We start from the raw sequence: 91,712 nt of genomic DNA on the forward strand, positions 1-91,712 counted from the left end.
GCCCTCCAATGAGAGGGCGCAGGGAAGACCGGGTGCGCGCTGCACCCGCGGTCTCGCGTGCGGTTTGCACAAAACAAAATGCACACGAGCATACAGGGCAGCGGAGAGCATCCGGCCTTCCCTGCGCAATGGCTTTACGGCTTATATCGTGCTCTCCCTGGTGAACGGGCTTTCTTGCCACCATTGCCCGCAAGAAGCGTTTGGCTCCCGACGGACGTGACGCCAGCAACGGGGCGCCAGGACCACACGACTTCGCCGTACGCTTCAGTGCCGTTCGTCGCCAGCACATCAGCGTCCACCGCAACCCGTCCAACGTCCGTGACGACGGCCGACGCCCTCTGAGTGGGACGGGATGGCCAAAGATATGCCCCTGATTTGCCCTTCTGGAAAAGCGAAATATTTTTTATTTCAGGGCTTGACACTATTTCCGAAAATCGGAACTGATTTGCCCGTCGGGTTGTTTTGTCGCACTCAACCGTCATTGCGAGCCAACGGGTCGCAATGACGGAAAGACGGCGTTGCTCTTGCACGGCAGCAACAGGAACCAAAACCAAAAACAACCGTTGAAGCTCCGCAACCAAAACCCTCGCCGGAGACTGCAATGGCCCCTCGCGCCTATTGGAAAGGCTCGCTGAAGCTTTCCCTCGTGTCATGCCCGATAGCGCTGTACCCGGCCTCGACCTCGGCCGAGAAAACCCGTTTCCACATGATCAACAGGGAGACCGGCAACCGGCTGAAGCAGCAGATGGTCGACAGCGAGACCGGCGATGTCGTCGAAAGCGACCAGAAGGGCCGCGGCTACGAGTTGAAGAAGGGTGAGTATGTCGAGGTCGAGAAAGAGGAACTGGAGACGGTCCAGATCGAGAGCAACCATACCATCGACATCGACAGCTTCGTGCCCCGTGACGAGATCGACAAACGCTATCTCAACAACCCCTATTATATCGTGCCGGACGGCAAGGCCGGTATCGACGCCTTTGCCGTGATCCGCGATGCCATGAAGGACCAGGACCGCGTCGCGCTGGCGCGTATCGTGCTCACCAACCGCGAGCACGTCATCGCGATCGAACCGCTCGGCAAGGGCCTGCTCGGCACCACGTTGCGCTACCCCTACGAACTGCGCGACGAGGACAGCTATTTCGACGACATCAAGAGCCCCAAAATATCGAAAGACATGATCGAGCTGGCCAGCCACATCCTGGATACCAAGGCGGCGCATTTCGATCCGTCGAAATTCAAGGACGAGTACGAAAACGCGTTGAAGGCGCTGGTCCGGCGCAAGGCCTCCGGCAAGCCGGTGAGGGCCGCCCCGCGTGAGGAGAAGACGGACAACGTCATCAACCTGATGGACGCGCTGAAGCAGAGCCTCAAAGGCAAGGCAGCCACCAAGCGCCGAGCCAGCGCCTCGGCATCGCGCCGGGCGCCGCAACGGCGCGCGGCCAAGAAGGCCCACCGGTCGGCGGCGCGAGCCCGCAAGGCGGGGTGAAGTATTCTCGGCGTCATTGCCTGCGACAAACGCGAAGCGTTTGCGCAAGGGAGCAACGCGACGAAGCAATCCACAGTTGCTCTGCCGAGCTATGGATTGCTTCGCTCCGCTCGCAATGACGTCGTAGTGGGCCTACTTCTTCGCCTTCCGCTTCTTGGCCGCCTTCCGCTTCTTCGACGTCTTCTTTTTCGACGCCTTCTTCGGCACCTTCTTGCCCTTGGCCCGCGCCTCGGAAAGTCCGATCGCGATCGCCTGCTTCTTGCTCTTCACCTTCCTGCCGGAACGGCCACTCTTCAAGGTGCCGGCCTTGCGTTTCTTCATTGCGCGCTTGACGTCGGTGGACGCTTTCTTCGAGTATTTTCGTGCCATGGATGACCTCCCGATTGCAGGGAAATTAATCATCGCTTCTCATGAAAGTTCCAGCGCCTGCAACCCTCAGGCCATCGCGGCATGGAGCTCGGTTGGATTTTTCGCGGCGCGCAATCGCGCGAGCGTATCCGGCGATCTCAACGTCCGGGCTACCAGCGCCAACGCGGTGAGTGCTTCGCTCTCCACAGCCGCAGGCAGCAACAGGACGAACACCACGTCCACCGCCAGTTCGTCGATGGCATCAAATTCGATCCCCTGCTTCAGCTTCGCAAGTAGCCCATAGGGCCGCTTCAAACCCGGCAGCCGGGCATGAGGAATGGCGATGCCATTGCCGGTCCCCGTCGATCCCAGTTCCTCCCGCTTCAGCAGATAGGACGTCACCTGATCGGCGGGCAAGCCGAGATTGGCTGCGGCCATGGCCGCCAATTCCTGCAACAGCGGCCCCTTCTGCGAGGCCCGAACGTCGATCATGACGTCGGTCGGCGATAGCAGATCGGAAATCTTCATCGTAACTCCAGGCGGATCGCCGCGTATTAATCCGGCGCGCGCAGCCGATAGCCTATCCCGGTTTCGGTCAAAACAAACTGCGGACGTTCCGGATCGCCTTCGATCTTCTGTCGGAGCTGGCGCACATAGACCCGCAAATATTGCGCGTCGGTCAATTCATCCCACAGCTCCTTGAGCAGAAACCGATGGGTCAGCACCTTGCCGGCGTGCTGAACCAGCACGCGCAGCAATTCATACTCCTTGGGCGACAGTTTGACGTCCTTGTCACCCACCTTGACGATGCGGCGCACAAGGTCAACCGAAAGGTCGCCCGATCGGAATACCGGTCGTTCACCATGGACCTGCAACTGATGCCGAAGTGCTGCGCGCATCCGGGCGAGCAATTCGTCCATCCCGAACGGTTTGGTGAGATAATCGTCGGCGCCGAGATCGAGCGCCTGGACCTTGCCGGCCTCGTCACCGCGGCTCGACAGCACGATCACCGGTACGCTGTCGTTACGCCCGCGGATCATGCGCAGCAATTCATGACCCTGGATATCCGGCAGTCCGAGATCGAGAATGATCAATGCGGGATCCTGCGCAAGCAATTCGAGCCCGATCTTGCCGTTGGAGGCTTCCAGGATCTCATAGCCCTGCGTGCTCAATCCCATCCGCAGCAGTTTACGGATCGGCGGCTCATCGTCGATCACCAGGACCTTGATCGGCGCGGCACTCATGCGGCAGTGTCCAGTGCATCTGATACTGCCGGGACCGGCAAGCGGATGGTCAGCACGGCGCCGCTCCGGTCAAGCCGGTTGGCGGCCGAAATCGTGCCATGCATGGCCTCGACAAAGCCGCGCGAAATCGCCAGGCCAAGGCCGGTGCCCGGGCGCACGTGATCGCCCTTTTGCGCGCGATGGAACTTGTCGAATATCATATCCAGCTCCTCGAGCGGTATACCATCGCCTTCGTCAATGATTTGCAGGGATACCCAATCCCTTTCCCGCGAACTCCTGATCGAAATCGTGGTATCGGCCGGCGCATATTTCGCCGCGTTGTCCAGCACGTTGAAGAGCACCTGTTCAAACAGCACCGCGTCAAGCTGCAGCATCGGCAAATCGGCGGCAAGCTCTAGCGAAACCCTGTGGTTTCCGAGGATCTTGCTGGCGCGCCGCAACACGCTGCCGACGATCTCGCCGATATCATGCAGCGCCGTGTTCGGCACCACGGCGCCGGATTCCAGCTTTGTCATGTCGAGCAGGTTGGCGATGAAGCGGTTGAGTCTTTCGGACTCGTCGATCACGGTTGCCAGCAGGTCCCGTTTTTCGGTATCGCTCAGGCCGCTGTCAAGGTCCCGCATCGCGCTTGCGGCGCCGAGCACCGAGGCCAGCGGCGTCTTGAGATCGTGCGAGATCGAGGTCAACAGGGCCGAGCGCAGACGATCCGACTCCACCGTGCGTTTGACGCGGTCCATATCCTCCACCAGCAACACGCGCTCGATCGCCAGCGCGCCCTGATCCATCAAGGCGTCGAGCAAGCGGCGCTGATCCGGGGTGAGCAGCGGCCCGGTCTTGTCGTCATCGATGCCGATGACGCCGATCGGCCCGCGTCCGGTTCGCATCGGCAGGAACAGCCGCTTGGCGCCCGGCAGCGTATCGGCGCCGCGCCCCGCGGCCCGGTCGTTGCCCCACGCCCAGTTCGCGGCCGCGAGATCGGCCTTGTCCAACTGATCTTCGGGCGGATAGCCGGCCTTGACGGTAATGACGCCGTCCTCCGGCAACAGCAGCACCACCCGCACCTTGAGCATCAAGGCCGTCTGGTAGGCGGTCGCCCACAACACGTCGTCGAGGGTTGCGGTGCCCGCGAGCTTGCGGCTGAAGGCGTAGAGCGATTCCGTGGTGCGGACCCGGCCCATCGCGGTGAAGGCCTGCGTTCGCACCCGCGCCGCGACGTTGGAAACCAGGATCGCAATCAGCATGAAGAAGAAGAAGGCGGCCACATTGGGCGGATCGGTAATCGTGAAGGTATAGATCGGCGGAAGAAAGAAGAAGTTGTAGCAGAGTGACCCAACCACGCTTGCAAACAACGACGGCAACAGCCCGTAACGGACGGCGGCCCCGACCACGGCCGTCAGGAACACAAGGTCGACGTTTTCGATGCCCAGCCGCGGATGAACCAGCAGGCCGGCACCGAGCGCAATGGCGACGAACAGCAGGGATACCGCATAGGGCCGCGGATCGAACGGCTCCTGCCGTTCGGCCGTGCGCACCGTCTTCTTCGGAACGGGCTCCGCCTCAAGTTCCTCACCGGCGATCACGTTGACGCTGATATTGCCGGCGCGCCGCACCAGGTCGTGCACCACCGATCCACGCGTGAGTTCAAACCACAGGGAGCGCGTCGCCTTACCGATGATGATCTGCGTTACATTGTTGGCCTGCGCGAAATGAATGACGTCATCGGCGATGCGGCGGCCGACGCCGGGGATGGTCAGCGCCTCGCCACCCAGAGCTTCGGCGAGCCGCATCGTATCGGCGAGCCGGTCGCGCTGCTCGTCGGTCAGTTGCAGGCTGCGCCGCGTCTCGATGCTGATCGCCGTCCATTGCGCGTGCAGCCGGTCGGCCAGCCGCTTGGTGTAGCGGACCAGCCCCGCCGATCGTGGATCCTCACTGATGCAGACAAGAATACGCTCGCCTGCGGCCCAGGGCCCGGCGATCGCGTTGGCCTGCATGTGGGTCAGGAGTTGTTCGTCGACCCGCTCGGCGGTGCGCCGCAACGCCAGCTCGCGCAGCGCGGTGAGATTGCCCGGCGAGAAATAATGCTCCAGCGCGCGCTCGGCCTGTTTGGGGACATAGACCTTGCCTTCCTTCAACCGCTGGATCAGGTCGTCAGGCGTAAGGTCGATCAGCTCGATGGCGTCCGCGCGGTCGAACACCTTATCCGGCACGGTCTCGCGCACCCGCACATGCGTGATCTGCGCGACCACGTCGTTGAGGCTTTCGATATGCTGGATGTTGACTGCCGTATAGACATCGATGCCGTGGGACAGCAGCTCCTCGACGTCGAGGTAGCGCTTGGGATGGCGGCTGCCCGGCGCGTTGGTATGGGCAAGTTCGTCGACCAGGGCGATCTGCGGACGCCGGGCGATCAGGGCGTCGAGGTCCATCTCGTCGAGGATCTGGTCCTTATACTCCAGCTTCTTGCGCGGAATAACTTCCAGGCCCGTCAGCAGCGCCTCGGTCTCCGCCCGGCCATGGGTCTCGACCACGCCGACCACGACATCTATCCCGGCCTTCCTCCTCGCATGGGCGCTTTGCAGCATCTCATAGGTCTTGCCGACGCCGGGGGCGGCGCCGACAAATATCTTGAGCTTCCCGGCCCGATCATTCTCGCGGCGCGCGGCCTCCAGCAGCGCGTCCGGCGACGGTCTTTTTTCATGATCTGGGCGCTGATTGGCCATGCGGCAATATACTCATCGCATCCGGCGCAGCCTAGCTCCCGTCATTTGGCTGCGGCGGCATCCAGCGCCAGATTCAGCGCCAGAACGTTAACTCTGACCTCGCCGAGCAATCCAGCCATGCGGCCCTGGCTGTGCTCCGTGACCAGCTGGCGGACGCGCTCTTCCGGCATCTTCCGCGCCTTCGCCACCCGCGGCACCTGGAATAGCGCCGCCTCCGGCGAAATGTCCGGATCGAGGCCGCTGGCAGAGGTCGTGACGAGGTCGACGGGGACGGAAGCGTTAGGGTTTTCGGCCTTCAGCTTGTCGACATCCTCCTTGATCCGGTCGGCCAAAGCCTTGCTGGTCGGGCCGAGGTTGGAGCCACCGGAATTGGCGGCGTTGTAGGGTGCCGATACCGTCTTGCTGGAATCGGCCGGGTCCGGCGCCGACGTCGCCGAGGGCCGCCCGTGGAAGTATTTGTCGTCCTTGAATTCCTGCCCGATCAGGGCCGAGCCGATCACCTTGCCGTCCTTCTCGATCAGGCTGCCTTGCGCCTGCTTCGGAAAGATCACGCCGGCAATCGCGGTCATCGCGAGCGGATAGGCGAGGCCGGTGATGGCCGTCAGCAAGAGCAGCAGGATGATGGCGGGACGAATTTCTCTTAACATACGTGCCTCCTGATAATTCGTCATTGCGGGAGCGAAGCGACGAAGCAATCCATTCTTTCTTCGTGGCCGGTATGGATTGCTTCGCTTCGCTCGCAATGACGGATGGGGTTAAGCCAGGTTCAAGGCCGCGACCACGAGGTCGATAGCCTTGATGCCGATAAAGGGAATGATGATGCCGCCGAGGCCGTAGATCAGCAGGTTGCGGCGCAGCAGTGCCCCTGCCCCGACGGCACGGTATGCGACGCCTTTCAGCGCCAGCGGAATCAGCGCGATGATGACAAGCGCATTGAAGATGATCGCCGACAGGATCGCGCTCTGCGGGCTTGCCAGATGCATGACGTTGAGCACCTCGAGCTGCGGATAGAACGCCAGGAACATCGCCGGGATGATGGCGAAATACTTCGCGACGTCATTCGCAATCGAGAACGTGGTCAGCGCGCCGCGCGTCATCAGCAGCTGCTTGCCGATCTCGACCACCTCGATCAGTTTTGTGGGGTTGGAATCGAGGTCGACCATGTTGCCGGCCTCGCGCGCGGCCTGGGTGCCGGTGTTCATGGCGACGCCGACGTCGGCTTGCGCCAGCGCGGGCGCGTCGTTGGTGCCGTCGCCGCACATCGCCACCAGCTTGCCCTTGGCCTGCTCGTCGCGGATCAGCTTCAGCTTGTCCTCGGGTGTTGCCTGGGCGAGGAAATCATCGACGCCGGCTTCGGCCGCGATCGCGGCTGCCGTCATCGGGTTGTCGCCGGTGATCATCACGGTGCGGATGCCCATCCGGCGCAGCTCGGCGAAGCGCTCGCGGATGCCGCCCTTGACGATATCCTTGAGATGGATGACGCCGAGCAGGCGGCCGTCCCTGGCGACAGCCAGTGGCGTGCCGCCTTCCTTTGCGACTTCGTCCGCGATGGCCTGGAGTTCGCGGGCTGCCTCGGTCCCGACCGAAGGCTGGATCGCACGAACCGCGTTGCCGCTGGCCATGGTCTGCACCGTGCCGCCGCCGATGTAATTGAGGATCGCCTCAACCGCACCCTTGCGAACCGACGAGGTGCCGGCGTCGATGCCGCTCATGCGGGTCTGCGCGGTAAAGGGTACGAATGTCGCGGCGAGCTCCTTCATGTCGCGGCCGCGGATGCCGTATTTCTCCTTGGCCAGCACGACGATCGAGCGGCCCTCCGGGGTTTCGTCGGCCAGCGACGCCAGCTGCGCCGCATCCGCCAGCTCCTGCTCGGTGACGCCGCGGACCGGGCGAAAAGCCGTTGCCTGGCGGTTGCCGAGCGTAATGGTGCCGGTCTTGTCGAGCAGCAGCGTATCGACGTCGCCGGCGGCCTCGACCGCGCGGCCGGACATCGCCAGCACGTTGAAGCGCACCAGCCGGTCCATGCCGGCGATGCCGATCGCGGACAGCAATGCGCCGATGGTGGTCGGGATGAGCGTCACGAACAGCGCCACCAGCACGACCACCGAAATCGAGCCGCCGGCGTAGGCGGCATAGCTCGGGATCGTCACGGTCGCAAATACGAAGATGATGGTGAGGCCCGCAAGCAGAATATTGAGCGCGATCTCGTTCGGCGTCTTCTGCCGCTCGGCGCCTTCCACCAGCCTGATCATGCGGTCGATGAAGGTCGATCCCTGCGCCGCGGTGATACGGACACGGATCCAGTCTGACAGCACCTGGGTGCCGCCGGTCACCGCCGAACGGTCGCCGCCGGATTCCCGGATCACGGGCGCGGATTCGCCTGTGATCGCAGCCTCGTTGACCGAAGCGACGCCCTCAACCACTTCACCGTCGGACGGGATGTTGTCGCCGGCTTCGACCAGGACGATATCGCCGACTTTCAGCGCGGTGCCGGGCACCAGGCGAAAAGTCTTGTCCGAACCGGTCAGCAGCTTGGCCTGGCTTTCGGTCCGGGTCTTCTTCAGCGATTCGGCCTGCGCCTTGCCGCGGCCCTCCGCCACCGCTTCCGCGAAATTGGCAAACAGCACCGTGAACCACAGCCACAGGATGATCTGGAACGTGAACCCGAGGTTCGCGCCGCCAGTGAGGAGATCGCGCACAAATATGATTGACGTCAGCGCCGCGACAATCTCGACCACGAACATCACCGGGCTCTTGATCATCAGCCGCGGGTCGAGCTTGACGAACGACGAGCTGATCGCCGGCACCAGGATCTTCGGGTCGAGCATCGCCGAGGCCGTCACCTTTTTCTGCAGTCTTGTGGTTTCCATGGACGTAACTCCGAAGAGAGATCGATCAGAACAGATTGTTGGCGTTCATCGCGAGGTGCTCGACGATCGGCCCGAGCGCCAGCGCCGGGAAGAAGGTGAGACCGCCGATGATCAGGATCACGCCGACGACGAGGCCGACGAACAGGCCACCGGTGGTCGGCAGCGTGCCAGCCGATGGCGGGATCGACTTCTTGGCCGCCAGCGAGCCCGCAATGGCCATCGCCGGCACGATCATGAAGAAGCGGCCGACGAACATCGAACTGGCCAGCGTCAGATTGTAGAAGAAGGTGTTGCCGGTCAGGCCGCCGAACGCCGAACCGTTGTTGCCGGTGGCCGAGGTGAAGGCATAGAGCACCTCGGTAAACCCATGCGGCCCGGCATTGGCCATCGACGCCACCGCCGGCGGAAACACCACGGCGACCGCAGTCCAGCCGAGATACATCAACGGCAATACCAGGATGGCTAGCATCGCCATCTTGACCTCGCGCGCCTCGATCTTCTTGCCGACATATTCCGGCGTGCGGCCGACCATCAGGCCGGCGACGAAGATCGCCAGCACGACGAACAGCAGCATGCCGTAGAGGCCGGCGCCGACGCCGCCGACGATGATCTCGCCGAGCTGCATGTTGATCAGCGGGATCATGCCGCCGAGCGCGGTGAACGAGTCATGCATGGCGTTGACCGCGCCGCAGGAAGCGGCCGTGGTGATCACGGCAAACAGGCTGGAGGCCACGATGCCGAAACGGACTTCCTTGCCTTCCATGTTGCCGCCGGACAGCCCGAGCGCACTTAGCGTCGACGTACCGTTGGCTTCGGCCCAATAGGTGATGGCGACGCCCGCGAGGAACAGCACGCCCATGACCCCCAGGATCGCCCAGCCCTGGCGCTGGTCGCCGACCATGCGGCCGAACACGTTGGTAAGCGCCGCGCCGAGCGCGAAGATCGAAATCATCTGCACGAAGTTCGACAGCGCGGTGGGATTCTCGAACGGATGTGCGGCGTTGGCATTGAAGAAGCCGCCGCCATTGGTGCCCAGCATCTTGATCGCGACCTGCGAGGCGACCGGGCCGACCGCGATGGTCTGCCTGGCGCCCTCCAGCGTGGTGGCGTCGACATAGGCCCCTAACGTCTGCGGCATGCCCTGCCAGACCAGGAACAGCGTGTAGACCACGCAGATCGGCAGCAGCACATAAAGGGTACAGCGCGTGACGTCGACCCAGAAATTGCCGATGGTGCGCATCGAGGAACGCGAGAAGCCGCGGATCAGCGCTACCGCGAGCGCGATACCGGTCGCTGCCGACAGAAAATTCTGGTGCGTCAGTCCCAGCATCTGGACGAGATAGGACAGCGTGCTTTCGCCGCCGTAGTTCTGCCAGTTGGTGTTGGTGATGAAGGAGATCGCGGTGTTGAACGACAGATCCGGAGCGACCGCGGATTGATCCTGCGGATTGAACGGCAACAGCGCCTGCAGCCGCATCAGCCCATAAATGATCAGGAAGCCGCCGACATGGAACAGCAGCATTGCGACCGTATAGGTCAGCCAATGCTGCTCGCGCTTCTCATCGACGCCGCCGATCCAGTAAAGCCCGCGTTCGACCGGGCGCAGCACGGGCGACAGAAAGGTGGACTCGCCGTTGAAGACGCGGGTCATGTACCAGCCGAGCGGTTTGACCAGCGCGACCACGATGGCGCAGTACAGGAAAATTTGAATCCAGCCAATGACGGTCATGGTCGGGAACCCTTCAGAATCTCTTTGCAGGCAGCAGCAGGTGAATGAGCGCAATCAGCAGCGCCGAGGTAACGACAAACGCCAGCACGACTTCGACCAGCGTGATCATGGCGTCCTCAGAAGCGTTCGGGCCGCAGCAGCGCGTAGGTCAGGTAGAACAAGAGGCCTAGCGAGACGGCCCCGGCGAGCGAATAATCGAAAATCATGATCCCCTCCCCTCACAACCGTTCGCAGGCATAGGCGTAGCCGATGCCCGCCAGGAAGAAGCCTGCGCCTAGCGCCAGCATGACAATGTCCAGCATGGGATGCTCCTGTGCGAAATGAGCCCGCGGGCCGAACGGACGGCCTCGCTTTGGTTGGCTGAAGTGCCACCCTGCGCATAGGTTTTCGAGATGGGGGCAATGGCGACGTTATAGGAATCTCATAAGTGCCCGTGGTCCCAGGGCTACCGTCGTCCCGGCGAAGGCCGGGACCCATACCGCGTGATCTATCGATTGGGCAGAACGGCAGAGACCTGTCGCAAATTTTCGACGGTGGCTATGGGTCCCGGCCTTCGCCGGGACGACGCGGGGAGAGAGCGTGCCCACATCACCCGCTTATGAAATCCCTATTTTTCCGTCCCTCGCCGCATCTCGTTTTCAAATGGCGCTTTGACCACCTTGGGCACACGGCTGCGGTGGCAGTCGCCCCACGAGTGAGATATAGCCATGTTCATTCTTGCAGAATCCCAAACCCCCGCTGAACCCGGCGACCGGCTGCGCAATGCGTATGCCGTGACCGCTGAATTCCTCTCCGACATCGTCAGCCAGACCTGCCGGCGCTTTCCGTCCGTGAGCCAGAGCGGCAAGACCGCCCGCATTGAGCGGCTGATTCAATCCGGCGCCTGGACCGATGCGGCACTGGCCCTGATCGACCTGGAACTGCCGCAATGGCAGCTGCGCCGTATCGCCTATGACGAAGGCGAATGGCATTGCGCGCTGTCGCGCGAACGCGAACTGCCGGACTGGCTCGATCAATCGGCCGAGGGCCGGCACGCCGATCTGGCGCTGGCAATCCTGAGTGCGTTCGTCGAGGCGCAGCGCCACAGCGCGCCGTTGCGCCGGCCCAGCGTCCCTGCCGTGCACAGCGATGCCGGCGCGCGCTATGAGCCGCTCCTGAGCGACAATTTCGGCTGAACCAGCCGGGACACTGCTCCCCGAAACAAGGAATACCAACGTGAAATTCGTCGAACCTCCATCGTGCCGCTCGCCCTCCGCAATCGTCTTCATCGGCAGAAACCGCCGCGGCCATTGGGTTGCCCAGGAACAAAACGGCCTCTATGGCGGCCTGTTCGTCAATCGCGCACAGGCCATCAAATACGCGTTGTTCGAGAACGGCCATCATCCAGAAACGATCGTCGAACTGGCCTGCGAGATCGAGCTCGACATGGGTAGCCGCCCAGGCGCGCGCTGCATGTCCGGGCTGCGATCTTCCTATCGCGCGTCAGCCATTGAGAACGGCCGAACGACCCGTGCGCAAGAATCTGCTACTCCATCTGCGCTGGGTCTGACCGGCATCAACGATAACGACATGTGAGGCCGAACATACATTTGACGACAAATTCCCCGGTAGTAGCCTTGCCGAGAACACGGCGTCGGCGCAGGTTTCAGCTGCGATCATTGAGGGATGGAAGCCATGAACATAGCGCCGCAAGCGGACATGCCGAGCGATCCGGTTGCTTCCGAAGGTGTGGTCGCGGCCGGGGCCTATGTCGACGGCCGGCGGGTCGCCAATATCGCCATCGAGGAAGCCTCGAGCTGGCGCAGCAAGCCCGGCCATGTGGTCTGGATCGGGCTGCACGAACCGGACATGACGATCCTGACGAGCGTGCAGCAACAGTTCCAGTTGCATGATCTTGCCATTGAAGATGCGAACAACGCCCACCAGCGGCCGAAGATCGAACAGTATGGCGACGGCCTGTTCATCGTGGCACGCACCGCGCAACTCGTCGGCGACAGCATCGCGTTCGGCGAAACCCATCTGTTCGTCGGCGAAGGATATCTCGTCTCCGTTCGCCACGGCGCCTCGACTTCCTATGCGCCGGTGCGCGCGCGCTGCGAAAGCTGTCCGCGGGCGCTGGCCCGCGGCGAGGATTATATCCTCTACGCCATTCTCGATTTTATCGTCGATAACTACTCGCCGGTGCTCGAGACCATCCAGGAAGAGGTCGAAGCGATGGAGGAGCAGGTGCTCGCAAGCGCAATGACGCGGGCGCAGATCGAGCGGCTGTATCTGTTGCGGCGCGATCTCTTGCGCCTGCGGAACGCGGTGGGACCTCTGGTCGAGGTCTGCCGCCGGCTGGAGCATGACAATCTACCGATGATCCGCCCCACCATGCAGCCGCTGTTCCGCGACGTCACGGACCACGTCCGCACCGTTCAGGAGCAGATCGACTCGCTCCGCGAAGTCCTCGCTTTTGCCTTCGAGGCCAGCCTGCTGGTCGGCCAGGCCCAGGAGACCGCGGTCTCCAAGAAACTCGCCTCATGGCTTGCCATCATCGCGGTCCCGACCGCGATCGCCGGCATTTACGGCATGAACTTCAAGCACATGCCGGAACTCGAGTGGGAGTATGGCTACTTCGCCATTATCGGCACGATTCTGACCGTTTGCGCGGGCCTTTTCTGGCGCTTCCGGCGGGCCGGATGGCTGTAGCTGACCGGCCTACCCCGTTTTCTCAACGCAAACGAGTACCAACTTTGCCCAAGACGCTATAGAATGCTGTCGAGCCAGCGATTTGGCCGACGGATGAGCATCATGATTGCGGCATCGATGAGTCGAATAGTCGTACCGTCCATGGTTGCGGCATGTAGCGTGGCGGCTATCTTCGCCGTCTATTACATCCGCCACGAGCCGCGGGTCGATACCAGGGCCGCAACCGCCGCGCCGGCAGTCTCGAAGCCGGCATTGGACGCACCAAAGCAGGGTGCGCTCGCAGCGGCGCAAGCGGAAGCAAAGGCCGTGACGGCCACGCTAGGCGGATTGCCTCCACCGCCGGACAGCGTGCCGTCGTTCGACATTGCCCGCATCGAGCCGACGGGCGAAGCGGTCATCGCGGGCCGGGCCATGCCGGGCGCAGCGGTGGAACTGCTGCGCAACGGCGAGATACACGATCGCGTGGTGGCCGATCAATCCGGACAATTCGTCATGGTTCCGCCCCGGCTTCCCTCAGGGACGTATGACCTGACGCTGCGGGCCAAGGAGCCGGACGGCAAGCAGACCTCGTCCAAACAGAGCGTGACGGTGGCGCTTGAGCCGAAATCAATCGACCGGCCGGTCGTTGCGTTGATGGCGCCGGACAAACCCACCGTCGTGCTGTCGCAGCCGGCTGTGCCAAAGCCGATGGCCGGCGCAGTGGTTGCGGAGACGGTTGAGATCGAGCCGGGCGGCAAGCTCCATGTCAGCGGCCGCGCGCGCCCCGGCGCCGCGGTGAAGCTTTATCTCAACGACAGCTTTATTGCGTCGGCGGCGGCTGGCGCGGACGGACGTTTTGCGGTCACGATCAATGAGGGGGTCGCCTCCGGCAGCTACCGCGTGAGGCTGGACGAGGTGGACTCGAACTCAGGCGCGGTGCGCGCACGCGCCGAGGTGCCGTTCAACGTTCCCGACACGATGGTCACGGCCTCCGTGCCGGCACAGGCCACCCCGGCCAAGCGGCTGGACGTTGCCGCTGCACAGCCGCCCGAGCTGGCGGCCGCCATGGCCGCCGTTCTGCCAGACAAGGGCTCGCTGCCAGACAAGGGCTCGCCCTCCACCGTGGTCGTGCCGAAGATCACCACCACCACCGTCTCGCGCGGCGACAGCCTCTGGCGCATCAGCCAACTCTCCTACGGAGCGGGCACGCGCTACGCCGTTATCTACAAGGCGAATCGGGAACAGATCCGCAATCCCAACCTGATTTATCCCGGCCAGGTTTTTGTCGTTCCGATGCCTGAAGCGCGGCCATAGCGTCTGCGCGAGAGATTGCGCGGCTTTTTTAGCTCGCGCTCGATTATGTGCGGCAGTTCTGCTGGACGCGCACGTCGACCGTCACGTCTCGGGTGAACGATTATCTCTCTTCACTCCGGCGCGGTCCACAGCTCGGCCTTTTCGGCCCGCACGGCGCGTCGCAGACCTTTCGTGCTTTTAATCATTTGTGACAAGGCGCCTGCGCCTTGGCACGCTTCCCTGCAGGGCTTTGAAGCGGTACAACCCGCCTGTATTCTTGTAGCGGTGCAGACCAGTGACAATATTTGATCGAATTCTCGACGCGGCCGCGGATAATCTCAGGATAGCGAAAATCCTGGTCCAGCTGGGCCTCGACCCCAACAACATCACCTACGACGCGCTGTTCAATCGCCTGCTGGAAATTTTTCTAAACAATATCACGCTGGCCAACATGTTTGCCCTGGTCGGCGCGATCTTCTTTGTCGCCACCTTGCTGACGCAGACCATGGTGCCGCTGCGCGTCGCGAACATGATCGGTTGCGCATTCTTCGCCCTGTTCGGCGCGCTCACGGCATCCGTCACGACCTTCCTGTTGTATCTGCTGATGGTCCCCATCAATGCGTATCGCCTCCGACAGATGCTCGTTCTGGTGAAGAAGGCCCGCAGCGCAACGAAAGGTGATACGTCGCTGGAATGGCTCAAGCCGTTCATGACCGAGCGCAAATATCGCAAGGGCGATATTCTGTTCAAAAAAGACGATGCCGCCCATGAGATGCTGCTGACCGTCACCGGAAAATTCCTGGTGAAGGAAATCAGCGTCGAGCTTCCGCCGGGACGCCTGATGGGCGAATTTGGTTTCCTCACGCCCGATAACCGGCGCACGGCCACGATCGAGTGCATCGAGGATGGTCATGTGCTGACCATCACTTATGACAAGCTGCTCGAGATCTACTTTCAGAACCCGCAGTTCGGCTATTACTTCCTGGTCCTGACCAGCCAGCGCCTGTTGGAAAACATTGCGCGACTCGAAGGGATTGTCGCGCAACACAAGTCCTTGCAGCAGGCCGCGGCTGCGAACGGCCCCAACTAGAGCATTATCGGTTCTGATTGAATCAGAACCGAAGCTCTAGACTCATATTTTGACGCGTTTTCTTCACGCGAACCGGTATCCACTTCGCTCGAAAACGCTCTGAGCATCGGCATCCACGCGCCGGGTGCGTTTCAAACCTACTCGGCCGCGGTACGGAGTTCGACCTTTTCAGCGCGCACCGCGCAGAACTTGAACTCGGGGATCTTGCCGAACGGGTCGAGCGCCGGGTTGGTCAAGAGGTTCGCCGCCGCCTCGGCGTAGCAGAACGGCATGAACACCATGTTCTCCGGCACGTCGCGGTCGGAGCGAACCTTGACCTCGACCGCACCGCGGCGGGTTTCCAGCTTGATGAAATCGCCGGGCCATACGCTCAGGCGCCGCATATCCTTCGGCGACATGAACGCGACCGCTTCCGGCTCGATCTGGTCGAGCACGCTGGAGCGGCGGGTCATCGAGCCGGTGTGCCAGTGTTCGAGCACGCGGCCGGTCGACAGCACCATCGGATACTCGGCGTCCGGCAGCTCGTCCGGCGGAATGACCTTGGCCGGCACGATCTTGCCGCGACCGCTCTCGGTCGGGAAGCCCGTGGTGAAGATGATCTCGTTGCCGGGCTTGTTCGGATCATCCGCCGGATAAGTGACGGCGCCTTCACGAACCAGCCGCTCCCAACTGATGTTCTTGAGCGACGGCATCAGCTGCGCCATCTCGGTGTAGACGTCGCCGGGACCCGAATAATCCCACGGCAGCCCCATGCGCTTGCCTATCTCCTGGATGATCCAGAGATCCTGGCGCGCGTCGCCCGGCGGCTTGATCACCTGGCGCGCAAGCTGTACACGGCGGTCGGTGTTGGTGAAGGAGCCGTCCTTTTCGGCAAAGGCCGAGGCCGGCAGGATGACGTCGGCGTGGAATGCGGTCTCGGTGACGAAGAGGTCCTGCACCACAAGGTGATCGAGCATGGCGAGCGCTCCGCGCGCATGCTGCAGATCGGGATCGGACATCGCGGGGTTCTCACCCTCGATGTACATGCCCTTGATCTCGCCGGCGTGGATAGCGTTCATGATCTCGACCACGGTCAGACCGCGTACCGGATCGAGCTCCTGGCCCCAAAGCTTCTCGAAATTGCCGCGCAGGTCGTCGCGGCTAACCGGCTGGTAGTCCGGCAGGAACATCGGGATCAAGCCCGCGTCGGACGCGCCCTGCACGTTGTTCTGGCCGCGCAGCGGATGCAGGCCGGTGCCGGGACGGCCGACCTGTCCGGTGATCAGCGCGAGCGCGATCAGGCAGCGCGCATTGTCGGTGCCGTGGACATGCTGGCTGATGCCCATGCCCCAGAAGATGATGGACGATTTGGCGCGCGCATAGGTCCGCGCGACCTCGCGCAAGGTTTGCGCCGGGATGCCGCAGATCGGCTCCATCTTCTCCGGCGTGAACTCCTTGGTCTTCTCCTTCAGATCCTGAAAACCCTCGGTGTAGCCCGCGATGTACTGATCGTCGGTCAGGCCTTCAGTGATGATCGTGTTGATCATCGCATTCAGCATGGCGACGTCGGAACCGGGCTTGAACTGCAGATGCTGGGTTGCGTGCCGTGACAGGGACTGCCGACGCGGATCCAAGACGAAGAGCTTTGCGCCCTTCTTCGCCGCGTTCTTGATGTAGGTTGCAGCGACCGGATGATTCACGGTCGGATTTGCGCCGATCACGATGATGACCTCGGCGTCCATCGCCGCCGCGAACGGGGCCGACACTGCGCCGGAGCTCAGGCCTTCGAACAGCGCGGCGACCGACGAGGCGTGGCACAGCCGCGTGCAGTGATCGACATTGTTGGAGCCGAAGCCGGTGCGCACCAGCTTCTGGAACAGATATGCCTCTTCGTTGGAGCCTTTGGCGGAGCCGAAACCGGCCAGCGCCTTGACGCCCCTCTCGTCGCGGATCTTTACGAGGCCCTTGGCGGCGATATCCAGCGCCTCTTCCCAGGAGGCTTCGCGGAAATGGGTGAACGGATTGGCCGGATCGACCTGGTCGTTGGAATCCTTCTTCGCATTCGGCAGCCGCACCAGCGGTTTGGTCAGGCGATGCGGGTGATGGATATAGTCGAAGCCGAAGCGGCCCTTGACGCAGAGCCGGTTGTGGTTGGCCGGACCGTCACGGCCCTCGGCGTAAATGATCTTCTCGTCCTTGACCTGGTAGGTGACCTGGCAGCCGACGCCGCAGAACGGGCACAGCGAGTCGACTTCCTTGTCCGCATAGGTCACGCGGGTCTGGTTCTCGTCCAGCATCACCGACGGCATCAATGCGCCGGTCGGGCACGCCTGCACGCATTCGCCGCAGGCTACGCAGGTCGATTCACCCATGGGATCATCGAAGTCGAACACGATTTTCGACCCGTGACTGCGATAGGCCATGCCGATGACGTCGTTGACCTGCACTTCGCGGCAGGCGCGCACGCACAGGCCGCACTGGATGCAGGCGTCGAGATTGACGCTCATCGCGGGATGGCTGACGTCGCTTGTCCAACGTTCGGCGGCGGGGAAGCGGCTCTCGGTGACCCCGACCTTTTCGGCCCAGTGCCAGAACTTCGAATCCGGATCGTGCGAGGTCTCGCGCGCCGGCTGGTCGGCGACCAGCAGTTCCATCACCATCTTCTGCGCTGCGACCGCGCGCGCGCTTTCGGATTTCACCTTCATGCCGACGGTGGGGGTGCGCTTGCAGGATGCCGCCAGCACGCGCTCACCCTCGATCTCCACCATGCAGGCGCGGCAATTGCCGTCCGGCCGATAGTCCGGCGCGGGCGAATAGCACAGATGCGGGATTTCCTGGCCCTGGCGCTTTGCCACCTGCCAGATGGTTTCGCCTGCGTTGGCCTCAACCTGCTTGCCGTCGAGTTCGAACTTGATCTTGGTCATTCCGCGGCTTCTTTCGGCACGAATTCTTCCGGAAAATACTTAATCACTGACGTCAGGGGATTCGAGGCCGCCTGCCCGAGCCCGCAGATCGAGGCATCGCGCATCGCCTGGCTCAACTGGTCGAGCAGTTCGCGGTTCCAGACCGGGCGTTCCATCAGGATCGCCGCCTTCTGGGTGCCGACCCGGCACGGCGTGCACTGGCCGCAGCTCTCATCCTCGAAGAAGCGCATCAGATTCAGCGCCGCGCCCCGCACGCTGTCGTGTTCGGACAGGATCACGACCGCGGCCGAACCGATGAAGCAGCCGTATTTTTCCAGCGTGCCGAAATCGAGCGGGATGTTGTCCATCGACGCCGGCAGGATACCGCCGGACGCACCGCCCGGCAGATAGGCGTGGAACGTATGTCCGTCCGCCATACCGCCGCAGAACTCGTCGATCAGTTCGCGCACGGTGACACCCGCAGGCGCCAGCTTCATGCCGGGGTTTTTGACGCGGCCCGATACCGAATAGCTGCGCAGGCCGTGACGGTCGTTGCGGCCGTGGCCCTTCCACCAGTCGGCGCCCTTTTCGACGATGTCGCGCACCCACCACAGCGTCTCGATGTTGTTGATCAGCGTCGGCAGGCCGAACAGGCCGACCTGGAACGGATATGGCGGCTTGTGGCGGGGCAGCCCGCGCTTGCCCTCGATGCTTTCGAGCAGCGAGGATTCCTCGCCGCAGATATAGGCGCCGGCGCCGCGGCGCATGTGCAGCACCGGCCCGCCCGGCGGCAATTTTGCGATCTCGCGCTCGAGGATTTCGCGCGAGGCCGGATATTCGTCGCGCAGGTAAATGTAGACATCGGTCGCCTCGACCACGTGGGCGCCGATCAGCATGCCCTCGAGGAAACGATGCGGGTCGGTCTCGAGGTAAAAGCGATCCTTGAAGGTGCCGGGCTCGCCCTCGTCGCCATTGATCGCCATCAGCCGCGGCCCGGGCTCGCCGAGCACCGCACGCCATTTGCGTCCCGTCGGGAAGCCGGCGCCGCCGAGCCCGCGCAGCGAGGCGTCGTCGAGCGACTTCAGCAGATCTTCCTTTGCAAGCGTACCGGAGCGCAGACGATTGAGCAGCGCGTAACCGCCGCCGGCAACATACGCATCGTAGTCCACATAATCAGGCAAATGCGCATGGGTCTCGCCGGCCTTCGCCGCCGCGAGTACGTTCGAGACGGTGGCATGGTCGACAAAGTGATGGCCGACTTCGGCGGCTGGCGCGGTATCGCAGCGACCGACGCAGGGCGCGCGCACCACGCGAATGCCGGGGCCGGCTCTGTCCTGCAATTCATGCAACAGTTTTTCCGCGCCCAGCATCGCGCAGGTCAGCGAATCGCAGACGCGAATGGTCAGCGGCGCAATATCCGGCTCGCCTTCCTTCACGATGTCGAAATGCGCATAGAAGGTCGCGGTCTCGAACACTTCGGCAAACGACAGTTTCATCTCGTCCGCGAGGGCGGCGAGATGGCCTGCGGAAATCTGGTGATACTTGTCCTGGATCAGATGCAGATGTTCGATCAGGAGATCGCGCTGCCGCGACCGGTCGCCGAGCAGCTGTTCGATCTCGTGCGCGGCGGTCGGATCGACCTGGCGGCCCTTCGGCGTCGCCTTGGCCCGCTTCCGCCCAGCGCCGGGGTGCTCGAACGAGCGCACTTTCTGCACGTCTTGAACCATGGAAAACGTCTCGTTCCTGCCTGTATGTTTCCGCGATCATAAATCGTGGCATGCCAGATGCCAAGAGAATTGTCGCGTTTTGATAAGCATTTAAGGCGACACGTCCGGCGCGGTCATGCCGCTCGCCGCCCGGACGAGGCTTCGCGTCGAAGCCATCTTTTCGATCAGCGAATGAGAACTGGAATCGATCCAAAGATCAATAAAGCCGTCTCATGTTGCGATAGCGAAAGCGTATCGATCTGGCTTTGCGATCGGTCGATACGGATTCAAAATGACCCGTCTTAGGTTTCGCCGTTCGCCTTTTCGATCAGGAATACGATTCGGGTCTCCGCGCGCTCCGTGATCTCGACCTTGTCACCGGTTTCGCGGATCAGATTCGGGATATCGATCACCGACAGCGGATCGGTGCAGTGGACTTCAAGCCGCTCGCCAGGTTTGACCGACTTCAGCGCCTTGCGCGTCTTCAGCGCCGGCAGCGGACATTTGAGGCCGGTGAGATCGAGCTTTGTCGTGGTCATTCCGGGAACATGGCGAGGCGGATGCGCATCGTCAATGAGCCTTCAGATCAAGCTTGCATAGGACAGGAAGCCGACGGTCTGGCCAGGCTCGACAAGCGTGATCTCTTCGCCGAGTTCGACAAGCCCGTCGGTGTCGACCAGCGAGGACAACAGCCCCGCACCCTCGCGCGGAAACTTCACCGCTTCGAGCGCACCATCCCCGGCCTTGCGCAGGGTGACGCGGACGTATTCGCGGCGGGCGATTTTCTTCTTGTAGGCAAAGGCGGCGCGAACCGGCATCGGCGCCAGTTTCTGTTGCCGCGCTCCCGATAAGGCCAGGATCGTCGGCCGCACCACGTGAGCGAAGGTGACAAAACTCGCCACTGGATTGCCCGGCAGGCCGATGAACGGTGTGCCGCCGATGATCCCCATCGCCACGGGACGTCCCGGCTTGATCGCCATTCGCCACAGCACGAGCGAGCCTACGCTTTCGACGCTGGCCTTGACGTGATCTTCTTCGCCGGTCGATACGCCGCCGGTGGTGAGGATCAGATCATGGGCGCTGGCGACGTTCTTTAGGGCGGCAGCGAGCGCGGTGGGCTCGTCTCTGAGGATGCCGAGGTCGCTGACCTCGCAGCCGAGCCGCGCCAGCATCGCCATCAGCATGAAACGGTTGCTGTCGAACAGTTGCGCCGCCGCGCGTGGCTCGCCCGGCGAAACCAGCTCATTGCCGGTGGAGAACACCGCGACGCGGATGCGCCTGTTGACGCCAAGTTCTGTCAGGCCGAAGGCGGCGGCCAGCGCCACATCCTGCGGCCGCAGTCTTTGTCCGGCCTTCAATGCCGCCTGGCCTAACGGGATATCCTCGCCCGCCGGGCGCACATTGGCGCCGGGCTTCAGCCCCGCCGGAAGCACCACCTTGCCGTCGTCGAGGCGGACGTCTTCCTGCATGAACACGGTGTCGGCACCGTCAGGCATCGGCGCGCCGGTAAAGATCCGCACCGCCTCGCGCGGCTTGATCGGCGCGCCTGCGGAAGCGCCGGCCTGAACGCGGCCGGCCACGGCAAACGCCTGCTCTTTGTCTTTGGGCAGATCGCGGCTCGACACCGCGTAGCCGTCGACCGCGGAATTGGTGAAGGGCGGCAGCGGCAGCGGCGCCGAAACATCCTGCGCAAGCACGCGTCCGTCGGCCTTGGCGAGCGCGACGGTCTCGACCTCCTGCACGGCCGTGACCCGCGCTGCAATGATGCCGACGGCCTCATCGACCGACATCATCGGACCGCCGAAGGCAAAGCAATCGTCGGACAATTGCGCCATCGCGAGTTAGCTCTCCGCTTCGCTCTTTGCCAGCACCTCTTCGACCGATATCGCCGAGCGCAGCATCATCGCGGCAATTGCCTCGATATCATCGAGATGGGCGGTGGGCAGCCTGGTTTCAACTGCGGTATCGGTGGCGATGCCGACCACGCCGGGATCGTCGGGGAACAAAAACGGCTTGCCGTTGGCCGCGCGGAAAACCTCGATCTTGCGGTGCGGCTCGCGCTTGAAGCCCTCGATGACGACGAGATCGACCCGCGACATTTTGGTCAATAACTCCGGCAGCCGCGGCTCTTCGGCGCCGCGCAGTTCATGCATCAGGGCCCAGCGCCGCGCGGAAGACACCAAAACCTCGGTGGCGCCGGCTTCGCGATGGCGCCAGGAATCCTTGCCGGGAATATCGACGTCGAAGGCGTGATGGGCGTGCTTGATCACGGAAACCCGCAGGCCGTCTTTCAGCAAATGCGGGATCACCCGCGCCAGCAAGGTGGTCTTGCCGGCGCCGCTCCACCCCGCGAGGCCAATCACTTTCATCCTGTTCTCCGCACCCTAGCCGGAACCGGGCTGGGCTTTCTCCTGAGGTGCTTTATATCGGGTGGCGGATAAAGTCATGCTAACCTGCGGAAATGATGAAGATCGATAAAGCCCCCGTCCCCCTGATCGTGCCCAATCCTGATGATCCCAGGCTGACCGAGCGCGTCACCGGGACCGACCAGACCGGCGCCACGGTCGAAATCAGGGTGCCGGTGGAGCGGCCGCTGACGCTGTATTTGAACGCGCAGGAGATCGTCACCATGATGACGATCGGTGACTACCCGGAGTACCTCGCGCTCGGGTATCTGTTGAACCAGAACATGCTGAAATATGACGACGTCGTCACCGAGGTCGAGTATGACGACGACCTGCAGGTGGTGGTGGTGCGCACCGAGCACCACACCAATTTCGAAGCCAAGCTGAAGAAACGCACGCAGACCTCAGGCTGCGCGCAGGGCACCGCATTCGGCGACCTGCTGGAGGCCGTGGAAAGCGTCGCACTGCCGAAGGCGGAGCTGCGCACCTCCTGGCTCTACGAGATGACGCATGCGATCAACACCATGCCCTCGCTCTATCTCGAGGCCGGCGCGATCCATGGCTGTGTGCTGTGCAAGGAGGGCACGCCGGTCTGCTACACCGAGGATGTCGGCCGCCACAACGCCGTCGACAAGATCGCAGGCTGGATCTATCGCCACGGCGTCGATCCCGGCGACAAGATTCTCTACACCACGGGCCGGCTGACCTCCGAAATGGTGATCAAGACGGTGCGGATGGGAATTCCCATCCTGGTATCGCGCTCGGGCTTTACGGCATGGGGCGTCGAGCTGGCGCGGCAGGTCGGGCTGACGCTGGTCGGGCGCACGCGGGGCAAGCGGTTCATCGCGCTGTCAGGCCAGGAGCGCATCGTGTTCGACCAGAATCTGTCCTTTGTCGAAGAGGAATCGGCGCGGCACAAGCGCAAGGGCGAAGACCGTGACGAGTGAAGCGACGGCAAGAGCCGCGCTGGCGGTACCGGGGGTGTTGCTTGCCGGCGGCCTGGCGCGGCGGATGGGCGGCGGCGACAAGCCGATGCGCACAATCGGCGGCCGCACCATCCTCGACCGCGTCATCGCGCGGCTGCAGCCACAATGCGACGGGCTCATTCTCAATGCCAATGGCGATCCCGCGCGCTTTGCCGCGTTCGGGCTGCCGGTGATCGCGGACGGCGTCGCCGATTTTCCCGGACCGCTGGCCGGCATTCTCGCCGCGCTGGATTGGGCCGCGGCCAACCGGCCGGAGGTCAAGTGGGTGCTGAGCGCCGCGGCCGACTGCCCGTTCCTGCCGCGGGACCTGGTTTCGCGTCTCGTCGGGGCAATGCGCGATGAGAACGCGGAGCTTGCGGTCGCGGCTTCCGACGGCCAGTCGCATCCGGTGATCGGCCTGTGGAGCGTGGCTCTGCGCGAACAACTCCGCCACGCGCTTGTCGTCGAAGACGTCAGGAAGATCGACCGCTGGACCGCGCGCTACCGCCTCACCACCGTGACCTGGCCGGTCGAGCCGATCGACCCGTTTTTCAACGCCAACACCATGGATGACATCGCCGAAGCGGAACGGCTGGCGGCGCTGGATGGGGGTTGATTCAACTCTCTCCGTCGTCGTCCCGGCGAAGGCCGGGACCCATAACCACAGGACGTTGTGAGTTAAGACAAGGCATCAACCACCGCCATTCATCAGCCGAGCCGCGGCGTATGGGTCCCGGCCTTCGCCGGGACGACGATGGGGCGCGGCCCTGTATGAATTCACGCCGCCAGCGGCACGGTCCAGGCGTCGTAGCCATAGACCCAATCGGTATCGGTCTTTCCGCTGAGCCAGGTATTGGTCCGCGAGGTCTGCTGAATCCGCGCGGTTCGCGCCTTGCGGGTTGCCTCAAATCTTCGAAACGCATTCGGTACGCCCTCGCGCTCGACGCCGTCGAGGCAGCGCGACAGCACGGCGGCGTCCTCGATCGCCATCGCCGCCCCCTGCGCCATATAGGGCGTCATCGGATGGCAGGCGTCGCCGAGCAGCGTCACGTTGCCTTCGCCCCAGCGCTCCAGCGCATTGCGATCGACGATCGCCCATTTGTGCACGTCCGGACACGCCGCCAGCACCTGCTCGACCTGGCGATCGAAGCCTGCAAAAGCCTTGCGCAATTCCCTGACGTCGCCCTTGGCCGACCAGGACTCGATCCGGAACTCCGGCTCCGGCTGGCTGGTGACGAGATAGATTTCGCTGCGGTCCGGCTTGACGTAGTAGATGACGATGTGCCGGTCCTCGCCCCACCATTTGGTGCAATCGTCGATTTTTTGGCCGCCGAGCAGTGCTGCGGGATAGGTCGTGCGGTAGGCGATACGCCCGGTGAAGTGCACCGGCGAAGTATCGAACAAGATGTCTCGGACGACAGAGTGAATACCATCAGCGCCGATGACGGCGTCGGCGATCGCGACCTCGCCATTGGCAAACGAAAGCCGGACGCCGTCGCTGATCTCGTCGAGTCCGACCAGTTTGTGGCTCAACTTGACGCATTCATCGGGAACGGCGCTCGCCAGCGCCGCATGCAAATCGCCACGATGCGCCAGCAGATAGGGCGCGCCAAATTTTTGCTCGGCGCTCTCGCCAAAGATCATGTCGAATTTGACTTCGCCGGTCTTCCAATCCCGGTTGTTCCAGGAGCGTGGATAGAAGGATTGGCTGCGCAATCTTTGTTCGAGCCCCAACCCGCGCAGCACCTTCATGGCGTTGCAGCCGATCTGGATGCCGGCCCCGAGGCGCGCGAATTGCGAGGCCTGCTCATAGACGGTGACGTCGATGCCGACCCGGCGCAGCGCCGCTGATGATGCGAGGCCGCCCATGCCCGCGCCAACAATCGCCACCGACAGAGGTCTTGCCATCGCCTCCCCGCCATTTCAGGCCGGTCGAAACCCGGCTCTTTCCAGCGCCGCGCGGCCTTCTTCCGACGCCAGCGCGTCGAGAAAGGCCTGCACCGCCGCCCGCTGCTTGCGCGCCGACACCAGCGCGAAATCATAATGCTCTTCGGCAAAGGGAATGAAACCCAGGTCGGACGCATGGGCCACCGGCGCGATGGTCATGCCCCAGTCGGCGCGATGCTGCGCCACCGCGGCGGCGACCGCGTTATGCGAGCGCGGCTGATTCCAGTAACCGTCGGGCTTGGCGCCCGCCAGCAGCCGGTCGATCAGGATGCGCGTGCCGGCGCCCTGGTTGCGGTTGACCATGATGCAGGCGGGATCGGCGAGCGCCGCGCGCACCGCGGCCTCGGCGCCCAGGCCCTCGAAGCGCGCATCGCCCTTGCGGAACACGATGCCCTGCATCCGCCGCCAGCCCGGCACCAGTTCGAGGCCGTCGGTGAGATAGGGCGTGTTATAGGTCTCGGTCTTGTCATCGAACAGATGGATCGGCGCAAAATCGCATTCGCCGCGCCTGGCCGCCGCCAATCCGCCTAGGCTGCCGACCGCGATCGATCGCACCGAAAGCCCGGCGCGCGCCAGCGGCGCGGTGACGAGATCGAGCCCGGTGCAGTGGCTGCCGACGATCACGAGATCAGGCACCCGCACATGCGGCGTGAACAGCGTCACTTCGGCATCAGTGCCTGCCGGCATCTGGTCGGCCAGCGCATCGATGCGCAGAAAACCATCGGCCTGCGCGAATGAGGTGATCGCACCCGAGCCCTTGCCGGTGGGATAGGCGATCAAGCCATCAGCCCCTTCGACCAGCGAGACCATGACGAATTCGGTGCGGCCCAGTTCGGAGGCGATCCGCACCGGAATTCTGGCGCTGACCTTGGCGTCCAAACGCGGCGGCAGGCCCGCCATCCGCCGCAGCACCGGCACGATCATGTCGTGGAACGTGAACATCGCCGAGGTCGGAAATCCCGGCAGGATCACCACCGGCTTGCCGTCGCAGACCGCCAGACACAGCGGCTTGCCCGGCTTCAGCGCGACGCCATGCGCAACGATGCCGGGCTTGCCGAGCCGCGCAATGATGCGGTGGGTCACATCGCCGGCACCTTTCGAGGTGCCGCCCGACAGCACCAGCATGTCGCTGATTTGCAGCGCGCTGCGCATCGCAGACTCAAGCTGCGCCTCGTCGTCGGGAACCGCGCCCAGAAATATCGCCTCGCCGCCGTTCTCCGATATCGCCGCGGTGACGATCGCGCCATTGGTGTCGTAGATCGCGGCCGGGCGCAGCGGCGAACCCGGCTGCACCAGCTCATCGCCGGTCGAGATAATTGCGACGCGCAGCGGGCGCGCGACGGCGACTTGCGCGATACCGCAGGCCGCCAGCATCCCGATCTCGCGCGAGCCAATAATAGTGCCGGCGCGCAGCAGCACCTCGCCGCGCGCGATGTCGGAGCCCGCATAGGAGACGAACTGACCGGGCGAAGCGGCGCGGCGAATTTCGATCGCGCGGGTTCCCGCCGGCTGGGTGTGCTCGACCATCACGATGGCATCGGCGCCGCGCGGCACCGGGCCGCCGGTCGCAATGGAAGTCGCGGTTCCCGACAGCACCGGCCGCGTCGGCGCGGTGCCGCAGGCGATCACCTCGTCGTTCAGCATCATCCGCACCGGCGTTGTTTCGCCGGCGGAAGCGAGATCGGCGGAACGCACCGCAAAACCATCGACGTTGGATCGATCGAACGGCGGTACATCGATCGGTGCGACGATATCTTCGGCCAACGCGCAGCCGAGTGCATCCGCGAGCGCCCACCGCTCGCTGGGCACCGCGCGCGGAAACAGCGCGGCTTCAAACCGCGCCAACGCTTCCTCGCGCGACAGGATGATCAAGAACTGGTCCTGATCGACGGGTTCACGGTCTTTCGGCGAGGGTGTACGGGTCATGCCGGCATCCATATCATTCCCGCAGCATATAGCCATCGACGCCGCTGCCTGCAGCAAATCCTTCCGCGCCGCCCGGTACGGTTAACCAAGCCTCGGCGCGGGCGATCGCATCGAGCGACAGGTCCCCGACCGCCAGCGTCACCCAGGCTCCCGCTTTTCGCTCCAGCAGCACGACTTCCGCAATGCCAACCGCGGAGGCGATCTTGCGCGCCAGCGGCAGATTGAGCGTCTTGCGCGGCCGCCGCCCCGACAGCCGGTCGAGTGCGGGCAGCGCCAGCGTCCACCACGCCGCAAACGCCTGATCGGGCGCGCCCGGCAGCACGACCACGGGCGTCGTGCCGATGCGGCCCACTGCCGAGGTCCGGCCGGGCTGCACGGCGATGCCATGGGCGATGACTTCGCCGCATCGGGCCAATGCCGACACCGTCGCATCAGTGCGACCGACGCCGCTGCCGCCGACAATCAGCAGCAGATCGCATGCGCCGACGTCGATCGCCGCGGCAACCGACGCGGCGTCGCGACCGGCCGCGGTAACGAACACCACATCGGCGCCGGCGGTGCGCGCGCTCTCCGCAATCAGCTCCGACGTCACCGAGCCGCCGGGCAAATTGACGATGCGCAGGCGCGGACGGCGCACCTTCAGCCGCGCTATTCCCGCCGCTCGCGCGATCATGAGGTCACGTGCCAGCACGCGCCGCCCGGCCTCGACCACACTGCTGCCTGCGGCAATGTCACCACCGGCCCGGCGCACACCCTGCCCCGGGATCGCTTCCGCCAGCACCTGCGGCATCGGGCCTGATAGCTCGATAGAATCGGCATCAAGCACGCAATCGCAGCCGCCGGGCATCGCATCACCCACTTCGACCCAGACCGGCAACGCCGCCAAAGGCAATGGCGAATAGGACGACGCGCCGACGAGATCACGGGCGCGCAGCGCAAAGCCGTCGCTGGCGGCGATGTCGTGCGGCGGCAGTGCACCGGATGGCGGCATGTCGGCGGCGATACAACGCAGCGCCTGCGCTACCGGCAGTTCCGACGGAGTTACCGGCTCGACGCCGTTCAACAGGGCGGCGAGCGCCACATCGAGCGGCGTAAGTGAAGTCGGCAGGCGCTGGTTCGGGGTCATGGCCCGCTATGCCCTGAATCGGGCCGGAAATAAACAGAACCCGATACCGCTGGCGGTCCGGCCCCTCCTTCCGGCCAAGTTGACGACGGCCCAAATTAGTTGCAATTGGGACCAATTGGCTTTAGTTGCAAATGGGACCAATTGGCGGAAACAACCGCCTGAAGACACACACGGCCAATGTGCCGATGCACAGGGAGAAGAGGGAATGCTCGTCAAAAACCTATCCATGCTTGGCGTGCTTGCCGCTGCGATGCTGGTATCATCAGCGGCGCTCGCGCAACTTTCCGATGACATCGTCAAGATCGGCGTTCTCACCGATATGAACGGCCCGGCGGCGACGCCGACCGGTCAGGGCTCGGTCACGGCCGCGCAGATGGCGATCGACGATTTCGGCGGCAAGGTGCTGGGCAAGCCGATCAGCCTGATTGTCGGCGACCATCAGCTGAAGCCGGATATCGGCGGCGGCATGGCGCGGCGCTGGTACGATGTCGACCAGGTCGACCTGATCGTCGACGTTCCGGTGTCGGCGGTCGGCCTTGCGGTACAGAACGTCGCCAACGAGAAGAAGAAGCTGTTCATCACACACTCGACCCTGGCCGCGGATTTCCACGGCAAATTCTGCTCACCCTATGCCATGCAGTGGGTGATCGACACCCGCTCGCTCGCGGCCGGCACCGCGCAGGCGGTGGTGAAGCGCGGCGGCAACAGCTGGTTCTTCATCACCGACGATTATGCGTTCGGCCACGCGCTCGAACGCGACGCCTCCGCCGTGGTCACCGCCAACGGCGGCAAGGTACTGGGTTCGGTGCGACCGCCGCTTGCGACCCCCGACCTGTCGTCCTTCGTGCTGCAGGCGCAGGCTTCCAAGGCCAAGATCATCGGCATCGCCGCCGGCCCGCCCAACAACATGAACGAGATCAAGACCGCCTCGGAGTTCGGCGTCTTGAAGGGCGGCCAGCAGATGGCGGCATTGCTGGCGCTGATCACCGACATTCATTCGCTCGGATTGCCGGCGGCGCAGGGCCTGCTGCTGACGACCTCGTTCTACTGGGACATGGACGACAAGACCCGCGAATGGTCGAAGCGCTATTTCGCCAAGATGAACCGGATGCCGACGATGTGGCAGGCCGGCGTCTATTCCTCGGTGACGTATTATCTCAACGCCATCAAGGAGGCGGGCACCGACGAGCCGCTGAAAGTGGCGGCGAAGATGCGCGAAAAGCCGATCGAGGATTTCTTCTCCCGCAACGGCAGGCTGCGCGAGGACAATCTGATGGTGCATGACCTCTGGCTGGTCGAGGTCAAGAAGCCGGAAGAATCGAAATATCCGTGGGACTATTACAAGATCCTGGCCAAGATCCCCGGCGACGAGGCGTTCGGGCCCATTGATCCGGCATGTTCGATGGCGAAGAAATAAGTCGACAGTCGTCTCGGCGATAGCGCGGCAATCAACAATGTCGTCCCGGCCTTGAGCCGGGACCCATAATCCCGGTCATCTGTTGTTGAGCAAAGCCGTTAACCACTGTGCTCAACAAAGACGGCCGCGGCGTATGGGTCCCGGCGTTCGCCGGGACGACGCGCTGAGAGAGCGGTGACTATTTCACCACCCCAACCTCGCGGAAATATCTCAGCACGCCCGGGTGGATCAGCCCGACGCTCGGCGCAGCCGCGGCCGTGTTTGCCGCGGTGGTCTCACAGGCCTGCGGCAGCTTCTTGCACAACGCCCCCTCCGCGCCGTGCAGCGTCTTCGCCAGCCGATAGGCAACGTCATCCGGCAGGCTTTCGCGCGCGAGGACAAAACTCCAGGAGCCGATCGAATCGATCGCCGCCGGCTGGTTCGGGTAGCTGTTGGCGGGCACCGTCAACGGCTTGAGAAAGGTATGCTTGGCGCGGACCTTGGCGATCTCGCCGGCGTCGGGCGCGATGAAGCGGGCGCCGCCGGGGCTTTCCGCCATGCTCTTGAAGCCGGGCCAGCCGATGCCCGCGCCCCATAGCGCCGCGGCACGGCCGTCCTGCACCATGGCCGGACCGTCGCCGGCGCGGTCGAGATAGATCGACTTGAAATCCTCGTCCTGCTTCAGCCCGATGCCGTCGAGCATGTAGCGCGACAGGATCGGCAGACCCGAGCCCCTGGCGCCGAACGCCACGGGCTGGCCGACGAGATCGCGAATGGTCTTGTAGGGGCTGTCGGCGCGCACCACGAACATGCCCGGGCTGGAATACATCGCGGTCAGGATCTTCAGCTTGGTCGGCGCCCGCCCGATGCCCATGAAGGCCTCGTAGGAAGGCTCCCCGGCCACCAGCGCGATATCGAGCCCGTCCGTCTCGAGCAGCGGAATGTTCTCGCTGCTGCCCTTGGTGTTGCGCGGCTCGATCGACAGCGTCGGATCGGCGGCGTTCATGACTTCCGCGAACGCATTGCCATAGACCGGAAAGCCGCCGCCCGGCGTCGCGGTTCCAAGACTAATCGGGGCACTGATTGCTGTTTTTGTAATGGCCTTGCCTCCATCTTGCGCCGCAGCGCCGCCCGCCAGCAGAACAACGCCGGCGCAGACGATATGAGCGAGTTTCATGTTTGGCCTCAAGCGTGTTTCCGCAGCTTGGCTGATCAACGCGAGCGGAGGTTGTAGGCAATTTCTCAATTGTATGAAAGCATGAATGCAACAGGCGCTGATGGCCTGATTGGCGACAACGATAGATGGGGGAGGCCATGTTCTCATTTCTGCGCGCAACCATGTTCAGTCTGGTCTGTCTGACGGGCCTTGCGACCGGCGCCGCCCCATCGTCCGCCGCCGACTATCCGACCCGCCCGGTGAAATGGCTGATCGGCTTCACCGCCGGTGGCCCGGTCGATACCGTGGCGCGCATCATGGCGCAGTGGCTGTCGGAGCATTTCGGCCAGCAGTTCGTCGTGGAAAATCGCGCCGGCTCCGGCGGCAACATCGCCGCGGCCGCGGCGATCAACTCGCCGCCGGACGGCTACACGCTCCTGTTCGTGGCGCCCAACAACGCGATCTCGACATCGCTCTACAAGAAGCTGCCTTACGATTTCATCCGCGACACGGTGCCGGTCGCCAGTATCATGCAGCTCACCAACATGATGGTGGTGCCGATGTCGCTGCCGGTCAAAACCGTCCAGGAGTTCATCGACTACTGCAAGGCCAATCCCGGCAAGGTCTCTTATGCCTCGTCCGGCAACGGCACCTCGGTCCACATGTCGGCGGAACTGTTCAAGGCGCTGACCAAGGTCGAGATGACGCATGTGCCCTATCGTGGCTCATCGGCCGCGATGCCCGATCTGATTTCCAACAAGGTGCAGGTGCTGTTCGACAACCTGCCGTCGGCGCTGGAACAAGTGCGCGGCGGCACGCTGCGCGGGCTCGGCGTCACCTCGCCGAAGCGCTGGCCAAGTGTGCCGGAGTTTCCGGCCGTGGCCGAAACCGTGCCGGGATTCGAATCGGTCGGCTTCTACGGCATCTCCGCGCCCAAGGGCACGCCGCCGGAAATCATCGAAATTCTCAACAAGGCGGTCGACGTTGCGCTGAAGGACCCGAAGCTGGTGGCGCGGCTCGCCGACGTCGGCGGCGTCCCAAAGCCGATGTCCCCTGTCGAATTCGGCAAGCTCGTCGCCGATGAGACCGAGAAATGGCGCAAAGTGGTGGAATTTGCCGGCGTTTCGGTGGATTAAACCCGGCATTGCGGGATTGCGATCACCCCTGTAAACGATGCCCGCACCGTTGCCGGCCGCCTCAAACGGCCGCTCGCGGCGGGGCCTGTAGCTCAATGGTTAGAGCCGGCCGCTCATAACGGTCTGGTTGCAGGTTCGAGTCCTGCCGGGCCCACCAGCCTTTCGCTCGCTTCGCGAGCTACGGCTAGGCAAGCCAGCCTGCGACCTCTCCGAGCGAAGTGAGCGAAGGCTGCCTCGCCGAAGCCCACTCGGGCGAAGGCGGGCGCGGCCGCGCTTCCTGTCAGCTCGCCTTTTCCTTCACATATCGACCGGGTGCAGATTCGCCCGGAGGATAGAGGTTGCTGCCGAGTTGCGTTCGCGCCGGCAGTTGCTCTTCCGCCTGCGGCTTGAGCCAGGCAATCCAGTCGTTCCACCAGCTGCCGGGCTTTTCATCGGCGCCAGCCAGCCAGGTCGCCGGGTCGTCGCATCGATCGGTCGACACCCAATAGCTTCGCTTGTTCTTCGACGCCGGATTGATCACACCGGCGATATGTCCGCTCGCACCGAGCACGAAACGCGTGTCGCCGCCGAACAGGCCTGTTGTACGATAGGCGGATCGCCACGGCACGATATGGTCCTCGACGGTCGCCAAGACATATGCCGGCAGGTCGACCCGCCCCAAATCGACTGACGTGTTGCACATCGTCAACCTGTTCGGTTCCCGAAGATTGTTCTCCAGGTACATGTTCCTGATATACCAGCAGTACATCGGTCCCGGCAGATTGGTTACGTCGGCATTCCAGAACAGGAGATCGAAACGCTCGGGCGATTTTCCTTTCAGATAATTATTGATCACGTTCGGCCATATCAGCTCCTTCGAGCGCAGGGTCTGGAACACGAATCCCAGTTCGGCGCCGCGGTAGACGCCACCATTCCCAATGGTCTGCTCACGCTGTCGCACGCTCTCCTCGTCCACGAATACGCCAAGATCACCCGGTTCGCGGAAATCGAGCATGGTCGTCAACAGAGTCACGCTGGCGACCGATTCGTCGCCCCGCGTCCGCAGGATAGCGAGCGCAGACGACAGGATGGTTCCCCCGACGCACCAGCCGACGACGTTGACCTTGTCGGCGCCGGAGATCGACCGGGCGATTTCGATGGCGCGCATGGCGCCATGCTCGACGTAATCATCCCATCCGAAATGCCCGCAAGAGGCATCCGGATTGCGCCAGGAAACGATGAACACCGTCATGCCGTGCTCGACCGCAAACCGGACGAAGGAATTGGCCGGCTGAAGGTCGAGAATGTAGAACTTGTTGATGCAGGGCGGCACGATCAGCAACGGCCGAACGGCCACCTGCTCCGTCGCCGGTTCATATTGAATCAGTTGGAACAGATCGTTCTCGAACACGACCGCGCCCCTGGATGCCGCGACGTCCTTTCCGACCTCGAATGCGCCCTCGTCCGTGATCGTCAGGCTGCCCCGGCCCAGATCCGACATCAAATTGTCGAGGCCTGCCTTGAGGCTTTGGCCTTCGGTGTCCGTCGCAAGCTTGATGACGTCAGGATTGGTGGCGAGAAAATTGGTCGGACTCATCGCCTCGACGAGTTGGCGCGTGAAGAAACGCAGCCGTTGCTTTTCCTTTTCGTCCAGATCCAACGCTTCGACGAAATCAGTGCAATAGCGCGAATTCAGCAGATAGCATTGCTTCAGCAGACTATGGAGCGAATTGTCCCGCCATTCCGTGGCGTTGAACCTGCGATCGCCGCGCGCCGGCTCGACGCTGCCTTCGCCCTGCACGCCTGCAGCCGATTTGATGACCTGTTCCGTGAGTTGGTACAGACGCATCAGGTGGTCAGCCTGCAATTCGGCGATCCGCCCCGATGAATTCAGCGTTGCGCCAAGGCCCACGCCGTCACGATCGCCGTTCGGTGTCCAGCCCAGCGACCGCCACAGGCTCGCGCCTGCCTTCATGAAACCTTCGACAAATTCGTCAGGCATATTGAATGGCCGATCCATCACTTACCCTCGCTCAGCAAGATTGAATGTTTCGTTCGTTTCCTCTTCGGGCAGCTTCTGTCTGGCGCCCTTCGCTCTCGTATGCGCCGAGAGCTTGTCAGCTATCCGGCCGGACCCGCGGCTTCGGCCGTCAAGCCTGTCCAGGGCGTCGCAATGGCCGCTTGTTGTCGTCAGGAGCCGGAGCGAACACTTGTCCCCTCCCTGATCCCGTCAACGTTGACGGAAAGGCGTTTGATCTTGTCGTACAGCGTCTGCTTCGGGATGCCCAAAAGCGTTGCCGTCGCCTGAACGTCGCCCTGCTTGCGCCGCAGCGCGTCCTCGATGATCGACCGCTCGATGTTCTCCAACTGTCGAGGCAGCGACACATCCGATGCACCCAGCCCGGGCTTGTTGATGGCCTTGCCGTCGAGCACGCCAAGCACGAAGCGATCGGCGACGTTACGGAGCTCCCGTACGTTTCCCGGCCACGAATAGGCCAGCAAGATGGACAGCGTCTGCTCGTCCAGTATCGGCGCGTCGCGCTCGAACCGTCTGGCGGCGTCGAGCGTGAAGTGCTCGAACAGCAGGGGAATGTCTTCGCGCCGCTCGCGAAGCGACGGCAGTTCGATGAATGCGACGCCAAGGCGATAGTAGAGATCGGCGCGAAACAGCCGCTTCTCGCTCAACTCGAGCAGATTCGTCTTGCTCGCCGCAACGACGCGGCAATCCACCGAGATCGGCTTGTTCGTTCCGACGCGTTCGATCGATCGATCCTGCAGCGACCGCAGCAACTTCACCTGCACGCTCAGCGGCATGCTCTCGATTTCGTCGAGGAACAGCGTTCCGCCATTCGCATATTCGATCTTGCCGATACGCTGACGGGTGGCACCGGTGAACGCCCCTACCTCATGGCCGAACAACTCGCTCTCGACCAGCGATTCGGGGAGGCCGCCGCAGTTCACCGCAACATAATGGCCGCCGCGTCGCCCGCTGTGATTGTGGAGACAGCGCGCAACCACATCCTTGCCGGTTCCGGTTTCGCCATAGATCGTGACGTCGACATTGGTCGCGGCCAATGTGGATACGAGCCTGCGCACTTCCAGTATCTGCGGCGACCGGCCCAGCAGGCTCGCCTCGATGCCCTGGCGGTCCGCAAGGACGGATCGCAACGCGCGCACTTCCAGGGTCAATCGTCTCTTTTCGGCCGCCCTGCGAACCACCGAAATGAGTCGCTCCGAGGAGCATGGCTTCTCGATGAAGTCGTAGGCGCCATCTCGCATCGCCTGCACGGCCATGGAAATATCGCCATGCCCGGTGATCAGGATCACCGGCAGATCCTGATCCAGCCGGCGCAGATCGGACAGCCATTCAAGGCCGCTCTTGCCGCGCAGGCGCACGTCGCAGACCACGACGAACGGCATGTCGGCACGGACGGACACGCTGGCGGTCTCGACCGAGGCGAACCCCGAGACGGAAAACCCGGCAAGTTCAAGCGCCTGAACGCCGCCGATCCGGACATCGTTGTCGTCCTCGACGTAGATCACGCCGATCGATTGGTCATCGCTCATGCGAAACCTCCGATGTGCCAGCCAATGGAAGGGTCACTGCAAATTCGGCGCCGCATGGCGTCAGGTTTCGTGCGCGCAGTTCGCCGCCAAAGGAGTGAGCGATGTGGTTGGAGAGCATCAGACCAAGACCGAGCCCTTTTCCCGCAGGCTTGGTCGTCACAAAAGGTTCGAACATGCGCTGCAGGACATCGGGCGCGATTGCAGGACCGCTGTTGCTGATGACGATGCGGCAGCGCGCGGCCTGCCCCTGTTCCCGGCTCGCGCGGATCAGGATCGACTTCCGGTCGGCGCTCTCCACGGCGTCCAGCGCATTCGCCACGATGTTGCACAACAGCTGCTCAAGCCGCGTCTGATCGGCGACGACGCAGATATTCGCGTCAACGTCGGTTACGACGGTCACTCCCCCTTCCTTGACGCGCCCGGCGAGTATCTTGAGCGATTCGGCCACGGCATGTTCGACGGAGACCGCGTCAAGCGGGCTGCTCGACTTGTATGCGAAAATCCGCAGCTGACCGGTCAGGCGTCCGAGCCGGCGCACCAATTCGCCAATCCGGGTCAGATTTCCGCGGGCATCGCCGATCGACCCGCGGTCGACGAGCAGAACCGCATTGTCGGCGGCCGTCTGCAGGGCGGCCAGAGGCTGGTTCAGTTCATGCACGATTCCGGCCGACATCTGGCCGAGGGCGGCGAGCTTGCCGGCATGGACCAAATCATCCTGCGCGGCCCGCAGTTCGGCGGTTCGTTCCTGCACCCTGATCTCGAGCATGTCGTTCGCCGCCTGCAACGCCGTCTGGTTGGCCAGGCGTTGCTTGATCGCTCGCCTGCGCTGCTCGACCAGACCAGCCGCCAGCAACGCAACGATGCAGGCGAGACCCGACATCGCGCCGATGATCAGCGCGGTCTGCCGCGTCGGCGCCTCATCGTCGAGCAGGACCAGCTTCCACAGACCGCGGTTGATTGGCCGTTCGCTGAGGGTGTAGGCAGCGCCGTTTTCTGCGGTGATTCGTGCAGCGCCGTCCGAGATCTGAGCGAGAAAGGTCCATCCGAGCGGCGTCAGCTCGTGGTTTCCGTATGGCTTCGATCGCGAAATCTCATCGCGCATCTGAAGCGACAGCGGCTCCATTGGATGAAAGCGCCACTCGTCGCGAGAGGAAAGTATCGTGACCCGGCGCTCGTCGAGCAGAAGAATATCGCTGTCAATGTCGCGCCATCCGCGCTCGAACGAATCGAGGTTGACCTTGACGGTGGCAACGCCCCTCGTCTCCCCGCCGTCCTTCAGGGCATAGGAGAGATAGTAGCCGGCGCGCGCGCTGGTAATGCCGACGCCGAAGAACGCCCCTCGACCTTTCGAGAGAGCCTCGCTGACATAGGGACGGTACGACAGGTTTTGGCCAAACGGTGTACCCGGCTGCTCGAAATCGGCCGCGGCCAGCGTATCGCCGGAGACGCCGAGGACGTAGAGATTTTCGGCTCCCGCAAGCAGATTGATCGACTTCAAGTACTGGCTGACGGTTTGCCGCAGTGCGGGATCGCCGGGCGCGCCGAGCAGCCGGAAGACGCTGGGGGACGTCTCGAGCAAGGACGGCAGGTATTCAAATCTTGAAAGATGACCGTCGAGCCGCGCGGCTTCCACCGCCAGCCGCTGCTGCGCGGCCGAGCGCAAATGGTGCAGTCCGCGCTCGAAAGCCACTGCATATCCGAGCCACGAAGCGGCTACGACCAGCGCGACAGCGATTGCTCCGCGCACAAGCCAACGCGTGGAACCGGGCGCCACCGAACTGATTTCGGGTCTCCCCTTGATGTTCATCAGCGATGGAAGGTCCGTCATCTCGGGAACCAGACAAATCCGAGGAGCGCCGGCCACGACGGACGACCGCTCATGCATAGTCTAACTCTATGGTCTTGCCCCGGAATACGCGATAGGAAAATCCGGTGTAGGCAATAATGACAGGCAGCGTGACGCAAACACCGATCAGGATGACCTTGAGCGATTCGGGGCTGCTGGCGGCTTGCCAGACGGTGAGCCTGTCGATCACCACGAAGGGATAGATGCTGTAGCTGAGGCCGAGGAAGCTCAGGAAGAAGACGAGCACCAGCAATGCGAACGGCAGCCAGCACAGGCTGCCGCGTACGGCCGGCGACCCGAGCAGGAGGCGCGCCGTCAGCAGCGCAATGCCCGTCGTGATCGGGATCGACGCCACCGCAATCATCGCCGGCAAGGTAAACCACCTGACACGAACCGTCTCGCTGATCCACGGCGTTGCCATCGAGATCAGTATCAAGCCCACGACCACGGGCGGCCAGGCGATCTTGCTCCACTCGATCGCCTTGTCCTGGAGCTGGCCGTCCGTCTTCATCACCAGCCACGTCGCGCCAAGCAGCGCGTATGCCATCGGCAACGCTATCGCAATGGCACCCGCAAAGATCGGATAGTTCCAGCCCTCGCCGAAGCCGCTGATGTAGCGACCGAGCATCCAGCCCTGGCACACCGACGCAAGCATTGACCCGGCGATGAACAGGCGGTCCCAAATCGCTTTCCGGCTGGCCTTGCCCTTGACCCTGAAATCGAAGGCTGCGCCGCGCAGGATCAGGCCAACCAGCATGAGAGCGGTCGGCAGGTACAGTTCCGACAGGACCAGCCCGTGCGCTTTGGGGAAAGCGACGAGGAGCAGGCCGACGCCGAGAACCAGCCAGGTTTCATTGGCATCCCAGAACGGACCGATGGACGCGACCATGGTGTCCCGCTCCTCGGGCGTCGCCCGATGCATCAGCATGCCGACCCCGAGATCATATCCGTCGCTCACGACGTAGACGAGCAGCGACACCCCCATCAACCCGATGAAGATCAGCGGGAGCAGTTCGTCGAACGACATCGAAATCATGCGAATTCTCCCCGGCGCTGATATTCCTGCGGGCCCTCCGCCTTGCCTTCCGATGTGATCATGCCCGGCTTCTTTTCCGATGTTTCCGACATGTGCTTCAGCACGCCGACATAGGCGACTAGCAGCGCCAGATAGACCGCAATGTAGATGCTGAGCGTCAGGGCAATGCTCGACGACGGAACACGAGAGGCGACGTCGCTGGTTCGAATGAGGCCGGCAACGATGAAGGGCTGGCGCCCGATCTCCGTGACGTACCATCCGGCGATGGTCGCAACCCAACCTGAAAAGGTCATCGCCGCGAACAGCTTCAGCATTGGCCGCGGCATCGGAGCGAAATCCCAGCCATCGCGCCAATGCCTCCACAAGCCGATCCAGCTGACCAGCAGCATCAGGATGCCGGTCCCCACCATGATCCGGAAACACCAGAACACCGGAAAAACCGGCGGATGGGCCGATGGAAACTCGTTCAGTCCCTTGATTTCGCCGTCAGCATCGTGCCGGAGGATCAGGCTCGCAAGTTTTGGCACGGCCAGCTCGAAACGGTTCGATCTCGTTGCATCGTCCGGGATCGCAAACAGGAGAAGCGGCGCTCCTCGCGTTGTTTCCCAAATACCTTCCATCGCCGCAATCTTCTGCGGCTGATGCCTGAGGGTATTGAGCCCGTGAAGGTCGCCGGCCACCATCTGTGCGGGCGTGGCCAAGGCGGCGAAAATCAGTCCCGTCCGCAGTACGCATGACGCGCTGGCCGTCGCGACACCCTTGAGGATCTGCCAGGCGCTGATCCCGATGAGCAGGAACGCGCAGGTCAGCGCGGATGCCAGCACCATATGGACGAAGCGATACGGGAAGGACGGATTGAAGATGATTTCCAGCCAGTTCTTGGCGTGAAACTGGCCATCGATGATTTCGTATCCCGCCGGCGTCTGCATCCAGGAATTGAGGGCAAGGATCCAGAATGCGCTCAGCATTGTGCCGAATGCGACCAGAAAGGTCGATCCAAGGTGAACCATCTCGCCGACGCGGCGGTGGCCGAACAACATCACGCCGAGAAAACCCGCTTCCAGAAAGAACGCGGTCAGCACTTCATAGCCGAGCAACGGGCCGGCGATATTGCCGACGCGCTCCATGTAGCCCGGCCAGTTGGTGCCGAACTGGAAGCTCATGGTAACGCCGCTGACGACCCCGAGCGCGAACGTCAGGGCGAATATTTTTGTCCAAAGCCGGTAGGCGCGCAGCCAATCCAGCTTCCGCTGCGGGTCGGTCGCGCGCAGGTGCTTCAGCCGAAAAAACAACAGAACCCAGCCCAGCGCGATCGAAATTGAGGGAAACAGAATGTGGAACGTGATATTGGCGGCGAACTGGATGCGCGCAAGGAACACAACGTCCATCAGGATCCCCTCCAGCTTCGGCGCAGCGCCTTCGCATCAATCAAGCTTGCATCGGTCGGCACGACATCCCTCGCGCTTGCGACCCGATATCAATGGAGCTTCACGTGCGGCTCGGTGCGCCGGGTGATCAGGCGGGCCAGCGTGTCGAGCGTCACCTTCACCGAACCGTGCAGCGCGTGTTCGTGCATCTTGTAGAGAGACAGGTACATCATCCTTGCGAAGATGCCTGCGAAGACAAGGTTGCCGCCCACGAGCGCTCCCATCATCGAGCCGACCGTGCTGAATTCGCCAAGCGAAACCAGGGATCCGAAGTCCCTGTATCGATAGGGCTTGAGCGGCTCGCCGCGCAGATACCGCGGAATTTGTGAGTACAGGTGAGAAGCCTGCTGGTGGGCCGCCTGCGCGCGAGGCGGCACATTGCCGCGCTCGCCCCACGAGCAGGCCGCGCAGTCACCGATGGCAAAGATGCCGTCGTCGCGCGTTGTCTGCAGCGTCGGCCGAACCACGAGCTGATTGATGCGATTGGTTTCGAGGCCGGCGATATCCTTCAGGAGATCGGGCGCCTTGACGCCCGCAGCCCAGACGATCAATTCGGCGGGAATCGTCCGGCCGTCCGTCAGGCTCACATGGTCGGACCCGACCTCGGAGACCTTGGCGCCGACCAGCACATTGACTCCGAGCTTGCCAAGCAACCTGTCCGTCTCTTTCGAAACCCGTTCGGGCAGTGCGGGCAACACCCGTTCGGCGGCTTCAATCAGCGTGATCCTGATGTCCTTTTGGGGATCGACCTGATCGAGGCCATACGCCACCACTTCGCGCGTTGTTCTGTGGAGCTCGGCCGCAAGTTCGACGCCGGTCGCACCGGCCCCGATGATTGCGACTTTCAACTGGTGCGCTCCCAGAGGCGCCGATTGGGCATGCGCGCGGATACATGCATTGACCATTCTTTCGTGGAACCGCCGTGCGTCCGACTGCGATTCGAGCTTGATCGCATGATCCACGACTCCGGGCGTGCCAAAGTCGTTGTTCTGGCTTCCGACGGCGACCACGAGGACGTCATAGTCAAAGGCCCGCTTCGGAGTAACCTCCCGGCCCTCGGCGTCGAAATACGACGCCACCTGCACCTGACGGCGATGTCGATCGATCCCGATCATCTCCCCGATCCGGTAGCGAAAGCCATGCCAGTAGGATTGCGCAAGATAATCGACTTCGTGGGCAGCGATATCCATGCTCCCGGCGGCAATTTCGTGCAGCTTCGGCTTCCACACGTGCGTGCGCTTTCGCTCGATCAGCGTGACGTCGAGCTTTCCCTTGCGTCCGTACTTGTCGCCCAGGCGCGTCGCAAGCTCCAATCCGCCGGCTCCGCCTCCGACGATCACGATGCGGGATTTTCCCAACTGTGGCTCACTCATGATGGCCTCGACCGATCAGTTCACAACTCGCCCAAACTCGTTCTCCCGATCAGGCTCTCTCGGAGACTGCGTCTGCGACCGCGACGGCAGCCATGTTCACGATTCGCCGGACCGTGGACGATGGCGTGAGAATGTGGGCCGGCCTTGCCGCGCCGAGCAGGATGCCGCCCACCGTCAGTCCCTGTCCCGCCGCCATCCTGAGCAGATTGTAGGAGATGTTGGCGGCGTCGAGATTCGGCATGACCAGCACATTCGCCGGGCCCACGAAACCGGAATCGGGAAACTCGTGATCAAGCACCGACTGCGACAGCGCGGCGTCCCCGCGCATCTCGCCTTCCACAGCCAGATCGGGCGATCGCTCGCGAATGATCGTGCGCGCCTCCCGCATCTTGTGCGCTTCCGGGACCGCGGAGCTGCCGAAGCTCGAATGCGACAACAGCGCCACCCTCGGCGTGACACCAAACCGCCTCACCTCGGCCACCGCCAGCAATGCAATGTCGGCAACCTGCTCGGCGGTCGGGTTGAGGTTGCAGTGGGTGTCGCAGATGAACAGCTGATGCTGCTGCAGAATGAGCATCTGCATCACAGCCAGCGTCCGCACGTTCTCCCGCGTCCCGATCACGTTGCGGATGGCTGCCAGGTGATCGGCAGTCCTTCCGATGACCCCGCACAGCATCGCATCGCCGATGCCTCTCTCGAGCAGGATCGATGCGAGCACCGTCGCGTTGCTCCGCGTCTCCGACAACGCCAGTCCGGCCGACACCCCGTCGCGTTTCCGGCGCGCATGGTAGACATCAGCACATTCGGAATAGACCTGCGCATCGTGCGGATCGATGATCTCGCAGTCTTTGCCCGGCGTAAGCCGGAGACCGAACGCCTTGATCCGCTCCTCGATCATCGACGGCCGACCAAGAAGCAGCGGCTTTGCAATCTGTTCGTCAACGACGACTTGTGCCGCGCGCAGCACGCGCTCGTCCTCGCCTTCCGCCAGCAGGAGAGACTTGCCGCTTCCCTTTGCCACGGAGAACACCGGCTGCATTGCGTTGCCGGATTGGTAGACGAAGCGGCTCAGCTGCTGGCGATAAGCTTCCATGTCGGTGATCGGGCGCTTCGCGACGCCGCTGTCGGCCGCGGCCATGGCCACCGCCGGCGCAACGACCTCGATGAGGCGCGGGTCAAGCGGCTTTGGAATCAGATAGTCGCGGCCGAAGCGAAGATTCTCCCCTTTGTACGCAGCAGCCACCACCTCGGGCACTTCCGCCATGGCCAGATCCGCCAGCGCACGGACCGTCGCGAGCTTCATCTCTTCGTTGATCGTGGTCGCTCCGCAGTCCAGCGCGCCCCTGAAGATGAATGGAAAGCACAGAACGTTGTTGATCTGGTTGGGGTAGTCCGATCGCCCCGTCCCGATGATCGCATCGGGGCGAACCGCCAGCGCGGCCTCCGGCATGATTTCGGGTATCGGGTTGGCCATGGCGAAGATCAGCGGATCTCGCGCCATCTTCTTGACCATGTCGGGCGTGAGCACGTTTCCGGCCGACAGGCCGAGAAAGATGTCGGCATCCCGGATAATCTGGTCCAGCTTTCGCGCGTCCGTCTTCACGGCATAGCGCGCCTTATTGTCGTCCATGCCTTCGGTGCGCCCGGCATAGACCACGCCCTTCGCATCGGTCACGATGATGCAATCCTGCGGCAATCCGAGGCTGACGATGAGATCGAGACAGGCCAGCGCCGCGGCGCCGGCACCGGAGCAAACCAGCTTGACGTCCGTGATGTCCTTCTTGACCAGCTTCAGGCCGTTGAGGATCGCCGCTGCCGCGATGATCGCGGTGCCGTGCTGGTCGTCGTGAAAGACCGGAATCTTCATGCGCTCGCGCAGCTTCTGTTCGATGTAGAAGCATTCCGGCGCCTTGATGTCCTCCAGGTTGATGCCGCCGAAGGTCGGTTCCATCCTGGCAATCGTCTCGATCAGCGCGTCAGGGTCCTCCTCGGCGAGTTCGATATCGAATACGTCGATCCCGGCGAACTTCTTGAACAGGCACGCCTTGCCTTCCATGACCGGCTTGCTGGCCAGCGGGCCGATATTGCCGAGACCAAGCACGGCGGTGCCGTTCGTGACGACAGCCACGAGGTTGCTGCGTGCGGTCAGTTCATCGGCCTGCAACGGGTCCTTGGCAATGGCCAGGCAAGGTTCGGCCACCCCGGGTGAATATGCGAGCGACAGATCACGCTGTGTTGCCATGGCCGTGGTCGGCACGACGGAAATCTTTCCAGGCCTCGGCAGGCGATGATATTCAAGAGCGGCTTCTCTCAGATTCTGATCCATCGTATTCCCCGATATTACCCTTGGTTCGAGAGGCGATGCCGCCCCTCCTGATCTTGCGCGGCCGGCAGCTTTCAGGCGCTTCCGCCACGGGCGCGCATCGATGCCATCCCTTCCTCGAAGCGCCGGCGCAGTATTTCGATCGTCTGCTTCTGGGACTCGGTCGCGGTCTCGGCGAGCTGGCGCATGTTGGCGAGAGCTTGCTCGAATCCCTGCCGGGCGATTTCAGTACGGCGGCCGGTTGCGGTCTCGTTGCTTGCCTCGGCAGCGATCGCCTTCATGGTTTCCTGGAAAACCTCGGTCTGCCGCGCCATCAGGTTTCGCCAGCTCTCATATGCCGAGCGGTTGACCTCGGTGAGCGCGTCGATGTTCTTCTTCTCCATATCGATCAGTGACATCATGTCGACGCCGCTGATCTGGCAGGATTCGATGAGCTTGGCGAAGTCGAACCCGGGAAGACCCCAATCGGCGCCACCAGGCATTGACTTGTTGTCGGACATGTTCCTCTCCTTCATTGGTCGTTGGTACAGTCATGGTCGCGATGCTTCCTCACGTCGATCAGGTGCGATCGGTGCGGGTCGTCCTTCGGCGTCGAGTGCGACGAATGTAAAGATGCCTTCCGTCACCTTGACGCGGTCGCCCAATCGGTGGCGCAGCGCCCAGGCCTCCAGGCGGACCGCCACCGACGTACGCCCCATACGCTCGGGCGCTGCGTAAACGCAGAGAACATCCCCGACATGGACCGGCTTGATGAAATGCATCGCCTCGATCGCTACCGTCGCGACGCGCCCCTGCGCGCGCTGGCCAGCATGGATGCCACCCGCAATATCCATCTGCGAAAGCACCCAGCCGCCGAAGATGTCGCCACTCGGATTTGCATCCGCGGGCATGGCGAGCGTTCGCGTCGTCAGATCCCCTTGTGGCTGCATCGACATGGCGGCTCACACCATGCTCTGGCCGCCGTTTGCGGATATCGTCGAGCCTGTGATGAAACCGGCATCATCAGATGCCAGGAACAGGACTGTACGCGCGATCTCGTGCGGCTCGCCCAACCGGCCGACCGGGATCTGGGGAAGGATGTTCTTGGCCACGACTTCCGGGTTGATCGCCTTGACCATCTCGGTGGCGATATAACCGGGACAGATCGTGTTGACGGTGATGCCGGAGCGAGCTCCCTCCTGGGCGAGCGCCTTCACGAAGCCCATGTCACCCGCCTTGGCGGCGGAGTAGTTGACCTGGCCCTTCTGGCCCTTCTGGCCGTTGATCGAGGAAATGCAGATCACGCGGCCGAACTTGCGCTCGCGCATTCCTTCCCACACCGGCCTCGTCATGTTGAACAGCGAGTTGAGGTTGGTGTTGATGACCGCATACCACTGGTCCGGCGTCATCTTGTGGAACATGCCGTCCTTGGTGATCCCGGCGTTGTTGACCAGCACATCCACCGGGCCCAGATCGGCCTCAACCTGCTTGAGACCTGCGACGCAGGCGTCGTAGCTCGACACATCCCATTTGTAGACGTTGATGCCGGTCTCGCCCTTGAATTTCGCGGCCGCCTCATCGTTGCCGGCATAGCTCGCAGCCACCTTGTAGCCGGCCGCCTTGAGCGCGATCGAGATCGCCTCGCCTATACCTCGCGTTCCACCGGTCACCACCGCAACTCTGGACATCGTCTCCTCCTGTTCCTGATCGGTTCAACTTGTATTTCTCGGCTCTCGAGAAGCCGTTGTCGTTCGCGGACGGCCTGTGCCGTCCGCATCTCGCTCCGGTCGCAACGACCGGTTCGCTGGCCTAGCGCTCGACTGTCAGGGCGACGCCCATGCCGCCACCGATGCAGAGGGTGGCAAGGCCTTTCTTGGCGCCTCGCTTCTGCATCTCGAACAGCAGCGTCGTCAGGACGCGCGCGCCGGATGCGCCGATCGGATGGCCGATGGCGATGGCGCCGCCGTTCACGTTGACGATCGACGGATCCCAACCCATATCCTTGTTGACGGCGATGGCCTGCGCCGCGAAGGCCTCATTGGCCTCGACGAGATCGAGATCCTTGACCTTCCATCCGGCCTTTTCGAGCGCCTTGCGCGACGCTGGAATTGGCCCCGATCCCATCACCGCGGGATCGACTCCCGCGGTCGCCCAGGAGACGATCTTCGCAAGCGGCGTGAGGCCGCGTTTGCTGGCTTCGTCGGCGCTCATCAACACCAGCGCGGCCGCGCCGTCGTTGAGACCGGAGGCATTGCCGGCGGTCACTGTGCCCTCCTTGTTGAAGGCGGGCTTCAGCTTCGCCAGCGCATCCAGGGTCGTGCCCGGACGAATATATTCGTCCTGGTCGACGACAACGTCGCCCTTCCTGGTCTTGACGGTGACGGGAATGATCTCGTCCTTGAACCTGCCGGCCTTCTGCGCGTCCTCGGCCTTGTTCTGCGAACTGGTGGCGAACGCGTCTTGCTCTTCCCGGGTGATCTGCCACCTGGCGGCGATGTTCTCCGCGGTGACTCCCATATGATAGCCGTGGAATGCATCCAGCAGCCCGTCCTTCAGCATGGAGTCGACGAACCTGGTGTCGCCCATCTTCGTACCGTTCCGCATGTGCGACAGATGCGGCGCCATCGACATCGACTCCATGCCGCCGGCGACGATGACCTTCGCATCGCCATTGGCGATCTGCTGCAAGCCGAGCGCCACCGAGCGCAGGCCCGAACCGCAAAGCTGGTTCATGCCCCACGCCGTCTTCTCCTGCGGAATGCCGGCCGCCATGGCGGCCTGCCGCGCAGGATTCTGCCCCTCGCCGCCGGATAGGACCTGGCCCAGGATCACTTCATCGACTTCTTCCGGCGAGACCTTGGCGCGCTCCAGCGCGCCCTTGATCGCCACAGCCCCGAGCTCGTGGGCGGTCAGCGAGCCGAACGCTCCATTGAAAGAGCCAACCGGCGTCCGCGCGGCGGATACAATCACTACATCAGTCATATTCAACTCCTCGTTTGGTGTTCCCTGCGCTTCCCAAGCCGTTGCCAAGCGCCGTAACAGGCTCCAGGCTGGCAGCCTCTGCCGTTTTCAAGGTCAAGCGACGACTGGCCGGGGCGCGCCTGCCTCTATCTCGTCATCCGCAATCTTTACGGACTCCGGATCGTCCGCTTCGGCATCGCGCTCTTGGTTTAGACGTTGATGGAGCACTGTTTCATCGAGTGCCCCTTCCCATTTGGCGACAACGACTGTCGCAACGCCATTTCCTATGAGGTTGGTGAGCGCGCGCGCCTCCGACATGAAGCGGTCAATGCCAAGGATCAAGGCGATGCTCGCGACCGGAATCGTCCCGACGGATGCAAGTGTTGCGGCTAGAACGATGAAGCCGGATCCCGTGACACCAGCGGCGCCCTTGGATGTTAGGAGCAGAACGCCAATGATCCCGAGCTCTTGCCAGATCGTTAGGGGCGTGTTCGTCGCCTGCGCCAGGAAGATCGCGGCCATTGTCAAGTAAATACAAGTGCCATCGAGGTTGAACGAATACCCGGTCGGAATAACCAATCCGACGACCGACTTTTCGCAGCCAAGATTTTCGGTCTTAGCGATCATGCGCGGCAGCACTGATTCCGACGACGAAGTGCCAAGCACGATCAGGAGTTCTTCCTTGATGTAACGGATGAACTTGAAGATCGAAAAGCCGCTAAGGGCAGCAACGGAGCCGAGCACGACGAAGACGAACAACAAGCATGTTACGTAAAACGCCAACATGAAGTTTGCCAGCGAGATCAGCGTCGCCACGCCATACTTGCCGATCGTGAACGCCATTGCGCCGAACGCTCCGATCGGCGCAACTTTCATGATGTAGCCCACGATCTTGAAGAACACGTGGCTCACGACATCAATCAGCCGCAGCACGCCCTCACCGTGTTGACCGAGAGCTTGCAGGCCAAATGCAAACAGGATTGCAAAGAACAACACCTGCAGGATTTCGCCATTGGCAAAAGCGCCGACGACGGTCGACGGGATAATGTCCATCAGAAACTGGACCGTACCCTGCTCCTTCGCTTTTGCGGTGAAAGCCGCGATCGATTTTGTGTCAACGGTCGACAGGTCGAGGTTCATGCCGACGCCAGGCTTCCACAAATTGATAACGATAAGCCCGATGATCAACGCAGCCGTCGTTAGCACTTCGAAATAGATCAATGCCTTCAAGCCAACACGTCCCACCTTTTTCATGTCGCGCATGCTGGCGATACCATGCACAACCGTGAAGAAGATGATCGGCGCGATAATCATTTTGATGCATTTGATAAACGCATCGCCGAGCGGCTTCATCTGCTCGCCAAGCTGAGGATAAAAATGGCCCAGTAATATGCCGGCTGTGATTGCAGCCAGAACCTGCACATAGAGGTGCTGATACCATTTTACGGAATGGTGACCGTCTGTCGTTGCTGCTGTTGCCATATCTTATTCCTTCCCTAAGGACTGTTTCTCAGTCTGAATGCACAACCCCAGGCGTAACCCTGCTGCGATACCAACTGACCGCGCCGCCATGAAGCGGAATGAAATTGTTGCGCATGATGTTGGAGGGGATCGTTTCCGCCGCCGCCGGATGAACTTCGACCAGCCGCTCGTTATTGGCGAACACTGTGTCGACGATGGCTGTGACCAGATCGTTGGGCAGATCCTTGTGCGCGACGGCAAAATTGAACAGGCCGACCGTGTCGTAACGGCGCCGCAAAGTCGGATACGAACCCGCGGCGACAACGGATGCGGAGAGTTCCGGCATCGTCAGGCGCAGCGTTGCGATCTCCTGCCGCGTAAGTGGGAGGTAACGCACCTTCGCCTTTCGCTCTATATCGATGAGCATCGGAACCGGTACGCCGGCGCCAACCGCGAGCGCATCGATGCTTCGCGCCAACGACTTCTCCGCGAGCTCCGCCCAATCGCCGTGAACTACGGTGGCCTCGATCTTCAGCGCCTTGAGGAACTCGGGAAAGTAGGCGGCGGTGGTGCCGCCCTCGGGCCCGACACCGATACGCTTGCCGGCGAAATCGGCAAACAGTTGAATCGGCGAGTCACTGAGCACCTGAAACTGAAACGGCGTATCATACATCGCGAACATGGCGCGCATGTTTCGGTATTGCCGCGCATCGGTCCAGGCAGCGCCGGCGTTCCAGGCTTGCAACGCCACACCCTGTGTGACGAAGGCCAGCTGAATTTCACCGGTCTCAAGCAGCTTGATATTCTCAATCGGGCCGCCAGTTGCTCGCGCCACCACCGCGATGCCGAGTTCTCGCGAGAGCAATCGAGCCAGCCCTTCACCATAGGCGTAATAAGTGCCGCCTTCCGATGCGGTGCCGAGCGTGAGCGACTGGGGCCAATGCGCCTCGGCCGCCGACGCCAATTTGGGCGGAAGCAGAACAAATGCGAGAACGATAAGAATTCGCCACGCTCTTGAAACCATGACTGCCTCCTTCATTTCAACCGCGCCCTTGTTCCGGCAATTGGTTGGCCTTCAGCGTCACTTCTTCTTTTGCGGTGGAAGGTCCGTGCAGTGGCCCTCGAACACCTCGGCGGCCATGCCGATGGACTCGCCGAGGGTCGGGTGCGGGTGAATGGTCTTGCCGATATCCGCCGGCTCGCAGCCCATCTCGATGGCAAGGCAGATTTCGCTGATCAGGTCGCCGGCATGCGTGCCGACGATGCCGCCGCCGATGATGCGGTGCATCGTGGTGTCGAACAGCAGCTTGGTAAAACCCTCGTCGCGACCATTGGCGATGGCGCGGCCAGAGGCCGCCCATGGAAACACCGCCTTGCCGACCTTGATACCCTCGGCCTTGCACTGCTCCTCGGTCTTGCCTGCCCAGGCGACTTCGGGATCGGTATAGGCGACGGAAGGAATCTGCCGGGCGTCGAAGTATGACTTCTCGCCATGCGCGACTTCCGCGGCCACATGGGCTTCATGCACCGCCTTGTGCGCCAGCATCGGCTGGCCGACGATGTCTCCGATTGCAAAGATATGCGCCACGTTGGTGCGCATCTGCTTATCGACGTCGATGAAGCCTCGCTCGGTCACGGCGATTCCGGCCTTTTCAGCGCCGATCTTCTTGCCGTTCGGGCTGCGGCCGACCGACACGAGAACGAGGTCATAGAGCTGCGGCTCGGCAGGCGCCTGCTCGCATTCGAACCTCACCTCGATCCCGGCTTCCGTCGCCTTCGCGCCCACGGTCTTGGTCTTCAGCATGACCTTGTCGAAACGACCCGCGTTCATTTTCTCCCAGACCTTGACCAGATCACGGTCGGCGCCCTGCATCAGGCCGTCGAGCATTTCGACCACGTCAATGCGTGCGCCGAGCGTCGAATAGACCGTCGCCATTTCGAGACCGATGATGCCGCCGCCGATCACCAGCATGCGCTTGGGGATCGACTTCAATTGCAGCGCGCCGGTCGAATCGACAATGCGCGGATCGTCGGGCAGAAACGGCAGTTTCACGGCCTCGCTGCCGGCGGCGATGATGGCGTTGGCGAACTTGACCGTCTTCTTGCCTCCGGCCGAGACAATCTCGATATGGTGTGGGTCGAGGAAGGCACCGACGCCGGTCGCAACCTCGACCTTGCGCGCCTTCGCCATGCCGGCAAGACCGCCCGTCAGCTTCTTGATCACGCCGTCCTTGAACGCGCGCAGCTTGCCGAGGTCGATCTGCGGCGGGCCAAAGGAAATGCCATGGTCGGGAAGATGCCTGACCTCGTCGACCACCGAAGCCGTATGCAGCAGCGCTTTGCTCGGGATGCAGCCGACGTTGAGACACACGCCGCCCAGCGTATCGTAACGCTCTACCAGCACGGTCTTCATGCCGAGATCGGCGGCGCGGAAGGCGGCCGAGTAGCCACCGGGGCCGGCGCCAAGCACCACGACGTCGCATTCGATATCGGCCTTGCCGGAATAGGATGCCGCGGCAGGCGCAACTGGCGGCGGCGCGGCCGCGGCCGACTGCGGTACCGGCGCGGGCGTCGGCGCAGCTGCGGCGCCTGCGGCCTCCAGCACGAGGATGGTCGACCCTTCGCTCACCTTGTCGTCCACCTTGACCCTGACCTCCTTCACGACGCCGGCGTGAGACGATGGAATCTCCATCGACGCCTTGTCGGACTCGACCATGACGAGGCTGGTGTCGACTGCGACGGTCTCGCCGGGCTTCACCATGACTTCGATCACCGCAACGTCCTTGAAGTCGCCGATATCGGGAACCTTCACTTCGATCTGCTGAGCCATGCTGATTCCCCCGATCTCAGAACAGCACGCGCCGCAGATCGGCGAGCACGCTGGCGAAGTAGACGTTGAAGCGCGCGGCCGCCGCACCGTCGATGACACGGTGGTCCCAGGACAGCGACAGCGGCAGCGTCAGCCGCCAGTTCGATGTCTTGCCGTCGGCGGAGTGCTGCTTCCAGTACCCTTTGCAGACGCCCATGATGGCGACTTCGGGCGCGTTGATGATCGGCGTGAAATAGATGCCGCCGATGCCGCCGAGCGAGGAGATCGAGAAAGTCCCGCCCTGCATCTGGTCGGGCTTGATCTTGCCTTCGCGCGCGAGCTTGGCGAGGGCGTTCATCTCGCTGGCGATTTCCGGCACCGATTTCTTGTCGGCGTCGCGGATGACAGGCACCATCAGGCCGTTCGGCGTGTCCGCGGCAAAGCCGATGTGCCAGTAGTTCTTGTAGACAAGCGCGTCGCCGTCGAGGCTCGCATTGAATTCCGGGAACTTCTGCAGCGTTGCGACCGCGGCCTTTACCATGAACGGCAGGAGCGAGAGCTTGACGCCGCTCTTCTCCAGCTCCTTGTTCATCGTCACCCTGAATTGTTCGAGATCGGTGATGTCGGCCTCGTCGTGGGTCGTTACGTGCGGGATGACGACCCAGTTGCGGTGAAGATTGGCCGCGGAAATCTTCTTGATGCGGCCGAGGTCCTTGCGCTCGACCGGTCCGAACTTCGCAAAATCAACCTTGGGCCAGGGCAGAAGGTCGATGCCGCCGACACCCCCTCCGCTTGCGGCCGCGGTTTGCGGCTTGGCCGCCCCGCTTTTGCCGAAGGCTTCAACGTCTTCGCGCAGAACGCGGCCGTGATTGCCCGAGCCCTTGACCTTGCCGAGATCGACACCGAGTTCGCGCGCCAGCTTGCGCACGGCCGGACCGGCATAGGCGAGCGCGAAGCTTCTTTCGTCAAGGGCGCCGACCACCGCCGTTCCTGCAGCGGTGGCCGGCGAGGACGCAGGCAGCGACACGGGAGGGATGTCGGCCTGCAAAGGTGCTGCCCCAGTTGCGAGCGATAGGATGATCGAGCCCTCGCTGACCTTGTCGCCGGTCTTGACCTTGATCTCGCGCACGGTGCCCGAGAGCGGGGCCGGCACTTCCATTGTTGCCTTGTCCGACTCGAGCGCGATCAGCGGATCCTCGGCTTTCACACTGTCCCCGGCCTTTACGAAGATTTCGATGACCGGAACGTCCTTGAAGTCGCCGATATCGGGGACTCGCACCTCGGCAACACCCGCCGGCGCGCTGACCGGCGACGGCGGAGCGCTGACGACCGGCCGCGCCTCGGCCTGCTCCGCCCCGGCGCCATCGAACTGCACGATCACCGCGCCTTCGCTGACCTTGTCGCCAAGCTTCACGACCACCGATTTCACCACGCCATCGCGCGGCGACGGCACTTCCATGGTCGCCTTGTCGGACTCCAGCGCAACCAGCGGATCTTCGGCCTTCACCTTGTCGCCCGGCTTGACGAAGACCTCGATCACCGGGACGTCCTTGAAGTCACCGATATCGGGAACCTTGATGTCGATCAGACCACTCATTGCTCTGTCCTCGGCTCCGCTGGCTCACACGGTCCAGGGCGCAGCACGCCCGGCGTCGATCTTGTATTTGGCGATGGCTTCGGCCACGATCGCCGGCTTGATCGCTCCGTCGTCGGCAAGGGCCTTGAGCGCGGCGACGGCGACGTAATGCCGGTCGACCTCGAAGAACTTCCGGAGCTTCACGCGATAGTCGCTGCGGCCGAAGCCGTCGGTGCCCAGCACGACGTATCGACGGCCGGCCACCTGCACATATTCCCGGATCTGGTCAGGGTAATTGCGCATGTAGTCGGTGGAGGCCACGACAGGCCCGGCATGTCCTTCGAGCTGCGCCTCGACCCAGCTCTTGCGGCGCGGCTCGGTCGGATGCAGCAGGTTCCAGCGCTCCGCCGCCATGCCGTCACGGCGCAGTTCGTTGAAGCTGGTCGCGCTCCACACGTCGGCGGTGACGCCGAAGTCAGCCTTGAGCAGATCGGCAGCCGCGATCACCTCGCGCAGGATCGTGCCGGAGCCGACGAGCTGGACGCGAAGTGCCTTCTTCGCCGTCTCGCCGCCGCTCTTCAGCAGATAGAGTCCCTTGAGGATTCCCTCCTCCGCCCCCTTGCCGGCGTCGGCGAGCGAGGGATGCGGATAGTTCTCGTTCATCAGGGTGATGTAGTAGTAGACGTCCTCCTGCGCCTCGTACATGCGCCGCATGCCTTCGCGGACGATCGTCACGACCTCGTAGGCAAAGGTCGGATCGTACGACACGCAGTTCGGGATGGTGGCGGCGAGGACGTGGCTGTGGCCATCCTCATGCTGCAACCCCTCGCCGTTGAGCGTGGTGCGGCCGGCGGTGCCGCCGAGCAGGAATCCGCGCGCACGCATATCGCCGGCGAGCCAGGCGAGGTCGCCGACGCGCTGCAGACCGAACATCGAGTAGTAAATGTAAAACGGGATCATCGGCACGTTGTTCGTGCTGTAGGACGTCGCCGCGACGATCCAGCTCGACATCGCGCCGCCTTCGTTGATGCCCTCCTGCAGGACCTGGCCGGTCTTGTCCTCGCGGTAGTACATCAGCTGGTCGGCGTCCTGCGGACGGTAGAGCTGGCCGACCGATGAATAGATGCCGAGTTGGCGGAACATGCCTTCCATGCCGAAGGTTCGGGATTCGTCCGGTACGATCGGCACAATGTGTTTGCCGATCGCCTTGTCGCGAACGAGCGTGCCGAGCATCTGCACGAAAGCCATCGTGGTCGAGATTTCGCGGTCGCCCGTCGCGTCGAGCAGCCTTTGGAACGTCGACAGCGGCGGAATTGGCAGGGATACTGACTTGCGCCGGCGTTGCGGCAGGCTGCCGCCGAGCTTTTCGCGCTGTGCGCGGAAATATTTCATCTCCGGGCTGTCTTCCGGCAGGCGGATGAAGGGAACTTTGGCCAGATCATCGTCGGCGACCGGCACCTGGAAGCGGTCGCGGAAGCCGCGCAGCGCGTCCTGCGTCATCTTCTTGGCCTGATGCGCGATCATCTGGCCTTCGCCGGACTCGCCCATGCCGTAGCCCTTGACGGTCTTCGGCAGGATGACCGTGGGCTGGCCCTTGTGGTTCACTGCCGCCGCGTAGGCCGCAAAGACCTTTTCCGGATCGTGGCCGCCGCGCGCGAGCTTCCAGATTTCGTCGTCACTCATGTCGGCGACGAGCTGTTTCAATTCGTCGTACTTGCCGAAGAAGTGTTCGCGAATATAGGCGCCGCTCTTGCTCTTGAAATCCTGGTACTCGCCGTCGACGCACTCCTCCATGCGTTTCAGCAGCAATCCGCTCTTGTCCTTTTCGAGCAGGCGATCCCAACCCGAACCCCACAGCACCTTGATGACGTTCCAGCCCGCACCGCGGAAAACGCTTTCGAGTTCCTGGACGATCTTGCCGTTGCCACGGACGGGCCCGTCGAGCCGCTGAAGGTTGCAGTTGATGACGAAGATCAGATTGTCGAGATTTTCGCGACCGGCCAGCGAGATCGCGCCGAGCGATTCCGGCTCGTCCGTTTCGCCGTCGCCCATGAAGGCCCAAACCTTGCGGTTGGATGTTTCGGCCAGCTTGTGGTTCTGGAGATATTTCAGGAACCGCGCCTGATAGATTGCCAACAAGGGCCCCAGTCCCATCGACACCGTCGGGAACTGCCAGAAATCCGGCATCAGCCAGGGGTGCGGGTAGCTCGACAAGCCCTTGCCGCCGGTTTCCTGTCTGAAGCCGAGAAGTTGCTCCTCGCTCAGCCGGCCTTCGAGAAAGGCGCGCGCATAAATGCCCGGTGAACAGTGCCCCTGCACGAGGATCAGATCGCCGCCATGGCCGTCCGTCGGCGCGTGCCAGAAATGGCCGTATCCGATGTCGTAGAGTGTGGCTGCGGACTGGAAGCTTGCGATATGGCCGCCAAGCTCCGAGCTTTCCTTGTTGGCGCGCAGAACGATTGCAAGAGCATTCCACCGGATGATCGAGCGAAGCTTGTGCTCGATCGCGCGATCGCCCGGCAGCGCCGGCTGCTGATCCGGCGGGATCGTGTTGCAGTAGGGCGTGGTCAACGTCTGTTGAATGCCGAGGCCGCCGCTGCGCGCGGCGTCGATCACCGCATTGACGACGAACTCGGCTCGTTCGTTGCCGCGATGACCCCGGACCGCCGACAAGGCATCCAGCCACTCCCGCGTTTCCAGCGGATCCAGATCTTGCGCGTCCGCGACCTTCATTACCGTCTCCATTGCAGGCCAAGCCGAAAACAAGCGTCAACGTTCATTGCGCTCCGCGTACTGCGGAAACGCGCAATGCCACACAGGCGATATCGCCTGGCGCTCTAGGTGATGAGTTGAATACTGGCTGGCATCTGAACGTCCCCTCGCGTTGTTTGTTCTTGAGCTATTGCTTCTTCTTTTGCCTACCTAAGCAGCATTCGTGCCAGACCACGAAAGGCGCAGCCAATCGCGCGCATCCCATTCATTTTGCTTGAGTTCGCCTCGTCTGCCGCCGCGCGCGCCAATCCGATCGGGCAGGATCTGTCTGAAGCTCCAGAAAACCGGCTGGAGCGTCATCCGAGATGTCGGACCGGCACGGCAACGGGTTCCAAATGCAAGGCTTGAAGTCGGAAATCGGCCGGCGCGCACCAAGCGAGCGTACCGCGCAATACAGCAACCGGTCATGAGGGGCGCTGGCGAGAGGATGAAGAATCGAATTGACGAAGTTCGCCTGGATAGCTGAATGTCCGCGACTGGCGCATTCACGAGGCTGACCAAATGACCGTCATACTCGATCTCCTCAACAGCGATCCGCGAGCCGGGATGCGACCCGACAAGCCGCGTCACCCCGAAAAAGCCAAACGACCCGACACGCCCCTACAGCGCAAGCCCGCGTGGATCCGCGTGAAAGCTCCCGGCTCCGCCGAATGGGCCGAGACGAAGCGCATCGTGCGCGAGAACAAGCTCGTGACCGTCTGCGAGGAAGCCAGTTGTCCGAACATTGGCGAGTGCTGGGCGAAGAAACACGCGACCTTCATGATCATGGGCGACACGTGCACGCGCGCCTGCGCTTTCTGCAACGTGCGCACTGGCTTGCCGGGTGCCCTCGATACAGCTGAACCGCTCAAGGTCGCCGAAGCAGTGGCCAAGCTGGGACTGGAACATGTGGTCGTCACCTCGGTCGATCGCGACGACCTTGCCGACGGCGGCGCCGCGCATTTCGCGGCGACGATTGCAGCCATCCGCGCGACAAGCCCGGCTACGACGATCGAAATCCTGACCCCGGACTTTCTGCGCAAAACGGGCGCGCTCGAAACCGTCGTTGTGGCGAAACCCGACGTGTTCAACCATAATCTGGAGACCGTGCCGTCGAAATATCTGACGGTGCGGCCGGGCGCGCGCTATTTCCATTCGGTCCGGCTGCTGCAGCGCGTGAAGGAACTCGACGCACAGATCTTCACCAAGTCCGGAATCATGGTCGGCCTCGGCGAAGACCGGAGCGAGGTGCTGCAATTGATGGACGATCTGCGCTCCGCCGACGTCGATTTCCTGACCATCGGCCAGTATCTCCAGCCCACGCGCAAGCACCACGCGGTCGCACGCTTCGTTCCCCCTGACGAGTTCGAGTCCTATCAAAAGATCGCCTACGCCAAGGGCTTTCTGCTGGTGTCGGCCACGCCGCTGACACGCTCCTCACACCACGCGGGCGATGACTTCCGCAAGCTACGCGAACGTCGGCGGGGATTGGCGAGGGGTGCGATCGAACCGACGAAGGCGGGCCTTTAGATCCAACGACGCGGTCGGCGTGAGAACCGCACCAGTTTCGCACCAGAAACGACTTCAATGAACCGCAACGAACGCGATCGAAATCAAACAAAAAGGCCGAAAAATCAACGAAACCGACCTATATCCTCCCGCTCATAACGGTCTGGTTGCAGGTTCGAGTCCTGCCGGGCCCACCACGCTTCGCCCTTCGGGCTACGCGTGGCGCAGCCGAGCGGGGCCGAGGGGTGAAGCGTGGTGTCCGGCGTAGCTTGAGCGCAGCGAAAGCGAAGACGGACTGGAAAGCTCATCAGGCGAAGGCGGGCTGCTCGGCCCGCGAGCTACGGTTCGGCAAGCCATCCAACAAAATATCGCACACCGCTGTCCGTTATCGATCCCGGCCCAGGGCCGGGACCACATCGGCATTGTGCGGCGCGCTGCGGCTGTCTAGTAATTGCTCGCGGACTTCTCGTTCGGGATGCCGTCGATCGGGCATTCGTCGGTGCCTGCTGTCGAGCGTGTCATCGCCTCGACCATTTCGCGCGTGCCTTCGGGATCGGCGATCCATTTCGAATAGAAGTCGTAAGGACAGGTCGCGAGGCCCTTGGCGCCTTCGCCGGAATTGATCATGCCGGTGTAGCCGCGATGGACCAGCTTGTAGAGATGGTTCTGCGACTGGTTGTTGCGGCGGGCATCGCGGATCAGGTTCTTCGACAGCGCTGCATACTGGATGCCGTATTCCTCTTCGCCGGTCTCACCCAACGTGCGGCCGTCGAAGCCGATGATCGCGGAGTGACCGAAATAGGAATAGACGCCGTCGAAGCCGGCGGCATTGGCGACCGCCACATAGACATTGTTGGCCCAGGCCATCGCCTTGGAGATCAGCACCTGCTGTTCCTTGGCCGGGTACATGTAGCCTTGGCAGCGCACGATCAGCTCGGCGCCCTTCATGGCGCAGTCGCGCCAGATCTCGGGAAAATTGCCGTCGTCGCAAATGATCAGGCTGACCTTCAGGCCTTTCGGACCGTCGGACACATAGGTGCAATTGCCGGGATACCAGCCTTCGATCGGCACCCAGGGCATGATCTTGCGATATTTCTGGACGATCTCGCCCTTGTCGTTTATCAGGATCAAGGTGTTGTACGGCGCCTTGTGCGGGTGCTCCTCGTGACACTCGCCGGTGAGCGAGAACACGCCCCACACTTTCGCCTTGCGGCAGGCTTCGGCAAAGATCGCGGTTTCCTCACCCGGCACGACGGAGGCGGTCTCGTACATCTCCTTGGAGTCGTACATGATGCCGTGGGTGGAATATTCCGGGAAGATCACGAGATCCATGCCCGGCAGGCCAAGCTTCATCCCCACCACCATGTCGGCGATCTTGCGGGCGTTGTCGAGCACCTCGGCCTTGGTGTGCAAGCGCGGCATTTTATAATTGACGACGGCTACGCCGACCGTGTCGTTGCTTGAGGAAATGTCACCGTGAAGCATGGGGTTCGCCTCTCCTGTTCTTGTTCAACTCTGCCGTCGCGGCCTCAGAGCCTTTTCCGTTCCGATGGAATCGGAACGGGGCTCTATCTTTTGTTTTGACGCGTTTTCTTCACGCGAACCGGTATCCACTTCGCTTGAAAACGCTCAGTGGCTGATCATCCACGGCCGCGCGGTCGGGAAACTCTTGGCGCCGCTTCTGGTTTGCTTCATCAGCCGCGCCGGTTTCTTGCTCGAGCAGCAGCCGCAGCCAGGGCCGTGCGAGGCCTTGTACTGGTCGAGGGTCTTTGGCGCGTTGGCGCTGCGCTCGTTGGTGGCGTGGGCCTTGCGCTTGTCCGACGGCATGCAGAAGAACGCCGGCGCCGTCAGGATCACTCGCGGCGACTCGGTTTCGCATTGCGGGCAATCCTGCGGCGCGTCGCATTCGGCCATCGGCCGCATGTCGGTGAACGGGCCGCAATCGTTGCAGAGGTATTCGTAGACCGGCATTGCACTATCCTTGCGCTGACTCGTCGAGGGTGCACGGCGGATGCGGGGCGGCAGATACACACCGTCCCGCATCCTTCTCGCGCAGGGATTACTTGTCCTGTGACAGCGGCATCTGGATGTCGCCCTTGATGTGTTTGATCGGGCCCGCCGACGACGGCATGATGTCGAAGTCGAAGATCTCCGTCGGCAGCCACAGCGTGGCGCAGGCGTTCGGCACGTCGACGACGCCGGAGATGTGGCCCTGACACGGCGCCGTGCCCAGGATCGAATAGGCCTGCGCGCCGGAGTAGCCGAACTTCTTCAAATATTCGATCGCGTTCAGACAGGCCTGCCGGTAGGCGATATGCACGTCGAGGTAATGCTGCTTGCCTTGCTCGTCGACCGAGATGCCTTCGAAGATCAGATAGTCCTTGTAGTTCGGCGTGATCGGCGACGGCTTGAACACGGGGTTCTTGATGCCGTACTTGGCGACACCGTCCTTGATCACATCGACCTTGATGTGCAGCCAGCCGGCCATTTCGATCGCGCCGCAGAAGGTGATCTCGCCGTCGCCCTGGCTGAAATGCAGGTCGCCCATCGAAAGGCCGCCGCCGGGCACATAGACCGGGAAATAGATCTTCGAGCCGCGCGACAGGTCCTTGATGTCGCAATTGCCGCCATGTTCGCGCGGCGGCACGGTGCGGGCGCCCTCGGCGGCGATCTTGGCCTTGGTATCGCCCTTGGCCTGACCGGCATGCGTGGTAGGCGCGAAGGGCGGGTTGGCCAATCCCGGTACGCGGGTCGGATTGGTCGCGATCAGCTCGGCTTCACGCGCATTCCAGGTCGCCAGCATTTTCGGATCGGGCAGGCAGCCGATCAGACCGGGATGAATGAGCCCGGCAAAGTTGACGCCAGGGATGTGGCGCGACGACGTATAGAGGCCCTTGATGTCCCAGATCGATTTCTGCGCCAATGGGAAGTGATCGGTCAGAAAGCCGCCGCCGTTTTTCTTGGAGAAGAAGCCGTTGAAACCCCACAGGCTCTCCTTCAGCGGGCCGACGTCGAGCAGATCGACCACCAGCAAATCGCCGGGCTCGGCGCCCTTGACGCCGATCGGGCCGGACAGGAAGTGCACGATCGACAGATCGATGTCGCGCACGTCGTCGGCCGAATCGTTGTTCTTGATGAAGCCGCCAGTCCAGTCGACGGTCTCGATAATGAAGTCGTCGCCCGGGCTGACCCATTCCACGATCGGGATCTCGGGGTGCCAGCGGTTGTGGATCTTGTCGTTTTCGTAGGCCGACTTGGTAAGATCGACCTTGATCAGTGTATCTGGCATTGCAGGCTCCCCTTTTTTACAGACTTGAGGCTACGGTTTAGACGGACAGATATTTCGAGATCTGCGCGGCATCGACGCCGTCGCGCGGGTCGTCGCGGACGATCTCGCCGTTCTCGATCACAAGCACGCGGTCGGCGACATCGAGCGCAAAGCTCAAGACCTGTTCGGAGACCACGATCGACAGGCCGCGTTCGTCGCGAATGCGCTTCAAGGTGCGCGCCATGTCCTTGATGATCGACGGCTGGATGCCTTCGGTCGGCTCGTCCAGCAGCAGCACTTTCGGCTTGGTGGCGAGCGCGCGCGCAATCGCGAGCTGCTGCTGCTGTCCGCCGGAGAGATTGCCGCCGCGGCGGTTCTTCATTTCCAGCAATACCGGAAACAGCTCATAGATGCTGCCCGGAACATCCTTCTCGCCGGACACGACGAGACCGGTCTCGATGTTCTCCTTCACCGTCATGGTGGAGAAGATCATGCGGCCCTGCGGCACGTAGGCGAGTCCCCTGGCGACGCGTTCGTAGCTCGGCAATTGGCTCAGTTCCGTGCCTGCCATTGTCACTGAGCCGCTCTTGGCGGGCAGGATGCCCATCAGCGATTTCATCAGCGTGGTCTTGCCCATGCCGTTGCGGCCCATGATCGCAACGATTTCATTGGGCGCGACCGATACGTTGAGCCCGTGCAGCACCTCGCTCTGGCCGTAGGCGACATGCAGATCCGAAATAGCCAGCATCGACTCGCGCTCCTTTATTCCTTGCGCATGATCTTGTCCGGAAACCGGACGACACTTTCCGGGATCATGCGCTAATGGCCCAGATAGACTTCGATGACCTTCGGATCGTTCTTGACGTGCTCCATCGTGCCTTCCGACAGGATCTGGCCCTGGTGCAGCACCGTGACCTTGTGGGCGATATCCTCGACGAACTTCATGTCGTGCTCGATCACCAGCACTGAGCGGCCCTTGATGATGCGGTTGAGGAGTTCGGCGGTCTTGGCCCGCTCGCTGACGCTCATGCCGGCTACCGGCTCGTCGAGCATCAGCAGGTCCGGATCCTGGATCAGCAGCATGCCGATTTCGAGCCATTGCTTCTGGCCGTGGCTGAGTTCATCGGCATAGGTGTCGAGGCGATCCTTCAGGAAGATCATCTCGGCGACTTCCTCGACGCGGTCGCGCACCGCGGCGTCGCGCTGGAAAGCGAGCGAGCCGAACACGGTGCGGCCACGCGGGAAGGAAATCTCCAGGTTTTCGAACACCGTGAGATCGACGAATACCGACGGCGTCTGGAACTTGCGGCCGACGCCGGTCTGCACGATCTGGTTCTCTTTCATCCGGGTCAGTTCCTGACCGCGAAACTGGATCGAACCCGACGTCGCCTTGGTCTTGCCGCAGATCAGATCGAGCACGGTGGTCTTACCGGCGCCGTTGGGGCCGATGATGACCCGGATCTCGTTCTCCTCGACATAGAAGGAGAGATCGTTGACCGCCTTGAAGCCGTCGAAGGACACCGTGAGCGCCTCGACCGCGAGCAGGAATTCCTTGGGTTGATGACCGATGAGCATGATCTATCTCCTCATTCCGCCGGCGCGCCGTCGGCCACCGAACTGTCGGTCCACGCCTTGGCGGGTTTTGGTTTGCGCCACGTCATCAGCCGATCGATGCGAGGCTGGACGTGGTCCGCCCAGATCCCGGATAGGCCGTTCGGAAACGCCAGCACCACCGCGATGAACAGTCCGCCGAGCCCGAACAGCCAGAGCTGCGGGAAGGATTCCGACAGGCCGGTCTTGGCGAAGTTCACCAGCAACGAACCCCACACCGCGCCGAAGATCGACATCCGTCCGCCGACCGCCGTGTAGATCACCATCTCGATCGACGGCACGATGCCGACAAAGGACGGCGACATGAAACCGACATTGAGCGCGAACATGGCGCCGCCGATCGCGGCGAAGATCGCGGCCATGCAGAAGGCAAAGATCTTGAAGTTGGCGACGCTGTAGCCGGAGAAGCGGACGCGGTCTTCCTGTTCGCGCATCGCCACCAGAATGCGGCCGAGCTTGGTCAGGCGGATGAACTGCGCCAGCAGGATACAGCCGAACAGCAGGAACACTTCAAAGAAGTAGAGCATGACCTTGGCATGATCCGGCCGGATGTCCCATCCCTTCAGGGTGCGCAGATCAGTCATGCCGTTGATGCCGCCGGTATAGCCCTGCTGCCCGACGATCAGAATGGTCATGATGGCCGCAACGGCTTGCGTGATGATCGCGAAATACGTGCCGCCGACACGGCGCTTGAACATCGCGGTGCCGATGATCAGGGCGAACAGCCCAGGCACCAGGATGATGGCGAGAATGGTAAGGGTGAGACTGTGGAACGGCTGCCAGAACAGCGGCAGCGAGGTGATCTGATTCCAGTCCATGAAATCGGGGATGCCGGGGGTGGACTGAATCTTGGTGTTTTCCGGGCTCGATGCCTCGAGCTTGAGGAACATCGCCATGCAGTAGCCGCCGAGGCCGAAGAACACCCCCTGCCCCAGGCTCAGAATGCCGCCATAGCCCCAGCACAACACCAGCCCGATCCCGACGAAGGCGTAAGTCAGGTATTTGGCGACCAGGTTGAGGCGAAACACATCCAGCGACAGCGGCAGGATCACGAACAGCAGGGCGGCCAGCGCAACGAAACCGATGAGCTCGGATCGATTGAAAAAGCGTGAGTTGATGATCATGACCGTGCCTGCTTTTTGTTATTTGCGGACCTTGAGGGCGAACAACCCCTGCGGCCGCAGCATCAGAATTCCGACAATGGCGAGCAGCGTCAGCACCTTCGCCATCGACCCCGACATGAAGAATTCGAGCGTCGACTGCGTCTGCGAGATGCTGAAGGCCGATGCGATGGTGCCGATCAGGCTGGCGGCGCCGCCGAACACAACCACGAGGAAGGTATCGACGATGTAGAGTTGGCCGGAGGTCGGCCCGGTCGAGCCGATCATGGTGAAGGCGCTGCCGGCGACGCCGGCGATGCCGCAACCGAGGCCGAAGGTGTAGCGATCGACTTTCTCGGTGTTGATGCCGACCGCGCCGGCCATGATACGGTTCTGCACCACGGCGCGGACCTGGCGGCCCCAGCGCGACTTGTACATGACGTAGGCGACCACGATCGTGATCAGCACGGTCAGACACATCACGAAGATGCCATTGATCGGGACTTCGATGGTGTCGGTGATCTGCTTGGAGCCGAGCATCCATTGCGGCAGCTCGACGCCGACCTCGCGCGCTCCGAATACCGAGCGATAGGTCTGCTGCAGGATGAGGCTGAGGCCCCAGGTCGCCAGCAGCGTATCCAGCGGGCGCTTGTAAAGGTGGCGTATCAGCCCCCATTCGACCAGCATGCCGAGCGCGCCGGAGGCCATGAAAGCGAGCACCATGGCGAGAAAGAAGTAGCCGGGAAACAGCGCCGGCATGTAGTGCTGAAAGGCGCTGGAGGTGAGCCAGGTAACGTAAGCGCCTAGGATCATGAACTCGCCATGGGCCATGTTGATGACGCCCATCTGGCCGAAGATGATGGCAAGCCCGAGCGCCATCAGCACATAGACGGAAAACAGGATCAGGCCGGCAAAACCCTGCATGACGAAGATGGAGCCGAGATCGCCAATCGAATAGTCGCCGAACATCGATGTTTCTCCGTGGGGGAAGTCCCGCGCCGCGAGCAAGCTCGCGACGCGGGGGTGTTGGACGCGGATTGACGGTCCACGCCAGGGAGACTCTGGGGGAATCGCGGGAGTTGTCCGCGAGCCTTTATTGATAGCCCTTGGGGAACGGATCCGGCTGGATCAGGTCGGCGGTCTCGAACACCATGTCGAACTGTCCGTCCAGCTTGGCCTTGCCGACGCGGGTCTTCGACCACAGATGATGGTTTTCGTGGATCCGGACATAGCCTTCCGGCGCCCCCTTGAACTCGATGCCGGGCGAAGCGGCCGCGACCTTGTCGACGTCGAAGGAACCGGCCTTCTCGACGGTCGCTTTCCACAGCCACGGGCCGAGATAAGCGGCCTGCGTCACGTCGCCGATCACAGTCTTGTCGCCCCACATCTTCTTGAACGCGGCAACGAACTTCTCGTTGTTCTCGTTCTTCAGCGACTGGAAGTACTTCATGCAGGCGTAGGCGCCGGCAATGTTCTCGCCGCCGATGCCGTCGATCTCGTCCTCGGTCACCGAGATGGTCAGAAGGGTCTGCTTCGCCAGGTCAATGCCGGCAGCCTTGAGCTGCTTGTAGAACGCGACGTTCGAACCGCCGACGACGTCGGTAAAGATCACGTCGGGCTTGGTCAGCTTCAGCTTGTTGATGACAGAGTTGAACTGGGTATGGCCAAGCGGGAAGTATTCCTCGCCGACGACCTTCAGCTTCAGGAAATTCTCGATGTGCTTGCGCGCGATCTTGTTCGAGGTGCGCGGCCAGATGTAGTCGGAGCCGATGAAGTAGAACGATTTGGCGTTCTTCTCCTTGGTGATCCAATCGATGCCGGCGAGAATTTGCTGGGTCGCTTCCTGCCCGGTGTAGATCACGTTCTTGGACTGCTCGAGCCCTTCATAGAAGGTCGGGTAATAGAGCATGCCGTTGTACTGCTCCATCACCGGCAGCACCGCCTTGCGCGACGCCGAGGTCCAGCAGCCCATGATCGAGGCCACCTTGTCGTTGACCAGCAACTTCTTGGCCTTCTCCGCGAAAGTCGGCCAGTCGCTGGCGCCGTCTTCCTGGATGACCTTGATCTTGCGGCCAAGCACACCGCCCATGGCGTTGATCTGCTCGATCGCGAGCTTCTCGGCCTGGATCGAACCGGTTTCGGAAATCGCCATCGTACCGGTGGCGGAATGCAGGATGCCGACCGTCACTTCGGTGTCGGTCACGGCCAATCCCGTGGTGTTGACCGCCGAAGTCGGCGGCCCGGCGCCGAAAGCCAGGCGCGGCAGCAGCGCCATCGCCGGCAAGGCTGCCGCCCCCATCAGCAGTTTACGTCGCAGCGGAGACTGCAGGCCCCGTTTGATTTCGTCTGACATGAGCACCCCATTTGGTTCGAGAACGCGCTTATTGGTGAGGCAAGGATGCTTAGTTTTGTGCACTGCACAGATACGCAAGATTGCGTATACTGCACCGCAAAATAGCGACGTAGGTTTTGGTACGGAGTTTGCGGTACGTAACTTGCAAACGATTGATGAGCCGCGAAGGCTCGGTCGTCAGCGGTCAGGAGCAACAAAGTGGCAGGGCGGCAGCGGATTGACCGCGTCAGGCGCCAATACAATCAATGGGTTGCCAACCAGACGCTGGAAGACTACGCGCTGCGCTTCACCGCCAAAAGCGCGCGGCGATGGTCCGCCGCCCGCGTTGCCAACACCGCGCTCGGCGCGATCTCGTTCCTGGCGCTGGAAGCAATCGGCGGCACCATTACGCTCAATTACGGTGCTACCAATGCGGTCGTCGCCATTCTGGTCGTCAGCGTCATCATCTTCCTCTGCGGACTGCCGATTGCCTATCACGCCGCCAAATGCGGCATCGACATCGACCTGCTGACCCGCGGGGCCGGTTTCGGTTATATCGGCTCGACCATCACGTCGCTGATCTACGCTTCCTTCACCTTCATCTTTTTCGCGCTCGAGGCGGTCATTCTCGCCAGCGCGCTGGAGATGTGCTTCGGCATCCCGCGACCCATCGGCTATCTCATCAGCGCGGTCGTCATCATTCCGCTGGTCACGTACGGCATCACTTTGATCAGCCGCTTCCAGCTGTGGACGCAGCCGATCTGGATCATCCTGCACATCCTCCCCTTTGTCGCGATCGCCTACGCCAACCCGCAGTCGTTTACGGAGTGGCGGAAATTCTCCGGCGAGCATGGCGACGCCGGCGGGAATCTCGATCTGCTGTTGTTCGGCACCGCCGCCTCGGTGGTGTTTTCGCTGGTGGCGCAGATCGGCGAACAAGTTGACTTCCTGCGGTTCCTGCCGCGCGACCGCCGCACCTCGCGGACGTCGTGGTGGATCGCGATGCTCAGCGCCGGCCCCGGCTGGATCATCTTCGGCGCGCTTAAACTGCTGCTGGGCTCGTTCCTCGCCTACTTCGCGCTCAGCCACGGCGTTTCCACCGAGCATGCGGCCGAGCCCGCGCACATGTATCTCGAGGCGTTCCGTTATGTGCTGTCGCAGCCCGATCTGGTGCTGGCGCTGACCGGCACCTTCGTCATTCTCTCGCAGATCAAGATCAACGTCACCAACGCCTATGCCGGCTCGATCGCCTGGTCGAATTTCTTCTCGCGGCTGACCCACAGCCATCCCGGCCGCGTGGTCTGGCTCGTCTTCAACGTGCTGGTGGCACTGCTGCTGATGGAAATCGGCGTCTACAAGGCGCTGGAGCAGACGCTGGCGCTTTATTCCAACGTCGCCATCGCCTGGGTTGGCGCGCTGGTCGCCGATCTCGTCGTCAACAAGCCGCTCGGCTTGCGTCCGCAGCACATCGAGTTCAAGCGCGCGCATCTCTACGACATCAACCCCGTCGGCGTCGGCGCGATGACAATCGCGACCATCGTTTCCATCAGTGCGTTCTACGGCCTGTTCGGCCCGACGCCGAAGGCACTGTCGGCTTTCGTCGCGCTCGCAGTCGCCTTTGTCACCGCGCCGCTGATCGCCTGGGCGACCGGCGGCAAGTACTACATCGCGCGCAAGCCGAAGCGGAGCTGGCAGAACCTCGAAGCCATCCAGTGCTGTATCTGCGAGCATTCGTTCGAACCCGAGGACATGGCCTCCTGCCCAGCCTATGCCGGCCCGATCTGCTCGCTGTGCTGTTCGCTGGACGCACGCTGCCACGATCTCTGCAAGCCGCATGCGCGGATTCAGGCGCAGATATCGGACACGCTGGGCAAGATGCTGCCTGAACCGATCTACGCGCGGATCAACTCCCAGGTTGGGCACTATCTCGGCGTGTTCGCGGTTTCCGCAGGGCTGGTCGGGTTGACGCTCGCGCTGATTTACCTGCAGACGTCGGCGACGATTCCGCTCGACGATCTCCAGCTATCCGATGTGCTCTGGAAGGTGTTCTTCGCACTCACGATCATCATCGGCGTGGTGGCCTGGCTGTTCGTGCTGGCGCAGCAAAGCCGCCGCGCGGCGGAAGCGGAAACCAGACGGCAGACCACGCTGCTGATCCAGGAGATCGATGCGCATAAACGCACCGACGCGGAGCTGCAGCGCGCCAAGGAAGTCGCCGAGTCCGCCAATCTGGCGAAGAGCCGCTACGTGGTCGGGTTGAGCCACGAGCTGCGCTCGCCGCTCAACGCCATCAGCGGCTACGCGCAGTTGCTGGAGCAGGATTCCAGCCTGCAGACAAAACCACGCGATCAGGTGCGCGTGGTCCGCCGCAGCGCCGATCATCTGTCGGGGCTGATCGACGGCATTCTGGACATCTCCAAGATCGAGGCCGGCCGGCTCTATCTGTCGCGCGATGAAGTCCGCCTCAGCGATTTCCTCGATCAGCTGGTCGGCATGTTCCGGCTGCAGGCGGCCGCCAAGGGCATCGACTTCGTGTTCAAGCGCCCGGCGGTGCTGCCCGTCGTGGTCTTTGCCGACGAGAAACGGTTGCGCCAGATCCTGATCAATCTGTTGTCGAACGCCATCAAGTTCACGCAGGCCGGCAGCGTGCAGTTCGTGGTGCATTACCGCAGCCCGGTGGCGGAATTCGAAGTGATCGACACCGGCCCCGGCATTCAGGCCGGCGATCTGGAGCGCATCTTCGCACCGTTCGAACGCGGCGCGCTCGGGGTTTCGCAGCCGCAGACCGGAACCGGTCTCGGCCTGACCATCAGCCGGTTGCTCGCCGGCGTCATGGGCGGCGACATCAAGGTGACCAGCACGGTCGGTACCGGCAGCAACTTCCGCATGAAAATCCTGCTGTCTGAGGTCACCAACCCGACGCAGATCGCACCCGTCGGGGCGCCGATCTTCGGCTATCACGGCCCGCGCAGGACGATCCTGATCACCGACGACGATCCGACCCATCGCGATCTGCTGCGCGAGGTGTTGACGCCGCTCGGCTTCATCCTGCTCAGCGCGCCCGACGGGCCCGCCTGCCTGGCGTTGGCCCAGCATTGCCGGCCCGATCTGTTTCTGCTGGATATCTCGATGGCCGGCATGGACGGCTGGACGGTGGCGGAGACGCTGCGCGCGACCGGACACCATCAGGCCCGCATCCTGATGGTATCGGCGAGTGCGCTGGAAGCACACGGCGCACCGCTGGCGCAGCCGTTTCACGACGGCTATCTGATGAAACCGATCGACATTCCCAAGTTGCTGGAAACCATTCGCCAACTGCTCAAACTCGAGTGGGACTACGAAGCCGATCAAATCATCGTTCCGCACTGGAAGCCCGAGACCGGTTCACGGCCGTCGGTACAGCATATCGAGGAACTGATCGGCCTCGGGCAACTGGGTTATATCCGCGCCATCCAGCTCAAACTCGATGAAATCGGCAACGATTGCCCTGAACATGCCGACTTCGTCACGCAAATGCGCGCCTTGATCGACCGCTTCGATCTCGATCAATACATGGCGACCCTGAAGACGTTGTACAGCTATGATCATTGATCCCAAAAAGCGCGACGTCGCCCTCGTCGTTGACGATTCCCCGGAGACGCTGCGGCTGCTCACCGACGCACTCGATGGTGCCGGCATGACCGTCATGGTCGCGCTCGACGGCGCCTCGGCGATGCGGATCGTCGACCAGATCACGCCTGATATCGTGCTGCTCGATGCCGTGATGCCCGGGATGGACGGCTTTGAAACCTGCAGACGGCTCAAGCGCGATGCGGGCCTGGTCAACGTTCCCATCATCTTCATGACGGGCCTTGCGGAAACCGAACACATCGTTCGCGGGCTCGAGGCCGGCGGTGTCGACTATGTGACAAAACCGATTGCGATCGAGGAGATGCTGGCGCGGATTCGGGTGCACCTCGCCAACGCCCGGCTGACGCAGAGCGCCCGCACCGCGCTCGACGTCTCCGGCCGCTATCTGCTGGCGGTCAGCGGGCAAGGCAAGATCCTGTGGGCGACGCCGCAGGCGCAGAAGCTATTGTCGGCAACGCTCAGCGCCAATGCCAACGACGAGCTCGTGCTGCCGGAGCCGGTGCCGCGATGGCTGGAGCAGGCGCAGGAAGGCAAGGCCGCCTCGAAGGCCGCGACGGCGCCTTTTCCCGGCAACGAGCAGCTCCGGCTGCACTATATGGGCAAGACCGGTCCCAGCGAATTCCTGTTGCGGCTCGCCAAGGACGCCAGCGCCGGTACGGCCGCCGAATTCTCCAGCGAGCTTGGGCTGACCACGCGCGAGGGCGAAGTGCTGTCCTGGCTCTCCAAGGGCAAGACCAACCGCGACATCGCACAGATCTTGGGCCTTTCGCCCCGCACGGTGGATAAGCATCTCGAGCAGATCTATTCGAAGCTTGGGGTGGAAAACCGCACCGCGGCGGCGGCGATCGCAGTCAAGGCAAGGGACCTGAAGTAGCGAACTGGAAGGCCCACAGACTTACCTGTTTTCGAATTTCTCGTGATGGGTGTTCAACAACGACCTGCCCGTTCCATGACCGCCCATTCCTACCGCTGGGCCAACGCTGCCCGCTCCCAACAAAAATATCGAAAACAACCCCATGCAAAGTAGCCGGTGACCGCCGGCATGGCTGCTTTGAGCTTCAAAAACACTTTGACACGTCGGGCAAATCAGTAGCAACGATCCATTGTCGCGCGATCTTTGAACACGCCCCTGCCCAGCGGCAGATTTTTCGGCACGATCGCGGGCAAAAACCCATTCAACAGTTGAAGTTGCACCGGCTCGCCGCGGCGCGATCGCCCGCGCGTTGCCGAACGCGCGCGCACCATGGCCGTGCCCGAGGAGATATCGACGTGAACACAGCTCCAGACCTCAACGACGCAACGGCAATGGCCGCAACCGGTCAAACCAAGGCTGCCGAGACCCCGCGGATAAAGCTCATGTCAAACGGATTCACCATCGACCATCCAGACGCGGAGCATGGCGAACAGCTGATGGCGGACGCATTGGGGGTTTCCGATCGCGATGCGATGGATGGGATCCTGCGACAATTGGTGCGAGCCAGCGTGAGCGGGCAGAAGCCTGACGCGGTCAACCTCTCCTTCATGATCTCAATGGTGAAAAGCATCAAGCCCAGGGATTCCGTCGAGGCCATGCTGGTGGCGCAGATGGTGTCCGTTCATGTCATGGCGATGCGATGTGTCCATCACCTCGCCAATGCGGACGACGTCGCCCGGCAAGACAGCGCAGCGCGCGCATTGGGCAGGCTGGCGCGCACCTTTCCGGCCCAGATGGAAGCGCTCAACCGCTATCGCAACAATGGCGAGCCTGCCATCACCGTGCAGAACGTGTCGGTCGGGGATGGCGGCAAGGCCATCGTCGGCAACGTCACGCAGCATGTCGGACGTGATCGTTCCGGACAAGGGCTGTCATGAGCGACCACGCCCGCTCTACCGGCCCGATGCTGGCGAGCCCGCGTTGTGGCGCAAAAATCGGCTCCGGCGGATCGTGCCGCTCGCCGGCGCTGCGCGGCAAAAGGCGCTGCCGCATGCACGGCGGTGCGCCCGAATCCGGCGCGCCAAGGAAAAACCAGAACGCGCGCAAGCACGGCCTCTTCACAAGCGTCGCAATCGCCGAGCGCAAGCAGATTCAGGCCTTGTTGGCTGACGCGCGGAAGTTGCTGCAGGAGATGAAGTGATGTGGCACGGCTGAACGTCGCAGGTCTCATAACGGTTCGGCTGCAGGTTCGAGTCCTGCCGGAGCCGAAGGCTGCCACGCCCTGCTCGGTCCGCGAGCTACGGCTCGGCAAGCCACGCTTCGCTCTGGCAACACCAGAACCGAACGTCCCGGCCACGTCAGCAATAGACCCGTTTCCGATATCGCAGCTTGCACAGCCCAATTGACGAACTTACCGGCCCCAGAATGTCGGCGTCACCTTGAACCGCCGCCATCTCTTGCGCAACGTTTTCGCCACCACCATCTGATCGCGGGCCTGCCAACCGGCCACCGCGCCGATGGCGAGATGAAGCGCAGGCTGCTCGTCCTGCCTGATGGCATCGAGCAGAATGCGGGTGGTTGCGATGTCGCGCGCGCGCCCCAGACCGGCCTGGAGCCTGGCGAGCCGTCGCGCATAGCGCTTCGCGGGCGCATGGGCGGCATAGAGCGGCAGGAAGAATTCCGCCGCGTAGCGCAACTTCTTGAGGTCGATTCTGAGATTGTGCTGCGCAGCGACGTTGAGCCGCCGGAAATGCGCGCCATGCTTCAGCGCCTTGCGATGCAACCGCGCCAGAATTTTATCGGCGAGCGTCGGCATCGGTTGCGACAGGACGGCCAGCGCTTCGCTGTCGATCTCGTTGCGCCAGCCGCGGCGTTCTACCAATTGCCCCAGCGAGAGCAGGAAACGGCTGCAACGGGCATCGGCGAGAACGATCTGCAAGGCGCCATAGCTCGCCTTGCGCTGCCGTTCGACCGCCTCGCGCAGGCCGCCGAGGTCGACATTCGGAGCCGCCGCAACCAGGCGAGAGACAGTCGTATCGGCGAAAACATCCCATTCCCGCGCCGGGCCGAGCTGTTGCATCAGCCACCCCGCTTCGCCGTTGACCGCCTGGAATGCCGGCGACGGAATATCGCGCCGGAACAGCGCACAGATCGTCCGCAGACGGCGCAAGGCGACGCGCATCTGATGAACGCCTTCGGGGTCCAATCCCTTCTCCGCCACCGCGTGATTTTTCAGAAGGTGATGCCAGCAGGACCCCACCAGGCCTGCGATGACGTCGTCGACCACGTGCTCCGCGGTAATGCTGAATAACTCGGCTTTCGACGCTAGCTGCACGACCTCAAACGCGAGCGCATAGCCGCGCTCCGCCTTGCTGCGGGTACCAAGTTGCAGCGGCGCAGCGTCGAGCAACTGCGTCCCGAGATCGAACAGGACGCTGGCATTGCCGCTCTTCAATTCGAGTTCGATTTCGGACAGGACTTCCTGGCGCGCACCGGCCTCGATCGTCCCCTCGTCGAATGCGATTTCAACCGACGCATCGGGCAGGTCGAGCTGTCGCGCGTGCCGACGAACCTTCGTCGTGAAAACCGGCACCAGTGCGTCGTTGGTCAGCGTCGTGATTGGATCGCCGACCTCGTCGGCGGGAAGCTGCTCCAGATCAGGGCTGATGCCGTCAACCGGCGCTTCCCACTGCCGCCGCATCAGAGGTTGCGCGCTGTTGGGCAAGAGCTTCAGTGTCTGGATGAAGTGCTTGCCGCTGCGTCGCACGCGCAGCGACATGCCATGTCGAAATAGCAGCCGCTCCGGCGTGTCGTAATACACCGTTTCCAGCCGGTGAAACGCGCCCCGGTTGCGCGCATGCTGCAAAATAACCGGCAGCTCGCGCAGTTTTTCGAGGGATCCTTGCGGCGCAAGCAGCTTAAGTTCGATTTCGGCGTGCTCATTCGGTCGCACGGCATTAGCGCTACCCGAATCGCTCCCGACTGGCTGCCGCGCGTTCAAGGATATCTCCATCGGGATGGGGTATGAAGGTTTTATGACAATGGCAAGGCGTGTCCTGGTAATCCAAGAGAATTAGTCGCGAATTGATGCAAAAGTCACCCGGTGAAGTTGTACATTGTCATAATGCTGCAAGCCAACGGCGAGGAACGCTTCACTACGGCAATGCCAGACAAAGAGAAGAAATCTCTTGTAGCTTTCGATCGGCCGCCTTTCGGTAGAGGCTCACCGGATTAATTGGGCTCAACGGAATGAAGGCTGTCCACGACAGAGGCCAACCCGCGCCGGGCTCAAGCGACACAGCAAATCGAAATTTTCGCCTATCTTGCATGAGCATCCGAGACGAGCGGGAGTAACGGAGTTCTTGTGGTTTCGCACCTGACCTTCTGCTCGCTTCAGTTGCTAGCGTAGCGCTATCCCAAGTTACTGAAATCGACGCTTTTTTTGAGAATTTCGGTGCACAAAGGACTAGCGCCCGCCTTCCCGCGAGAGTAATTTAATACCAACTCTTCCGAACCGGGGGAGGCTTCGATGCTTGCTGAGAAATTTTTTCTGTATCTTGAAACGATTATGAGCCACGCCGCCGACGGTGGTCCGGTCGTGGTAAGCAGCGCGCCACACATTCCGGTCAGTTGTGCCGCTCAGGAAACCGGTTTGAGCGGCCCTGGAGCTGGCCTGCCGCCCGGGCCTAATTCGTCTGATGAAAAAGTCCCATGACCAATGCCCGGATGGCGCACGGAAGTTGCTGCAAGAGCTGAAATGATTTGTTTTCGCAGGGGCGCAGCTAGCAATCCCGTCCAGCTTTGATGGGCAGGATCGTCTGGACCGGGAACAGGACGCTTCAGCCGCGCTTGGCAGCCGCGACGTAACCGGCGGTGACCTCGTCCTTGTGGGCGGCGAAGGCTGCCAGGACTTCGGCCTTCTCGCGCTTCGGGACCTTGGCGAAGTCCAGTGTCCGTCCAAGCTCGGCTGCGACCTCATCGAATTCTGCCGGGGTGATCCGAAGGTCCCGATGGGCCTCCTCAAGGCCGAGCGGCGTCGTGCCGGGCTTGGTGGCTGTGAACTGGCCGCGCTACTTCCGCTTTACCTCTGAAAGCCGACATCCATCCCAAGGCTCGGCATGTCTTAAATGTGCCACTAGCGGTCTAGACTTTGCTTGTTGAATCATTCCGCTCTATCTCGGGCTTTTCATGCAAAACAGCGTTCAGTAGCGAATTGTGAATCTCTATCTTTCCGTTGTAGCTGATGAGTCCAAGTTTGCGGAACTTGTTCATGAAGAAGCTCACGCGGGATCGGGTCGTTCCAATCATCTCTGCCAACGTTTCCTGGCTGATATCCAATAAAATTGGCTGAGGTATACCTTCCTTTCCGAAATTTGCGAGCAGCAGAAGAAGGCGCGCGAGTCGCTTCTCGCTTGAATTGAAAAGCTGGTCGATCAGGTCCTCTTCAACTCGGCTGTTCCGTGTCAAGAGATACGCGATGAACAGCTCGGAGAATTTCGGTTCGGTATGAAGGGTGGCAATCATCGCTTCCTTGGTTATGGAGGTAATCACACATTCTTCCATCGCCGTTGTGGTCGCGATGCGCAATGGATGGCCATTGAGGCATCCCTCACCGAAGAACTGGCCCGGTTCTAAAATCCCGACTACCGCTTCCTTACCTTGCTCGGATAGGACAGTGAGCTTGACCTTGCCTTTTTGAATGTAAAAAACCGTGTCCGCCACGTCTCCTTGCTCAAAGACGTGGCGATTTTTCTCTAATTCCAAGATCGTCTTGCCGGCCCCTACCTTGGCGAGAAAGGCTTTGGCATCGAACTCGTTATTGGCTGGCTTCCCCACAGGAGCCTCCTATGCTCCGATAAACGAGCGCGCCTCAAATTATAGCGGTTCTACGCCGTAATGAAGCAGCTACTTTAGATGATGAGGGGAATTGACCGGCTGGAGGGAGTCCCGCAAGGGAAACCGGGACTCCCTCGTGAGCCAGATGTCGGACTGGCGGTGTTCTATTTCAGAAACTGACCAATATTGACCAGCGGCTCCGGAACCCGGAAAGGTATGCTGCTGCATCACCGCCCCGTACAGGCTTTTACCGGTGACTGAGAGTGTCGCGCTCCCGCCTGATCCAAGGCGAGCATCATGCCATCCGTCCATCCCGATCCACTATTCAGCTGCGCAGAAATCGGTGTCCTGGCCTGCTCCAAGTGCCACAAGCCAATGAGGCTGTCTTTCATCGAGCCGTCAGCGCCCGGCTACGACATTCGCACTTTCGAATGCACAGCGTGCAACACAACTGAGAAGTTTTCGGTTGCGATCTAGCCCGTCGACGCGCCCGATGGCCCGTTTCTCGAGTCGTTCAGACCAAATGTCCGGTTCGGGTCATTCGCGTCGTTCTGACCCAGGACCGCCGGTCGACCCCGATTAACGGACATCGTCGGAGCCGAACCGCACATAGGGACAAAAAATAAAATCGGTTATCGCTGGAATCGCTGGAACATTCATCGCCTGCCTCGATTTGCTCGCTGTCCAATAACCAGGAGGTACACACCATGCCGAAAATTCTTTTAGCGACGGTCGCCATTCTCGCATTCGCGGGACCATCATTCGCGCAGCAGGACAAAACTACCGGTCAAGCGCCGCCATCAGGTGCTTCCTCGTTCTACCTGGCTCAAGATACCGCGACGATGAAATGTCAGGTTGTCAATGCCCAGCCCGCCGCTGGTGGAAACATGAAGGTTATCGGTATGGCACATCCGTCACAGGCCGAAGCGCAAACAGCTTTGGCGGCTGAGAAAACTTGCGCCAAGGAATGAAGTGAAGGCGCGAGTACAGAGGCGGGTCTATTGGTTCGACAAAACCACTGGCCCGCCCCGCCGCTTGCCCCAATAGCGCACAGTGTCTCGGCGAGTGTATCCCCGAATGACAAAGAGGCCGCCAACCGAGGCGTCGCCTGCATTCGACCTCAGCCGCGATAGTCCATGGCGCTCAATCCGTGGATGGCTTTCTCGCATAGTTTGCCGGCGTCCTGCTCGCCGCTCTCGGCCGCCTGCAAAATTCCTCAGGCGATGATTTCGCGATCCACTTCTAACTGGCGCAACTGTTTGCACGGGCCGGACCGACTAGTCCGCGCAGGTCCGCATGACGCAAGACGAGCCGTTACAAGCATCTCAGTTGCTGTGGGACGTACCAGCGAGACGCAATACCGCTATTCCCCCTCGAGGAAGTGCCCCAGAGCCTTTAGCGGTCGCAATCTATCAGAAATGATCTTCAGGATAGCCAGCATGGGAACGGCCAAGATCGCGCCAATCACGCCCCACATCCAGAACCAGAACACCAGCGCCAAGATGATCAACACCGGGTTCAGCGTGAAGCGCCGCGCAAGCAGCATGGGAGTCAGTGTTTCACCCTCGACGAGATGAATGCCAAGGTAGAGGGCCGGCGGCAGTAAGGCCCACCATAAGCTATCGAAACTCAGCATTCCGACCAGCACGAAGATGCAGACCCCGAAGAACGGCCCCAAAATTGGAATGAAGTTGAGCAGGAAGGCCGTGGTGCCCCACAACAAGGGGTCTCCAAGGCCGCAAAGATACATCGCAGCCGCCGTCGTGACACCCACGGCAGCATTCATGGCCGTGATCGTCACCAGATAGCCCGATATGTCCTCTTGGATCTGCTGAGAAATATCGACGGCTTGTCGCTTGTTGGTGAACGTCGGCAGAATTTCAACGATGCGTCGAAGAAAAATGTTGCCCGCTACCAAAAGAAAATAGAGCACTAAGACAGTCGTAAACAGGCCATCCAGCACTGAGCGCGTCCCTGCAAAAAGGGCGCCCGTCAGGCCAAGATCGCGGCGAACGGAAACGATCGAGCCCTGGCTGGGGGGAGCGTCTGCAACCTGCTCGGCCCGTTGGATAACCTTATGCAACGCTTGGATTGGCGCTTTTATAACCTCAAGGTGTGCCTCCAGGCGCGGTATGCCCTCGGGCAGCCGCTCAGCCCAAGTCGCAGCCGGTACTGACAAGGCTGCCACAAGACCTGCCAGCGCTCCAATAACCAGGAGAACAGTCAAGAGCGCTCCGACAGCGCGGGGCAGATGCACACGCCGTAAAAGGCGGACAGCAGGTTGAAGAAGGAGGTTCAACACGAAGGCGAGTACGACGGGAAGGATGATCGCGCTTGCCAGGTAGAGCACCGCAAAGACACCCAACGCGAACAAACCGCCGAGAAAGAATGTCTGCGGATTGGACGGCAGCGGCATCTCCGTCTCGTCGGCAGCTTCCGTCACCGCAGCCTGTGGCTCTGGCAGATGGTCGTCTGAGACCGGCGCAATAGGGGGGCGCTGTGGTGGCGGTGAGGCAACAATCATTGTCCTCCCTCCCGGACGCGAATGTCATCGTGCCAGGCAGGAATTATACAGCTTTGGTCGACCTCGGGCCAGAGGATGAAAGGGCTTGATGTTGGCTATGGCGAACTCTGTCACCGGCTTGACCTGCGCCAGGCGGGGCAGCATTCAACTGGCGTGGAAGGCGTTCTTGGGGGCGAGAGTTGTACCAATCGCAAGCGGATTGCTCTCAGTTATTACTGCCTTTGGCCAGCCATGATAAGATCAGGTCAAAATCATATCGGATGGTTTGTTCAGCGCAGCCCGAGGAATCCGGCAACAAAGATTATGACGACCACGACGCCGATGATGTAAAAAATGTTCATTGCACACTCCTATTTGAGGCATGCGCGACTTCAGTACGAAAGCACGATGCTCCAATAGGAGACGTTTTGAGACGATATTAAGTTCCGGAGCCCGCACATCCACGAGATCGTTTACATTATCGAAGGCTACAAGGGCGGCCTAAGAGCCGCCCTCATTTTTTGAGCCAACCGCTGCGCGACCCGCCTAATTGTCCTGGCCGGGAGAGTTTGAAAGTGAGCAATATTGACCAGCTTGCATGAAATCCAAAGAGGATGCTGGTTCGATCACCGCCGCGCCAGACGGAACTTAGTTCACGGCAGGCAGTTCGCTATTTGAAGTCATTGCCATCAAAGGAGACTTCCTATGGAATTGATCCTTATTATTGTTGTTGTGGTGCTGTTGTTTGGCGGCGGCGGATACTGGGGTCGCCGTAGAGGTCATTGGTAAGAATTTGACACGGCGACGTCATTTTGAGTCATGGCGGGTCGATCAGTTTGAAGACGCAAGATGGCCGGGGACTTATAGTGACAATGCTCTTGCACAAATAGATTCGAATAGCGCAACAGCAGACACTATCCGCCCTTGAAATCTCCCCGAAGAGACTTCCGGCCTCAAGCCACAGCGCCCTCGATCGGTGAAAATGGCATGCCGAGGCTTCTGGCCACCGGTTCGCACGTCAACCGCCCCCGGTAGACATTCAGACCAGCGCGCAAATGCGGATTCTCGAGCACGGCTGCAAATCCCTTGCTGGCGAGCGCCAGGCCAAACGGCAGCGTGGCGTTATTCAGCGCCTGGCTGGAGGTCAGCGGAACAGCGCCTGGCATGTTGGCGACGCAGTAGTGGATGACGCCCTCCACCTCGTATGTGGGATTATCGTGGGTGGTCGGGTGCGATGTCTCAAAGCAGCCGCCCTGGTCGATCGCGACGTCCACGATCACAGCCCCCTTGCGCATCGAACTCAACATATCCCGCGTCACCAGTTTCGGCGCGCTCGCGCCCGGGACGAGCACCGCACCGATCACGACATCGGCGGCGAACACCTCTTCCTCAATGCTGTCGATGGTCGAGAATTTCGTCCGAACACGCCCCTCGAACAGTTCGTCCAGCTCGCGGAGCCGGCCTATCGAACGGTCGAGAATGGTGACCTCGGCGCCGAGGCCGACCGCCATACGTGCCGCGTGCGTCCCGACGACTCCGCCTCCGATCACCACGATGCGTGCGGGCTGGACGCCCGGCACGCCCCCGATCAACAGGCCCCGGCCTCCCGCATGCCGCCGCAAGGCCGCGCCGGCCGCTTCGATCGCAAGCCTGCCCGCCACCTCGCTCATCGGCGCCAGCAGCGGCAGGCCGCCATGGGCATCCGTCACGGTCTCATAGGCGATCGCGGTGCATCCGGACTCGATGAGGCCCTTGGCCTGGTCCGGATCGGGCGCCAGGTGCAGGTATGTGAAGAGAATCTGGTCTTGCCGCAGTTGCGACCATTCCGAAGCTTGCGGCTCCTTGACCTTGACGATCATCTGGCTGGACGCAAACACCTCGCGGGCGGAGTCCAGCACAGTAGCGCCAGCCTTGCGATAAGCGTCATCCGTCGCGCCGATGCCGACGCCGGCATTGGTCTCGACCACGACGCTGTGCCCCGCCGCCACATATTCGCGAACGGCCCCCGGCGTCAGACCGACACGGTATTCGTGCGTCTTGATCTCCCTGGGCACCCCGACCTTCATGGCAACCTCCGCTGTATGGCACGCCCCTTTTCTAGGAGGGAACCGTGGTTGTTTCTGAGCAAACTTGCGCACATACCGGCAAATAGTGCAGAAATTCAACGCAGTTTGGCACTATGGCGCAGGATTTTAAACATATGGACCACGACAAGATCGACATGACCATTCTCGCCGAACTCAGCGCCAACGCGCGGGTCAGTCACACCGAACTGGCGGAGCGGGTGGGACTTTCGAGCACCGCGATCGCGCGGCGGCAACGCGCGCTGGAAGACGAAGGATATATCAGAGGCTATCAGGCCATCCTTGATCCGAGCCGGTTTGGCCTCAACACGACTGTGCTGGTCAGAATCGCGCTCAACAGCCAAAGCGACGAGGCGCTGAAATCGTTCGAAGTCGCCGTCGTCAACTGCCCGTCGGTGATCCGCACTTTTCTGATGTCGGGAAACGACGACTATCTCCTGATCGTGCTGGCGCGCGATATCGAAGACTTCGAGAGAATTCACCGGACCGAACTGTCGCGCCTGCCGCACGTCTCGCGTATCCAGTCGAATTTCGCCCTTCGCGAGATCATCGATCGCGCGGTCCCCCCGGCGATCTTCGGAAAACCGGGGCGTCCAGCACGGAAGCAAACCAGAAAATAGGCCGGCTAACGCAGGTAGACCCATGCCCGGCGGCCGGCCGCCGGCAATGGCCCGCCGTCGTTGCGTAAAACCCCTCGCGCGAGGATTGCCGTCTCGTCAGGCCCGGCGCCGTCGAGAAAGACTTTCACCGCGGTGCGGGCGCGCAAATCGATCTCGGAAAGCGTTGGTATCGCGCCGAGCTGAAGCACGGCTTCCAGGTGAATGTTGCCATAGAGCATGCCGAGAAACTGGCGGGCGCCGGCTTCGCAATCCGCAAGATCGATCTCGCCGGCCTGCTTTGCTCTTGCAAGAATTTTTGTCAGGACCGCGATGGCCCGCTTTGGGCCATGCTGCGCGTAGACCCGCGTCGCATTCGGGTAGCGGTCCGCTTCGAGGATGGCGGTGTAACAAACCTCCAGCAAGGCCGGTGTCATCATTGTCTCGAGAAGATTGCGCCCGATGATGATGAGCAATTCCCTGAGCGGCAGGGAAAGCTGGTCGGCACTGACACTCAGGGCATTGGACGAGTATTGGCTGACGACCTTGGCGAACTGCTCGACCAGAAGCTGCTCCACGTTCTCGCGCCGCGTTGTCTTCTCGCGGAGCAGTTCCTTGTAGAGACCGTGCGGTGTCCATGTCCAGCTCGGCCGCCCAAGCACAAACGCCGTGATGACCGCGCAATTCGACCAGCCGCGCATCTGGCTCGCCTTACCGGGGACCTGTTCGCGGACGCGAAGGATATCGCCCGTCCCACCCCAGCGGAGAAATTTGACGGCATCGGCCGGCGGCAAGATCGTCACCATCATGCGGGTCCACCACGGCTCCACGAGCAGCCAGCTCCCGGTGTTCGTGGGCCGCATGGCAAAGACGTGCTTATGCTTGTGATGGACGAACCGATGCCACCATTGCCGTTTCAGGCCGGGGACGAAGCAAATGATCCAGTCGACGGGCTCGACCGTCACCAGCGATCCATGCTCGTCGGCGCAGTTGGCCAGATCCGACGGGACATCGGCGACGACCTTCAGGCTTGATGGGCTGTCGCTGCTCCGCGCCAGCCAGGACTGGCTCGCACGGGCAGTATCATATGGCGCGTTCATATCTGGCGCTCCCCGCGCTTGCACAGCCATGCAGGAACCTTTCAACGCTGGCCTTGACGCGGTCGGCGGTTGTCCCGTTCTGGCTCGTCAAGGGATTCAGCATCAATGCCTGGTAGAGCGGCTCCCTCAATAGTCCCATCAATTGCTCAGCGCATACCTGAGCGTCCGATATCGACAGAATCCCTCTTTCATTGGCTTCCGACAGAAACTCCCGCAGCCTCCGTGTGACGATCTCCGACCCCGCCTCGTACAACCGCTTCTTGAGAGAAGGGTTGCGCGCACCTTCGGCCATCATCATCCTGATGAACCCGACCAGGGTGGTCGAATACTCTCGCGAGGCAACCAGTCCGAAGGCGACAAGGGTATCGCGTACATCGTCAAGGGTAGTGGGGCGTGCCCTCCTCACCAATGGCTGCGATATGAAAAAGGCTTCGTGCTCGGCAACCGCGACGACGAGATCGTCGACACTTTCGAATGTCGACCAGATATCCTTTTCCGAATATCCGCTGCGATGAAAAATACTGTTGAGGCCGGCGGACGCATCGCCGGGATGAGCGAGGGCCTCGCTGATCGCCGACACGATGTCGGAGCGAACGTCCGGCCTCGATTCAGCATTGTCCGATCGAGCGGACGCGGGACGTCTCATGTTACGGCTCCTTGCTCCGGGATGACTGCGCCGCGTGCGCTTTCGCGTAGCGGTGGAATCCGATCTTGATGGAGACCAGCACGGGCGCGGCGATGACGAAAAGCAACGCGACGGCATTGAACGCGGTGTCGAAGGCGATCACGGTGGACTGACCGGTGACGGCTCTTCCCAGCAGGCTCGTGGCCGCCCGGCTGGCGGCCACGGCGTCCATTCCTTTTGCCGCGAGCATGGCTGTCGTCGCCGTCAGCCGCTCGCTGACTGCAGGAACGCCCGCGGTGACGCTGGCGCCGAGCACCGCAACATTGCGGGCGACGTTATGGTCGATCAGTGTCTGCAGTCCGGCGACCCCCATCAGGCCGCCAAGCTGGCGACCCGCATTGAAGAGACCGATGCCCGACGCACGGTTGTGGTCGTGGAGATTGCCAAAGGCGATCAGCGTGATGGACAGAAACAGGAAGCCAAGGCCCAGGCCGCGCAACAGGATGGCGGCCATCATGTCGTGCGCGCCGCTTTCGCTGGTCGAGCCGGATAGCATCCACATCGCAATCATGATCATCAGGATCCCAAAGGGCACCGTCGCGACCGGAGGAACGCGGCGGGCTTGCATGAGGAAGGCGGCTATGAGGAGCGTGCCGATGAAGAACGCGCCGCTCGGCAACAAGAGCAGGCCGGCGTCGGTAGGCCTGAACGCGAGAACGGATACGGCAAAGGACGGAATCAGGAATGCGCTCCCGAACAGTGCGGCGCCGGCGACAAAGCTGACAATGAAGGCGAAGCAAAAATCTTCCGACCGGAACAAGGTGAAATCGAGCAGGCCCCGGCCTTTGGCGATCACCTGGTGGCCGAGAAACAGCAGCAAGGCGGCGGCGCCCAGCACTGTTAGCCACAGGATGCGAGGTTCCTCGAACCAGCGCCATCGGTTGCCCTGATTGAGGACATAGGTGAAGCAGAGAAATGTGACTGACATCAGCGCGAAGCCGATCCAATCAAACGGACGGCGCACGGCCGCAGCGGGCTTCGGGGCGTCCGCGATCAACAGGAGGCCAGCCGCTGCCAGGGCCACCGGAACGACGCTGACGAAAATCCATGCCCAGGACTGGCTGTCGAGCAACCATCCCTGGAGCGCCGGGGCGATGGTCCCGGGCGCGACGACCGATCCCATCGCGAACAGGGCTTGAAGGATCGGCTGGTGGGCGCGCGGATAGGCGAGAAAAATGAGCGCCTGGCCGCCGATAAGCAAGGTGCCTCCGGAGAAGCCCTGTATCATGCGGAGTGCTATCAACAGGTCCAGCCGGGCTGTGATGACGGCAATACCACATGCCGCGCCCATGACCAGCGTTGAGCCGATGATCAGGCTGCGCGGATTGATGCGGGTCATCAGCCAGGGGGCGGTCATGAACCCGATCAGTTTCAGAGCGGTGTATCCGATGTCCAGCCAGGCGGCCTCGTCGGGAGTTGCGTAGGTGTCGCCGATGATATAGCCGCGCCCGAGCGACAGCACGGTGCCTGCGATCGCCTCCGTCAGCGTCGCAAGCACGACCCCCACGACAAGAAGGGTTCCTGTCGCAGCTCTGTCGCGGCTCGGCGTGTCGGCGACGGCGATGGTCATGAGCCGCTTCTCCGGTCAATTTCGACACGCGCGGACAGCCCAGGCACGAGGCGGCCGGGCAACGGGTTGTTGGCAAAGCGGATCTTCACCGGTACGCGTTGCACGACGCGGATGAAGTTTCCTGTCGCATTGTCCGCGGGGAGCAGACTGAAGGCAGACCCGCTGCCAGGTGCGAAGCTGTCCACCAGGCCTTCAATCGTCTCATTCGGGTAGCCGTCGACCTTGATGCGGACGCGCTGGCCGGGCCGGATATGTTCGATCTGGGTTTCCTTGAAATTCGCCACCACCCACACGTCCTTGACCGGAACGATGTCAAGCAAGGACGCGCCCGGCGCAACCAGCCGGCCGATGCGGACCTGGCGGTTGCCGATCACGCCGTCGACCGGCGCATGTACCACCGTGTTGTCGAGGTCGATCTGGGCAAGATCGCGTGCGGCCTGTGCCTGCGCCACAGCAGCAACGGCAGCTTCGCGCTGGGTGGCAAGGACGGCAATGCGCTGCTGCTGGGCCTCCACCATTGCCGACGCCGCCGACACGCCCGCTTCCGCCCTCGACAGCGCCGCGTCGCTTTCATCGACCGCGGCCTGGCTGACGGCATTGGTGCGGATAAGTTCGCGGCGGCGATCGGAGGCCTTGGTCGCCAGATTCCGCTCGGCGACGGTCGAACGTCGTTGCGCTTCGGCCTGTCGAACCAGGGCGTGCTGAAGCTGGATGTCGGCATCGACATTGGTGAGGCGAGCCTCGGCCGCTTCGACATTGGCCGCCGCTTGCGCAAGCTTTGCGCGATAGTCCCGATCGTCGATCCGGAACAGGACGTCACCCGCCTGGACGGTCTGGTTATCCTCGACCTCGAGGGTCGTGACATAGCCCGCAACCTTCGGGGCGAGTGAGGTCACGTCACCACGGACATACGCATTGTCGGTCGAGGTCTCGCCGATCGAACGCGCCCTCCATCCCGTGGCCACGATCACCACGGCGCCAAGGCACAACAGCAAGCCGATCGTCTTCTTCCTGTTACGCTGCATGACAGCCTCCGGTAATGGATGTTACCATTTGACGTGTATGGTAATGATCGTTACCAGTCAAGGGATGGATCGGGATGGATGAATGGCTGTGCCTAAGAAAGGGCGTGCGAACGGTCGCCGGGAAGCCCTGCTTCGCGCTGCGGCCGAGGTGTTTTTTGAACAGGGCTACGCGGCGACGAGCATCGACGCGATCATCGAACGCGCCGGTGGTTCGAAACGCAACATCTACAGTGAATTCGGCAACAAGCAGGGCCTGTTCTCCGCCATCGTCAAGGAAAACGCGGACAGAGTGCTTTCGACTTTGATCATCGAGCAGACCGAAGGCCACGATCTGCGGGCGACGCTGACGGCGTTTGGTCTGCACCTGATGGGTGTTCACATGTCGCCCACCTTGATCGGCATTTACCGAATTGCCGTCACCGAGGCCAACCGCTTTCCTGATCTTGTGAAGTCGTTCTACGAACAAGGACCCGGCCGGGCGACGTCCCGGCTCGCCGAGGTCCTTGAAGCCGCCAACAAGCGCGGGGAAATTCGAACCGATGATTGCTCGCGAATGGCCGGGCACTTTGTCGGCATGATCCGCGACAACCTTCATTTGCAGGTCGTTCTCGGGCTCCGCGCGGCGCCGTCGGATCGAGAGATCCAAGCGGCGGTCGGTTCGGCCGTCGAGGTCTTTTTGAACGGTGTTCGGCCTGGCCGGAAAAAGTAGACAGGCTGTTGTCGTTTTCGGCATCACGCGGTTTGCTGAACGGCTGGGCCGGGCGCTGATAGCGATCATCATTTTCTCCGTCATGTGAGGAAATGCTCATCGTCTCGCCTAGCGTGCGGTCCAGCCGCCATCGACGGAGATCGTGGTGCCTGTGATCTGCTCGGCAGCAAGCGAGCACAGGAACGCGACGGTGCCGCCAAGCTGCTCCGGCGAGGCAAAATCCAGTGACGGCTGTTTCTCCGACAACAGCTCCTCGGCGGCTTGCTTCTGGCTGATGCCGCGTTGCGCAGCGATGTCGCTGATCTGCTTCTCCACCAACGGCGTTCGCACCCAGCCGGGACACACCGCATTGCAGGTGACGCCGCTGCCGGCGGTCTCCAGGCCGACCACCTTGGTCAGGCCGACCATCCCGTGCTTGGCCGCGACGTAGGCGGCCTTGTGCGTCGAAGCGACGAGGCCGTGCGCGGAAGCGATGTTGACGATCCGTCCCCAGCGCTGCTTTTTCATCTGCGGCACCGCCGCCGCAATGCCGTGGAATGCCGCCGACAGGTTGATCGCGAGGATTGCATCCCACTTGGCCGCCGGAAACTCATCCACCGGCGCGGTGAACTGGATGCCGGCATTGTTCACGAGGACGTCGAGACGCCCGAATTTCTCGATCGTCGCGGCAATCAATCCGCGCACGGCGTCGCCCTTCGACATGTCGGCGCCGTCGTAGACGACGCGCACGCCATGCTCGCGTTCGATCCCGCTGCGGATCGCTTCGATTTCGCTCGTCTCGCCAAAACCGTTCAACACCAGATCGGCGCCGGCCTTCGCCAGCTCCCTGGCGATGCCGAGGCCGATGCCGCTGGTCGATCCGGTCACGATGGCTACCTTGCCCTTCAACATTGGAATTCCTTTCGGATGTTTTGAGAGATGAAGTCCGCCGAGAGCTCAGTCGCGGCGATGCACGTCGTGCGTGACGATGCCGAGTTCCGGTGCCGGCGGGTCGAGGCGGTGCGGATCGGCCAGCGTGCGGCGGATGTCTTCGAGCCCGCTCTGCCAATGCGTACGCATCGCGCTCAATCCGAACTCGTAGTCCCTGGAATGGCCTTCGTAGATCTTGGACTGGTAGATCAGGTGAACGATGTTGTAGGAGCGATGGCGCGCCATATCGGCGATGGCGCGGATTTCCGGTTTCGCTTTTGCGCTTGCCGGCAGCTCTTCCATGGTCCGCTGCAACGCCTGACGCATCTTCTGCATCCGCATCACCTGGTCGGTGACGGCGCGTGTGCGGCTCGAATACTGGATGTCCTTCTGCCGGCTCGACACCTCCATCAGGTCCTGGGGGACGCGGCCCCTGGCCGACCAGAGATCGATCTGGAACGTCAGCGTGTCACATGGCTCGCCGGACAGCACACGGGACAGCGGCGTATTCGAAACCACACCGCCGTCCCAATAGTGCTCGCCCTCGATTTCAACGGCGGGGAATCCCGGCGGCAGCGCGCCGGAAGCCATGAAATGCTTCGGTCCCAGCCGGCGTTCGGCGGTGTCGAAATAGGTCAAATTGCCGGTGCGGACGTTGACCGCGCCGACGCTGACGCGCGCTTCGCCCGAGTTCAGCCGGTCGAAGTCGACGAGCCGCTCCAGCGTCTGTTGCAACGGCGCGGTGTCGTAGAAGCTGGTCGCGGCATCGCCCGTGAACGGCGACCAGAGCGGCGACGGGAAGCGCGGCTTGAAGAAGCCGGGCTGCCCCTGGACCAGGGCCCGCGTTGCCGCCAACCTGTTGCGCACCGAGTTGATGTCGAAAGCAAACGGCAAGGCGTTGGCCAGCCCCTCGCCGGCGGGCCACTCGATCGAAAAGGCACAGATCGTCTCCCAGAATTCGCGCAACCGTTGCACGCGCTCGCCTTCGGGCGAGCCGGCGATGATGGCGGCGTTGAGCGCGCCGATCGAGATGCCGGCCAGCCAGTTCGGCCGGATGCCGGCCTCGTGCAGGCCTTCATAGACGCCGGCCTGATAGGCTCCAAGCGCGCCACCGCCCTGCAGCACCAGAGCGACGACATCGTACGGCAGCGGCCTGGTTTGCTGCGGCACCGGCCTTGATTGTTCACGCATCACGTTCAGCATTGCCAAAACTCCCTGCATTGTGGCTGATCCGATCAGCCGGCATTCGCTTCAATCAGGATCTCGGACCCGGTCCCGCGTCGACGTAGCGTCGCGCCAGGTGCCAGATAGTCGTGGACCACGGTGCCAAGCCCGAGCGTGAGGTCGGCAACAACGTGCTTGGCCGACAGCACCTCAAGCACCGGCAGCTCGGCGACGGGAGCGAGCGCATGCGAGCACAGGTCAAGCGCCGCCGGCCCGGCCCATGCGCCCTTCACCGTGATGTCCTCGAGATGGAAGCGCACCAGCTCGCAAATACGTGCCGTGCCGTCGACATGCGGGATGATCTTGAGCAGGAAGTTGGGTGCGGAGAGCTTTTTGGCTTCGACCGATGTGTCGAGGGCGCGGTGCTTGTAGCCCATGGTGCCGGTGGCGATGCGGACCGAACCGTAGTTCAGCGTGCCGACCAGCGTGTCGGTCTCGACCGCCAGTTTCGGCTGCGCCAGCTTCTTGGGAAAGCCCCACAGCTCGCGCCCGCCGGCAATGGGCGGATGATCATTGAGGAACATCTGGTGCACGAAGCTGCCGGCCTCGCCCCGGTAGGACACCGGGATAACCTGGCCGCTTTCGGTGTAGTCGCCGAAGCCGGTTGAATCAGGCATCCGGATGAATTCGTAATTCACCACCGGCTCGGCCACTTCGAGCGGCTCCGGCACCACCCGGCGCAGCGCTTCGGGATCGGTCCGGTAGCGGATGATGAAGTACTCGCGGTTGATGAACCGGTAGGGTCCGGGTGGAAAGGCCGAGTTCGTTAGCGGCATGGCGAACGCGGTCGCGCGCACGGTCTCGTGTTTCATCGAGGTCGAGCTCCAAGAGGATTTTGGGTGAGCGGGCCGCGCTCCGGCGCTGGTAACGCGGCCCGTATCGGATCAAGCGCGTGACGCGCCTCGTTCGGACCGTGCGGTCAGTAGTCCCAGAAGACCGGCACCCAGCGAAAGGCGTCGCCGTTGGCTGCCACATGGCCGACGGACGGGAACGGCAGGTGAGTTGCCACCAGCAGCCCGCGGGTCTCAGCCAGCTCCCGCAAGAGACTGATACGAACGCGGGCCGACTCCTCGGGGTCGTGTTCGAAGCCGTTGTACCACTCGGGGTGCTCGAACCCGACCGCGAACACGAGGTCGCCGGCGAACGTCAGCCGGTCGCCGCCGGACGCCACGCGGACCACGCTGTGCCCGGGGGTGTGGCCGCCGGTGCGAGTGACGACCACTCCCGGCGCCACCTCGTACTCCTCCTCGAAGGTGCGCAGCTGGCTGCGGTACTCTTTCACGAACCGCTTGGCAGTCGATCGAAGCGCGTCCGGGAATCCCGGCGGCATGGAGACGTGGGAGAAATCGGGCGCCTCCCAGAACTTGACCTCGGCGGCCGACACGTGGATCCGCAGGTCCGGACGCAGTTGGTCCTTCACCCCGTCGACGAGCAGCCCGCCAATGTGGTCCATGTGCATGTGGGTCAGCACCACGTCGGTCACGGACGCAAGATCGATGCCGGCGGCCTCCAGTCGCTTGATCAACTGCCCGGCCCGCGGCAAGTGCAAGTCCGGGTCGAGCCCAAGCCCGGCATCGACGAGGATGGTCCGGTCGCCGCTACGCACCACGACCACGTTCAGCGCCCAATCGTAAGCGTCCGGCGGCAGGAACATGTCTTTCAGCCAGGTCGCCCGGACGGCCGGGTCGATGTTGTGTGCCAGCATGGCGGTTGGGAGCGGCAGCACGCCATCGCTAACCACCAGCACTTCAATGTCGCCGACCTGCACCGCGTAGCGCGACGGGACCAACTCGTTAGGGCCCGGTGCAGCGGGGTGTGAGGTGTTGGCCAGGCTTGTGTCTAAATTCATCTTTGTCTCCCGTTTCATGGTGAAGGCTACTGGCTGGTCTTGGTTGAGCAGGCCGCGCAGCCAGCGCGGAACGCGGCCCGTTTCGCGTGAAGGGTCTAGAAGAAGCCACTCACATCAGTGACACGCTCCGGATCGGCCGAGGCCAGCGCGGCAGCACGCTCGGCCTTCGGCGGATAGATCCAGACGGTGTTGATCTCCTGCTTGGTCTTTTTGCCGACGTCGCCGACCATCCCGACCTTGCGCTCCCAACCGATCGTGAACAGCGCGCCGGCTTCTCCGAGATCGAGACAGGTGACGTATCCCTCCTGGTGATAGGGCTTGGTCGGAACGCCGAGCAGTTCGGCGGCGGCATTGTTGCCGGCAAAGGCGCCCATCCGCGTGGCGTGCTGGCACGACATCAGCGCGTAATTGCCGACATCGTCGCTGGCTGCTCTGGCGGCATCGCCGGTGGCGAAGACACCGGGCACTGATGGTACGCGCAAGTCGCGGTCGACCAGCAGCCGGCCGAAATTGTCGCGCTCGGCCGGGATCTGCTGGGTCAATGGGGCGGCGCGAATGCCGGCCGCCCAGATCACGGTCTCGGCTTCGATGTGTTCGCCATCGGAAAGCGTGACACCGGATTTGTCCAGCGACGCGACGCCGGCGCCGAGCCGGGTCTCCACGCCGACCTTGCGCAGGGCATCCTCAATGACGGGGCGCGGACCTGCGCCCATATCCGGAGCGATCGCGCTGTTCCGGTCAACGATGATGACGCGCGTCTTGGTTTCCTTGCCGAGGATCGCACGAAGCCGTGTGGGCATCTCCGTCGCCGCCTCGATGCCGGTGAACCCGCCGCCGGCAACGACGACCGTGTCGCGCCCGTTCTTTGCCGGCCGATCGGCCAGACCGTGCAGATGCCGGTCGAGGGCGATCGCATCGTCGAGCTGGTCGACGCTGAAGCCGTGTTCGGCAAGGCCGGGAATATTCGGACGGAACAGCCGGCTGCCGGTGGCCACGACCAGCCGATCGTAGGAGAGGCTCTTCTTGGCGCCCTTGGCGGCGACGATGTTGACCGTCCGGGCCTTGGTGTCGATGGTCTCGGCGCTGCCTTGCACGTAGACAACATCGACGGCCTTCAGCACATCCAGCAGAGGCGCGGTCAGCGTTTCGGGCTTCGGTTCGTAAAGCCGCGGGCGAACCACCAGCGTCGGCTCTGGTGCAACCAGCGCGATCTCGAGTTGTTCGGGGGAAACGCCCTGGATGTCGCGCAGGCGGGCGGCGGAAAGTGCAGCGTACATGCCGGCGAAGCCGGCGCCTATGATGACTAGTCGCATGTGATCTACTCCTGTGGTTGATCTTCCCAGAATTCCGCGCGTTACCGCCGCTGCGGCTCATTGGCGGCAGCAATCGACGACGACGCGAAGACGTGAAACGAAGGTGACGGGCCGCTATGGAGGCGAGCAGTCCAGCATGAGCGGCATGGGCCGCTCACATACCGCGCGGCAGCTTTTGGAACTGCGTGTCGAGCCGCGTTGAAAGACGATCGAGTGGACGGGATTCGGTGGCCAATTCTTGAAGATCTGGGCGCCGTCGTTGATCACGATGGAGCTCATCGGATTCTTGTCTTGGGTGGCTTGCGCCGGATTTTCCGCTTCCTCGCCCGTCGGTGAGGTGAAGCGCACCGTCAACGAAAGGCCGTACATGAGGGCGCTCGCGACCACCCTTCGTCGCGACGTGATCGCATTTGGGCCAACGAAATTCTTCCAGGCCATTGGCTGTCTCCCTCGTTCTCGGCGTAGCCATCGCATGGCCTATATCTAGCGGACCAAACCTGTGACTGCCCCAGAGCGATTGACGTACCTGTAGAGAGATTGCTGCTAACGCGCACGCCTCCGCCAATCGCTCGGCGTCTCGCCGGTCAGCTTCCTGAATGCCGCGGCGAAGGCGGTTTGGGAGGCATAGCCAAGAGCCGCCGCGATCGAGACGACGGATTCGTCAGTGTCGCGCAGCATGTTCATGGCCTGCTCGAGCCGGTGCTGGCGCAGCCAGGCGTGAGGGGAAAGCCCGGTGCTTTCCTTGAAGGAACGGCAGAAATGGAAGCGCGACAGCCCGGCTTCCGAAGCCAGCGCCGCGAGCGAGACGTCCGCATCGCTGTCCGAGCGCAGGCGTTCGATGGCGCGGCGCAGCGCCGTGGGCGCGAGGCCGCCTATGGTCGGCTGGAACGCGATTGGCGTGCCAATGTGCGCAGCCAAGAGGTGAGTGGCCAGAAGGTCTGTCAGCTGATGCCTGAACAGAGCATCCAGTGCGGCACTGCCTCCAATCATATCCGCCGCGCTCAAGAGCAATCGGGACGCGGTGCGGTCGGGATGTCCCGTCCTTTCCACGAGATCGCCGGGAGCGGCCATATCGGCTTCGCCGGCGACGCGTTGGAGCGTTGTGGGCGGAAGATAGAGCTGAACGACATTGACGGGGCCGGGAATATCCCATCGGGCGCTTGAGCCGGCGGGAATGATCGTCACAACCCCGGAACGCGCCGTTCCGATCGCCACTGATCTTCCCGAGCGTCGCTCCAGCTGTTGCAGGCCGGTCGGATAAGTCATGATGACGTGATCAGCCATGGGCTCGACGACGTCGTGCAGCGCATTGTGCTTCCAATGTGCGATCGCTCCACTGGACGGATCGGAAGCCACGCGCAGCGGAGCGGTCTTCAGCACGCGCGCCATCTCCACATCGGCAGGACGCCGTTCGGCATTCGGCAAATCGCGCTGGTGCGCCTTGGAAGCGTCTGGCTGATTCTGCGAAAGATCGCGCGAAATTGGATTGCAGCTCATGACTTGTCCTCGCCATTGAGGGCGGTCTGTTACCCGCAGAGCGTTCGCTGTTATCGCGTACGCCGTCTCCACTCGCCCGGTGTTTCGTTGGTCAGCTTCCGGAATGCGGCGGCGAACGCGGTCTGGGAGGAATAACCAAGCGCGGCTGCGATCGAGACGACGGATTCGTCAGTGTCGCGCAGCATGTTCATGGCCTGCTCGAGCCGGTGCTGGCGCAGCCAGGCGTGAGGGGAAAGCCCGGTGCTTTCCTTGAAGGAACGGCAGAA

At 62.4% G+C, this 91,712-nt stretch carries 75 protein-coding genes, 1 tRNA gene and 1 pseudogene; 20 read left to right on the forward strand and 57 right to left on the reverse strand.

Translation table 11 applies throughout. The features are described 5' to 3' along the window. Positions 1–601: 601 nt before the first annotated feature. Positions 602–1,486 (forward strand): Ku protein, encoded by an 885-nt coding sequence (locus JQ567_RS25785; RefSeq protein ID WP_212441416.1) that lies wholly within the window; start codon positions 602–604, stop codon positions 1,484–1,486. A 132-nt stretch (positions 1,487–1,618) separates the two neighbouring features. On the opposite strand, the gene JQ567_RS25790 is transcribed toward JQ567_RS25785, so the two are convergent. The 8 genes from JQ567_RS25790 to JQ567_RS25825 all read right to left on the reverse strand — a co-directional run bounded on the left by JQ567_RS25790 (position 1,619) and on the right by JQ567_RS25825 (position 10,603). Beyond that, the gene (locus JQ567_RS25790) at positions 1,619–1,855 is read right to left on the reverse strand and encodes a DUF6496 domain-containing protein (protein WP_212441417.1); all 237 of its coding nucleotides are present in this window, start codon (positions 1,853–1,855) and stop codon (positions 1,619–1,621) included. Positions 1,856–1,921: 66 nt separating this feature from the next. After that, positions 1,922–2,362 (reverse strand): PTS sugar transporter subunit IIA, encoded by a 441-nt coding sequence (locus JQ567_RS25795; protein ID WP_212441418.1) that lies wholly within the window; start codon positions 2,360–2,362, stop codon positions 1,922–1,924. Positions 2,363–2,388: 26 nt separating this feature from the next. Continuing rightward, complete coding sequence (locus JQ567_RS25800; RefSeq protein WP_212441419.1) at positions 2,389–3,078, reverse strand: response regulator; 690 nt, start codon at positions 3,076–3,078, stop codon at positions 2,389–2,391. Continuing rightward, positions 3,075–5,798, reverse strand: coding sequence for a sensor histidine kinase KdpD (locus tag JQ567_RS25805; RefSeq protein ID WP_212441420.1), 2,724 nt, complete (start codon positions 5,796–5,798; stop codon positions 3,075–3,077). The genes JQ567_RS25800 and JQ567_RS25805 overlap by 4 nt, the downstream gene beginning before the upstream one ends. A gap of 41 nt (positions 5,799–5,839) precedes the next feature. Then, complete coding sequence (locus JQ567_RS25810; protein ID WP_212441421.1) at positions 5,840–6,445, reverse strand: K(+)-transporting ATPase subunit C; 606 nt, start codon at positions 6,443–6,445, stop codon at positions 5,840–5,842. Positions 6,446–6,553: 108 nt separating this feature from the next. Continuing rightward, positions 6,554–8,668, reverse strand: coding sequence for a potassium-transporting ATPase subunit KdpB (gene kdpB / locus JQ567_RS25815; protein WP_212441422.1), 2,115 nt, complete (start codon positions 8,666–8,668; stop codon positions 6,554–6,556). A 25-nt stretch (positions 8,669–8,693) separates the two neighbouring features. Continuing rightward, on the reverse strand, positions 8,694–10,397 hold the full coding sequence (gene kdpA, locus JQ567_RS25820) for a potassium-transporting ATPase subunit KdpA (RefSeq protein ID WP_212441423.1): 1,704 nt from the start codon (positions 10,395–10,397) through the stop codon (positions 8,694–8,696). A 116-nt stretch (positions 10,398–10,513) separates the two neighbouring features. Beyond that, complete coding sequence (locus tag JQ567_RS25825; protein WP_018454042.1) at positions 10,514–10,603, reverse strand: K(+)-transporting ATPase subunit F; 90 nt, start codon at positions 10,601–10,603, stop codon at positions 10,514–10,516. 501 nt (positions 10,604–11,104) lie between these two features. Here JQ567_RS25825 and JQ567_RS25830 point away from each other — a divergent pair. From JQ567_RS25830 to JQ567_RS25850, 5 genes and pseudogenes are all read left to right on the forward strand, one after another. Continuing rightward, the gene (locus tag JQ567_RS25830) at positions 11,105–11,572 is read left to right on the forward strand and encodes a hypothetical protein (RefSeq protein WP_212441424.1); all 468 of its coding nucleotides are present in this window, start codon (positions 11,105–11,107) and stop codon (positions 11,570–11,572) included. A 40-nt stretch (positions 11,573–11,612) separates the two neighbouring features. After that, positions 11,613–11,837 (forward strand): annotated as a pseudogene (locus tag JQ567_RS25835) (hypothetical protein); the annotation flags it as partial. A 234-nt stretch (positions 11,838–12,071) separates the two neighbouring features. Beyond that, a complete protein-coding gene (locus JQ567_RS25840; protein ID WP_212441425.1) occupies positions 12,072–13,088 on the forward strand; it encodes a magnesium and cobalt transport protein CorA in 1,017 nt (338 codons plus the stop codon). A 159-nt stretch (positions 13,089–13,247) separates the two neighbouring features. Next, entirely contained in the window at positions 13,248–14,381 is a 1,134-nt protein-coding gene (locus JQ567_RS25845; protein ID WP_312017463.1) for a LysM peptidoglycan-binding domain-containing protein, read from the forward strand. Between the two features lie 274 nt (positions 14,382–14,655). Next, positions 14,656–15,450, forward strand: coding sequence for a Crp/Fnr family transcriptional regulator (locus JQ567_RS25850; RefSeq protein ID WP_212441427.1), 795 nt, complete (start codon positions 14,656–14,658; stop codon positions 15,448–15,450). Positions 15,451–15,587: 137 nt separating this feature from the next. Here JQ567_RS25850 and fdhF read toward each other — a convergent pair whose 3' ends face one another. The 5 genes from fdhF to mobB all read right to left on the reverse strand — a co-directional run bounded on the left by fdhF (position 15,588) and on the right by mobB (position 22,407). Next, positions 15,588–18,353, reverse strand: coding sequence for a formate dehydrogenase subunit alpha (gene fdhF / locus JQ567_RS25855; protein ID WP_212441428.1), 2,766 nt, complete (start codon positions 18,351–18,353; stop codon positions 15,588–15,590). After that, on the reverse strand, positions 18,350–20,059 hold the full coding sequence (locus JQ567_RS25860; protein WP_212441429.1) for an NADH-ubiquinone oxidoreductase-F iron-sulfur binding region domain-containing protein: 1,710 nt from the start codon (positions 20,057–20,059) through the stop codon (positions 18,350–18,352). The genes fdhF and JQ567_RS25860 overlap by 4 nt, the downstream gene beginning before the upstream one ends. A 281-nt stretch (positions 20,060–20,340) precedes the next feature. Then, on the reverse strand, positions 20,341–20,577 hold the full coding sequence (locus JQ567_RS25865) for a sulfurtransferase TusA family protein (RefSeq protein WP_212441430.1): 237 nt from the start codon (positions 20,575–20,577) through the stop codon (positions 20,341–20,343). 42 nt (positions 20,578–20,619) lie between these two features. Continuing rightward, the gene (gene glp, locus JQ567_RS25870; RefSeq protein ID WP_212441431.1) at positions 20,620–21,873 is read right to left on the reverse strand and encodes a gephyrin-like molybdotransferase Glp; all 1,254 of its coding nucleotides are present in this window, start codon (positions 21,871–21,873) and stop codon (positions 20,620–20,622) included. A 6-nt stretch (positions 21,874–21,879) separates the two neighbouring features. Then, positions 21,880–22,407: a molybdopterin-guanine dinucleotide biosynthesis protein B gene (gene mobB / locus JQ567_RS25875; RefSeq protein WP_212441432.1), complete on the reverse strand. Its 528-nt coding sequence runs from the start codon at positions 22,405–22,407 to the stop codon at positions 21,880–21,882. A gap of 92 nt (positions 22,408–22,499) precedes the next feature. Between mobB and JQ567_RS25880 the strand changes: the two genes are divergently transcribed. Further along, the gene (locus JQ567_RS25880; RefSeq protein ID WP_212441433.1) at positions 22,500–23,390 is read left to right on the forward strand and encodes a formate dehydrogenase accessory sulfurtransferase FdhD; all 891 of its coding nucleotides are present in this window, start codon (positions 22,500–22,502) and stop codon (positions 23,388–23,390) included. Further along, complete coding sequence (gene mobA, locus JQ567_RS25885; RefSeq protein WP_312017464.1) at positions 23,380–24,024, forward strand: molybdenum cofactor guanylyltransferase MobA; 645 nt, start codon at positions 23,380–23,382, stop codon at positions 24,022–24,024. The genes JQ567_RS25880 and mobA overlap by 11 nt, the downstream gene beginning before the upstream one ends. Before the next feature lie 161 nt (positions 24,025–24,185). Here mobA and JQ567_RS25890 read toward each other — a convergent pair whose 3' ends face one another. The 3 genes from JQ567_RS25890 to JQ567_RS25900 are packed head-to-tail and all read right to left on the reverse strand — an operon-like array spanning position 24,186 to position 28,407. After that, the gene (locus tag JQ567_RS25890) at positions 24,186–25,316 is read right to left on the reverse strand and encodes an FAD-dependent monooxygenase (protein ID WP_212441435.1); all 1,131 of its coding nucleotides are present in this window, start codon (positions 25,314–25,316) and stop codon (positions 24,186–24,188) included. A gap of 15 nt (positions 25,317–25,331) precedes the next feature. Continuing rightward, complete coding sequence (locus JQ567_RS25895; RefSeq protein WP_212441436.1) at positions 25,332–27,281, reverse strand: molybdopterin biosynthesis protein; 1,950 nt, start codon at positions 27,279–27,281, stop codon at positions 25,332–25,334. Between the two features lie 13 nt (positions 27,282–27,294). After that, positions 27,295–28,407: a molybdopterin-binding protein gene (locus JQ567_RS25900; RefSeq protein WP_212441437.1), complete on the reverse strand. Its 1,113-nt coding sequence runs from the start codon at positions 28,405–28,407 to the stop codon at positions 27,295–27,297. A gap of 205 nt (positions 28,408–28,612) precedes the next feature. Here JQ567_RS25900 and JQ567_RS25905 point away from each other — a divergent pair, with 205 nt between their 5' ends. Then, positions 28,613–29,824 carry an ABC transporter substrate-binding protein gene (locus JQ567_RS25905; RefSeq protein WP_212441438.1) on the forward strand — a complete coding sequence of 404 codons (1,212 nt, stop codon included), beginning with the start codon at positions 28,613–28,615 and terminating at the stop codon, positions 29,822–29,824. Positions 29,825–30,002: 178 nt separating this feature from the next. Here JQ567_RS25905 and JQ567_RS25910 read toward each other — a convergent pair whose 3' ends face one another. Next, positions 30,003–30,980: a TAXI family TRAP transporter solute-binding subunit gene (locus tag JQ567_RS25910; protein WP_212441439.1), complete on the reverse strand. Its 978-nt coding sequence runs from the start codon at positions 30,978–30,980 to the stop codon at positions 30,003–30,005. Between the two features lie 137 nt (positions 30,981–31,117). Here JQ567_RS25910 and JQ567_RS25915 point away from each other — a divergent pair, with 137 nt between their 5' ends. Then, positions 31,118–32,095, forward strand: coding sequence for a tripartite tricarboxylate transporter substrate binding protein (locus JQ567_RS25915; protein ID WP_212441440.1), 978 nt, complete (start codon positions 31,118–31,120; stop codon positions 32,093–32,095). An 81-nt stretch (positions 32,096–32,176) separates the two neighbouring features. Continuing rightward, positions 32,177–32,252, forward strand: a tRNA-Ile gene (locus JQ567_RS25920). A 123-nt stretch (positions 32,253–32,375) separates the two neighbouring features. On the opposite strand, the gene phaC is transcribed toward JQ567_RS25920, so the two are convergent. The 16 genes from phaC to aceE all read right to left on the reverse strand — a co-directional run bounded on the left by phaC (position 32,376) and on the right by aceE (position 55,165). After that, entirely contained in the window at positions 32,376–34,076 is a 1,701-nt protein-coding gene (phaC, locus tag JQ567_RS25925; RefSeq protein WP_249165715.1) for a class I poly(R)-hydroxyalkanoic acid synthase, read from the reverse strand. Between the two features lie 188 nt (positions 34,077–34,264). Continuing rightward, positions 34,265–35,641 carry a sigma-54 dependent transcriptional regulator gene (locus tag JQ567_RS25930; RefSeq protein ID WP_212441442.1) on the reverse strand — a complete coding sequence of 459 codons (1,377 nt, stop codon included), beginning with the start codon at positions 35,639–35,641 and terminating at the stop codon, positions 34,265–34,267. Then, positions 35,631–37,331: an ATP-binding protein gene (locus tag JQ567_RS25935; protein WP_312017465.1), complete on the reverse strand. Its 1,701-nt coding sequence runs from the start codon at positions 37,329–37,331 to the stop codon at positions 35,631–35,633. Before JQ567_RS25935 ends, JQ567_RS25930 begins: the two co-directional genes overlap by 11 nt. Positions 37,332–37,518: 187 nt before the next feature. Next, positions 37,519–38,523: a cytochrome d ubiquinol oxidase subunit II gene (locus JQ567_RS25940; protein WP_409363633.1), complete on the reverse strand. Its 1,005-nt coding sequence runs from the start codon at positions 38,521–38,523 to the stop codon at positions 37,519–37,521. Beyond that, positions 38,520–39,911, reverse strand: a complete 1,392-nt coding sequence (locus JQ567_RS25945) for a cytochrome ubiquinol oxidase subunit I (protein ID WP_212441444.1) — start codon at positions 39,909–39,911, stop codon at positions 38,520–38,522. The genes JQ567_RS25940 and JQ567_RS25945 overlap by 4 nt, the downstream gene beginning before the upstream one ends. A gap of 89 nt (positions 39,912–40,000) precedes the next feature. Further along, on the reverse strand, positions 40,001–41,323 hold the full coding sequence (locus tag JQ567_RS25950; protein ID WP_212441445.1) for an NAD(P)/FAD-dependent oxidoreductase: 1,323 nt from the start codon (positions 41,321–41,323) through the stop codon (positions 40,001–40,003). Between the two features lie 49 nt (positions 41,324–41,372). Then, a complete protein-coding gene (locus JQ567_RS25955; protein ID WP_212441446.1) occupies positions 41,373–43,649 on the reverse strand; it encodes an NADP-dependent malic enzyme in 2,277 nt (758 codons plus the stop codon). A gap of 71 nt (positions 43,650–43,720) precedes the next feature. Then, a complete protein-coding gene (gene phaP / locus JQ567_RS25960) occupies positions 43,721–44,146 on the reverse strand; it encodes a TIGR01841 family phasin (protein WP_212441447.1) in 426 nt (141 codons plus the stop codon). Between the two features lie 30 nt (positions 44,147–44,176). Then, the gene (locus JQ567_RS25965; protein WP_212441448.1) at positions 44,177–44,581 is read right to left on the reverse strand and encodes an acyl-CoA thioesterase; all 405 of its coding nucleotides are present in this window, start codon (positions 44,579–44,581) and stop codon (positions 44,177–44,179) included. 6 nt (positions 44,582–44,587) lie between these two features. After that, positions 44,588–45,313, reverse strand: coding sequence for an acetoacetyl-CoA reductase (gene phbB, locus JQ567_RS25970; RefSeq protein WP_212441449.1), 726 nt, complete (start codon positions 45,311–45,313; stop codon positions 44,588–44,590). Positions 45,314–45,434: 121 nt separating this feature from the next. Next, positions 45,435–46,607, reverse strand: coding sequence for an acetyl-CoA C-acetyltransferase (locus JQ567_RS25975; RefSeq protein ID WP_212441450.1), 1,173 nt, complete (start codon positions 46,605–46,607; stop codon positions 45,435–45,437). 93 nt (positions 46,608–46,700) lie between these two features. After that, the gene (locus tag JQ567_RS25980) at positions 46,701–48,068 is read right to left on the reverse strand and encodes a dicarboxylate/amino acid:cation symporter (RefSeq protein ID WP_212441451.1); all 1,368 of its coding nucleotides are present in this window, start codon (positions 48,066–48,068) and stop codon (positions 46,701–46,703) included. Positions 48,069–48,096: 28 nt separating this feature from the next. Next, positions 48,097–49,086 (reverse strand): TAXI family TRAP transporter solute-binding subunit, encoded by a 990-nt coding sequence (locus JQ567_RS25985; protein ID WP_249165717.1) that lies wholly within the window; start codon positions 49,084–49,086, stop codon positions 48,097–48,099. Between the two features lie 42 nt (positions 49,087–49,128). After that, a complete protein-coding gene (lpdA, locus tag JQ567_RS25990; protein ID WP_212441452.1) occupies positions 49,129–50,877 on the reverse strand; it encodes a dihydrolipoyl dehydrogenase in 1,749 nt (582 codons plus the stop codon). A gap of 16 nt (positions 50,878–50,893) precedes the next feature. Then, positions 50,894–52,453 carry a dihydrolipoyllysine-residue acetyltransferase gene (locus tag JQ567_RS25995; protein WP_212441453.1) on the reverse strand — a complete coding sequence of 520 codons (1,560 nt, stop codon included), beginning with the start codon at positions 52,451–52,453 and terminating at the stop codon, positions 50,894–50,896. Between the two features lie 24 nt (positions 52,454–52,477). Beyond that, positions 52,478–55,165, reverse strand: a complete 2,688-nt coding sequence (gene aceE / locus JQ567_RS26000) for a pyruvate dehydrogenase (acetyl-transferring), homodimeric type (protein ID WP_212441454.1) — start codon at positions 55,163–55,165, stop codon at positions 52,478–52,480. 540 nt (positions 55,166–55,705) lie between these two features. Here aceE and lipA point away from each other — a divergent pair. Continuing rightward, entirely contained in the window at positions 55,706–56,713 is a 1,008-nt protein-coding gene (gene lipA, locus JQ567_RS26005) for a lipoyl synthase (RefSeq protein ID WP_212441455.1), read from the forward strand. Between the two features lie 423 nt (positions 56,714–57,136). Here lipA and JQ567_RS26010 read toward each other — a convergent pair whose 3' ends face one another. The 8 genes from JQ567_RS26010 to urtA form a co-directional block, all read right to left on the reverse strand. Continuing rightward, positions 57,137–58,177, reverse strand: coding sequence for an aliphatic amidase (locus JQ567_RS26010; protein ID WP_212441456.1), 1,041 nt, complete (start codon positions 58,175–58,177; stop codon positions 57,137–57,139). A 144-nt stretch (positions 58,178–58,321) separates the two neighbouring features. Beyond that, the gene (locus tag JQ567_RS26015; RefSeq protein WP_212275154.1) at positions 58,322–58,663 is read right to left on the reverse strand and encodes a zinc ribbon domain-containing protein; all 342 of its coding nucleotides are present in this window, start codon (positions 58,661–58,663) and stop codon (positions 58,322–58,324) included. 88 nt (positions 58,664–58,751) lie between these two features. Further along, positions 58,752–59,981, reverse strand: coding sequence for a formamidase (fmdA, locus tag JQ567_RS26020; protein WP_212441457.1), 1,230 nt, complete (start codon positions 59,979–59,981; stop codon positions 58,752–58,754). A 37-nt stretch (positions 59,982–60,018) separates the two neighbouring features. Beyond that, complete coding sequence (urtE, locus tag JQ567_RS26025) at positions 60,019–60,708, reverse strand: urea ABC transporter ATP-binding subunit UrtE (protein WP_211995915.1); 690 nt, start codon at positions 60,706–60,708, stop codon at positions 60,019–60,021. A 71-nt stretch (positions 60,709–60,779) separates the two neighbouring features. After that, positions 60,780–61,535 (reverse strand): urea ABC transporter ATP-binding protein UrtD, encoded by a 756-nt coding sequence (gene urtD / locus JQ567_RS26030; protein WP_212441458.1) that lies wholly within the window; start codon positions 61,533–61,535, stop codon positions 60,780–60,782. 11 nt (positions 61,536–61,546) lie between these two features. After that, positions 61,547–62,695, reverse strand: coding sequence for an urea ABC transporter permease subunit UrtC (urtC, locus tag JQ567_RS26035; RefSeq protein ID WP_212441459.1), 1,149 nt, complete (start codon positions 62,693–62,695; stop codon positions 61,547–61,549). Between the two features lie 18 nt (positions 62,696–62,713). After that, positions 62,714–63,640: an urea ABC transporter permease subunit UrtB gene (gene urtB, locus JQ567_RS26040; RefSeq protein WP_212441460.1), complete on the reverse strand. Its 927-nt coding sequence runs from the start codon at positions 63,638–63,640 to the stop codon at positions 62,714–62,716. Between the two features lie 124 nt (positions 63,641–63,764). Continuing rightward, positions 63,765–65,024, reverse strand: a complete 1,260-nt coding sequence (urtA, locus tag JQ567_RS26045) for an urea ABC transporter substrate-binding protein (protein ID WP_212441461.1) — start codon at positions 65,022–65,024, stop codon at positions 63,765–63,767. Positions 65,025–65,222: 198 nt separating this feature from the next. Between urtA and JQ567_RS26050 the strand changes: the two genes are divergently transcribed. From JQ567_RS26050 to JQ567_RS26065, 4 genes are all read left to right on the forward strand, one after another. Next, the gene (locus tag JQ567_RS26050) at positions 65,223–68,594 is read left to right on the forward strand and encodes an ATP-binding protein (protein WP_212441462.1); all 3,372 of its coding nucleotides are present in this window, start codon (positions 65,223–65,225) and stop codon (positions 68,592–68,594) included. After that, the gene (locus tag JQ567_RS26055; protein WP_212441463.1) at positions 68,584–69,507 is read left to right on the forward strand and encodes a response regulator transcription factor; all 924 of its coding nucleotides are present in this window, start codon (positions 68,584–68,586) and stop codon (positions 69,505–69,507) included. Before JQ567_RS26050 ends, JQ567_RS26055 begins: the two co-directional genes overlap by 11 nt. Positions 69,508–69,989: 482 nt before the next feature. Next, positions 69,990–70,484, forward strand: a complete 495-nt coding sequence (locus JQ567_RS26060) for a hypothetical protein (protein WP_312017466.1) — start codon at positions 69,990–69,992, stop codon at positions 70,482–70,484. Beyond that, complete coding sequence (locus JQ567_RS26065; protein WP_212441465.1) at positions 70,481–70,747, forward strand: HGGxSTG domain-containing protein; 267 nt, start codon at positions 70,481–70,483, stop codon at positions 70,745–70,747. Before JQ567_RS26060 ends, JQ567_RS26065 begins: the two co-directional genes overlap by 4 nt. 210 nt (positions 70,748–70,957) lie before the next feature. Here the strand turns inward: JQ567_RS26065 and JQ567_RS26070 are convergent, their stop codons facing one another. Beyond that, a complete protein-coding gene (locus tag JQ567_RS26070; RefSeq protein WP_212441466.1) occupies positions 70,958–72,499 on the reverse strand; it encodes a CYTH and CHAD domain-containing protein in 1,542 nt (513 codons plus the stop codon). Positions 72,500–73,075: 576 nt separating this feature from the next. Here JQ567_RS26070 and JQ567_RS26075 point away from each other — a divergent pair. After that, the gene (locus tag JQ567_RS26075; RefSeq protein ID WP_212441467.1) at positions 73,076–73,261 is read left to right on the forward strand and encodes a hypothetical protein; all 186 of its coding nucleotides are present in this window, start codon (positions 73,076–73,078) and stop codon (positions 73,259–73,261) included. Between the two features lie 428 nt (positions 73,262–73,689). On the opposite strand, the gene JQ567_RS26080 is transcribed toward JQ567_RS26075, so the two are convergent. Then, a complete protein-coding gene (locus tag JQ567_RS26080) occupies positions 73,690–74,382 on the reverse strand; it encodes a Crp/Fnr family transcriptional regulator (protein ID WP_212441468.1) in 693 nt (230 codons plus the stop codon). A 707-nt stretch (positions 74,383–75,089) separates the two neighbouring features. Between JQ567_RS26080 and JQ567_RS26085 the strand changes: the two genes are divergently transcribed. Beyond that, positions 75,090–75,353, forward strand: coding sequence for a hypothetical protein (locus JQ567_RS26085; protein WP_212441469.1), 264 nt, complete (start codon positions 75,090–75,092; stop codon positions 75,351–75,353). 392 nt (positions 75,354–75,745) lie between these two features. Here JQ567_RS26085 and JQ567_RS26090 read toward each other — a convergent pair whose 3' ends face one another. Both JQ567_RS26090 and ald read right to left on the reverse strand, forming a co-directional pair. After that, positions 75,746–76,906: an AI-2E family transporter gene (locus JQ567_RS26090; RefSeq protein ID WP_212441470.1), complete on the reverse strand. Its 1,161-nt coding sequence runs from the start codon at positions 76,904–76,906 to the stop codon at positions 75,746–75,748. A 932-nt stretch (positions 76,907–77,838) separates the two neighbouring features. Continuing rightward, a complete protein-coding gene (gene ald / locus JQ567_RS26095) occupies positions 77,839–78,951 on the reverse strand; it encodes an alanine dehydrogenase (RefSeq protein WP_212441471.1) in 1,113 nt (370 codons plus the stop codon). Between the two features lie 134 nt (positions 78,952–79,085). Between ald and JQ567_RS26100 the strand changes: the two genes are divergently transcribed. Further along, positions 79,086–79,589, forward strand: a complete 504-nt coding sequence (locus tag JQ567_RS26100) for an Lrp/AsnC family transcriptional regulator (protein WP_212441472.1) — start codon at positions 79,086–79,088, stop codon at positions 79,587–79,589. 5 nt (positions 79,590–79,594) lie between these two features. On the opposite strand, the gene JQ567_RS26105 is transcribed toward JQ567_RS26100, so the two are convergent. From JQ567_RS26105 to JQ567_RS26120, 4 genes are read right to left on the reverse strand one after another with little or no spacing between them, the layout of a single operon-like run. Next, positions 79,595–80,665 carry a TetR/AcrR family transcriptional regulator C-terminal domain-containing protein gene (locus JQ567_RS26105; RefSeq protein WP_212441473.1) on the reverse strand — a complete coding sequence of 357 codons (1,071 nt, stop codon included), beginning with the start codon at positions 80,663–80,665 and terminating at the stop codon, positions 79,595–79,597. Further along, positions 80,649–81,311 carry a TetR/AcrR family transcriptional regulator C-terminal domain-containing protein gene (locus JQ567_RS26110; protein ID WP_212441474.1) on the reverse strand — a complete coding sequence of 221 codons (663 nt, stop codon included), beginning with the start codon at positions 81,309–81,311 and terminating at the stop codon, positions 80,649–80,651. Before JQ567_RS26110 ends, JQ567_RS26105 begins: the two co-directional genes overlap by 17 nt. 1 nt (position 81,312) lies before the next feature. Beyond that, a complete protein-coding gene (locus tag JQ567_RS26115; RefSeq protein WP_212441475.1) occupies positions 81,313–82,920 on the reverse strand; it encodes an MFS transporter in 1,608 nt (535 codons plus the stop codon). Continuing rightward, a complete protein-coding gene (locus JQ567_RS26120) occupies positions 82,917–83,945 on the reverse strand; it encodes an HlyD family secretion protein (RefSeq protein WP_212441476.1) in 1,029 nt (342 codons plus the stop codon). The genes JQ567_RS26115 and JQ567_RS26120 overlap by 4 nt, the downstream gene beginning before the upstream one ends. An 82-nt stretch (positions 83,946–84,027) precedes the next feature. Between JQ567_RS26120 and JQ567_RS26125 the strand changes: the two genes are divergently transcribed. Continuing rightward, positions 84,028–84,654: a TetR/AcrR family transcriptional regulator gene (locus JQ567_RS26125; RefSeq protein WP_212441477.1), complete on the forward strand. Its 627-nt coding sequence runs from the start codon at positions 84,028–84,030 to the stop codon at positions 84,652–84,654. 108 nt (positions 84,655–84,762) lie between these two features. On the opposite strand, the gene JQ567_RS26130 is transcribed toward JQ567_RS26125, so the two are convergent. The 8 genes from JQ567_RS26130 to JQ567_RS26165 all read right to left on the reverse strand — a co-directional run. Beyond that, the gene (locus tag JQ567_RS26130) at positions 84,763–85,545 is read right to left on the reverse strand and encodes a 3-hydroxybutyrate dehydrogenase (protein WP_212441478.1); all 783 of its coding nucleotides are present in this window, start codon (positions 85,543–85,545) and stop codon (positions 84,763–84,765) included. Positions 85,546–85,590: 45 nt separating this feature from the next. Continuing rightward, positions 85,591–86,766: a patatin-like phospholipase family protein gene (locus JQ567_RS26135; protein ID WP_212441479.1), complete on the reverse strand. Its 1,176-nt coding sequence runs from the start codon at positions 86,764–86,766 to the stop codon at positions 85,591–85,593. 32 nt (positions 86,767–86,798) lie between these two features. Continuing rightward, a complete protein-coding gene (locus JQ567_RS26140) occupies positions 86,799–87,599 on the reverse strand; it encodes an acetoacetate decarboxylase (RefSeq protein WP_212441480.1) in 801 nt (266 codons plus the stop codon). A gap of 107 nt (positions 87,600–87,706) precedes the next feature. Then, positions 87,707–88,636 carry an MBL fold metallo-hydrolase gene (locus JQ567_RS26145; RefSeq protein WP_212441481.1) on the reverse strand — a complete coding sequence of 310 codons (930 nt, stop codon included), beginning with the start codon at positions 88,634–88,636 and terminating at the stop codon, positions 87,707–87,709. A 95-nt stretch (positions 88,637–88,731) separates the two neighbouring features. After that, complete coding sequence (locus JQ567_RS26150; RefSeq protein ID WP_212441482.1) at positions 88,732–89,949, reverse strand: NAD(P)/FAD-dependent oxidoreductase; 1,218 nt, start codon at positions 89,947–89,949, stop codon at positions 88,732–88,734. A gap of 114 nt (positions 89,950–90,063) precedes the next feature. Continuing rightward, positions 90,064–90,387, reverse strand: coding sequence for a hypothetical protein (locus tag JQ567_RS26155; RefSeq protein ID WP_212441483.1), 324 nt, complete (start codon positions 90,385–90,387; stop codon positions 90,064–90,066). A gap of 105 nt (positions 90,388–90,492) precedes the next feature. Continuing rightward, the gene (locus tag JQ567_RS26160) at positions 90,493–91,446 is read right to left on the reverse strand and encodes an AraC family transcriptional regulator (protein WP_212441484.1); all 954 of its coding nucleotides are present in this window, start codon (positions 91,444–91,446) and stop codon (positions 90,493–90,495) included. Between the two features lie 50 nt (positions 91,447–91,496). Then, on the reverse strand, positions 91,497–91,712 hold a 216-nt coding region (locus JQ567_RS26165), incomplete at its 5' end, for a helix-turn-helix transcriptional regulator (protein ID WP_212441485.1).

Origin of the sequence: Bradyrhizobium sp. AUGA SZCCT0431 (assembly GCF_018131065.1) — a bacterium.
Classification (GTDB): Bacteria; Pseudomonadota; Alphaproteobacteria; order Rhizobiales; family Xanthobacteraceae; genus Bradyrhizobium.

Excerpts from the sequence above, each read along its gene's own strand:
- JQ567_RS25785 (WP_212441416.1), top strand. The coding sequence starts at position 602 with ATGGCCCCTCGCGCCTATTGGAAAGGCTCGCTGAAGCTTTCCCTCGTG.
- JQ567_RS25790 (WP_212441417.1), bottom strand. The coding sequence starts at position 1,855 with ATGGCACGAAAATACTCGAAGAAAGCGTCCACCGACGTCAAGCGCGCA.
- JQ567_RS25795 (WP_212441418.1), bottom strand. The coding sequence starts at position 2,362 with ATGAAGATTTCCGATCTGCTATCGCCGACCGACGTCATGATCGACGTT.
- JQ567_RS25800 (WP_212441419.1), bottom strand. The coding sequence starts at position 3,078 with ATGAGTGCCGCGCCGATCAAGGTCCTGGTGATCGACGATGAGCCGCCG.
- JQ567_RS25805 (WP_212441420.1), bottom strand. The coding sequence starts at position 5,798 with ATGGCCAATCAGCGCCCAGATCATGAAAAAAGACCGTCGCCGGACGCG.
- JQ567_RS25810 (WP_212441421.1), bottom strand. The coding sequence starts at position 6,445 with ATGTTAAGAGAAATTCGTCCCGCCATCATCCTGCTGCTCTTGCTGACG.
- kdpB (WP_212441422.1), bottom strand. The coding sequence starts at position 8,668 with ATGGAAACCACAAGACTGCAGAAAAAGGTGACGGCCTCGGCGATGCTC.
- kdpA (WP_212441423.1), bottom strand. The coding sequence starts at position 10,397 with ATGACCGTCATTGGCTGGATTCAAATTTTCCTGTACTGCGCCATCGTG.
- JQ567_RS25825 (WP_018454042.1), bottom strand. The coding sequence starts at position 10,603 with ATGATTTTCGATTATTCGCTCGCCGGGGCCGTCTCGCTAGGCCTCTTG.
- JQ567_RS25830 (WP_212441424.1), top strand. The coding sequence starts at position 11,105 with ATGTTCATTCTTGCAGAATCCCAAACCCCCGCTGAACCCGGCGACCGG.
- JQ567_RS25840 (WP_212441425.1), top strand. The coding sequence starts at position 12,072 with ATGAACATAGCGCCGCAAGCGGACATGCCGAGCGATCCGGTTGCTTCC.
- fdhF (WP_212441428.1), bottom strand. The coding sequence starts at position 18,353 with ATGACCAAGATCAAGTTCGAACTCGACGGCAAGCAGGTTGAGGCCAAC.
- JQ567_RS25860 (WP_212441429.1), bottom strand. The coding sequence starts at position 20,059 with ATGGTTCAAGACGTGCAGAAAGTGCGCTCGTTCGAGCACCCCGGCGCT.
- JQ567_RS25865 (WP_212441430.1), bottom strand. The coding sequence starts at position 20,577 with ATGACCACGACAAAGCTCGATCTCACCGGCCTCAAATGTCCGCTGCCG.
- glp (WP_212441431.1), bottom strand. The coding sequence starts at position 21,873 with ATGGCGCAATTGTCCGACGATTGCTTTGCCTTCGGCGGTCCGATGATG.
- mobB (WP_212441432.1), bottom strand. The coding sequence starts at position 22,407 with ATGAAAGTGATTGGCCTCGCGGGGTGGAGCGGCGCCGGCAAGACCACC.
- JQ567_RS25880 (WP_212441433.1), top strand. The coding sequence starts at position 22,500 with ATGATGAAGATCGATAAAGCCCCCGTCCCCCTGATCGTGCCCAATCCT.
- JQ567_RS25890 (WP_212441435.1), bottom strand. The coding sequence starts at position 25,316 with ATGGCAAGACCTCTGTCGGTGGCGATTGTTGGCGCGGGCATGGGCGGC.
- JQ567_RS25895 (WP_212441436.1), bottom strand. The coding sequence starts at position 27,281 with ATGACCCGTACACCCTCGCCGAAAGACCGTGAACCCGTCGATCAGGAC.
- JQ567_RS25900 (WP_212441437.1), bottom strand. The coding sequence starts at position 28,407 with ATGACCCCGAACCAGCGCCTGCCGACTTCACTTACGCCGCTCGATGTG.
- JQ567_RS25905 (WP_212441438.1), top strand. The coding sequence starts at position 28,613 with ATGCTCGTCAAAAACCTATCCATGCTTGGCGTGCTTGCCGCTGCGATG.
- JQ567_RS25910 (WP_212441439.1), bottom strand. The coding sequence starts at position 30,980 with ATGAAACTCGCTCATATCGTCTGCGCCGGCGTTGTTCTGCTGGCGGGC.
- JQ567_RS25915 (WP_212441440.1), top strand. The coding sequence starts at position 31,118 with ATGTTCTCATTTCTGCGCGCAACCATGTTCAGTCTGGTCTGTCTGACG.
- phaC (WP_249165715.1), bottom strand. The coding sequence starts at position 34,076 with ATGCCTGACGAATTTGTCGAAGGTTTCATGAAGGCAGGCGCGAGCCTG.
- JQ567_RS25930 (WP_212441442.1), bottom strand. The coding sequence starts at position 35,641 with ATGAGCGATGACCAATCGATCGGCGTGATCTACGTCGAGGACGACAAC.
- JQ567_RS25940 (WP_409363633.1), bottom strand. The coding sequence starts at position 38,523 with ATGATTTCGATGTCGTTCGACGAACTGCTCCCGCTGATCTTCATCGGG.
- JQ567_RS25945 (WP_212441444.1), bottom strand. The coding sequence starts at position 39,911 with ATGGACGTTGTGTTCCTTGCGCGCATCCAGTTCGCCGCCAATATCACG.
- JQ567_RS25950 (WP_212441445.1), bottom strand. The coding sequence starts at position 41,323 with ATGAGTGAGCCACAGTTGGGAAAATCCCGCATCGTGATCGTCGGAGGC.
- JQ567_RS25955 (WP_212441446.1), bottom strand. The coding sequence starts at position 43,649 with ATGGATCAGAATCTGAGAGAAGCCGCTCTTGAATATCATCGCCTGCCG.
- phaP (WP_212441447.1), bottom strand. The coding sequence starts at position 44,146 with ATGTCCGACAACAAGTCAATGCCTGGTGGCGCCGATTGGGGTCTTCCC.
- JQ567_RS25965 (WP_212441448.1), bottom strand. The coding sequence starts at position 44,581 with ATGTCGATGCAGCCACAAGGGGATCTGACGACGCGAACGCTCGCCATG.
- phbB (WP_212441449.1), bottom strand. The coding sequence starts at position 45,313 with ATGTCCAGAGTTGCGGTGGTGACCGGTGGAACGCGAGGTATAGGCGAG.
- JQ567_RS25975 (WP_212441450.1), bottom strand. The coding sequence starts at position 46,607 with ATGACTGATGTAGTGATTGTATCCGCCGCGCGGACGCCGGTTGGCTCT.
- JQ567_RS25980 (WP_212441451.1), bottom strand. The coding sequence starts at position 48,068 with ATGGCAACAGCAGCAACGACAGACGGTCACCATTCCGTAAAATGGTAT.
- JQ567_RS25985 (WP_249165717.1), bottom strand. The coding sequence starts at position 49,086 with ATGAAGGAGGCAGTCATGGTTTCAAGAGCGTGGCGAATTCTTATCGTT.
- lpdA (WP_212441452.1), bottom strand. The coding sequence starts at position 50,877 with ATGGCTCAGCAGATCGAAGTGAAGGTTCCCGATATCGGCGACTTCAAG.
- JQ567_RS25995 (WP_212441453.1), bottom strand. The coding sequence starts at position 52,453 with ATGAGTGGTCTGATCGACATCAAGGTTCCCGATATCGGTGACTTCAAG.
- aceE (WP_212441454.1), bottom strand. The coding sequence starts at position 55,165 with ATGAAGGTCGCGGACGCGCAAGATCTGGATCCGCTGGAAACGCGGGAG.
- lipA (WP_212441455.1), top strand. The coding sequence starts at position 55,706 with ATGACCGTCATACTCGATCTCCTCAACAGCGATCCGCGAGCCGGGATG.
- JQ567_RS26010 (WP_212441456.1), bottom strand. The coding sequence starts at position 58,177 with ATGCTTCACGGTGACATTTCCTCAAGCAACGACACGGTCGGCGTAGCC.
- JQ567_RS26015 (WP_212275154.1), bottom strand. The coding sequence starts at position 58,663 with ATGCCGGTCTACGAATACCTCTGCAACGATTGCGGCCCGTTCACCGAC.
- fmdA (WP_212441457.1), bottom strand. The coding sequence starts at position 59,981 with ATGCCAGATACACTGATCAAGGTCGATCTTACCAAGTCGGCCTACGAA.
- urtE (WP_211995915.1), bottom strand. The coding sequence starts at position 60,708 with ATGCTGGCTATTTCGGATCTGCATGTCGCCTACGGCCAGAGCGAGGTG.
- urtD (WP_212441458.1), bottom strand. The coding sequence starts at position 61,535 with ATGCTCATCGGTCATCAACCCAAGGAATTCCTGCTCGCGGTCGAGGCG.
- urtC (WP_212441459.1), bottom strand. The coding sequence starts at position 62,695 with ATGATCATCAACTCACGCTTTTTCAATCGATCCGAGCTCATCGGTTTC.
- urtB (WP_212441460.1), bottom strand. The coding sequence starts at position 63,640 with ATGTTCGGCGACTATTCGATTGGCGATCTCGGCTCCATCTTCGTCATG.
- urtA (WP_212441461.1), bottom strand. The coding sequence starts at position 65,024 with ATGTCAGACGAAATCAAACGGGGCCTGCAGTCTCCGCTGCGACGTAAA.
- JQ567_RS26055 (WP_212441463.1), top strand. The coding sequence starts at position 68,584 with ATGATCATTGATCCCAAAAAGCGCGACGTCGCCCTCGTCGTTGACGAT.
- JQ567_RS26060 (WP_312017466.1), top strand. The coding sequence starts at position 69,990 with ATGTCAAACGGATTCACCATCGACCATCCAGACGCGGAGCATGGCGAA.
- JQ567_RS26065 (WP_212441465.1), top strand. The coding sequence starts at position 70,481 with ATGAGCGACCACGCCCGCTCTACCGGCCCGATGCTGGCGAGCCCGCGT.
- JQ567_RS26075 (WP_212441467.1), top strand. The coding sequence starts at position 73,076 with ATGCTTGCTGAGAAATTTTTTCTGTATCTTGAAACGATTATGAGCCAC.
- JQ567_RS26085 (WP_212441469.1), top strand. The coding sequence starts at position 75,090 with ATGCCGAAAATTCTTTTAGCGACGGTCGCCATTCTCGCATTCGCGGGA.
- JQ567_RS26090 (WP_212441470.1), bottom strand. The coding sequence starts at position 76,906 with ATGATTGTTGCCTCACCGCCACCACAGCGCCCCCCTATTGCGCCGGTC.
- ald (WP_212441471.1), bottom strand. The coding sequence starts at position 78,951 with ATGAAGGTCGGGGTGCCCAGGGAGATCAAGACGCACGAATACCGTGTC.
- JQ567_RS26100 (WP_212441472.1), top strand. The coding sequence starts at position 79,086 with ATGGACCACGACAAGATCGACATGACCATTCTCGCCGAACTCAGCGCC.
- JQ567_RS26105 (WP_212441473.1), bottom strand. The coding sequence starts at position 80,665 with ATGAACGCGCCATATGATACTGCCCGTGCGAGCCAGTCCTGGCTGGCG.
- JQ567_RS26110 (WP_212441474.1), bottom strand. The coding sequence starts at position 81,311 with ATGAGACGTCCCGCGTCCGCTCGATCGGACAATGCTGAATCGAGGCCG.
- JQ567_RS26115 (WP_212441475.1), bottom strand. The coding sequence starts at position 82,920 with ATGACCATCGCCGTCGCCGACACGCCGAGCCGCGACAGAGCTGCGACA.
- JQ567_RS26120 (WP_212441476.1), bottom strand. The coding sequence starts at position 83,945 with ATGCAGCGTAACAGGAAGAAGACGATCGGCTTGCTGTTGTGCCTTGGC.
- JQ567_RS26125 (WP_212441477.1), top strand. The coding sequence starts at position 84,028 with ATGGCTGTGCCTAAGAAAGGGCGTGCGAACGGTCGCCGGGAAGCCCTG.
- JQ567_RS26130 (WP_212441478.1), bottom strand. The coding sequence starts at position 85,545 with ATGTTGAAGGGCAAGGTAGCCATCGTGACCGGATCGACCAGCGGCATC.
- JQ567_RS26135 (WP_212441479.1), bottom strand. The coding sequence starts at position 86,766 with ATGCTGAACGTGATGCGTGAACAATCAAGGCCGGTGCCGCAGCAAACC.
- JQ567_RS26140 (WP_212441480.1), bottom strand. The coding sequence starts at position 87,599 with ATGAAACACGAGACCGTGCGCGCGACCGCGTTCGCCATGCCGCTAACG.
- JQ567_RS26145 (WP_212441481.1), bottom strand. The coding sequence starts at position 88,636 with ATGAATTTAGACACAAGCCTGGCCAACACCTCACACCCCGCTGCACCG.
- JQ567_RS26150 (WP_212441482.1), bottom strand. The coding sequence starts at position 89,949 with ATGCGACTAGTCATCATAGGCGCCGGCTTCGCCGGCATGTACGCTGCA.
- JQ567_RS26155 (WP_212441483.1), bottom strand. The coding sequence starts at position 90,387 with ATGGCCTGGAAGAATTTCGTTGGCCCAAATGCGATCACGTCGCGACGA.
- JQ567_RS26160 (WP_212441484.1), bottom strand. The coding sequence starts at position 91,446 with ATGAGCTGCAATCCAATTTCGCGCGATCTTTCGCAGAATCAGCCAGAC.